The organism is Kribbella sp. NPDC026596 (assembly GCF_040638415.1).
Lineage (GTDB): Bacteria > Actinomycetota > Actinomycetes > Propionibacteriales > Kribbellaceae > Kribbella.
Map to the genome: position 1 here is coordinate 1 of NZ_JBEZYF010000036.1, position 84230 is coordinate 84230.

Sequence of the window (84230 nt, forward strand, 5' to 3'; positions counted from 1 at the left end):
GCCCTGATCCGTGACCGTGGCGAGCAGTTCGGCCACGTAGCCGTAGACATCCGCCTTGGCCGTCCGGTGCCGGATCGCCTTGTTGGACAGGGCTGTAGCGCCTTCGCGGTAGAGGTACGCGTCGGCGTTCTGGTTGACGAACGGCTCGATCGCGACGCCGAGCTCACGGCAGTAGTCCAGCGTCACGTGGTGCTGCGGAAGACGGCCCGGGCCGGCGTTCATGTACTGGCCGGGCGAGAACGTCGCCCGCTGGGTGTTTCCGGCCAGATCGGTCTCCACGGTGCCGCCGCGGACCGTCCAGTTGCGGCCACCGGGCCGGTTGCGGGCCTCCAGCAGGGTGACCTTGTAGCCGGCCTTGAGCAGTTCGTACGCCGAAGTCAGGCCGGAGATCCCGGCGCCGAGGACGACGACGTGCTTGGTGCCGCGGCCGTTCAGCTCGACCCGCGACGGGGCGGCGTACGCGGGCGTCTCAGCGACGCCCGTGAGGCCGAGCGCCGACATCGTGGAGTACAGCACACCGGCTCCACCGGTGATACCGACCTGTTGCAGGAACTGACGTCTGGTCTGCGCCATGCCTTCTCCTCACTGGACAACGGGGTAGCTGACCAGAAAGGTAAGGACTTGATGTTTTCGGACTGTGTCCGGGCGGTGACGAACTGAGACCGGTACTGACAGGTATGTTTCGGGCTAACGAACCTGTTGGAGCTGAGCCCGTAGCACCTTGACGACAGGGGCGATTTCCGCGTAAACGCCAGGAAAACCGGGCTCGGCGCAACCCTTGCCCCAGGAGACCAGGCCGAGCAGGCGGCCGTTGAGGACCAACGGGCCGCCGGAGTCGCCTTGGCAGGTGTCGGCGGTGCCGTCGAGGTAGCCGGCGCAGATGTTCGAGGCGGCGGCGTACCCGTTGGCGACGTACTCCTTGTTGGCCAGGCAGGTGGCGTCGCCGAGGTCCGGGACGGCGAGCTTCTGCAGCGTGTCCTCGGGACCGGTGCCGTCGGTGTCGCCCCAGCCGTAGACCGTCGGTACGACGCCCCGCCGGTCGGCCTTGGGGTTCGTCTCCAGCCCGAGCACCGGGACATCGGTGAACGGCTTCGACAGCGTCAGTACGGCGAAGTCGTTGTGGCTGTCGTTCGTGCTGTACCCGGGATGGATCCACACCTTGCTGATCCCGGACACCTGTCCGGTGCTGTCATCCGTCAGATCGGCCCGCCCCTGGATAGCGGCGTACGTCGACGCGGGCTTGATCATGCAGTGCGCCGCAGTGACGAGCTTGTCCGGCCTCACCAGGACCGCGCCACACCACCGCCCGGTCGGTCGGGCGGACTGCGTGTTCGTCAGCACCACCGCCCACGGCGCCTCGGTCACACTCGCCAGCGTCCCCCCGACGACGAGCGGCTTCTCCGAGATCGTGGACGCGGAGACCGACCCCGCCGTGACCAGTAGGAGAACACCGGCGAGAAGCGTGGCGCGTTTCAGCATCGACTACTCCAAGTGAGACCTTGATTGCCTTAGGTAAAGTCCCACACCGAGCAGGATGGTCCACACGCCCCACGCCGTGCTCCCGAGCAGTCCGGCCGCGTCCCACACCGGGAAGTCCGGTACGGCGGTCGACAGGATGTCGCCCTGGTTGGCCAGATAGAGGACGCCCGCCACCAAGCCCGCCCAGCCGATCCACCGCGGCAGTACGGAGGTCCGCAGGATGAACACGCTGACCCCGACGCTCCAGGCGATCCCGAGCAACTCGCCCAGGTGTTCGCCGATCAGTGCGCCGCCGTACTGATGCTGCGCGGTCCACGCGGCCGCGACCCCTGTGTCGCCCGCGGCGTGAGCGCGAGCCAGCGGCGGTACGACGAAAACCCAGCGCAGGAAGCCGATCAGCGACAACAGTACGGAAGTCGCGCCGAGCACGGTGGCGATCCGCAACAGCGTAGAGCTCTCCCGATTGATTGCTCTAGGCAACATCAGGATCGGGATCGCCAGCAACCCGTAGGTCCACGCGACGGCGAACCAGGTCCAGGTCAGGCTGGTCCCGCCGTCGGTGTACTCGGTCAGCACCTTGTCGGCCGGCTCGCGCAGGATGTCCGGCCAGTCGAAGGTCGCGGACAGGACGGACGCGGCGATGGCGAAGCTGACCGCCGCGACGATGAACAGAACTCCAGTGGTACGGCGCATGTCCCCTCCCAAGAAATTGTACGGCGTACAGAATTAGTGTGCACCTAATCCTGTACGCTGTCCAGAGTTAAGGAGGTACGCATGGCGACGAGAGGCCGGCCCGGACCACGCCGGACGTTGACCGAGGACGACCTGCTGGACGCGGCGCTGCGGCTCCTGGATGAGACCGGGCAGGCGTCGATCCGGGGGATCGCGGCTCAGGTCGGCGTCGCGCCGAACGCGGTCTACACCTATTTCCCGGACAAGGCCGCGGTGATCCGCGGGCTGGTGGAGAAGCTGCTCGGCGAGGCCGGCACGGGCGCCTTCGCCGACGAGAGCCGGCCGTGGCGGGACCGGATCGAGGCGCTGGCGATCGAGCTGCGTGAGCAACTGGTCGCGCATCCGGGCGCCGCCGCGTTGCTGCTGAGTGGCCCGATGGACGGTCCGCGGACGACGGCCCTGAACGAGCGCCTGCTCGAGCTGTTCAGCGGTGCCGGACTGGACCCGGCCGACGCCGCCCGGTCGACGTACCTCTTGATCACCTACGTCCTGGGCGCGATCGCCCTCGAGGTCGCCGACGAGACCGACCCCGGCCCGCTACCGCCCGAGGCGGACCGCGTTGCCCGGCGCCGGGCCGCCTTCGACCAGATCCCGCCGGACGTCTTCCCCCGCTCGGCCGCCGCCGCGCCGACGATGTCCCGCTACGTCACCACCGACCAGTACCTCTGGGGTCTCCACCGCCTCCTCGACGGCATCACCCCACGGTGAAAACAAAGTGGTCACCCCGGCCACGCATGCCGGGGTGACCACGTCGAGTGCTCAGGCTCGGTAGGCGGTCCACATGTTGCTCATGCGGGTGCTCTGGCCTGGCGTGAACTGGTTGTAGCAAGTGTCGTAGGAGTAATCCATGTAGTTGTGGATCGGGTCAAGACCAGGCAACGAGCAGGAGTCGCGCCCGGTGGGACAGCCGTTGGTGGAGCTGCTCTGCGCCGGGGTGTCGGACACCTCGTCGTTCGTGCTCGTGCAGCCACCCTGGAAGGTGTGGTAGAGCCCCAGCCAGTGCCCGGCCTCGTGGGTCGCGGTCTCACCGAGGTTGTAGTTGGCGATCCCGCCGCCCGGCAGCGAGTCGTAGTGCACCCGGATGCCGTCGATCCCCGGGCTGCGGTCGTAGTCCCACGGGAAGGTCGCGATGCCGAGGTAGGCGAAGTCGACCAGCCAGATGTTCAGGGCGTTCGCGCCGCCCTTGCGGGTCTGCTTGCGGTAGGTGCTGCTCTGCTTGTCCTTGTGCCAATTGCTGTTGTTGAACCGGTCGACACCGGCCAGCGTGAAGGTGAAGCCGGTGTTCGCCGCCTCCGACGACTCCTGACCGGCGTACGTTTTGTTCAGTACGGCGATCTGCTGCGAGATCTGGGTGTCGGTGACGTCACCGTTCCCGGCCGCGTCACGCATCACGTGCACGTAGACGGGGACGCTCGCGGCGGCCAGCGCACCCTTAGGTACGGCGATCCCGCGCGCGGCCTTGGCCTTCAGTAGCTGGGCCGTGCGGGCTTCGATCGCCTTCTGCTCGGCGACCGTGATGTCCCGGGTGTCCGGGCCGTGACCGCCCTTGGCGGCGGCGCCGGCCGGTGGCACGAAACAGTCAGCCGCCGGCAGTCGGTCCGCCGGCACCCGGGCCGAAGCCTGGCCACCGAGCGGAGTGAACAACAGCGCCGAGCTGGCCAGCAGGACTGCCGCGGCGCGTGGACGGGTGATGAAAGATCGCATAGCTGCGCTCCTCCGGGTCGGGCCGCTGGGCGGGCGGCCGGTTGCCCGGCATCCTCGGCAAGAAGTTCCTGCCCAGGAAGCGGTCGGCGCACGGTCTAGGGAAATCCTTCGGTGCTCGCGGGCGCCTGCAGACTTCCGTAGCGTTCCATCCTTTGCCAGCGCAGCCGGGTGCCGGCGAGTGCGGTGAACACGGACTGGATGACCACCAGGTACATCAGCTGCCGGTAGACGAACTGCTGCAGCGGCAGCGTCCACAACGGCCCGGCCCGTTCACCGTCCAGGCGGAACGCGTACAGGCCCATGCCCAACTGCACGACCATGAAGCCGAGCCAGACCAGCAGCACCCGCACCGGGTCGAGGAACACCAGGCCGTAGATCGAGAACACGTCGACCACGGGCGCGAGCAGCGGCAGGAGCACCTGGAAGAGCATCAGGTAGGTCAGCCCGCGCCGACCGAGCTTCCCGGCCTGGCCGCGCTGCACCCAGGCACCCCGGTGCTTCCACATCGCCTGAATCGTGCCGTAGCACCAGCGGTACCGCTGCCGCCACAGTGCATCGAGCGACGCCGGAGCCTCCGTCCACGCCACTGCGCGCTCCTCGAAGACCACGCGCCACCCGTCCCGGCACAACGCCATCGTCAGATCGGTGTCCTCCGCGAGCGTCACGTCGCTCAGTCCACCGATCCGTTCCAGCGCCGTACGACGGAACGCGCCGACCGCACCCGGCACGGTGGGCATGCACTCGGCCAGGTCGAACAGCCGCCGGTCCAGGTTGAACCCGATCACGTACTCGATGTGCTGCCAGCGACCCAGCAGCCCGCCGCGGTTGCCCACCTTGGCGTTGCCGGAGACCGCACCGACGGCCGGATGCCCGAACGGCTGGATGAGCATCCGGACGGCGTCCGGCTCGAACACCGTGTCCCCGTCGACCATCACGATCAGCTCGAACCGGGCGGCCTGCAGACCGGTGTTGAGCGCGATTGGTTTGCCGGCGTTGGCCTGCCGGATGACCCGGACTCCGGGGATTCGCAGTGACTCGACGAGGTCCGCCGTACCGTCGGTCGAACCGTCGTCGACCACGATCACCTCGAGCGGATGGTCCGAGGCCACCAGGGATCTGATCGCGGCCTCGATCCCCGCGCTCTCGTTGTACGCGGGGACGATCACACTGACCGGCTCGGTCACCGGCGGTCCGTACAACCAGTCCCGCATCCGGGCATGACGCCGCGCCGCGATCAGCGTGGTGATCGCCCGCAACACGGCCAGGGCCCCGGCGGCGTACAGCAGCCAGGTGAGGAGCTTCAGGATGCCGTCGCTGATCCGCATCGCCCAGATCATCGTGAGACCGCGGCCTCGGTCCATCAGGCCGGCCTTCCGCGTCGGGTCCGGCAGGCCGACGGCGTCGCTGACGGTGGCGAACCGGAATCCGCGGGCCTTCAGCCTCGGGACGAGTTTGGACAGCGCCTCAACGGTCTCGCTGCGGTCACCACCGGCGTCGTGCATCAGCAGCACCTGTCCGGCCCTGCTGCGCGGCATCGAGTTGGCGATGATCTGCGTCGTGCCCGGCCGGCGCCAGTCCTCGCTGTCCTGGCTGTTCAGCACGGTCAGGTAGCCGGCCTTGCGGGTGGCCTCGATGGTCTCCCAGTCGCGGTCGGTCAGTTCGGACGGCACCGACGAGTACGGCGGCCGGAGCAGCGTCGTGGTGACGCCGGTCGCACCGGCCAGGATCGACTGGCTCTGTCGCAGCTCGAGGTCCCGGCGCCAGCCCGCCGCGGTGGTCAGGTTCGCGTGCGTGAAGGTGTGCACCGCGATTTGGTGGCCTTCAGCAACGATCCGGCGGGCCAGGTCCGGGTGTTCGGCGACGGCGGTGCCGACGACGAAGAAGGTCGCGTGCACGTGCTCGGCCTTCAGTAAGTCGAGGATCTTGGGAGTCCAGACCGGATCCGGTCCATCGTCGAAGGTGAGCGCGATGGTCCGGGGCTTCGGTGACACCGACCTCGGCTGTCCCTGGCCGGCGTCGATGACCGGCCCACCCTTGACGATCGACGGCGGCGCTCCGCCGAGCTTGCCGGGTGACCTGACCGCGCCGTCGGGCTCCGCGCCGAACATGTGATGCGTGTAGCCGTTCAGGAGCAGCATGCTCGACAGACAGACGAGCAACATGGTCAGGACGACCCAATGGGTGCGGAGCGGGACCGGCTTGGCGCGTCGTGCGACCGGCCGGCTCACGGCTTGCCGGGCGTCTTCGTCTGGCCGGGAGGCGTCGTGGGCTTGTTGCCGCTGTGTGCGGTCGTCGTCAGTGCCGGCGTCGGTGTCAAGGTCGGCACTGCCGTCGGGTTGCCGGGCGGCACGCTGGGTGAGCCGGTGGTGTGGGTCGTCGGGGCGACAGTCGGCGTCACTGGGACACCCGGAGTCGAGGGGACGCCCGGGGACGTCAGAACGGTCGGGGTAGTCGAGGGCGTGCTCCCCGGCGTGTCCGACGGCGTGCTGCTCGGCTCGCTCGACCCGTCAGGGCCCGGAGTTGATTCGATCGTTTGAATGGCGGCCGGTGGTGGAGTAATCTGCGGCCGATGCTTGGGCTTCGTGGCTGTCTCGGGTAGCGGGACCAGCGGGGTGTCCAGGCGAGGACCGCCGAGCAGACTGCTGGTCATCAGGATCAGGTAGCCGACAAACGGTATGGCGAGGAACGCGCCGGCCTTGCGCAGAGCACGACGGCGTTGCCCGGTCGAGTCGAGGAAGACAGGTCGCCGGGCGGAAGGCGATTTCACAAGGCCAAGACTCTACTCGTTACCCACGGGTCACGGCAGTCACTTACCGAAGTACCTCGGAGCGTAGTGAATCGGCCACGGACCGGGGTTAATTCTCGGCAGCAAAGTACCCCGCCATACCTCCTTCGGGGGTGGGGGTGGCTACTGTCATCTGGTGCAGAAATGGCCTGGCCGTCCTTATCCTCTCGGCGCCACCTTCGACGGTGCCGGGACGAACTTCGCGGTGTTCTCGGAGGTTGCGGAACGAGTAGATCTGGCGCTGATCGACGAAGACGGGGATGAGCAGCTGGTCCAGCTGACCGAGGTGGACGGGTTCGTCTGGCACGCGTTCCTGCCGGCGGTGCAGCCGGGACAGCGGTACGGGTTCCGGGTGCATGGGCCGTACAACCCGGCCGGGGGAGATCGGTGCAACCCGTCCAAGCTGCTGCTGGATCCTTACGCGAAAGCGATCGACGGCCAGATCGACGGGGACGAGTCGCTGTTCAGCTACCGGTTCGCCAAGCCCGACGAGCTGAACACGATGGACAACCGCGAGCACACCATGCTCTCGGTGGTGACGAACCCGTTCTTCGACTGGGGCAACGACCGCCCGCCGGGGCACGCGTACCACGAGACGGTGATCTACGAGGCGCATGTGAAGGGCCTGACCAAGACCCACCCGGCGCTGCCGGAGGACATCCGCGGCACGTACGCCGGGATCGGGCACCCGGCCATCATCGACCACCTCAAAGAGCTCGGGGTGTCCGCGATCGAGCTGATGCCGATCCACCAGTTCGCCCAGGACGGTCACCTGCAGGAGCTCGGCCTGAAGAACTACTGGGGTTACAACACGATCGGCTTCTTCGCGCCGCACAACGACTACGCCGCCGGCGGGACCCGCGGTCAGCAGGTGACCGAGTTCAAGACCATGGTGAAGGCGCTGCACGAGGCCGACATCGAGGTGATCCTCGACGTGGTCTACAACCACACCGCCGAGGGCAACGAGTTCGGCCCGACGTTGTCGTTCAAGGGCATCGACAACGCGGCGTACTACCGCCTGGTCGACCAGGACAGGTCGCACTACTACGACACCACCGGCACCGGGAACAGCCTGCTGATGCGGCACCCGCACGTGCTGCAGCTGATCATGGACTCGCTGCGCTACTGGGTCACCGAGATGCACGTCGACGGGTTCCGGTTCGACCTGGCGGCCACCCTGGCCCGGCAGTTCCACGAGGTCGACCGGCTGTCGGCGTTCTTCGACCTGGTCCAGCAGGACCCGGTGGTGAGCCAGGTGAAGCTGATCGCCGAGCCGTGGGACGTCGGCGACGGCGGCTACCAGGTGGGGAACTTCCCACCGCTGTGGACCGAGTGGAACGGGAAGTTCCGCGACACCGTGCGGGACTACTGGCGCGGCGAGAAGTACACGCTGGCCGAGTTCGCGTCCCGGCTGACCGGTTCGTCCGATCTGTACCAGGACGACAGCCGCCGGCCGCTGGCCAGCATCAACTTCATCACCGCGCACGACGGCTTCACGCTGCGCGACCTGGTCTCCTACAACGACAAGCACAACGAGGCGAACGGCGAGGGCGGCAAGGACGGCGAGAGCCACAACCGCTCGTGGAACTGCGGCGCCGAGGGCGCGACCGACGACCCTGAGGTGCTGCGGCTGCGGGCCAGGCAGCAGCGCAACTTCCTCACCACACTGCTGATCTCGCAAGGCGTGCCGATGGTTGCCCACGGCGACGAGCTCGGCCGGACGCAGAGCGGCAACAACAACGTCTACTGCCAGGACAACGAGATCTCCTGGGTCGACTGGCAACTGACCGACTCGCAGAAGGATCTGCTCGCCTTCACCCAGGCCGTGGTCAAGCTGCGCAACAACCATCCGGTGCTGCGCCGCCGCCGCTTCTTCCACGGCGACACCGGCGTCGACGGACTCGGCGACCTGGTCTGGTTCACGCCGAAGGGCACCGAGATGCAGAACGGTGACTGGCAGCGCGACGACGCCCGCGCGATCGCGGTCTTCCTGAACGGCGACGCGATCTCCGAGCCGGACCCGCGCGGCGAGCCCGTGGTCGACGACTCGTTCCTGATCCTGCTGAACAGCGACCACGAGCCGGTCGACTTCCTCCTCCCGCCCAAGGAGTACGGCGAGGAGTGGACCGTGGTCGTGGACACGACGACCGCCCAGGGAACCGCGACCGACGAGCCGCATGCCGCCGGGAGCACAGTGCGGCTGGAGTCCCGCAGCACCCTCGTCCTGACCCGGGCGCGGGCGGCCGGATGACCGGGGTCCCGCAGGCCACATATCGGTTGCAGTTGCGCGCCGAGTTCGGTTTCGACGACGCCGCGGCAGTAGTTCCGTACTTGCACGGCCTCGGGATCTCCCACGCCTACCTGTCCCCGATCCTCCAGGCCGCGCCCGGTTCCACCCACGGGTACGACGTGGTGGACCACAGCCGCCTTTCCGAACCGGCCGGCGGTCGCCCTGCGTTCGATCGGCTCGCGACACGGCTGGCCGACCATCTCATGGGGGCCGTAGCGGACGTCGTACCCAACCACGTGGCCGTGCCGACACCGGCGCGGCTCAACACGGCGCTCTGGTCGGTGCTGCGGGACGGTCCGGGTTCGCCGTACGCCGAGTGGTTCGACGTGGACTGGGGTTCGGGGAACCAGCCGTTGTTGATGGCGGTGCTCGGTCAGCGGATCGGGAGGGTGCTGGCGGACGGCGAGCTGTCGGTCGAGGGCGACGTACTGCGGTATTACGACCACGAGTACCCACTCCGGCCGGGCACCGAGAACCTGCCGATCGCGGAGCTGGTGACCGAGCAGTGGTACCGCCTCGCGCACTGGCGGGTCGCTGACGAGGAACTGAACTACCGGCGCTTCTTCGATGTGGACACCCTCGCCGCGGTGCGCGTGGAGACGCAGGAGGTCTTCGATGCCACGCACGAGCTGCTGCTGGAGCTTCTGCACGAGGGCAAGCTCAACGGCTTCCGCATCGACCATCCGGACGGCCTGGCCGACCCGCGTGGCTATCTGCGGCGTCTGGCCGAGCGCACCGCCGGTGCCTGGGTTGTGGTCGAGAAGATCCTCGAAGGTGACGAAGAGCTGCCGAGTGACTGGCCCTGCGCCGGCACCACCGGGTACGACGCTCTCCTCCGCGTCGGGGGTCTGTTCGTGGACCCCGCCGGGGCCGCACCGCTGGCGGCCTTGCACTCCGAGCTGTCTGGCGCCCCCGCCGACTTCAGCCCGGTGGTGGAAGAGGCGAAACGGGAGGTGGTCAGGCAAGGGCAGTACGCCGAGGTCCATCGACTCGTCGAGCTCCTCGCGCACATCTGCCAGGAGGACGTTCGGCTGCGTGACCACACCCGGCGTGCGTTCCACGAGGTGGTCGTCGAGCTGCTCGTCCACTTCGACGTCTACCGCGCGTACGTCGTACCCGGTGAGCAGCCGTCCGCGAGGGCGATGCACGCGTTGGAGCGGGCCGCCGCGAAGGCTCGGGAGAACCTCGATGAGGACCGGCAGGAAACGCTGGACGTCGTACTGCACCTGCTGCTCGGCCAGGAGACCGGGACCGCGAGCCGGATCGACGAGCACGCGCGGCACGAGCTGATCGTGCGGTTCCAGCAGACCTGTGGACCCGTTATGGCGAAGGGCGTCGAGGACACCGCGTTCTACCGGTGGTTCCGGCTCACGTCGTTGAACGAGGTCGGTGGGGACCCGGAGCACTTCGGTGTGACACCGGAGGAGTTCCACGCCTTCGCGGCCCGGCTGAACCAGCACTGGCCGAAGACGATGACCACGCTGTCCACTCACGACACCAAGCGGTCCGAGGACGTGCGTGCGCGGCTCGGTGTGCTGTCGGAGCAGCCCGCGGCCTGGTCCGAGGCGGTCCGCGAGTGGCGGCGGTTGTCGGAGGATCACCGGAGTCCGGTGCTGGACGGGAGTACGGAGTACCTGTTCTGGCAGACGCTCTTCGGCACCTGGGACGGCGGCCCGCTCTCCGAGGATCGCTTGCAGACCTATCTGCTCAAGGCGGTCCGCGAGGCCAAGCGCCACACCACGTGGACTTCGCCGGACGAGGAGTACGAGCAGGCCGTCGCCGCCTTCACTACGGCAGTTCTGAACGATGACGCCGTACTCGAGTCGGTACGACGCTTCGCCGCCAGACAGACCGAGTTCGTCCGGGCGGCCACGCTCGGCCAGAAGCTGGTCCAGCTCACGATGCCCGGCGTACCGGATGTCTACCAGGGCACGGAATTGGTCGACCTGTCGCTGGTGGACCCGGACAACCGGCGGCCAGTGGACTACCAGCACCGGATCCACCGGCTGCGCAGGCTGGACGACGGCGCCAAGCCGGACGACCTGTCCGACGAGAAGCTGCTCGTCACCTCGCGGGCGCTGCGCGTCCGCCGGCAGTACCCGGAGGCGTTCGCCGGTAGCTACGCCCCGCTCCCGACCTCCAACGGTCACGCGGTCGCCTTCGCCCGTGGCGACGCAGTCCTCACTGTGGCGACCAGACTGCCCGCGGCGCTGCACCGCCTCGGTGGCTGGGGTGACAGCACTGTGGTGTTGCCGAGTGGACAATGGAAGAACGTGTTGACCGGTCGCGAAGTGGGTAGTGGGGCTGCCCGGATCCACGAGCTCCTGGAAGATCTCCCAGTAGCTCTGCTCGTCAGGAGCTGAACCAGATGCACACGTTCTCGGTGTGGGCGCCCGCCGCGTCGTCGGTGGACCTGGTGCTGCGGGACGGCGTACTGCCGATGCGCTGGGCGGCCGACGGCTGGTGGAAGCGGGAGGTGGTCGAGGCGCGCCACGGCACCGACTACGCGTTCTCCGTCGACGGCGGCGAGCCACTGCCTGATCCACGCAGTGCCTGGCAGGCCGACGGCGTTCATGGCTTCAGTCGAGTGTTCGAGGCGGACCGCTTCACGTGGACGGACGAAGACTGGATGGGCCGGGATGTGCGCGGCTCGGTGTTCTACGAGCTGCACATCGGGACGTTCACCCCGGAAGGCACGCTGGACGCGGCCGCGGAGCACCTGGATTATCTGGCGCTGCTAGGCGTCGAGGTCATCTCACTGCTGCCGGTCGCTGCGTTCCCAGGCCGCCACGGCTGGGGGTACGACGGTGTCCATCTGTACGCCGTCCACGAGCCCTATGGCGGCCCGGAAGCACTACAGCGGTTCGTCAACCACTGTCACGACGCCGGACTGGCCGTGTGTCTCGACGTCGTCTACAACCACCTCGGTCCTAGTGGGAACCGCCTGGCCAGCTTCGGTCCGTACTTCACCGACAACCACACGACGCCATGGGGTCCGGCGGTCAACCTCGACGACACCGGCAGCACCGAGGTACGCCGGTGGATCTGTGACAACGCACTCCGGTGGTTCGACTCCTTCCATGTCGACGCTCTGCGGCTGGACGCCGTTCACGCGCTCGTCGACGACAGCCCGATGCATCTGCTCGCGCAGCTGTCGTTGGAGACCGCGGACCTGTCCACTGAGCTCGGCCGGCCGTTGGGTCTGGTGGCCGAGTCGGATCTCAACGAACCGCGCACGGTCGAACCGGTGGCCGAGGGCGGGCTCGGGATGACCGCGCAGTGGAGCGACGACTTCCACCATGCGCTGCACTCACTGCTGACCGGTGAGCGATTCGGGTACTACGTGGACTTCGGTGCGCCGGAGGTGTTCGCGAAGACCCTGACTCGCGTGTTCCTGCACGACGGGTCGTACTCGACCTTCCGCGGTGCGGACTGGGGCCGGCCGGTCAATCCGGCGAAGCATCACGGGACCGAGTTCCTCGCCTACACGTCGAACCACGACCAGATCGGCAACCGCGCCCTCGGTGACCGGCCCGCGCTCACACCCGGCCAGCTCGCGATCGGCGCCGCGCTCGTGGTCACCTCGCCGTACACACCAATGCTGTTCATGGGCGAGGAGTGGGGTGCCTCGACGCCGTGGCGGTTCTTCACCGACTTCGACGAGCCCGCGCTGGCCGAAGCGGTCCGGACCGGCCGGCGGCGCGAGTTCGCAGCGCACGGCTGGAACGCCGACGAGATTCCGGACCCGCAGGACCCCGAAACCTGGCGCAGTTCGGTGCTCGACTGGTCCGAGCTGGACGCGTCACCGCACCGGGAGTTGTGGGCGTGGTACCACCACCTGCTGACGTTCCGCGCCCGGATGCCGGAGCTGCGCAACGACGATCTGGGCTCGGTCGGCATCTCGTTCGATCCCGGCGGGGACTGGCTGGTCGTGGCCCGTGGCAGCCTCCGGGTGGTGGCGAACCTGGCGGCCCGCGAGGCCGTCGTACCGGTCGACGAGGCTCCGTCGTGGGTGGTGATGGCCTTCGGGGACGCGGACACGGTCACCGACGGTGTCCGGTTGCCAGCTCACGGCGTTGCGATCATTGCTGTCTGAGACTTTCCAAGGACGCACATTTCCGGCGGAATCCAACAGAACAAGGCGTTCGACCCTGTTGATCGATGGTGATTTCAGGAATCGCTTGTGTGACAGGGGTCTCGTGACGGACTGTGGATTGGCCAGCAGGGGACGGGGGGTTCGACGGGAGGAACTGGATGACAGTCGGAGGCGTCGACACTTACTACGACTACGAAGAGAAGCAGTGGAAGAGCCGGCGGCTGGGAGGCGGACCGATTCACCGCGGCCCCGTGTGCCCGGCTCCACGCACCGCTGACCTCTCGGTGCACGAGCCACCCCGCGAGCGCCATCCGGCCGCCCGCGAGCGCGACAAGTCCAAGACCGTCCTGACCTGAGACACCCGGTGGCAGGGCCCGCCAGACCAAGTCACCGCACTCAGCCGGTAGCACAGCGGCCGTCGTGCCGGAACCCGACGGCCGTTGCGGCATGCCCGCTGACCGGCCGGTAGGACAAGGGTGCGCAAAGACTGGCCGGGGTGCCGAGCGAGGTAGTTCCGGGGTCGCCTAGAGTGACTGCTGTCACCACCGGATCGGAAGGACCGCCGCGATGGCCGATGCAGACGAGCAGGTCACGGAGAACGCACCGTTCCCCGGGTTCGACGTGAGCAGGCCGAGTATCGCCCGCACGTACGACTACCTGCTCGGCGGCAAGGACAACTTCGCCATCGACCGGGCCTTCGGGGACAAGTTCATCAACGACCTGCCCGGCTCCCGGCAGATCGCCCCGGACAACCGCGGCGCGCTGGTCCGGGCGATCCGCGAGATCATCACCAGCACCCCGGTCCGGCAGTTCGTCGACCTGGGCAGCGGTCTGCCTACCGCGGACAACGTCCACCAGGTCGCCCAGCGGTACGCGCCCGAGGCGAAGGTCCTGTACGTCGACAACGACCCGATCGTGCTCGCCCACGGCCGAGCCCTGCTGGCGGAGAACGAGAACACCACCGTCCTCCAGGCCGACCTGCGCGACCCGAAGGCGATCTACGACAGCGAGGACGCGCGGCTGATCGACTTCGACCAGCCGGTCGCGGTCGTCTTCAGCGCCACGCTGCACCACGTCAACGACGACGAGGACCCGGCCGGCCTGGTCCGGTTCTGGTACGACCGGATCGCGTCCGGCAGCTACGTCTTCATCAGCCACTTCCGCAGCGAGAACGACCCGCGCAGCCAGGAGCTGGAGCAGGTCCTGCAGGGTTCCCTCGGCCGCGGCCGCTGGCGCACCGACGAGCAGATTCTCGCGCTCTTCGGCGACGGCTTCACCGTCCTCGACCCCGGCCTGGTGCCCGCGGTCAACTGGCGCAACCCCGACGCCCCCGAAGAACTCACCGACTGGCAACGCCTGATCGCCGCAGTCCTCGCCGTCAAGAACTGACCTTCAGCCGTAGAACGCTTCCCGGGTGAGGAAGGCGAACTGGGCTGTTTTCGTGGTGCCGTCCGGGTGGGTGATCTTGGCTGCCCGGCCGAGGGTGAAGCCGGTGCGATGGAAGCGGTCGATGGCTCGGGTGTTGCGGATGTCCGGTTCGACCACCAAGCGCGGATGCCCGAGGTGGCCGAAGATGAACTCAGCCAGTGCGCCGAGCAGTTGGCCGGTGAAGCCCGGCCGGCGCTCCCCGGGCGCGATCAGTAGGTGCAGCCCGAGGTCCCCGGCCTCGACGTCGTACGCCGCCCCCGCCGGATCCGCCTGCGGATCGTAGGTCTGCAACAGCGCCACCGGTACGTCGTCCAGTCGTACGACGTAAACGTGGTGCGTCGGCACCGAGTCCAGGAACCGGTACGTCGCGGCAACCTCGTCCCGAGACAGCTCACCCATTCCCCAGAACGTCGCCCGCTCGGCCGTCACCCACTCGTAGATGAGATCGAGGTCCCGCTCGGGATCGGACTCCTCGAGGTGAACCGTGCCGAGACCGTCGACCTCCGTGGTGAAGCTCCGATCCTCCCTAGTGAGTTCACCCCGGACCGGAGCCAGCGTTCCGCTCAACCACAACGGGAGCTGGTCGTGGTGATGAGCATCCCCGAGTACGCCGGACGCACCCAGCGGCACGACCCAGGCGCTGGCGGACCGATCGGCCAGGTCCCAGGCATAGCGGGCGGCGGAGGCGCGGATGCACACGTCGGTCAGACCGGGCAGGCTCGATGTCGACATGACGCAGTGGTGGTCTCCGGACAGGCCGAGATCGAACGGCTCCTCGTCCGCTGCGAAGACCGGACCCCGCAGCGCATGCAGCGGCGCCAGCTGATGGGTTTCACCCCATGGCGGCCGGGGCTTCCGGCCTGCGACCTCCTCGAGCGCCTCCCGCGTCAGCCAGCTCACATTGATGTCCGGGAGGTCCGCACTCAGCAGGTTCTCCACCGCGTACGAGACATGCGTGAGCGTGTCCATCCACGGCGCGAACAGCTCCGTGCACTCGGCGTTCTCGAGCACCATGAAGTGATCGGCCAGCCGGGACACGAGCGCCTTGCGGAGTGCGGCGTACGACGACGCCGTCGTACTCGCGGCGTCCATCCGGCGATCCCAGTCGAGCAACTCGGTGCGTAGGGCAACGGCTTCCGGAGACAGATCCGCCAAGCCGGCCAGGAGATCCAGGATCGAGCCCGCCGATCCGAGGAAGGTGTCGGTGTGGATCTCAGGCATCTCGCCGACCGACCAGTCGGACCGCGTGGCGATCAGGTCCCGGATCCGATGAGACCGATGCAAGGCCGCGAACTCCACGCCCAGCGGCGCCGCCAGCTCGCGCGCGTTCGCCATCACGGCCGGACCGTCGACGGTTGCCCGCGGCATCGGATCGTGCCAGCCGTCCCACTGGTGGTCCGCTTCCCAGGCCGGTACGACGCGGAGCCGGTTGTCGAGGTGACGCCGCGGGACCAGTCCGGCGGTCCGATGCAGCAGTCCGCCCGCGGTGTCGGCCGCGAGGATCACGTTGACCGGCTCCACCCAGATCTCCGCTGCCGCGTCGACGTCAGCGACAGTGGTTGCCTGAAGCAACTTAGGTAGCACCTCGAAACCCAGCCGGCCAGTCACTCGGGGCGGATACCGCAGGCTGATACCGTCCATGATCACCGGGCCGCGATCGGTCTCGATCACCTCGATCTCGATCGGATCCGCGCCGGCGACCTCGACCACCTCGGTGTGCCTGGTGCAGGACGTCCACCCGTCAGGCCCGAGGGCCTCGACACCGGACTCGGTCCGGCGGAGTTGTTCGGCGTACAGATCCTGGTAGTCGGACATCGCGTTGGTGATCGCCCAGGCGACCTTGCCGGTGTGGCCGAAGTGCGCGATCCCCGGGACCCCCGGGACGGCGAGGCCGAGGACGTCGTACTCCGGGCAGGTCAGCCGGATCTGCTGGTAGACACCGGGACTCTCGATGAAGCGATGGGGATCGCCCGCGACGATCGGCTGCCCCGAGGCGGTGTGCGATCCGGGGATCAGCCACCCATTGCTTCCGGCCGTCCGCGGACCCTCCGAGCTGAACAACTCGATGTTCTCGTCACCGAGGTGCTTGGCGACATGCGTCCGCCACAGCTTCGACGGGAACCCCGCGAACAGGACGTGGATCGCCAGCCAGATCCCGAGCGGCGTCCACGGCTCCCACTCCTGCAGCTTCAGCCCGGTCTCGGCGAACTCCGGGGCGCGCGCCGCCCCACCGGGGAGCCCGTGGTTGACACCTTCGACGTACGCCGTGATCCACTCGCGGGTCTCGTCGTCGAGCGCCTCGAAACAGCGCTGAGCCGTGTCCGCGAGGCGGGCCTGCCGGGCGAACACGTCCCAGCCGGCGGCTTCCGGACCGAGGAACGCCGCACTCGTCCCGAGGTACCGGCGGCGCTCGAGCTCGATCTGCCAGGCCCGGTCCCGGGCGGTGGTGACGCCTTGGAGATAGACGAGGGCAAGTGGGTCTCCGGCCTGCAGCTGCGGAACGCCGTACGCGTCCCGGAACACCCTCGCATTCACAACGGGCCCTCGTTTCAGTTAGGTTAGGCTGCGCTAACTTACAAAGCAGGAATCGTGGTCGCAAGGGCAATTGTCGCTGGAGGTGCGCAGTGGGGCATGGCTGGGAAGGCGTGGTGCTCAAGCTGTTCCGCGGGAAGGACTTCACCTGCACCGTGACGGGCGCCGAACAGGTCACCGAGCGCTACCGTCGGGTGCACTTCACCGACGGCGGACTGCTCGCGGCGATCGGTGTGCACCCGACCATGTGGGTGCGGTTGTGGTTCGACAACGCGGGCAAGCCGCACCAACGCGCGTACACGCTGGTCGATCCGGAGGCCGAGACCGGCACGTTCAGCCTGGAGTTCGCGCTGCACGACGGGTGCGCCAGCGACTGGTCCCGCAAGGCCCAGCCGGGCGACACGATCGAGGCGACCGTGCAGGGGACCGGCTTTGAGGTTCCGGATCCGCTGCCGCAGCGGATGCTGGTGATCGGCGACCCGGCCTCGTTGCCGGCGATCAACTCGCTGCTCGCGGTCGCGCCGAAGCTGCCGGCGACCATCTGGTTCAAGACCACGCACGACGGTGACCACGAGCTGCCGTTCCGCATCGACCCCGAGCGTCACGAGCTGCGTACCGTTCCGCGTCCCGAGCTGGTCGACACCCTCAAGGCCGATCTCTCCGAGCTCATCGGCCCGGACGCCTACGTGTGGATCGCCTGCGACACCGCGACCACCCGGGCGCTCACGGCGTACGTCGTGAAGGATCTCGCCGTACCGAAGAACCGGGTGAAGGCGCTCGGCTATTGGAGAGCAGCCTGACGTAGCCTGACGCGCGTGATCAGACCCCTCGACCTGACCGACCAGGCCCTCGCCGAGCGATTGTTGACAATCCAGCACGCCGCGTACGCCGTCGAGGCCGAGCTGATCGGGTTCGACGGGATCCCGCCGCTGCAGGAGGATCTGGCCGGCCTGATGGCGTCCACCGAGTATTGGCTCGGCCGGTATGACGGCGACACCTTGGTCGGCGCGGTCGCCTACGAACTCCCGGACAACGACACCGTCGACATCTCCCGCCTGATCGTCGACCCCGCGCACGCCCGTCGCGGCCACGGACGCGCCCTGCTCGACCACCTCGACCAGCTGGAACCGCGGCCGATCAGTGTCGTCTCCACCGGCTCGGCGAACACGCCGGCGGTCAGCCTCTACAAGTCCCGCGGCTACTCCGAGATCGGCCAGGTCGAGATCGCCGCCGGCATCCACATCGCGCAGTTCAGGCGCGTGTCCTGAGCTGCTCGAAGCCGTAGTACACCGCCAGCAGGAAGACGACCAGCAGCGTTGCCTGCGCGGAGATGAAGGACAGCCCGATGCAGGCCGCGTAGATCAAGGTGCCGATCGAGTACCTGAGCAGCGACCTCCGGACCTGCGCGTTCGTCATGTTGTGCTCGACCAGGTGCTTGCGCAGGACGTGCCACCAGATCAGGCTGAACGCGATCGCGGCCAGGGTCAGGTTGGTGCTGTAGACGGCCGCGGCGACGCTGGCGTTGATCGAGTCGTCTCTGAGGTGCTCGGCGAACAGACTGGTCGGGAACGGCAGCAACGTGGCCCACAGCAACAGCAACAGGTTCAGGAACATCAGCCCGCGGTCGGCGCGCTGGATCTGGCGGAACAGCGAGTGGTGGTTGACCCACATGACGCCGAGAATCGCGAAGCTGGTCAGATAGGCGGCGAACTGCGGCCACTCGTGCAGCAAGGCCGGCCACAGCCGTTGCCCCTCCTCGAGCTCGGGGTTGTGCAGTTCGAGGACCAGGAGGGTGATCGCGATCGCGAAGACGCCGTCACTGAAGGCTTCCAGGCGAGTGGTCTCGGCAAGGTCAGACTGGGTGCTCACGGCCACCCAGTCTGACCTAGCACCATCAGTCCGTCGACAGAGAAAGCGCTGTCCAGCTGATCGCCGGTAGCGTAATGGTCAGCTTGCCGTCGGCCAGCTGCGCCGATTCGAGCGGTTGCGGCGTGACCCGGTCCGGTTGGGTGGCCGAGTTGGTGGCGAGCGGGTCCGCGTCGTGGATGAGGACGGCCTCGTCGACGGTCGTGACGCCGGCCCGGCTGACGTCGATGGTGACCTCGATCGGGCCCTCGGTCGAGCGGTTGACGGCGAAGACCGTGAGCCGGCCCTCGTCGTACGTCGCGACCGCGTCGACTGCCGGGACCTCACCGTGCTTCGTGGTGCTGACAGTCGGCGAGTTCGTCCGCACCTGGAGGACCTGGCCGGCCGCGAGCCGGGAGGTGATCGCGAACGGGTGGAAGGTGGGCTGCCGCCAGGCGGGGCCGCCGGGCTCGGTCATGATCGGCGCGATCACGTTGGCCAGTTGTGCGAGGCAGGCGACCCCGACCCGGTCGCTGTGCCGCAGCAGGGAGATCAACAGGTTGCCCACGACAACGGCATCGGTGACGTTGTACTCGTCCTCGATCCGCCGCGGCGCGACCTCCCACTGGTCGCCCGGGCCGTCGGTCCGCCGGGACCGGTCGCGGTACCAGACGTTCCACTCGTCGAAGGAGATGCCGATCTTCTTGCGGCTCTTCAGTTCCGCACCGATGTGGTCCGCGGTCGCCACCACGGACTCGATGAAGCGGTCCATGTTCACCGCCGATGCGAGGAACGACGCGGTGTCGCCGTCGTCGTCGCCGTAGTAGGCGTGGCAGGAGATGTAGTCGACGAGGTCGTACGTCTCCCGCAGGACCTCTCGTTCCCAGGTGCCGAAGAGCGGCATCGCGGACGACGACGAGCCACACGCGACGAGCTCCAGGTCGGGCTCGATCATCCGCATCGCCCGCGCGGTCTCGGCCGCGAGCCGCCCGTATTCGGTGGGCGTCTTGTGGCCGACCTGCCACGGACCGTCCAGCTCGTTGCCCAGGCACCACAACTTGATCCCGTACGGCGATGCGCCGTGCTGCTCGCGCAGGTCGGACAACGCCGTACCGCCGGGGTGGTTCGCGTACTCCTGGAGGTCGAGCGCCTCCTGGACTCCGCGCGTACCGAGGTTGATCGCCATCATCGGCTCGACGCCGGCCTTGGCGCACCAGCGGATGAACTCGTCCAGGCCGAACTCGTTCGTCTCGATGCTGTGCCAGGCGAGGTCGAGCCGGCGCGGCCGTCCTTCGCGCGGGCCGACACCGTCCTCCCAGCGGTAGCCGGAGACGAAGTTGCCGCCCGGGTAGCGGACCACGGAGGCGCCGAGCTCCCGGGTCAGCTCGAGGACGTCCTTGCGGAAGCCGTCCTCGTCGGCGGTCGCGTGGCCGGGCTCGTAGATACCGGTGTACACACACCGGCCCATGTGCTCGACGAACGTTCCGAAGGTGCGGCGGTTCACGGGCGCGATCGTGAACGCGGGATCGATGGTCAGGGTGGCAGAGGGCACCAGGTTGCTCCTGTCGTGATGGGTGTAGTCATCCCTTGATACCTGCGTCGCCGACGCCGCGGACCACATGGCGCTGGAACAGGGCGTAGACGATCAGCAAGGGAAGTCCGCCCAGCACGGCGGATGCCATGATCTGGGCGTAGCGCAGGCCGTACGAGCCCTGCACGTTGGCGAGACCGACCGGGATCGTCATCATCGACGGGTCGGTGGTCACGATGAAGGGCCAGAGGAAGTTGTTCCAGGCCCCGATGAAGGTGAAGATGCCGACGGCAACGAGGATCGGCCGCGACATCGGCACCATCACGCTCCAGACGATCCGCCACCGGGACGCGCCGTCGACCCGGGCGGCGTCCTCGTAGTCGCGGGAGATGCCGTCGAAGAACTTCTTCAGGACGAACACCATCACCGGTGCGACCACCTGCGGCAGCACGATGCCCCAGTAGGTGTCGACCAGGCCGAGCCCGGTCATCTCCTGGAACAGCGGCACGATCAGCACCTGGGGCGGGACCAGGATGCCGGCGATGATCAGCCCGAACAGCACCCGCCGGCCGGGGAACCGGGTCCGTGAGAACCCGAAGGCGGCCAGTACCGAGACGAGCAGGGTCAGGCCGGTCACCAGGACGGACACGACACTGCTGTTCAGGAACCACCGGATCAGGTCACCTTGGTCGATGACGCTGCGGTAGGCGTCCGCGGTCGGTGCGTTGGGCAACCAAGTGATCGGCGACCGGGTCGTCTCCGGCTCCGGCTTGAGCGAGGTGTCCAGGGCCCACAGCAGCGGGACCAGCCACACCACCGCGAGAATCACAGCCCCGACGATGCTCGCCACCTTCGGGAAGGTCCACGTCGTCCTCATTCGCCGGCCTCCTTACGGCCGGAGAACAGTTTGAACTGCAGCAGCGCGACCACCACGATGACCGCGAAGAACATGTACGAGATCGCCGACGCGTAGCCGATCCGGTAGTTGGTGAAGCCGTTCTCGTAGATGTACTGGATGATCGGCCGGGTCGCGAAGTTCGGCCCGCCGTCGGTCATCAGGTAGACCTGGTCGAAGATCTTCAGCGACGCCACCAGTTGCAGTACGACGATCAGCCCGGTGGTCCGGCTCAGCAGTGGCAGCGTGATCCGGAACAGCTGCTGCCGTCCGTTGGCGCCGTCGATCGCGGCCGCCTCGTACACCTGGGCCGGAATCCCTTGCAGAGCGGCCAGATAGAGCAGGAAGTTGAACCCCACGGTCCACCAGACCGTGGTGATCACGATCGCGAGCATGGCCCGGTTCTCGGTGTTCAGCCAGTCGATCTCGGCGAACCCACCGGCCGTCAGCAGCCCGTTCACCAGACCGAAGCCGGGCTGGAAGATCCACACCCAGATCAGGGTGACGACGGTGGCCGGGAGGACGAACGGCGCGAAGTACGAGAACCGCAGCAGCCAGCCGAGCAGGCCCTTGCGGTTGGCGAGCAGGGCCATCAGGAGCGCGATGATCACCAGCGGCGGCGTACTCATCGCGGTGAAGACGAAGGTGTTCTTCAGCGACGACCAGACGGCCGGGTCGCCGACCATCTCCCGCCAGTTCTCCAGGCCGAGGAACTGGTGTTTCACCCCGGCCAGACTGGTGTTGAAGAAGCTGTTCCACAGCCCGGAGACGATCGGCCAGAGCAGGAAGACCGCGAACAGCAGCAGGAACGGCGCCACGAAGAACAGGCCGCTCCAACGCTCCTGCCACGGCCGGCCCGCGGCCGGCTTCGCCGCGGCCGGTCGGGTGGTGCTGACGGCACGAGGTGGTGTCTGTACAGCCATGGTGTCCTCCTTTCAGACCGGGGACGGGGTGTCGAGCAGCTTTTGGGTGGCCGCCTTGAACTGGGCAAGCGCGGCCTTCGGGGTAGCCTGACCGGTTGCGATCCCGCTGAAGGCGGCCGCGGATTCGTTCTCCAGTTGGGCGCCCGAACCGCTGAACCAGGCGTCCGGGTCATACAGCACGTTCGGGGCGACGCTGCGGTACTCCGCCTGCGGCTTGAGGTCCAGATACTCCGCGCTCTTCACCACCGGCTGGTACGCCGGGATGTGGCCGCCGGCCGCCCACTCGACGCTGTGCTTCAGCATCCAGGCGACGTACTCGATCGTCGCCTTCGTGTCGTCGGCGTTCCGGTGGGCCTGGTGCGGCAGCACGAAGGTGTGCGAGTCCCCCTGGAACTTCGGTACGTCGTACACGACCGGGAACGGCGCCATGCTGAACGGCATCTTCGCGGTCTGGTACGTCGTGACCTCCCACTCGCCGTTGAAGCTCATCCCGGCCTCGCCGTTGGTGAACTGGGCGACCAGCGCTGCGTAGTTCGCCGAGCGCGGTGTGAGCCCTTCGGCGGCGAGCTTCGCGATCAGGTCCAGAGCCTCGAGCGCCTTGGCGTCGTCGATCACGAGCTGCTTGCCGTCTTCGCTGAAGAACCCGCCCTCGAGCTGGCCGTACAGCGTGTACCACAGCCGCCACGGGCTGGTGGTGTCGACGGAGACGGCGTACTTGCCGGTGGTCTCCTTGACCGCCCGGAGCATGTCGAGGAACTCGGTCACGCCCTTGACGGTCTTGATCTTGCCGTCCGGTCCGAGCAGCCCGGCCTTCTTGCAGATCTCGGTGTTGTAGTAGAGGACGAACGGGTGCTGGTCGAGCGGAACGGCGTACAGCTTGCCGTCGATCACGCAGCGGTCCCAGGTCGCCGGCAGGAAGTCGGACTGGTGCACCCCGGCGGCACTCAGCAGGTCGACCGGGATCGGGTCGAGCATCGTCGTCGGGCTGAATCCCTTCAGCCGGGACATGTGCATGGTCGCGACCTCGGGCGCCCGGCCGCCGGCCGCCGACATCGCGAGCTTGGTGTAGAACGGCGGGCCCCAGGCGAGCGTGGTCGCCTCGAACCGTACGCCGGGGTGTTCGGCGACGTACTGCTGGTGGATCTGCAGCAGGCGGGCACCGTCGCCGCCGCCGAACAGATTCCATTCCCGGACCCTGGGTCTGCTGCCGAGGGTGCCGCAACCGGTGAGCGCGAGGGCGCCGAGCATGCCACCAAGTACTGCTCGACGCCGTGGGCGGAAGGGCGGAGGGGAGTCGTCAAGCATCTGCGTGTCCTCCAGGCGGGGGCGGGGACAGGGACTTCTACATCGGTGTACTACATCGGTGTAGAGAGGATGCCCGAGAGGCCGGGAAGCGTCAATAGTTCAGGGTTTGATCAGTCCGTGCCGAGCGTGGATTCGCGGGTGTGCAGCTCGTACGGCGCGACGATCTCCACGTGCTCGGAGTCGTCCCCGGCCATCCGCCGGACCAGCAGGTCGACCGCGGTCCGGGCGATGTGGACGCGGTTCGGATCGACCGTGGTCAGGGTCGGGCTGCTGTAGCTGGCCTCGTCGATGTTGTCGAAGCCGGCCACCGCGACGTCGTCCGGGATCCGGAGCCCGTGCGCGGCGAGGGCCCGGACCGCGCCGAGCGCCAGCGTGTCGTTGAGGGCGAGGACCGCGTCGAACTTCTGGCCGGTCGCGAGCAGCACCTCCATCGCGTCCGCTCCACTCGACCGGTGCCACTTCCCGCCGGACACGGCCAGATCCGCCGGTACGGGTACGCCGTACTCCGCGAGTGTCTCGGCGTAGGCGCCGTACCGGATGGCCGCGGTGCCGACCTGTTCGCCGGGGCGGATGCCGATCACCGCGATCTTGCGCCGGCCCTGGTCGAGCAGGTGCCGGACGACGGCCTTGGTGCCCTCGACGTTGTCGATCATCACGTGGTCGACCGGGCCGTGGAAGATCCGCTCGCCGAGCAGCACCATCGGCGTCGGCGTGCGCAGCTGCTCGACGTCCTCGGGGCCGAGGCCGAGCGGGCTGTACAGCAGGCCGTCGACCAGGTGGCCGCGCGGCCGGGCCAGCGCGGTCAGCTCTCGGTCGCGGTCGGCGCCGGTGGTCTCGATCATCACCGTCAGTCCGTGCTCGCCGGCGGCCGCGATCGCCGCGTCGGCGAGCTCGGCGAAGTACGGGTTGCTCAGCTCGGGGACGGCGAGCGCGATGATGCCGGTCCGGCCGGACTTCAGGTTCCGGGCCGAGATGTTCATCTGGTAGCCGAGGGCGTCGATCGAGGCGAGCACCTTGGTCCGGGTCTCCTCGCGGATGTACGGATACCCGTTCATCACGTTGGAGACGGTCTTCGGCGACACCCCGGCATGCCGCGCCACGTCCCGCATCGTCACTGCCACGGCGTCACCCCCCACCTACCGGTCATGGGCACACACGGTAATGCACGCGGGCAGGTGTCGCCGTCGCCCGCGCGCTCCGTCGCCGCTGGAGGGTCGCTCCGGTCAGCTGTCCGCCGATTCCTCCGCCGGTTCCTCCGGGGGTGCCTTGTGGGGCGGGCGCCGGGGTGGGTTGGGCTGCGGTCCGAGGGATCGGCCACCGGGGTGCTCGGGGATCACGCCGTCGTAGTTGGTCAGCTCGAGGCCTTCCTCCTGCAGAGTCTCGTCGATCACCGGGGACGGCTCTTCGCCGGGATCCCATCTACCGGGTCTGCGGACAGTCATGACACCCTCCCTGGGACGTGTTTGCACTCCACGGTACGACGGTGCCGTCCCGGCGTCAGGGTGTCAGCGTCATACGCCGTACGGCGGGCGGTTGAGCGGGGTGAGTTCGATGCCCGCCTGCATGGCCTTGGTCAGGATGGCCGGCACCGGGCGGCCGAGGCGGAGGCTGATCACCGACGGTGGCAGGTTCTCCGCCGCGAGTTTCTCGAACTGCCGGACTTCCTTCGCCGTCCAGGGCTCCGCGGCATTGCGGGTGGACTGCGGCAGGGGATTCATCGCTCTCACTTCTTCCTACGGTTGACGATGTACCGGTGCCCACCCACCCCCGCCAAAAACAAACCATCAGGAAGTGTCCACGGTGGTTAGCGGTCGGTGATCGGGCGGCGGCGGGTGGTGGGATTGGTGAGGGATGGGGGTCGCCAGGCGGCGTCGGTGTCCCAGAGGTCGGTGCCTGGGGGGACGATCTCGTCGATCTGGTCGAGGGTCGAGTCGTCCAGGGTGAGGTCGGCCGCCTTGAGGAGGCCGTCGAGTTGTTCCATCGTGCGGGGGCCGCTGATCACCGACGTGACCGCCGGATGCGTGGTGACGAAGGCCATCGCGAGCTCCGGGAGTGACACCCCGACGCCCTCGGCAACCTCGATCAGACGCTCGACGGCGTCGTACTTCGCGGCGTTGGCGGGCAGCGACGGGTCGAAGCGGTGCGGTGCGATGGCGGCCCGGCCGGCCGTGAGGTCGACCGGCTGATCCTTGCGGATCTTGCCGGACAGGAATCCGAACGCGAGCGGGCTCCAGGTGAGCACCCCCATCCCCAGCCGCTGGCACGTCGGCAGCAGCGAACGCTCGACCCCGCGGCCGATCATCGAGTACGGCGGTTGCTCGGTGCGGAAACGCCCGTACCCACGCCGTTCGGACACGTGGTACGCCTCCACGATGTCCTCGGCCGGGAACGTCGAGCATCCGAACGCACGGATCTTCCCCGCGCTGACCAGGTCGGTCAGCACCCAGAGCGTCTCCTCGATGTCCGTCGTGTGATCAGGCCGGTGCACCTGGTAGAGATCGATCCAGTCGGTGTCGAGCCGGCGCAGGCTGTCCTCGACCGCGCGGGTGATCCACCGCCGGGAGTTCCCACTGCGGTTGCGGCTGTCGTCGTGCAACGGGAAGTGCACCTTGGTCGCGAGGATCACGTCGTCCCGGCGCCCCTTGAGCGCCTTGCCGACGATCTCCTCGGACTCGCCGGTGGAGTACATGTCCGCGGTGTCGACGAAGTTGATGCCCTGGTCGAGGGCGGCGTGGAGGATCCGGACACAGTCCTCGTGGTCGGGGTTCCCGACCGCGCCGAACATCATCGCGCCGAGACAGTGCGCACTGACCTCGATCCCTGTCCCACCCAGCGTGCGATAGCGCATGTAACAGCTCCTAGTGATCCGTTCCTGGTGCCCGGGACACTAGGAGCTAGAGCGCTGTCTAGGTCAACCCATAGGTAGGTAGGCCCAGCGAATAGGTGATCGCCACCGATGTGGGCAGGTGGTGGCCGCGCCGAGCATGGGATTCCATGACGACCTTGATGGAACAGGAGACGCTGGGGGAGCGCTTTCGGGTCGGCGACGGGGCGGCGATGCACGAACTCTACGAGCGCTACTCCGCGCCGATGTACGCGACCGCGCTCACCCTGCTCGGAAATCGTGAGCACGCGGCGGACGCCGTACAGCGGGCTTTCGTGCAGGCGTGGCGGGCGGCCGACCGATTCGACCCGGCGCGGGAGCTGAAGCCGTGGCTCTACGCGATCACGCGCCGGGCGGCGGTGGACATCTATCGGCGGGAACGGCGTACCCAGCAGCAGTTGACCTTCGACCAGGCGACCGAAACCGTGGTCACGGACGCGCCGAACATCGTGGCGGTCTGGCAGGCCGGGCAGGTGCAGGCGGCGCTCGAGCGGTTGCGGCCGGGGGAGCGCCAGGTGCTGCGACTCGCGTACTACGAGGGCCTGACCCAGTCCGAGATCGCGCAAGCGCTCGGGGTCCCGATCGGCACGGTCAAGAGCCGCACGGCCCGGGCTCAGCGCCGGTTGGCCGCCCTGCTTGCGCATCTGCGTGACACGTAGGGTGGGGCAATGGACTTCGCGGAGCTTTGGGATCCGGAGCCGGGCTGGCTCAACACGGCCTCGTACGGGTTGCCGCCGCGACCGGCCTGGGAGGCGCTGCAGGCCGCGCTGTCCGACTGGCGGGTCGGCGCGACGAGCTGGGAGCCGTGGGACGAGTCGACGACCCGGGCCCGGGAGTCGTTCGCGCGGCTGGTCGGGGCGGACGCCGCCGATGTGTTCGTGGGCAGCACGGTCTCCGCGGCCTTGGTGCCGATCGCGGCGGCGTTGCCGGACGGGGCGAAGGTACTGACCGACGACGTCGAGTTCACGTCGAACGTGTTCCCGTGGCAGGTGCACGCGGACCGTGGCGTCGAGGTGGTCGCCGTACCGGGGGATGAGCTGGTGGCCGCGATCCGGCCGGGGATCGACCTGGTTGCGGTGAGTGCGGTCCAGTCGTCCACGGGCGCTGTTCTCGACCTGGCCGCGGTTGTTGCCGCCAGCAAGGAGATCGGCGCGCTGCTGGTGATCGACGCCAGCCAGGCGCTGGGCTGGCTGCCGGTGGCTGTGGACGGCGTCGATGTGCTGATCGCCCACACATACAAATGGTTGATGTCGCCACGCGGTGCGACCATCGGCTATCTCTCGCCGCGGTTGCAGGAGCGCTGCCGTCCGTCGGCCGCCGGGTGGTACTCCGGTGCTCAGGTGCACGACTCGTACTACGGGACGCGGATCGAACTCGCTCCCGGCGCGCGCAAGTTCGATCAGTCGCCGGCGTGGTTCAGCTTCGTCGGCGCGGCGCCCGCACTCGAGATCGTCGAGCAGATCGGCGTCGAGACGATCCAACGGCACAACCTGGACCTGGCGAACGAGTTCCGCGCCGGTCTCGGGCTGCCGCCGGGCGATTCCGCGATCGTCAGTACGTCGCTGCCGGGCGCGAAAGAGGCGTTCGAGGCAGCCGGGATCCGCGCGGCTGTCCGGGACGGAAAGCTGCGCGCGTCGTTCCACATCTACACGACCCTCGCCGACGTCCACCAGGCGCTCACCGCCCTGAAACCACTGCTCTGAGAGCTGGTTGCGGGGTTAGGGTGCCGCGTATGGACGCTGGACTGAGTATCGGGCAGGTGGCGGAGCGGACCGGGCTGAGCGTGCACGCCTTGCGGTTCTACGAGCGTGAGGGTTTGCTGGCAGACGCCGTACGGCGGGAGTCGAACGGCCGGCGCGTCTACACCGAGGACGATGTCGAGTGGCTGGACATGTGCATCAAGTTCCGCTCGTCGGGGATGCCGTTGGACACGATCCGCAAGTACACCGAACTCGTCCGGCAGGGTCCTGGCAACGAGCATGAGCGTCTGGCCCTCCTGCGCGGCCACCAGGAGTATGTCGCGGCCCAGATCCAGGAACTCAACGAGTGCCTGAACGTCATCACCTACAAGGTCACCATCTACGAAGAGCACGTGGCCGAAGGCACCGCCGACTCCCTGTGGGTGGCCCCGTCCACCACGAAGGCCAGCGAAGCCTCCTAGTGTCCTGCGTCGGAAGTTCGGCGAGAGATTTCGACGCAGGACACTAGCCGCCGAGCGTCGTCTGCATGGCCAGCAGAGTCGTGCGCATGTTGGCGGACAGTTGGTCGAGGCGTCCCTGGATCAGCTCGGCAGCCCGGTCCGAGTGCAGCCGAACGCCTTCCCGCATCCCGCTGTCTCCAGGTCCGTGGGTGAATCTCTGCTTCACCAGAGTGGTCGCGCCCTGAGCCTCGAGCTGGTACTCCCAGTGTGCGAACGGCAGCTCCTCATCGCCGTACACATCCCAGCCGAACCGCCAGGGCTCATCGGCGACGGTCACCACGCAGGTCACGTAGGTCTCCAGCCCGTCCCGGAACCGATTCCGCGCCTCGAACCGCGCGCCTGCGGCAACCGCCTCCGCGCCATCCAGCCAGGCGCCGTAGTAGCACTCCGGGCTCCACTCGCCGTACCGGTCGATGGCCGTGATCCCCGTCCAGACGGTCTCGACCGGCAGCGTCAGCAACACCTCTGCTCCGGTGGTAGCACCGGTCACTCCGTAGTCATCCATGCAAGTCACGTCGGCACCGATTCCCGCGCCTCGACATTTCGCTGTGGATGGGCAACAGCTACCGATGTGAGGGCGCGTCAGCGGCGGTGAACTGGTACTGACCACAACAGCGAAGCGGAGCGGGGTGGATCGTGTCGGAGCTGACCGGATGGCACTTTCTCTACACCTACGACAACGGCTGGCGCTACGAGCTGTACGTGAAACGGGCCGACGTCATCGACTACCGGATCCACATCGGCCTGGACGGCCGCTGTTCCAGAACGATCACCTGGTCACGATCGCCGCGTTCCGCGACGCCGGGCCGACGTATCCGATCGAGGTGGTCGGGGAGTTCGCCACGATCACCTATCTCGCCGAACCCGGTCCCGGTGACGAGACGGTGATCAACTGCCCACCTGCTGACGTTCCGGAGCCGGTGTGGTGATGCGGTCGGGGCGGCTGTAGAGGTTCATGCTGCCGTTGCGGATGAACCCGGCCAGGGTCAGGCCGGATTCGGCGGCGAGGTCGATGGCCAGCGAGCTGGGCGCGGAGACGGCGCCAAGGACGGGGATGCCGGCCATGACGGCCTTCTGGGCCAGCTCGAACGAGGTACGGCCGGAGACGATGAGGATCAGGCCGCGGGCCGGGATGTGGTCGTTCAGCAGAGCCCAGCCGACGACCTTGTCGACGGCGTTGTGCCGACCGACATCCTCGCGGACGACAAGGAGGTCGCCCTCCGAGGTGAACAGGCCGGCCGCGTGCAGTCCGCCGGTACGGTCGAACACCTGCTGCCTGGTCCGGAGTGCGTCCGGGAGGCCCGCGAGTACGTCGTACTGGACCTGGACGTCGTCGTCGGCCGGGGAGAAGCGGGTTTTCGTTCGTACTGCGTCCAGCGAAGCCTTGCCGCAGACGCCGCAGGATGAGGTCGTGTAGAAGTTGCGTTCGACGCCGGTGACAGGTGGTGGGAGGTCGGGGGCGAGGCCGAGATCGAGGACGTTGTAGGTGTTGCGGCCCTCGTCGTCGCGGGAGTCGCAGTACCGCGCGTCGCGGATGTCGTCGACGCTGCCGATCACGCCCTCGGTGTGCAGGAACCCGTGCGCGAGCTCGACGTCGTGGCCGGGGGTGCGCATGGTGACGGCGAGCGGTTTGCCGTCGACGCGGAGCTCGAGTGGTTCCTCGACCGCGATCGAGTCCGGGCGGGAGCGGTCGCCGGTCGGGGTGATGCGGACGACCGGGCGACGGGCGATCAGCCGGCCCATGGGCAGGCTCCCGGGTCGAGGGGCAGCAGGCGGGCGGTTAGACGGTCCATGGCCGGGCTCCGGGGTCGAGGGAGAGCAGGCGGGCGGTTAGACGGTCCATGGCCGAGCTCCGGGGTCGAGGGGGAGCAGGCGAGCCGCGATCGCTTCGGACGGGCCGGGGTCGACGACGGCGAGCGCGTCGGCGGCCGCGGCGCCGCGGAGCATGGCGGAACCGCCGTGGCCCACCGGTACGGCGCCTTGTCGGGTGAGGCGGACGGGGACGAGGCGGGTGCTGGTCGGGTGGCAGGCCAGTCCGCCGGGGACGGGGGCTCTCGTCAGCGTGGGCAAGGGGAGGCCGCGCATCCGGCTGATCGTCGCGACGCCGAGGGTGAGGAAGGCGACGAGGGCGGCGAACGGGTTGCCCGGCAGGCCGAGCACCAGGCGACCGTCGGCAAGCTGCGCCAGCGCCTGCGGGTGCCCCGGCCGGCACGCCACACCATCGACAATCACCTCGGCTCCCAGCGCCGCCAGCGCCGGCCGCAGATGATCCGCCGGCCCAGCCGCCGAGGACCCGGAGACGAGGATCAGATCCGCCTCGGTGTCGCTCAGAGCGCGGACCAACTCGCCCCGAGAGTCCGGCAAATGCCGCACGGGGGAACCTGACGCTCCCGGCACGGGGTTCACGGGGGCGCCGGGCGCGCCCGCCCGGCGGATCAGGCCGGGCAGCATCGGGCCGATCGCGTCCCGTACTCGGCCTGGTCCTGACGGTCCGCGGTGCACGAGTTCGTCGCCGGTGACGAGGGCGGCGACTCGCGGTGGCGGGATGACGGACAGCCGGTTGAGCCCCACCGCGGCAGCCAGCCCGAGCACCACCGGGTCGACCACCACGCCGGCCGGAAGCAATTGCTCGCCGGCCGCACATTCCTCACCCGCTCGCCGGATATGCCGACCATCCTCGGACGGCCCGTGCAGCCGATCCCCAACCACCACAGCATCCTCGGACCGCATCACCGACGAGGCACCCGACGGCACAGCAGCCCCGGTGACAATCCCGCACGCCTCGCCATCCGCCAGCACCACACCCGCCGCACAGCTCACCCCAACGCGACCAACCACCCGCCACGGTCCCGCACCACAAACGGCGTACCCATCCATCGCCGCCCGATCCACCGGCGGCACATTCCCCGCCGAAACCAACGGAGTAGCCAGCACACCCCCCTCAGCCTCACCCAACCCCCGCGAGACGGCCCGCCCCGGCCGCCCAGCCGCATGAGCCAACTCCCGAGCCACATCCCACGGCAGAGCGTCCCGCCGCTTCCGAAGGCCAAGGCCTTCGGAAGGCGTTCGGGCCAGGCCGGCCTCCACCTGCCGCCGGCCTCCGGCGCCTTCGCCGTCGGGCGTTGGCTGGCTCACTGGGCGGCTGCCAGTTGTTGGGCTGCCAGGGCGGCCACGGGATCGAGGTCTTCGGCGCCGGCTTCGACGTGGGCTATCAGGGCGTTCTTCATGCGGGGGTCCCAGACCGCCTTCAGGTGGGTGGCGATCGCGGTGGCGGCTTCGCTCGGGGGCCGGTGTGCGAACTGGGCCGCGATCTCGTTCGCCAGCCGCACGTACGGCGGGATCGTAGCCCCGCTCATCGGCTACCACCAGCGATAACTGGTTCGCGTTCCGCGGTGGCCGCGACCGAGTCGGGGAGCAGGTCGACCTGCACCGCGGTCACCTTGTACTCCGGGCAGTTCGTCGCCCAGTCGGAGTTGTCGGTCGTGATCACGTTCGCCCCGGTGACCGGGTGGTGGAAGGTCGTATAGCAGACCCCTACCGGCATCCGCCCGGACAGCTTCGCCCGCAGCGTCGTCCGCCCGACCCGGCTCGACAGAGCGACCGTGTCACCGTCCTCGATCCCGCGTACCTCGGCGTCGTGCGGGTGGATCTCGAGAATGTCCTCGGGATGCCACGCGACATTCGCCGTACGCCGGGTCTGTGCACCCACGTTGTACTGCGAGAGGATCCGCCCGGTGGTGAGGATCAGCGGGAACTTCCGCGTCGACCGCTCCGACGTCGGCACGTACACGGTCTCCATGAACCGCCCCTTGCCCCGGGTGAACTCGTCCTCGTGCATGATCGGCGTACCGTCGGGGTGCTCGAGGTTGCACGGCCACTGGATCGACCCGGCCTCGTCCAGCCGATCGAACGAGACACCCATGAACGTCGGCGTGGTGACCGCGATCTCGTCCATGATCTGCGCGGCCGAGTCGTAGTGCATCGGGTAGCCCATCGCCTGGGCGATCTCGCAGATGATCTCCCACTCCTGCTTGCCGGTCTTCGGCGCCATGATCGGCCGGACCCGGTTGATCCGCCGCTCGGCGTTCGTGAACGTGCCGTCCTTCTCCAGGAACGATGTCCCCGGCAACAACACGTGCGCGAACTTCGCCGTCTCGTTGATGAACAGGTCCTGTACGACGAGCAGGTCGAGAGCACCGAGTGCCGCGAAGACATGCTGGGTGTTCGGATCCGACTGGGCGATGTCCTCACCCTGCACGAACAACGCCTTGAACGATCCGTCGATCGCCGCGTCGAACATGTTCGGGATTCGCAGTCCCGGTTCGTTCAGTAGCGGCGTACCCCAGAGCTTCTCGTAGACCTCGCGGACGCCGTCGTCGGACACGTGCCGGTAGCCGGGCAGTTCGTGCGGGAACGAGCCCATGTCGCACGAGCCCTGCACGTTGTTCTGCCCACGCAGGGGGTTCACGCCGACACCGCGGCGGCCGATGTTGCCGGTTGCCATCGCGAGGTTGGCCATGCCCATCACCATCGTCGAGCCCTGGCTGTGTTCAGTGACGCCGAGACCGTAGTAGATCGCCGCGTTCCCGCCGGTCGCGTACAGCCGGGCGGCCGCGCGGATCTCCTCGGCCGGTACGCCGCTGAGCTCGGCGACCGCTTCGGGACTGTGCCCGGGTCGCCCGATGAATGTCTCCCACGACGCGAAGTCCTCACACCGATTGTCGACAAAAGGACGATCGACAAGGCCTTCGGTGACCACGACATGGGCGATCGCGTTGATGATCGCGACGTTCGTCCCGGGCGCGAGCCGCAGGTGATGAGCGGCCTCGATGTGCGGCGAGCGGACCAGGTCGATCGTGCGCGGGTCGATCACGATCAGCTGGGCGCCCTGCCGGAGCCGCTTCTTCATCCGGGATGCGAAGACCGGGTGCGCGTCGGTCGGGTTCGCGCCGATCACCAGGATCACATCGGCCTCGTCGACCGACTTGAAGTCCTGCGTGCCGGCCGATTCACCGAACGTCTGCTTGAGCCCGTAGCCCGTCGGAGAGTGGCAGACCCGGGCACACGTGTCCACGTTGTTGTTGCCGAAGACCGCGCGCACCATCTTCTGAACGGCGTACACCTCTTCGTTGGTGGTCCGCGACGAGGTGATCGCGCCGATGGACCCCTGGCCGTACGACGCCTGGATCTCGCGCAACCGGCGAGCCGTGAACGAGATCGCCTCGTCCCAGGACACCGTCCGCCACTCGTCCTCGATCGTGTCCCGCACCATCGGTTCGAGCACGCGGTCCGGGTGGCTCGCGTACCCGAAGGCGAAGCGGCCCTTCACACACGAATGACCCTCGTTCGCGCCGCCGTTCTTGTACGGCACCATCCGGACCAGCTCGTCCCCGCGGAGCTCGGCCTTGAACGAGCACCCGACACCGCAGTACGCGCATGTCGTCACGACCGACCGGGTCGGCGTGCCCAGCTCGACCACCGACTTCTCCTGCAGCGTTGCGGTCGGGCAGGCCTGGACACACGCGCCACACGACACGCAGTCGGAGTCGAAGAACGACACCCCGGCACCCGCGGCGACTTTCGAATCAAAGCCGCGCCCCTCGATCGTCAGCGCCAGAGTCCCTTGTACTTCGTCACACGCGCGGACGCACCGCGAACAGGCGATGCACTTGGACGCCTCGAAGTCGAAGTACGGGTTGGAGCTGTCGGTCGGCAGATCCAGGTGGTTCGCGCCGGCCTCGACGCCGGATCCGTACCGTACTTCGCGGAGTCCGGTGACGCCGGCCATGTCCTGCAGTTCACAGTCACCATTGGCCGAGCACGTCAGGCAGTCCAGGGGGTGGTCGGAGATGTACAGCTCCATCACGCCGCGACGGAGTTTGCCGAGACGCTCGTTCTGTGTCCGGACCACCATGCCGTCCGCGACCGGCGTCGTACAGGAGGCCGGCGTACCGCGCATGCCGTCGATCTCGACCACGCACAACCGGCACGACCCGAACGCCTCCAGGTTGTCGGTCGCGCACAACTTCGGTACGTCGACCCCAGCCTGCTTCGCCGCCCGCATCACCGACGTCCCGGGTGGGACCTTCAGCCTGAGCCCGTCGATGGTCAGTTCGACCGTGGCCTCACCGGCGCGAGCCGGCGTACCAAAGTCGGGTTCCTTGAGCAAGCTCATCGGCGTCCTCGCTTCGCTCCGGGCGCCGATGAGGCACGTAGGGGGCTGTACTGAATGATGAACTCGCTTCGCTCGTTCATGCGTGGAAGTCCTCTCCGAAGTGGCGGACGGCGCTTTGGACTGGCATCGGGGTGAGGCCGCCCATCGCGCAGAGGGAGCCGTCGGTCATGAGATCGCACAGGTCGTCGAGGAGAACGAGGTTCTTCTGGCGGTCCTCGCCGGCCACGATCCGGTCGATGGTCTCGACGCCTCGGACCGCGCCGACCCGGCACGGGGTGCACTTGCCGCACGACTCGGCCGCGCAGAACTCGAACGCGAACCGGGCCATCGACGCCATGTCGACGGTCTCGTCGAACACCACGATCCCGCCGTGCCCGACCATCGCGCCCGCCGCCGCGAACGCCTCGTAATCCATCGGCAAATCGAATTGCTCGACCGGTAGGTATGCCCCCAGTGGCCCACCCACCTGGACCGCCCGCACCGGCCGTCCGGACGACGTACCGCCGCCGAAGTCGTTCACCAGTTCGCCGAGCGTGATACCGAAGGCAGTCTCGACGATGCCGCCGCGGGCGACGTTCCCGCCCAGCTGAAAGACGCTCGTACCCAGCGACCGGCCAGTCCCGTACGCGGCGTACGCTTTGGCGCCATTGGCAAGGATCGTCGGGACTGTTGCCAAGGACAACACGTTGTTAACCACGGTCGGACGGCCGAAAAGCCCCTCCAGAGCAGGGATCGGCGGCTTCGCGCGTACCATCCCACGCTTGCCTTCGAGACTCTCCAGCATCGAGGTCTCTTCACCACAGATGTACGCACCGGCGCCGACCCGGACGTGCAGGTCGAAGCCGAACCCTGAGCCAAGGATGTCCGGCCCCAACCAGCCCTGCGCCCGCGCGATCTCGATCGCGGCCTTCAACGTCGCGACCGCATCCGGGTACTCCGAGCGCAGGTACACATACCCTTCCGACGCACCCACGGCGTACGCCGCGATCGTCATCCCCTCGATCAACGCGAACGGGTCGCCCTCGATCAGCATCCGGTCCGCGAACGTACCCGAGTCGCCCTCATCCGCGTTACAGCAAACGAACTTCAGGTCCGCCTGCGCGCCGAGCACCGTCCGCCACTTGATCCCGGTCGGAAACCCGGCACCGCCCCGCCCGCGCAGCCCCGAGTCGACCACGGTCTCGACCACCTCGGCCGGGGTCATGGTAAGTGCTTGCCTCAGGCCCGTATCCCCGCCGTACGACGTGTAGTCCTCCGCGGACAGTGGATCGATCACTCCGACCCGCCCAAACGTCAACCGCTGCTGCCGTTTCATCCACGGCAACTCCTCCACCAACCCGAGGCGCGCTCCGGCGCCTTGCAGCATTCCGGCCGCGATCAACCCATCGACGTCCTCCGGAGCCACCGGTCCGTAACCGACGCGGCCTTCGGGCGTCTCCACCTCGACCAGAGGCTCAAGCCACAACATGCCACGCGAACCGGTGCGGACGATCTCCACTTCACCCCCGACCGCAGCAATCCGCTCCGCGACCTCATCCGCACCAACCGACCGCGCCGCGGAGTCCCTAGGCACATAGACCTTCATCGAGCCTCCCCAAGCAACGCGTCCAGCCGTGCCGGCGTAACCCGCCCGTGCAACTTCTCCCCAACCTGCACCGCCGGCCCCAGCGCACAATTCCCAAAACAAAAGATCTCGTCGAGCGTGATCCGTCCGTCGTACGTCGTCTCGCCAAACCCGCACCCGGTCACACGCTTCGCATGCTCAGCCAGCTCAACAGCCCCCACCGACCGGCAAGCCTCGGCCTGACAGATCCCCACAGTCGTCCGCCCACCCGCCGTACGCCGGAAGTCCTTGTAGAACGTGACCACTCCATGCACCTCAGCCACGGACAGGTTGAGCACGTCCGCAATCACAGCCACATCATCCTGAGCGACGTACCCCAGTTCCTCCTGCACCGCATGCAAAACCGGCATCAACGCCCCACGAAGCCCCCGCAACTCAGCGGCAATCTCACGCACCCGCACAGCACGCCCAGGCCCCGGGACGAAAGCACCGGCCACAACCTCACTAACCATGTATACAATATTCCGCCGCCCCCACCACCCCGGTCAAAGCATTCCTGCCTATGACCTAATAGCCCCCACCTATCGACCACCCACCCCCACCCGCGCCCAAGCACCCCGGCCCACTACCGCGATCCCACCCATCCCGCTTCGCAGCCCCACATGGTCCCCGAACCTCGCGCCGACGTTTCATCCCCATCCGTGGCCCGTGCCGCCGCCGAACGCACCGCTCCCTGGTTCCCATCCCCCAGCCGCGGGTCAAGCCACACCCTCACCCGAGTCGTCGTGGCTCGCCGATCGCCCCAAGCCACCTGCCGCTCCGTGGATCGGGATCAGTTGCGCGCCGAGTCGTGGGTGGTGGGTCGGAGTGAACCCCTTGCCGAGTCGTGGATCGCGGATCGCCCAACCACCTGCCGATTCGTGGATCGGGGCCAGTTGCGCGCCGAGTCGTGGGTGGTGGGTCGGAGTGAGTCCCTTGCCGAGTCGTGGATCGCGGATCGCCCAACCACCTGCCGATTCGTGGATCGGGATCAGCTGCGCGCCGAGTCGTGGGTGGTGGGTCGGAGCGGGTCCTTGCCGAGTCGTGGATCGGGGTGAACTGTTCGCCGAGTCGTGGAGCGTGGCGCCTAGCTCGTTGGTCGAGTCGTGGATGGTGGTCGCCGACACGCCGATTAGTTGGACCCGCATCCACGACTCGGCGCCCAGGTTGGGTGGGCGTTCGGCGGAGTGGTTGGTCGCGGCCGCCTGGCGGGATGTGGGGAGCGGATCGCGTGAGATGTTGGGGGTTTGAACAAGAAATGGGGACTTGGGACAGGCAATAACCTGTCTCAGGTCTCCAGACGGGGTACCAGCCCCCGACCTGATGCTCGTGATCTCTGCCGGATCCGCAGTTGAGGGAGCTGTGGACCACAGGTGCCCGGATCCAGGCGGATGTTGGATACCCCAGGACTGTTTCCACACCTCTCACCGGCTCCGGGCGTAGCTGCGTCCTTCCCTGGTCGTGGTGGTGTGGGTCAAGGGTCGAAGATCCCGCAGGGACGCCGGAGGCGCCCTTGACGCACGCCACCACGACTAGCACGATCCCGCAGCGGAGCCCGCGAAACCACAGTCCGCGCCGAAGGCCTCCCGAGACCGCGCCCCGTGCCGAAAGGCCCGCGAAACCACAGTCCGTGCCGAAGGCCTCCCGAGACCGCGCCCCGTGCCGAAAGGCCCGCGAAACCACAGTCCGTGCCGAAGGCCCCTACCGAATCACCCCGTTCTGAAGGTCCGCCGAAGCGCGGAGGTGGTTGCCTTGGGCATGGGGTTGATGGGGATCGCGGGTTGTGTGCGGGTGGCTGCGGGGAGTCCTGGCGTTCACCGAATCGTGACTTGATGTTGCGATGGTCCGGTCTGTGGAGGGGGTTCCACGCCTGGGGAGGCACAGATTCAGGGGGTTTCGCATGGGGGCAAGAACGCGATTAGCCGCCGTCGCAGCACTGGCGCTGACCGGGTCCGTGCTCGTGGCGGGTCAGGCTGAGGCCGGCGGCAGCGGCACCGGGCTGAGACCGGTGATCACCGGTCTGGACTCGCCGCGGGCGATCTCGTTGCACGGCGGCAAGATCATCTACAGCGTCGGCGACGGCTCGGTGTACGCGCGATCGGGCAGCAGGACCAAGTTGCTCGGCAAGGTCCCGGGTGGCTTCGCGCAGGCGATCGACACCAACAAGTGGGGCGTGACGTACGCCCTGACCGGTGCCGGCGGAGAGCCCGGAGCGCCGCTGACGCCGGGCAGCGCGACGCTGTTCCGGCTGCGTCCGGGCAAGTCGCCGGTCGCGGTCGCCGACATCGGCAAGTACCAGGCCACGGACCCGGATCCGTACAACACCAACGGACCGCCCGACGAGTCCAACCCGTTCGGCGTCGCGACGCTGCGGGACGGGACGATCCTGGTGTCGGATGCCGCCGGCAACGACCTGCTCAGGGTCTGGCCGAACGGCAAGATCAAGACGGTCGCCCGGCTGAAGCCGCGCACGGTCAAGGTCCCGCCGGGCCCGGCTCCCGGCAACCCGCCCGCCGGTACGCCGATCTCGGCCGAAGCGGTCGCCACGTCCGTGACGGTCGGCTCGGACGGCTACTGGTACGTCGGTGAGCTGCGGGGCTTCCCGGCCACGCCGAAGACCTCACAGATCTGGCGGATCAAGCCCGGTTCGGTCAACGCGGTCTGTGACCCGTACCGGCCTAACAAGGGCAACTGCCAGCGGTACGCCGATGGCTACACGTCGATCGTCGACCTGGCCGGCGGTCCACACGGCACGATCGCCGTCGTCGAGCTGGCCAAGGCCAGCTGGCTGAGGTTCGAAGAGGGCGGCGGCGTACCGATCGTCGGCTCCCTGTTCCTGCAGTACCCGGGCAAGCACCACAAGGCGGGCTTCAAGAAGGAGCTCGCACCCGGCAAGCTGCTGCTGCCAGGCGGCGCGGCCATCAGCAGGTCAGGCACCGTCTACGTCTCGTCGCCGCTGTTCGGGCCCGGGGCGATCTACAAAGTTGTGAAGAAGTAGAAGCGATCCGGGGCGTCCGACGGGGCGCCCCGGATCCTTACGTCGCGGGTGTGCCGCGTTCGGCGTACACCGCTGTCACCAGAGCGATCAACACCGCGGCGAAGAACATGTGCACCAGCACCAGGCCCCACGGGAGGCCGGTGAAGTACTGCGTGAAGCCGACGGCGCCCTGAAGCAGCTCCATCGCGAGCAACCAGGCGGCCAGCTTCCGCAACGTGCGTGACGTCGCGGTCACGCGAGTGGCGATCACCAGCGCGATTGTGATCCCGAGCAGCCCGAACACCACATCCGCGTGCAGCTGGCTGATCAGCTCCTCGTTGAACCCGTTCCGCCCGGTCTCGGGATCACCCGAGTGCGGACCGGCGCCGGTGACCAAGGTGCCGAGGGCAACGGTCAGCCAGACCGCCACCACACTGGCGGTCGCGAGCGCACGAACGACCGGTGGAGTGTGCGGGTAAGGGCTGGTCCGGGATCGGCGCATCATCGAGACCGTCAGCGTGATGATCACCGGTGAGACCAGGAAGTGTGCCGACACGATCCACGGGTTCAGCCCGGTCAGCACGCTGATGCCCCCGATCACCGCCTGCAGCGGGACACCGAGCGCGGCCGCGGTCGCCAGCCGGCGCAGGTCCCGCCGGACCGGGCGGTACCGCATCACCACGAGCCAGGTGCAGATCGCGACGATCGCGACCACGAAGCCGAGCATCCGGTTGCCGAACTCGATCGCGCCGTGGATCCCGAGCGCCGAGTGCGGTACGTACGACTGGTCGGTGCACTGTGGCCAGGTCGGGCAGCCGAGGCCGGAGCCGGTCAGCCGGACCAGACCACCGGTCACCACGATGCCGATGTTCACCACCACCGACGCCCAGCCCCAGTGCCGGACGGTGTCCAGGGTCGGCTCGGGAACCAGTCGCCAGAATCGGCTGACTGGCTCGGTCTCTTGTGGCGGGGTCTCCGTGCTCATCACCGGCACACTCTAAAGGTCAGTCCCATCGGAACGTTCGGGACACCAGGTAGCCGAGCACGCCGGCCCAGAGTGCCAGTGACAGAGCGGCCGCCCACGGGATCACGCCTTCGACTGTCGAGTTCGCCAGCCCGTTGGCCAGCGCCGCACTCGGCAGGAGGCGTACGACGCCCTGCATGCCGGCCGGGTACTCGTCGACCGGTGTCATCACGGCACCGCCGACCAGGAGCAGCAGATAGAGCAGGTTCGCCGCAGCCAGCGTCGCCTCCGCCCGCAGTACGCCGGCCATCAGCAGACCGAGTGACGCGAAGGCCGCCGTACCGCACAGAACCATCAGGATCACCCCGAACACGGCGTCGAACCCGCCGGCCGGGTTCCATCCAAGGGCGAAGCCGGTGCCGATCAGTACGGCGAGCTGGATCACCTCAACCACCAGCACCGCGCCGATCTTGCCGGCCAGCAGTCCGGTACGGGACAGCGGTGACGCGCCGAGCCGCTTGATCACGCCGTACCGCCGCTCGAAGCCGGTCGCGATCGCCAGTGAGGTGAAGGACGACGAGAGCACCGCCAGCGCGAGCACCCGCGGAACCGCCTGGTCGATCGCCGGTCCGACGCCGAGGGGGAGCCGGTCGCCGAGGCCTGTACCGCCCAGCAGCAGGAGGAGGCCCAGCGGGATCACCAGGGCCAGCAGCAACTGCTCACCGTTGCGGATGAGCAGCTTGAACTCCATCCGGGCGTGGGCGAGCACCTTCCGGGGCCACGGCGCGCTGCCTGGCCGCGGTGCGTAGGTCGCCTCGGCGCTCATCAGTTCCCCCGCTTCGGCGCGGTCAGCTCGAGGAAGACGTCCTCGAGCGACTTCGTGTGGTGCTGGGTCAGCGCGTCCGGCGTCCCGGAGGCGATCAGCTTCCCGGCGGACACGACGTGCACCTGGTCTGACAGCTGCTCGGCCTCGTCCATCGCGTGGGTGGTGAGAACGACGGTCACGCCGTCGTCCCGCAGGTCACGGATCAGCTGCCAGATCTCCCGCCGGCCGTGCGGGTCCAGCCCGGTCGTCGGCTCGTCCAGGAACGCGATCTCCGGCCGGCCCACGATCGCCAGCGCGAACGAGAGCCGCTGCTTCTGCCCGCCCGACAACCGCCGGTACGGCGTTCTGCCGCAGCTGCCGAGGTCGAGTCGCTCGGCCAGCGCCGGGATGTCGAGCGGATGGGTATGCAGGGTGGCGACGTACCGGAGCATCTCGAGCGCGCGGACGCCGGACCAGGCGCCGCCCTCCTGGAGCATCACGCCGATCCGCGGCATCAGCTCGTCATGGTTCGCGATCGGGTCCAGCCCGAGCACCCGGACCCGGCCGGAGGCCGGCCGGCGGAACCCCTCACAGCTCTCCACGGTCGTGGTCTTGCCGGCGCCGTTGGGGCCGAGCACGGACGTCACCGTGCCGCCGGTTACGGTGAGACTGAGACCGTCGACCGCGGTTTTCTCGCCGTACCGCACGACGAGGTTGTCGATCTCCACCGCGACTGGCACAACGGCAGTCTAGGGAACGCCCCGGAGTGACCTCGCTCACGGTCGGGTCCGAGGTCCCGCGTGGGCGCGGGAACCGGTTAGGGCAGCCTTATTTGAAGGCTCCGGTGAATTACGCGACACTGATGTTGTGAAAACTCCTGCGACGAACGGACCGGTGCCCGCGGGCACGGCCGTGACGCGGGACGAGTCCACCCGGGACCGGGTCGCCCGCTCGATCCTGACCAACGGTCCGTCCAGCGCCGCGGTGCTCGCCGAGCGCCTGGAGCTGACGCCGGCGGCGGTCCGCCGGCACCTCGACCACCTGCTCGACGAGGGCCTGGTCGAGTCCCGCGAGGAGCGTGTCTACGGCCCGCGTGGCCGCGGCCGCCCCGCGAAGGTCTTCGTGCTGACCGACACCGGCCGGCACGCGTTCCACCAGGCGTACGACGATCTGGCGGCCACCGCGATGCGGTTCATCGCCGATGCCGGCGGTGACGAGGCGGTCGCCGAGTTCGCCCGGCGCCGGGTCGCCGAGGTGGAGCAGCGGTACCGGGGGCTGGTCGACGCCGCCCCCGAGAGCAACAAGGCCGAGGCGCTCGCCCAGGCTCTGACCGTGGACGGCTACGCCGCTTCCACGGCGAAGGCCGCGCACGGAGAACAGCTCTGCCAGCACCATTGCCCGGTCGCTCACGTGGCCGAGCAGTTCCCCCAGCTGTGCGAGGCCGAGACCGAGGTGTTCTCCCGGCTGCTCGGCAAGCACGTCCAGCGACTGGCCACCATCGCCCACGGCGATGGTGTCTGCACCACACATATCCCCGGCCCCCAGCCGGTTACTGCCCCTGTATCCGACGGCGAATCTGCGAGGACTGCACGATGACGCAAACCGCTCACCCTGAGCTCGAAGGGCTCGGCACGTACAAGTTCGGCTGGTCCGACAGTGACGCCGCCGGTTCCGTCGCGAAGCGGGGCCTCAGTACGGACGTGGTGCGGGGCATCTCGACGCTGAAGAACGAGCCGGAGTGGATGCTGGACCTGCGGCTGAAGGGCCTGAAGCTCTTCGACCGCAAGCCGATGCCGTCGTGGGGTGCCGACCTTTCCGGGATCGACTTCGACAACATCAAGTACTTCGTCCGCTCCACCGAGAAGCAGGCGACCAGCTGGGACGAGCTGCCCGCGGACATCAAGAACACCTACGACAAGCTCGGCATCCCCGAGGCGGAGAAGCAGCGCCTGGTCGCCGGCGTCGCCGCGCAGTACGAGTCCGAGGTCGTCTACCACCAGATCCGCGAGGACCTGGAGGCCCAGGGCGTCATCTTCCTGGACACCGACACCGGCCTGCGCGAGCACCCGGAGATCTTCCAGGAGTACTTCGGCTCCGTCATCCCGGTCGGCGACAACAAGTTCGCCTCGCTGAACACGGCGGTCTGGTCCGGCGGCTCGTTCATCTACGTGCCCAAGGGCGTGAAGGTGGACATCCCGCTGCAGGCCTACTTCCGGATCAACACCGAGAACATGGGCCAGTTCGAGCGGACCCTGATCATCGTCGACGAGGGCGCCTACGTGCACTACGTCGAGGGCTGTACGGCGCCGATCTACAAGTCGGACTCGCTGCACTCCGCGGTGGTCGAGATCATCGTGAAGAAGGGCGCACGCTGCCGCTACACGACGATCCAGAACTGGTCGAACAACGTCTACAACCTGGTCACCAAGCGCGCCACCTGCGAAGAGGGCGCGACGATGGAGTGGATCGACGGCAACATCGGTTCCAAGGTGACGATGAAGTACCCGGCCGTGTACCTGATGGGCGAGCACGCGAAGGGCGAGACCCTGTCGGTCGCGTTCGCGGGCGAGGGCCAGCACCAGGACGCCGGCTCCAAGATGGTGCACAACGCGCCGTACACCTCCAGCTCGATCATCTCGAAGTCGGTGGCCCGCGGCGGCGGCCGGACGTCGTACCGCGGTCTCGTCGAGGTCGCACCGGGCAGCCACCACAGCAAGTCCACGGTGCGCTGTGACGCGCTGCTGATCGACACGATCAGCCGCTCGGACACCTACCCGTACGTCGACGTCCGCGAGGACGACGTGGCGATGGGGCACGAGGCGACCGTGTCCAAGGTCAGCGACGACCAGCTCTTCTACCTGATGAGCCGGGGCATGGCCGAGGACGAGGCGATGGCGATGATCGTCCGCGGCTTCATCGAGCCGATCGCCCGCGAACTCCCGATGGAGTACGCGCTGGAACTCAACCGGCTCATCGAGCTGCAGATGGAAGGGGCCGTCGGCTGATGTCCGCCGCTGAAACCCTTGTTGCCACCGGTAACAGGGCGCACTCCCACGGACCGGGGTCCCCGGTCCCGCTCCAGGCCCGCAGCGAGCGGCCGACGTCGTACGACGTCGCCGACTTCGCGGTGCCGAACGGACGCGAGGAGGAGTGGCGCTTCACCCCGGTCAAGCAGCTCAAGGCACTGTTCGACGACGCAGCCGGCAGCGAGACCCCGAAGATCGACGCGAGTGGCCCCGAGGGCGTCGTGTTCGAGACCGTCGCGGCCGACGCGCTGAAGGTCGGCAAGCCGCAGGACCGGTCGGCCGCCATCGCCTGGAACCAGGCCGGCGCGGCGTTCGCGGTGCGGATCCCGGTCGAGGCCGAGCTGACCGAGCCGGTGCATGTGAACGTCGCGAGCCTCGGTGCGCGTGGCTTCACCCACCTCATCGTCGACGCCGGCCGGCACAGCCGCGCGATCGTGATCATCGATCACACCGGCGCGGGTGAGCTCGGCAGCAACGTCGAGATCGTCACCGGCGACGGCGCCGAGCTGCGCGTGGTCAGCATCCAGCAGGGCGACCACGAGTCGATCCACCTGGCCCAGCACGACGCGCTGGTCGGGCGGGACGCGAAGCTCCACCACGTCGTCGTCACCCTCGGCGGCAAGATCGTCCGGATCGCCACCAACGTCCGGTACGCCGGGCCTGGCGGCGACGCGGAACTGCTGGGCGTGTACTTCGCCGAGTCGGGTCAGCACCACGAGAACCGGCTGTTCGTCGACCACGAGGCCACCCACTGCAAGAGCAACGTGATCTACAAGGGTGCGCTGGCCGGCGACAACGCCCGGTCGGTGTGGATCGGCGACGTGCTGATCCGCGCCGCCGCTGAGGGCACGAACACCTTCGAGCTGAACCGGAACCTGGTCCTGACCGACGGGGCGCGTGCCGACTCGGTGCCGAACCTCGAGATCGAGACCGGCGAGATCGAGGGCGCCGGGCACGCGTCCGCGACCGGCCGCTTCGACGACGAGCAGCTGTTCTACCTGCAGGCCCGCGGCATCCCCGAGGACGCGGCCCGGCGGCTGGTGGTGTCCGGCTTCTTCAACGACATCATCGGCAAGATCGGCGTCCCCGAGGTCGCCGAGCACCTGCACGACGTGATCGAGGAGAAGCTCGCGCGGGCCGCGGAGTTGAGCGCATCGGCCAAGGCGGTCGTCGGCCAGTGAGCGACACCTTCGAGCGCGCCTGCGCCGCCACCGACGTACCGGACGAGGGAGTGATCCCCGTCGAGGTCGGTGGCGTCGAGGTCGCGGTCGTGAAGAGCGAGGGACAGTACTTCGCGGTGCGGGACGAGTGCTCGCACGCGCAGATCCAGCTGTCCGAGGGCGACGTCGGCGAGTGCGAGATCGAGTGCTGGCTGCACGGCTCCCGCTTCGACCTGCGCACCGGCGAGCCGACCAGTCTGCCCGCGTACGAACCGGTGCCGGTGTACCCGGTCCGGCTGGACGGTGACGACGTACTCGTCGACGTCAAGAACCCCCTGAACCAGACATCCCTGTAAAGCGACGGAGATAGAAGAACCTCATGGCGACACTCGAGATCCGCGACCTGCACGTGTCGGTCGACACCGAGAGCGGCCCGAAGCAGATCCTGCGCGGCGTCAACCTGACCATCAGCGGTGGCCAGACGCACGCGATCATGGGCCCGAACGGTTCCGGCAAGTCCACCCTGGCGTACTCGATCGCCGGCCACCCGAAGTACAACATCACCTCCGGCACGGTGACGCTGGACGGCGAGAACGTGCTCGACATGAAGGTCGACGAGCGCGCCCGGGCCGGCCTGTTCCTGGCCATGCAGTACCCGGTCGAGGTGCCCGGCGTGTCGGTGGCGAACTTCCTGCGGACCGCGAAGACCGCGATCGACGGCGAGGCGCCGAAGCTGCGCACCTGGGTCAAGGACGTCAACAAGGCGCTCGGCGACCTCGAGATGGACCCGGACTTCGGTACCCGCAACGTGAACGAGGGCTTCTCCGGCGGTGAGAAGAAGCGCCACGAGATCGTCCAGCTGGAGCTGCTGAACCCGAAGATCGCGATCCTCGACGAGACCGACTCCGGCCTCGACATCGACGCGCTGAAGGTCGTCTCCACCGGCGTGAACCGGTTCGCCGAGCAGGGTGACAAGGGCGTCCTGCTGATCACCCACTACACGCGGATCCTGCGCTACATCAAGCCGGACTTCGTGCACGTGTTCGTCGACGGCCGGGTGGCCGAAGAGGGCGGCCCGGAGCTGGCCGAAGAGCTCGAGGCCAACGGCTACGAGCGGTTCCTGAAGGCAGGCGCGAAGTGACCACCGCCCGGACGTTCAGCAGTCCCCTGGACCTGCAGTCGGTCCGGGCGGACTTCCCGATCCTGTCCCGCGAGCTCGCGGGCGGGTTCCCGCTGGTCTACCTGGACTCGGCGAACTCCTCGCAGAAGCCGCGCCAGGTGGTCCAGGCGATCGAGGACCACTACCTCAAGCACAACGCGAACGTCGCCCGGGCCATGCACCAGCTCGGGGCCGAGGCGACCGCGGCGTACGAGGGCGGCCGGGACAAGGTCGCGGCCTTCATCGGTGCGAAGAACCGGGACGAGATCGTCTTCACCAAGAACGCCTCCGAGGCGCTCAACCTGGCCGCGCACACGCTCGGCGCCGCGCTCAAGCCGGGCGATGTCGTGGTGATCTCCGAGATGGAGCACCACAGCAACATCGTCCCGTGGCAGCTCGCGTGCGAGCGGACCGGCGCGACCCTGAAGTGGTTCGGCGTGACCGAGGACGGCCGGCTCGACCTCAGCAACATCGACGAGCTGCTCACCGAGAACACCAAGGTCGTCGCGCTGACCTGGGTGTCGAACGCGCTCGGCACGATCAACCCGATCAGCGACATCGCCGCCAAGGCCCACGCGGTCGGCGCGACCGTGGTCGTGGACGCCTCGCAGGCGGTGCCGCAGTTCCCGGTCGACGTGTCGACGCTGGGGGTGGACCTGCTGGCCTTCACCGGACACAAGGTGGTCGGCCCGACCGGCATCGGTGTGCTCTGGGGACGGTACGACCTGCTTGCTTCACTGCCGCCGTTCCTCGGCGGTGGCGAGATGATCGAGGTCGTGCGGATGACGGGCTCGACGTACGCCCCGCCGCCCGCCCGGTTCGAGGCCGGTACGCCGCCGATCGCACAGGCCGTCGGCCTTGGTGCGGCCGTCGACTACCTGTCCGGGATCGGGATGGACAAGATCGCGGCCCACGAGCACGCGATCGTGGAGTACGCGCTCGAGGGGCTGAAGACCGTGCCTGGTCTGAGCATCCTCGGCCCGACCGATGCGAAGGACCACGGTGGCGCGATCAGCTTCGCGCTGGACGGCGTCCACCCGCACGACGTGTCGACCGTGCTGGACACCCGCGGGATCGCGGTCCGGGCCGGGCACCACTGTGCGCGGCCGGTGCACGAGCGGTTCGGAATGCAATCGTCGACCAGAGCGTCTTTCTACCTGTACACGACGCCCGAGGAGATCGACGCACTTGTCGACGGCCTCGGCTTCGTCCGTTCGTTCTTCAAGGTGGACTGATATGCAGCTGGACTCCCTGTACCAGGAGATCATCCTGGACCACTACCGCAGCCCGCACCACGCGGGTCTCGCGGACCCGTACGACGTGGAGGTGCACCACGTGAACCCGTCCTGCGGGGACGAGGTCACGCTCCGGGTCGAGCTCGACGGCGAGACGGTCGCGGGCGTGACGCACGAGAGCGTCGGTTGCTCGATCAGCCAGGCCGCGACGTCGGTGATGACCGACCTGGTGATCGGCAAGCCGGTTGCCGAAGGCATGGCGACGTACGAGAAGTTCCTGGAGCTGATGCAGAGCCGAGGGAATGTGGAACCCGACGAAGAGGTTCTCGAGGACGGTGTCGCGTTCGCCGGGGTCGCGCAGTTCCCGGCTCGCGTCAAGTGCGCGCTGCTGGGCTGGTCGGCCTGGCGCGACGCGACGGCACAAGCCCTGGCCGCCGCCAACAAAGGAGTGAGCAATGCCTGACCAGACCGACGAGAAGATCGAGCTGCCCGAGGTCGACCTGGAAGCGGCGGCTCAGCCCGGCACCGAACCGGCGAAGGTCGAGGACGTGAACGAGGCCCTCAAGGATGTCGTCGACCCCGAGCTCGGCATCAACGTGGTCGACCTGGGCCTGATCTACGGCATCACCGTCGACGACACCAGTACGGCGATCATCGACATGACGCTGACGTCGGCGGCCTGCCCGCTGACCGACGTGATCGAGGACCAGACCCGGATGGCGCTCGACGGCCTGGTCAACGACTTCCGGATCAACTGGGTCTGGATGCCGCCGTGGGGCCCGGAGAAGATCACCGACGACGGCCGTGACCAGCTGCGGGCGCTCGGCTTCAACGTGTGAGCCGAGTCGTCTCCGTCGCCCCCGAGCGACTGGACAAGTGGCTGACCGGCTTCGGCGAACGCCACGGTGCCGTCGAGTACGACGTGACGCCGGCGAGCGTCACGGTGTCCGCCGAGGACGGTTCCTCCGCTGTCGTCACGGTGCCCTTCGAGCCCCTCGCGGTGTTGTCCCGCGAGGGGCTCGTCGCGCACGTACTGACCGAGCGGCGGCTCGGCGTCCTGCTCGTCCGGCGCGGCGGCTACGGCGCCGGAGTGTTTGCCGGAGGCAAGCTTCTCGACTCCAAGGTCGGCTCCCGGCATGTGCAGGGCACGACCAAGGCCGGCGGCTGGTCACAGCAGCGGTACGCGCGCCGCCGTGACAACCAGGCCCGGGAAGCCTTCGCGGCCGCGACCGAGGTCGCCGTACGCATCCTCGCCCCGGCGAAGCTCGAGGTGCTCGTCTGCGGGGGAGACCGGCGGGCCGTCGACACCGTGCTCGAGGACCCGCGGTTGAAGGACCTGACCGGACTCGTGCGGCCGCCGTTCCTCGGCGTACCGGATCCGAAGCAGAAGGTCCTCGAGCAGGCCGGCGTCGACGCCCGGGCGATCCGGATCGAGGTGACTCAGGAAGACCCGTCGTAGAGCGCGCGGAAGTCCTCGAGCGTTCCGCGGTAGTACTCCAGGTCGTCTTCCAGCTTGGCCCGCGTCACCAGGTGCCCGTTCTCCGCCCGGGCCTGCCGGCCGAACTCCGACCACACCGCCGCGTCCGGCGCCTCGTTGGCTCCGTCCGGCACGAACTTGAGGGCCTCACGGACCGCGTCGGCCGCAAACTCCCAGTTGAGCTCGACGACGGTGCGATCCTGGCCGGGCCCACCGGTGTAGGCCATATCGGCCTCCAGCGCCCGTCGGGCGAAGGTCGCGGCCACCACGGCCCACTGCGCCGCGTCGACCAGCTGGGAGACGCCGAGGCCGAACCGGGCGCCGACCGTCCGGGACGCGTTCTCGGAGTCGAACGGGATGAGCAGTTCACCGGCCGTCGACCGGAGCGTCCAGCCGTCGGGTCCTTCGAGCAGGTTCTCCCCGGGCTGCAGCGGGGCGGGCTCGCTCGCCGGCACCTCCAGATCCGCCGCCGTCGTCAGGCTCACGTAGATCTGCGCCTCGGCCAGGGTCCTTGCGGTCAGCATCGGTTATCTCGCTCCTGTCTCTCGGACCAGATCGCGGTACGTGTCGCGCACCACCAGCAGCCGGTCCAGCCGGAACCGCCCCGGCTCCGCGTCCCGAACCGCCCGGCCTTCGGGCGTCCAGAACTCGTCCTCCGGTACGGCGTCCTGCCCGGCCGGCACGAACTTGATCACCTCGTCCACGGCCGCCTGCGCGACGGCCAGCACCCTACCCGCCTCGACCGGCTTCGTGGGGACCGCCGTCGCCGCACGATCGGCGACCTCCATCCACTGACCCGCATCCAGCAGCTCGGACGGCTCCGGCCCGCCGAACGTCGGCCACCCGGCGGCGCCGGTCTCCCGGGCCGGGAGACCGAACAGGTACTCGCGTTCGGCGTCGCAGCCGGGGCAGATCCCCGCGTAGCTGGTGACGAGCTCGCCGTCCACCTCGGCCAGCCCGTGCTCCCAGGGCGTTTCGGTCGAACCGCAGTCGGGGCAAGGGTGCAACTCGAGGTAGAGCTGCGCCTCGTCCCTGGTGCGTGCCACGGCGAACGCCATACCCTGCTTCTCCTCGTCTCGCCCGGTCACGGCCCGGCCAGAATCGGGCCGCCGCCCGCGGTCTGTGTGATGGCCCGGCCGGCCGCCGCGCCGTCGGTCGTCGGCCTCGTGCCGTGGCCGGCCGTCGGTGGGTTCTCACGCTTGGCCGAGGAGTAGGTGAGTCCCTTCAGCATGGCTTTCGGCACTCCGTGCTCCTCGAGAGCGGCCGCGACCTCGGTGCTGAAGTTGCTCCCCGGCTCCGAAGTGTTGAACAGCTCCCGCAGATCGACGCGATCCTCGGCCATCATCACCAGGTTCCGGTCGAGGGTGGCGAAGGCGGTGGCGAATCCGCCGTCGCTGCCGCCGTCCATCGTCCCGTCCTCGAAGGCCTGGTAGAGCCGCTCGTTGCCGTCGGCATCCGTGACCGAGAGCACCACCGTGGTCTCCTCGGCGATCGCCTTCTCGATCGCTGCCCGCAGCGGCCGGTACGGCTGGTGCACAGGCTTGCCCGAGGCGTCCTTGACCCACTCCGACGCGCGCAGGTCCGGCTTGCCGAGCTTCTCCGGCACGGCCCGCAGCCGGGATCCTCCCAGCGAGACCTCTCCGCCGGACTCCAGCTGCCGCAGTCCCTCGAGGTACTCGTGGTACTGCATCCGCACGTAGAACTCGGCCCGGCCGGCGTCCTTCAGCTGCGTGGTCCGCTTGGCCGCCGGCGTGCCCCGGCCCTTGTCGGTCAACCGGTCGATGGTGGCCCGGTACTCGACCGGCACGCGGACCGTGACGATGTCTCCGTTCCGGAAGGCGGTGGTCTCGCGCCGCGTGCCCCAGGAGTTCGAGGACTGCTGCTTGACCTGGTCGCCGACCGACCCGCTGACCGAGACGATGCCGCCGCCGACGCCACCGGTCGCGGTGAGCGGCAGCGCGTTGGTCCCGGTGGTCGAGGAGGTGCTCTGCTCCTGTCCGCGCCGGACCGTGCCGCTCTGACCAGGCGCCGGTCCGGTCACGAGCTGCCAGCCGACCGGCTTGGCGTGGATGCGAACGCCGACCGTGGTCCGGCCGTTGCCACCGGTCGCCATCGGCTCCAGCCGGAGACCGCCCGGGCTGGTCAGCTCCTCGAGGTTGGCCTGCATGGCGGTGGGCTGCAGCTGAATCCCGATCGACGGCTCGTACTGCGCCAAGCCGCCAGGCCCGAGAAGGTCGCGCCGGCCCAGGCGACCGGTGAGCCGGTCGTACAGCTCATCGGTGACGGCCTCGCCTTTGCGGAACGGCCGCATCGCCTCGGCCGCGGCACCCTCGGGCATTTCGACGGAGCGATGCTCGGGCTGGAACTCTTCGCCACTGGGCTGGGCGACGGCCGCCGGCGGATCGCCGACGACGCCGGTCGGCACGAGAGCCGTCAGCTCCGCACGCAACTGGCGGGGGCGCGCGGTCAGGGTCTGCGCCGCTGGAGCCGTGCGGTTGAGCCGCCACCGCACGCTAGCCAGCGCGGCCGCGCCGGCGTTCTGGATGCGCCGAACCTCGGTGGTGAAGACCATCGTGCGGTAGAGCGGTGTCTGCTCGAAGTCCCCGGTCCGGGCGAGTGTGGTGTTCTGCTCGGAACTGCCGGCGGTGACCTGCCGGACCCGGTCGGTGCTGACACCCCCGGACAGCGAGCCGTCCCCGCCGTCGTCGCCCTTGAGCCCCACACTGCCTGAGTACGTCGTGGTATGGCTGATCGACCGGGTCTTCCCGAAGTACTTGTACTTCTGGATGAAGCCCAGCGCCGCGGCCTTGGCCAGCTCGGGGGTGCCGTCGACGGTCGGTTCGCCCACGAACTCGGCCTTGACCGTGATGAGCAGGAGGTCGGGCCGGTCCTGACCCTCGACCGGAACCTCGATCGGGGTGGTGTACCCGCGGGGGCCGAGCATGTTCTCCAGCTGGCCCTGGTAGCTGTCCTTGGCCAGGTCGACGTCCAGTATCGGCGCGAGCAGCTCGTCGGACGCGAGCAGCCCCGGCGCGACCTCCTCGAGCTGCTCTTTGAGCTGCGGGAGCAGATCGACGTCCTGGTCGGCGTCGCCGTCCACCTTGATCATGTACAGCTGGCTCGACGCCAGGCTGGCCTCGTACTGCTCCGAGACACCGACGACGCGCCGGCTCTCGGCCAACGCGTGGACCTTGACCAGCGACTCCTTGAGGCGTTCTTCAGCAGTCGGCGCGGTGGACTCCGCGACACCAGTCCGGTCCAGGATCTTCGCGTTCAGGCGTTCCGCTGTGTGCCCGGCGGCCAGGCCGGTCGTCGCGCCCGCGGCCTGCTCCTGCTTGTAGCGGCGGACGAAGCCGGTTGCGACCCGCTTCGGGATCTCGACCTTCCCGGTCAGGTACCGCTCGGCCACGTCGGCGGCGATCGCCGGCGGCAGATCGAACTTCTCACCGGCGTACAGCTCGAGCGCCTCGTACTCGGGAATCGTCTTCTGCAGCAGCGCGTCCTGCAGCGCCACCGTCTGGACGACCTTGCCGTCGTGCACGATCTCGGCCACCATCCGGTGCCGCTCGATCAGCTCGTAGTGGACGCCGTTGTTGACCCGCAGCCGCTCGTCCCCAGTGGTCTGGCTGGTCCCGGTCGACTGCGACGTACCGCCGACCCGGCCGACGCCCAGCGTGCCGCTGACCGAGGGTTCGCCCGAAGTGACTGCCCCGCCGCTGCCGTCGACCGACACCCCACCCGAGGTCGAGGTGCCGGAGGTGTGGCCCACGTCGTTCATCGTGAAGTTGATGTTCGCGGTGTTCTGGTCGTTCAGCGCGGCGAACGTCTGGCTGACCGGCGTGCTGCGGATCACCACCTTGTACTCGCGCGGCAGCAGCGTCCGGTCGGCCACGGCCTGCGCCGGATTCGCCGGCGGCGGCGTGATGACCAGCGGCAGCTCGTACCTGCCGTTGGTGATCCACTCCGTGTTGGAGACCAGGCTCTCCGAGGACAGGGCGGCGTGCAGCTGCAGATACCCGGTGGTGTCCGCGCGGATGGCATCCACCTCCGCGAACAGCCGATCGGCCGGTTCGCCGGCGTCGACCGCCACCGGGATCGACCGGCTGACGGCTTCTGCGTGCGGCGGCTTCGGGTCCGTGGCGAACACCGGCGCCTCGGCCCTGGCCAGCGAGCTGTCGTACGGCAGCACCATGCTGCCCTGGACATCGGCCAGCGGTTCGGAGTCGCCGTGGTCGGTCATCTCGGTGACGGTGATCCGGATGCCCTGACGGACCAGGTCCACCTCGGCCGTGCTCTCGTTCAGCGTGACCCGGTTCACCCGCCGGCCGAGGGTCCAGCTGAAGCTCCGTCCGATCGCGCTCCGGCTCAGCTTCAGACCCAGTCGCCCGGCCAGGCCCGACTGTCCTTCGGCCGGCCCATTGCTCACGCCGACACCAGCGGAGAGTGGCACCGACTTCGATCGGCCGGAGGTCTGCTGGCTGGCGCGGGAGCTGATGCCGAGCCGGGCGATGAACCTGGACGCGGTGGTGCCGACCGGGGTGATGTCGTCGAAGTCCTGCGTGACGGACAGCCGGAACAGGCGGGTCCGCGGCGCGTGGCCGGTGCGGTGCTCGACCAGCGGGATCACCAGTCCGGACTGGCAGGCCGTGTTCATGCCCGCCACGAGCCGGTAGTCGGTGATGTCCTGGATCACGCGGTCGCGGTTCGCCACCTGGGCGGCCGTCGGCTTGCCGTGCAGCGGCGGCACCAGGCCCATCTCGCGGAACCTGGCGAGAGCCTGGTCCCGGGCCTCGTCGGCGCCCTTGACCTCGTCGGGCAGGGACTTGCCGGTACCGCGCAGCTGGTTAGGACCGCGTCCGTGCCAGGGTGGCATGGTCAGCCGACCGGACGGCGGCTCGGGATCGCCGGCCAGCAGTGCGCGGCCGTCCGGGCCGGTCCGGATGGTGCCGTCGTCCTCGCGCAGTACGGCGTCCTCGCCGGCCGGAGCGCCCGCCCGCAGCAACCGGTTGGGCGTGAGCCGCACCTTCGCTTCACAGGTCGCCGTGACGACGACGGGCTTGGCCCGGGGATCGCGGATCTTGCGCAGCGTCGCCGTCACCTCGACGTCGACGAGGGCACCCTGGGTTGCGGACATGTCGCGATCGACCACCGGCGTGATCGCCGTCGTACTCACGCTCTGCCCGCCCTGCCGCGAGACGTTCCGCCCGACCGACACGCTGGGCGAGAGGTCCGCGGTCGAGGACCCCAGGTCGCTCAGGGCCGTCGGGCTCGGGAGGTAGCCGGGCACCGGCTGCGCGGGGTCGAGCGGCTTGCCCGGGTAGGCCAGGCTGGCCGAGCCGGTCAGCGAGGCGCCGGAGATCCGGCCGGCGTTGACGCCGGCGAAGTCGACCTGGACCTTCTCCTGGCCCATCTCCGCACTGCTCTCACCGACGAGCCTGGCGGTCCGCCAGATCGGCTTGGCCTCGAGGGTGAGCTCGTACTCCGATCCGCCGCCGACCGGGATCGTCCGGCTGAGACCGCCCTCGGTGCCCTGCTCGGCCAGCAGGCGCAGCGGGTCCTTGGTGACGAACTGGCTGATCTGGTCGTGCCCGACCCGATCGATCGGCCCGAGCTGCTCGCGGGCCTCGGCGACGAGGCGGGAGTTGAGGTCGCCCAGGCCGCTGATCCGGTTGACGGTGAGCCGGGGGGTCTCCTCCGTGCACTGGTCGCCCAGTCCGAGCTGCTCCAGGGTTACGGTCTCGGTCGGCGCCGGCACCGTGTACGGGCTGGGCACCCAGGTCAGCTGCTCACCGGCGTCGACGGTCTCGACCGGCGACCATGGCTCGGTGGCCGAGCCGCGGACCTCGATCTCGTACTCGCCGAGCCACCGGTACGGGATTGACTCGCCCTTGAAGACGTCGACCCAGCCGAGCTGGGCATGCGCGCTCGCGCCGGCGGTCACGGCCTCGGTCGTGCCGGTGGTCGCCTCGACCTTGGGGGCGATCACCTGCGACATCGCGCTCACCACACCGCCGTCCGGAGCCAGCGCCAAGAACGGCTGCAGGTTGAGGCCGTAGGTGACGCTCGAGGAGTGGGTGGCCGTGATGGCGTTGCTCTGGCCGCCTTCGCCGAGAGTGCCGGACATCTGCTCGGCGAGGGTGTAGTCGAGACCCGTCACCTCGCTCAGATCACGGGCCTTCATCCGGACGCGGACCTGGGCGATCTTGGTGACGTCGTCGTCAGGGTCGCCGTCGACGGTGAAGACCATGCCTTCGGAGAACAGCAGCCGGTAGTCGGCCATCGGTGCCGGAATCGGGCCGTGGTCGGCGATCCGACGGCTGCTGCCGCTCCGGGACAGCATCTCGTTGATCTTGCCGACCGGCAGGCGCAACCGTTCGTCGGTCGGCACACCTGTCTCCAGGTGGTCGACCGGCAGCGCCTGGCGCAGACTCGCCTCGTAGGCGTCGCTCCTCCCGGCCGCCTCCCTGGCCAGCTCGGCCCACCGTCCCGGCTGCTGGTCCGGGTTGTCGAGCTCAGCGAGCAGGGTCTGATATCCGGCCAGGGCCCGGCCGGCGTCGGTGGCCGCCTGCTGGTAGGCATGCGCCATCGTCACGTGGCGCCGCCCCTTGCCGAAGGCGTTCTCCGCATCAACCCGCAGGCGGCGGGCCCGCTCGGGTGCGCCGATGTCCTGCAGCAGGTCCTCGGCGACGGCCTGGTCCAGCTTCGAGGTCGCCTCGTCGACGGCGTCCGCGGCGCTCGCCGTCTTGCCCTCGGCTTTGGTCTCGAGGTCCGCAACGGCTGCTTCCAGCGCCGCGATCTGCTCGGTGACCTGCTGGCGAAGATGTCCCGCGGTGTTCGGCTCCGGGATGGCCGCGGCGGCGGCGCGCTCGCCGGCGAGGCCGCCGGCAGTCGCACCGGGGGAGTAGGTCGAGTCGTTGGCCCAAGGGCGCTGGGGCCGCGCACCGCTCCGGCGCTCGATGGCCGTGGCCAGGCCCTCGAGGTCGCGCTCGAGATCCTGGACGCGCAGTGGCCCGTTGGGACGGCCTTCGCGGGCGGACTGCCAGTCCCTGGACAGCTTCCGGTAGACCGCCAGGTCGGCGTTGATCCGGTGGTCGCGCCGTTCGTGCCTGAAGGCCGCACGCAGTCTGCCGAGGACGCCGGAAGGCCGGTCGGCCCGCGCTGCCTGCTGTTGCTGGGTCATCTGGCTGAGTTGGTGGACCCAGACATCGCCGTACTGCTCTGGGGACAGCCCGGGGTCGATCCGCAGGACGTGCGGATCGGTCGCCGTACCCGAGCGGATCCGGCCCTGGGCGACCAGACCACGGACAGTCGTCCGGATCTCGACCCGGACGTACTGCGGTTCGTCGCTCGTGGTCGTCGGGACGACCGCCATCCGGGACTGGGCATCGGCGGTTGGCGGGCCGGTGACGGACGACCCGAGGTCGGCCGCGCCGAGTCGCGTCAGCGCCGCCAGCGCGGCCGATTCGCGCTCATGCGGGTCTGCCGCCGGGCCGTCGGCGGCGAGACCGGTGCCGGGGATCTCCCGGGTCAGCGTCTGACGCAATGGCGGGCGGCGATGCTTCACGCCGACCGGCGCGCCGCGGCGCCTGCCACGCGGGCCCGTCGAGGTGCGGTGACCTGTCGCGGCGAGCGCTGTGGCGTCGTGGCTGATCCGCCGGGAGGCCGCGACGATCTCGGTGGCCACCGGCACCTTCGCCGCACCCGGCAGGGCAGCGAGACGCACAGCGGCTTCGACGGAGTCCCTGGCCGCCAGCCGCAGCGCGAGGCGGAGCATCGCCTCGCCTTCGGTACGGCGTGATTGGTCCAGTCCGGGGACCCGCAGCAGTCGGTCGAGGGCATCCGCGGCACCGGTCTCGGGCGACTCGCCCCGGACCCGGGCGACCTCCGCGCCAAGGACGCCGACCGCCTCGGCGAGCATCCGGTCGTCACTGGCCCGGTCGGCCGCTCGGCGGCTGAGCTGCTCTTCCAGTCCGCGGACGATGGAGGCCGGCAGTACGTCGCGCCGACTGGTCAACCAGACCCGGCCGTCCCGCAATGGCACTGCCTTCGGCCAGACGTAACCCAGGGCGGTCCCGATCGCTGTTCGCGCGCGGGTGACCGACTCAGGGGCGGCTGTCGTGGGTGTCGTCAGCCGAATCACCCCCTTGCTTCGTGCCTCGGTGCTCACCAGTTGTCACCAAGACCTTGGTTCCGGAACTTAGCAAACTTTCGGTTACTCGCCAGCTACTCAGAACACCCGAACTGTTAACAATTAACGCCCGTCGGCCACCTAGGATTCGGCGCATGGACGACCGGCTGGGTTCCTCGCAGTGGAGCGTGACCGAGGCGCGGGGCACGGTGGCGCAGCTGCGGCACGTGGCCACCGACGGCCCGGAGTACGACGGCGTGGAGCTGTTCCTCGCGCTGTGTGACTACCTCGACGAGCTGTACGGCGGGATCGGGTTCGACCGGGTGTACACCGGGCCGGAGCGGTCCGCCCTGGCCGACGTCGTACGCCGGGTTCGCGGGCGGAACGTCGTACCGGATCCGGACGGCGAGCGGCTGATGCAGCCGGTGAACGCGGCCGTCACACTGGTCGACGGACGAGCGCTCGCGGCCGAGCTGGAGGGAGCCGATGGGTGGCAGCGCGAGCTCGGACGGGCGCTGCACGCGCTGTACAGCTATCTAGACCAGTTGTACGGCGGACCGGGTGCGTTCACCGAGCTGCTGACCACGACCGAACGGGACCGGGTCGCGAGCCGATAACGGCACCGACCTACCGGCCGAGTTGGCACCCAGGTGCCACTACGGTAGGCGCGTGAGTCTCTCGTCCTCCACGCGACCCCCCTCCCAAGGCACCCGCGGAGCGGGCCGATCGGCAGGCGGTTCGAACCGCCTTCCCAGCGGCCGGGAGCGCCGCCCGGCCCTGGCCGCGCTGGCGGTCATCCTGATCCTGCTCGGTGCCGCCGGCTCGGCCCTGATCGCGCTGAACAGCGGCAACCGGTCCGACTTCGTCGCGATCTCCGCCGACAGCCTCGCGCCCGGTCACAAGCTCGAGCCCAAGGACCTGTCCCGCGGTGACCTCGCCGGGGCGACCGGTGGCCTGATCCCGTGGTCGGAGGCGAGCGAGTATCTGGGCCGCTACACCACGACCTGGCTGTACAAGGACCAGTTCGTCACGCCGGACAACTTCACCAAGGCCGGCGTCAAACCCATCCCGACCGACGGAGCGGAGGTCGGAGTCAGCCTGGAAGCAGGCCGGGCGACCTCGAACGGTATCGCCGTCGGGGACATCGTCTCCGTGATCCGGGTGCCTACGTCCAACCAGGACTCCGGTGCGGCGGTCGCGCTGGTCAGTGCGGCCGAGGTCACCGCGAGCTCCGGCGCCATCGCCGACACCAGGACGAACGCCAGCACCACGCTGAACGTCACAGTGCTGGTCCCGACCGGGAAGGCGACCGCGGTGGCCGCCGCGGCCGCGGCCAAGTCGCTGGTGCTGGTGAAGCTCTCGCCGGACACCAAGCCCGAGGTCTCGCGCAACGACGGGAACAATTGATGGCTCTGGTGGCACTGGCGAGCGCGAAGGGCTCGCCTGGGGTGACGACTGCCAGCCTCGTCTTCGGTGCGCTCTGGCCACGGCAGGTGCTGCTGGCGGAGTGCGACCCGGCCGGCAGCGATGTGGCGGTCCGGATGACCGCACCGGGCGGTACGGCGCTCAACTCCGACCGCGGCCTGGTCAGCCTGGCCGCGGCCAGCCGCAAGGGCCTGGGCGACGAGGTGATCCTCGCGCACAGCCAGCAGCTCGACGGTGGCCTCGACGTACTGCTCGGTGTCCGCTCGCCCGAGCAGATCGGTGGCATGGGCGGTCTGTGGCATCCGCTCGGCATCTCGTTCAACCAGATGCAGAGTGCCGACGTACTGGCCGACTGTGGTCGCGTCGGTGCGTCCTCGCCGCAGCTCCCCGTCATCCAGGCCGCGCGGCTCGTCGTACTCGTGTGTACGGCGACTGGGTCGTCGGTGGCGCATCTGCGGGAGCGGCTGTCGTCACTGGTGCACCACGTCGACGCTCAGCTCGGTGTGGTCGTGGTGGCCGACTCGAAGCGACGCGAGGGCGTCAAGCAGGTGTGGACCGTGCTGGACGCGATGTCCGTGCCGGTGCGGCACCGGTGGCATCTGGCCTACGACCCGGTCGGCGCCGCGTTCTTCGACGGCCGCGGTCACGGCCGGCTCGAGAAGACCGCGCTGATCCGGTCTGCGACCGACATCACCGCGGAGATGGCCGCCATCGTCGCGGCGCCGCCGCCGCAGGACTTCGACATGGCCAACGCCGCCTTTCCGCCGCGAGGTGACGGGCGGTGAGTGCTGACCAGGAGCTCGTTCGCAAGCTGCGGGTGCAGGTTGCCGAGCGGCTGAACGAACAGCGTCGCCGCGACCAGGTGAACGGCGTACCTCCGATGAGCGCGGAGGACGAGCGTGAGTACGCCCGCTCGCTGATCGTCCAGGTGCTCGAGGACCACGCCCGCTACGAGCTCGCCGAGGGTCGCACGCCGCCGACCCCGGACGACGACGCGCAGATCGCCGGCGCGATCCACTCGGCGCTGTTCGGGGTCGGCCGGCTGCAGCCGCTGATCGACGATCCCGAGGTCGAGAACATCGACATCAACGGCTGCGACCAGGTCTTCGTGCAGTACGGCGACGGCCGCGAGGAGACCCCGGGTCCGGTCGCCGAGAGCGACGAGGAACTGGTCGAGCTGATCCAGGTGCTGGCCGCCCACGCCGGCCTGACCAGCCGTCCGTTCGACTCCGCCAACCCGCAGCTGGACCTGCGCCTGCCGGACGGCTCCCGGCTGTCCGCTGTCATGGGGGTCACCTCGCGTCCCGCGGTGTCCATCCGGCGCGCCCGGCTGGGCCGGGTCTTCCTCAGCGATCTGGTTGCCAACGGCACCATGACCGACGACATCGGCTCGTTCTTGCGGGCCGCGGTCGCGGCCCGGAAGAACATCATGATCGCGGGCGCGACGAACTCCGGGAAGACCACCCTGCTGCGCGCGCTGGCCAACGAGATCGGCCCGACCGAGCGCCTGATCACGGTCGAGCGGTCGCTCGAGCTCGGCCTCGGCGAGTTCAAGGACCTGCACCCGAACGTGGTCGCGTTCGAGGAGCGGCTGCCGAACTCCGAAGGCGTCGGCATGGTCAGCATGGCCGACCTGGTCCGCCGCTCGCTGCGGATGAACCCGTCCCGGGTGATCGTCGGTGAGGTGCTGGGCGACGAGATCGTCACGATGCTGAACGCGATGAGCCAGGGCAACGACGGCTCGCTGTCGACGATCCACTCGAACAGCTCGATGGAGGTGTTCAACCGGATCAGCACCTACGCCATCCAGGCGACCGAGCGGCTGCCGATGGAAGCGACCCAGATGCTGATCGCGGGAGCGCTCGACTTCGTGGTGTTCGTCCGCAAGCACAACGATTACCAGCACGGCGGCGGCCTGAGCCGGTACGTCGAGAGCATCCGAGAGGTGACCGGGTGGGACGGCCGGGTGCTGTCCGGCGAGGTGTTCGCCCTCGGTCCGGACGGCCGGGCCGCGGCGCACGCGCCGATCGCCTGCATCGAGGAGCTCGAGCACTTCGGGTACCAGCCGCTCGTGCACGGAACGTGGGCGTGAGGCGATGAACGACCGGACCCTGCTCGCCCTGCTCTGCGGAGCGGTCGTCGGCGGCGCCGTACTGCTGCTGATCGTCGCGATCCGTGGCACGGAGCCGCGGGACGCGACGCCGTCGCTCTTCCAGCGCAGCAACGCCGACGCCCGGAAGAACCTGATCCGGCTCGGCGTCGGCATCGGTGTCGGTCTGGTGGTGCTGGTGGTCACCCGCTGGCTCGTGCTCGCCGTGGCCCTCGGTTTCCTGGCGGCAACGGCCGACCGCTTCTTCGGCGGCACCGGGGAGGAGCGCCGGGCGATCGAGCGGCTGGACGCCCTGGCCACGTGGACCGAGGCGCTGCGCGACACCATCGCCGGCGCGGTCGGCCTTGAGCAGGCGATCCCCGCGACGGCGGTGAACTCGGCGCCGGCGATCAAGCCCAGCCTGAACCTGCTGGTCGACCGGCTGCGGATCCGCGAACCGTTGCCGTCGGCATTGATGCGGTTCGCCGACGACCTGGACGACCCGTCCGCCGACCTGATCGTCGCGGCCCTGGTGCTGAACGCCCGCCTGCGCGGACCCGGTCTGCGGGAGGTGCTCAGCGCCCTGGCCGACTCGGCCCGCGAAGAGCTCGACGTACGGCGGAAGGTCGCGGCTGAACGGCGGTCGACCCGGCGCAGTGTCCAGGTGGTCGTCGCGATCACGCTGCTGATGGCGGCCGGACTGGTGCTGTTCAACCCGTCCTACATGGCGCCGTACACCAGCTTCGTCGGCCAGGTCGTGCTGGCCGTCGTGATCGCGTTGTACGCGCTCGGGCTGATCTGGCTGCGCCGGCTGGCCAAGATCGAGGTGCCGGAGCGCTTCCTGATCCGCAGCTCGGGGCGGCCCGCGCTGTCCGGTGAGCAGCGGATGGAGGTGGTGGACCAATGACGTGGGCTTTCATCACCGGCGGCCTCGTCGGCCTCGGCGCGTACCTGCTGATCCGGATGTTCATCAAGCCGCAGGCCAACGTGCTGTCCACCATCGCCCGGATCGACGCCGGCCGCGGCGGGTACACCAGTGCCACCACGAGCGCGGCCGGCGAGCGGGTGCTCGGTGGTGTGGACCGGGCGCGCGAGTCGCTCGGCCGCCGGCTCGAGCTGGAGGCGAACGCGCGTGGCTGGGCGTTCGGGAAGCTCCGTCGCGACCTCGCGGTGATGAACCAGCCGTTCGCCGCGATGCTCGCGACCAAGGTGTTCTTCGCGCTCGGGGCGATGATCTTCATCCCGATCGTGCTGTTCCTGTTCGGGGCGCTCGGCCTGAACGCGCCCGGCGCCAGCCCGGCGATCGTCACCTTGGCCGCGATGGTATTCGCGTTCTTCCTGCCCGACCTGGCGTTGCGGCAGGAGGCGGAGAAGCGGCGCCGCGACTTCCGGCACGTGGTCGGCAGCTTCCTCGACCTGGTCGCGATGAACCTGGCCGGTGGCCGCGGCCTGCCCGAGGCGTTGATGACCGCGTCCACGATCGGCGACCACTGGGCGATGGCGCGGATCCGGCAGGCGCTCGCGAACGCGCGGCTGATCGGTATCACGCCGTGGGACGCGATGGCCCGGCTCGGCGAGGATCTCGGCGTCGAAGAGCTCCGCGACCTGGCGTCGGCGCTCGCACTGGCCGGCGACGAAGGCGCGAAGATCCGGGCGTCGCTGCTGGCCCGGGCCGCGTCACTGCGGCGCAAAGAGCTGGCCGACGTGGAAGGCAAGGCGGGTGAGCGCTCGCAGTCCATGCTGGTCGCGCAGCTCGTGATGATCGCCGCCTTCTTTCTTTTCCTCGCTTTCCCGGCCGCTATCGCGATCCTTGGAAGTTAGGCCGGACGATGATCAGGGCAATGGATCCAACGCACGGAGTTGTCCGTCGTACAGGGCATACTGAGGCCTGCTTCGGCCTCACGAATCGGAAGGCACTCGGATGAACTCGGAACTGCAGTTCTGGCGCGCGATGGCAAGCTACGCGGTGGCGCGGGCGCACGCGCAACGAGCCCGGGCACGCCAGGGCCGGACCCAGCTCGGCGCCTCCGCTCTGGAATGGGCCATCATCTCGGCGATCCTGGTCGCCGCCGCGCTCGCGATCGGTGTGGTCGTCAAGCGCGTCATCGACAAGCGCACCGGTGAGATCGGCGAAGGCTGACCGACACCGTCATGCCTGTCCGCCCCGACTCTTCCGCTGACGCCGTACCGCTGCCGCTTCGTGCGCGCCGGTACGGCGTCCGTCGTGCCCGCGGGCGGCGACGATCGGAGCGGGGGGTCAGTTCGCTCGAGCTGGCGATCCTGGCGCCCGCGATCCTGGCGCTGATCTTCATGTCCATCCAGACCGCACTCTGGTTGTACGGGCGGTCGGTGGCGCTGAACGCCGCGCAGGAAGGCGTGTCCCGGCTGCGGCTGGTCCAGCCGCCGGTCTACACCGAGGCGGTGGGGGAGAAGGTCCGGGCCGACATCGAGTCGTACGCGCAGCAAGTCGGCGGCACGTCGCTGCAACACGCGAGCGTCCCGCCGCCGTCGTACAACAACCCCGAAGGCATGGTCTCCTTCACCGTTACCGGCGAGACGGTCTCGCTCGTCCCCGGCCTGACGCTGAAGGTGACTCGCACCGCCACCGGCCCGATCGAGCAGTTCGAGGCCGACGACAAGTGAGCCAGGAGATGACACGGAACCTAGGGATCCGTCGCACCCTCGCGCGACGTCTGCGGCGGCGCGAGCGCGGCGCGCTGGCGCTCGAGCTGGCGATCCTGGCGCCCGTTCTGCTGGTGCTGTTCATGTTCCTGCTCGCCTGTGGCCGCTACTTCCAGACGTCCTCGCTGCTGGAGAGCGCCGCTCGCGACGGCGCCCGCGCCGCGAGCCAGTCTCGCTCGCTGGCCGAGGCCCAGGGCCGGGTCGACGAAGCGGTCACCACCACGATGAGCCAGGCGGTGAAGTCCTGCCAGGAAAGCGCGTCCGGGACCATCACCACGGCCTTCACCGCCGGTGCGCCGCTGTCGGTCGAGGTCACCTGCACGATCAACTACCGCGACCTCGGCCTGCTCGGTCTCGGTGGCGACACCACGATCACCAAGCGCTTCACCTCGTCGCTCGATCCGTATCGGGGGGTGCGCGGTGACGGCTCCTGAACGGCACCGGTCGCGGGTCGCCGAGTTCCTCCGGATCGATGCCCCCGGCAACCATCGGCGCTTCGCCCGGGGTGCACTCAGTCCCGCGGTCGCGATCCTCGCGGTGATGATCTTCACCCTGGCCGGCCTGGTCATCGACGGCGGCCGCCAGCTCGGCGCCCGCTCCCGCGCGGTCGGCTACGCCCAGGAGGCGGCCCGTGTCGGTGCGGCGGCCATCCAGCTGAACAGCGCAGAAGCCAAGATCGACACCACCAAGGCGGCAACGGCGATCGCCGCCTTCTGCGCCCAGGTGACGACGAACGATCCGGCCGTCACCTCGTGCGCGCCCACCACGCTCACCGAGGAAGAGGTCGACATCTCGGTCTCGATCGCCAACAAGACAACGTTCCTCGGCCTGATCGGCAAACAATCCCTGAAAGCCTCCGGCACCGGCCAGGCCCACGCCGAACAAGGCATCAACAAGGCCGACGACAGCCCGACGATCCCCCCGATCGTGGTCAACCGGACGCCCGACGGCCCTGGCGCTCCGACCAGCACCGCGGTGCCGCCGACGATCGACCTTCCGTGCCCGACCTGGACCATCGGCTCACCGACCCCGATCTGGACGTTGACGCCGCTCCCGTTCCCGGCCACCTGCACGCCGAGCGTGACCCCGACACCGGATCCGTCGTCGCCCACACCGCCCGCGACCCCGCCGACCACGACGCCACCCTCCAGCCCGCCCAGCCGCTAGAAACCGAAGGAATGTCATCCGTGCGTAGGTTCGCTCTCCCCGCCGCGGCGCTGGCCGGCGTACTGCTGCTGTCCTCCTGCGGCAGCAAGGACTCCAACGACGGCGGCCTACCGGTCCCAGCCGGCGGCGACACCGGTACGTCGACCTCGACCACCTCGCCGACCGAGACGAGCCAACCCACCACGGAACCTTCGCGAGCGGCGACCACGAAGAAGCCGACCTCTGCTCATCAGCAGATCATCGTGGAGGCTGGGAACTTCGGATCGAATCCCGCCGTCCAAGGCCTCGTGAGCAGCTATCCGCTGTACTTCCAGGCGCTCGTGTCGAAGGACGACACCGTGCTGAAGAAGTCCTTCCCCTCATTCTGGTACGCCGACGTTTCACAGGCGATCTTCGATGCCCAACGCAACGGCTGGGTCATGCGCCCGCCGGGCAGCGTGGTCGTGATGGGTGTCAAGAGCCAGCAGGGGGGCATCGTTCGGGTCAAGACATGCCGCTCGCAGACCACGCAGTACTGGGATCCCAAGGCGAAGAACTGGATCGAGATCACGCCGAAGGGATCGCCTCAGGTGATCGACATGGTCCTGACCGGACGGGGCTGGCTGCCGTACCGGCTGGCTCCGTCGACCGGCGTCAACTGCTCGGGCGTGCGGTATCCGTACTAGATCAGAACACGGGAATTCACATTCCGAATAGGTGACGGGGCACTGAGCAACGGGCATGATGCCCCTGGTCGAAGATAATCTGCCGGGTAGCCGAGTCTGGGGAGTGAGGATGCACAACCGAGTGGGCCGTGGACTGCTGGTCCTGAGCGCCGTACTCGCACTGGTGATGACCGTTCCCGCCACGACGGCATCCGCCGACACCATTCAGACCGGCAACAAGGTCTGCAGCATGTACGTCAACTCGGTCGGCTTCGGTGCGTACTGCAGCTCCGGTCTGGCGTACATCGGTGGGCCACCGCCGCCGACCTGGCGGGAGAAGCTTCACGGCCGACCGTTCATCCCGTGCCGCGACTTCGACATTCCCGAGGGGATCCGGCTGCCGAAGGCGCCGGAGGGCAAGACCTGGGTGATGCGGATCACGATCACCGACTACAAGCTGGACAGCTACAACGGTGGTCCGGACGCGCACCTGGAGCGGGCGTACGTTCCGGTGGACGCCGCCGAGCGCGCTCAGTGCCCGTTCCCGGACTACATGAAGGACTTCTGGTGGCCCTTCAAGAGCACGTACCCGGATCCGGCGCTGCAGATCATGCCGACGTACACGCCGCGGGTGAACGTGCCCGCGTACTTCACGCTGACACCTGAGAGCTCGATGGCAGGGAAGACCGAGGGGAAGGCGGTGGACCCGAAGGACCTGACCAGCGGGTACTTCGACCCGAGTCACAACCTCACCATGCGCGGCATGGTCGTCCAGATCGTGATCGACCCAGGTGACAACTCCGGCACGTTCACGTTCCCGGTGGGCGTGACGCCGTTGGACGACCCGGACGGATACGACCAGTCGCAGGACCCGGACCACCAGATCAATACGTGCAAGCACGTGTACAAGCGGTCCAGCGCGAATCAGCCGGACGGTATGTACACGGTGAAGCTGACCATCACCTGGGAGGTTTCGTACTGGGTCGGCCAGAGCACCGGCTGGACCTCGATCGGCACGGCTGACGTGCATGCGGTGCAGCGGTTGCCGGTGCAGGAAGTGCAGGCAATCGGTGGTTAACGGTGGGGGTGTGGAGGCGTGATGGTGAGGACGAATGAGCCGGTGCGGGCGGCGCGGTTGCCGCAGCGGCGGTCGGGGAGCCCGGGCGCGGACCGGCTGAAGGGCTTCGTCGCGCTGCTCGCGATCCTGGCGATCGTCGGTGGGGTTCCGTACGTCCTGCTGCGGTTCTTCGGTACGCCGTGGCCGGACACGATGCCGAGCAGCAGCATGCTGTTCGACGAGTTGAGCATCGAGACCGTTCTCGGCATCATCGCGTTCTTCATCTGGATCGCCTGGCTGCACTTCGTCATCTGCCTGATCGCGGAGGCGGCGTCGGAGATCCGCGGCCATGGCCTCTCGCCTCGCATTCCGTTCGGCGGCGGCTCACAGACGCTCGCCCGCCGGCTGATCGGCACCGTCGTACTGATCGCGGCGGGAGCGGGCGTCAGCCTGCCGGTCGCCAGCGCGGTGACGACGTCTGCGACCGCACCGACCTCGGTGAGCGTGACGCAGGGCGGAGACCAGAGCACGCGGGACCAGTTCCGCAAGACCGAGGCGCGTAGCAGCGTGCTCAGCGGCAACCAGGCCCAGACCACCACGCATACCGGCGTACGGACGAACAGCGACGACAAGGGCACGGTGATCAAGTACACCGAGGTCAAGCCGCCGCAGGGCCGGAACTACGACTGCCTGTGGGACATCGCCGAGCGCTACCTGGGCGAGGGCCGTCGGTACAAGGAGATCTACGACCTCAACAAGAACAAGTTGCAGCCCGACGGCCGCCGGCTCAACAACCCGGACCTGATCCTGCCGGGCTGGCAGGTCCGCCTGCCCGCTGACGCCAAGGGACCGGGTGTGCACACGGTCCGCGTCAACATCGACGACCACACCAACACGAGGCTGACGACCGGCGCCAAGGTCACCACCGGCACCAAGGTCACGACCGAGACCAAGACGACTACCGGTGCGAAGGTCAGCACCGGCGGCAAGGTGACGACCGGCTCGGGTACGACGATCGAGACCAAGACGACGCCTGGTCCGGGCAGCCGCTGGTCCGAGCAGGGCGAGGAGTCCGGTTCGAAGGTCACCATCGGCAGCGCGAAGAACGACCCGGGCGCGAAGAACGTCAAGCCGGGCGAGCCGGGCATCACGGTCGGCCCGCACGGTCCGGGTACGGCGAACTCCGAGCCGGGCGACCCGGCTGCCGGTGGCACGCAGGTGCCCGTGGCCGTCCCGGTCGCGACCGGCGACGACGGCTTCAGCCTGCAGGACGCCGGGATCTACGGCTTCGGCGCGACGCTGCTCGCGGCCGGCCTGGCGCTGGCGCTGAAGCGGCGCCGCGGCTGGGCGCTGGGTCCGGGCCCGAAGGCGGCCGGTCACCGCAACACCGAGGTCGGTCTGCGGCTCGCGTCCGACATCCCGACCGCGCAGTTCGTCGACAACGCGCTGCGCAAGCTCGGCGCGGACGTGACGCAGGCGCAGCGGCCGATGCCGAAGGTCGTCGCCGCGCTGGTGACGGACCGGGCGCTCACGCTCGTGCTCGACCCGTACGGCGCGCAGCCCGCTCCTCCTGGTCCCTGGCAGGCGATTGCCGAGGGCACCCGCTGGACGCTTCGCCGCGGCTACGCGCCGACCGGTGACGTCAACGCGCCCGCGCCGTACCCAACGCTGGTCACGATCGGCCAGAACGCCGACGGCGCGACCGTGCTCGTCGACCTGGACACCGCGAACGGCATCGTCAGCTTTGGCGGGGTGAACAACCCGTCCCGCGACGTGGTCGGTTCGCTCGCGGTCGAGCTGGCGACGAACCTGTGGTCCGAGGGTGCGCACATCAGCATGGTCGGGTTCGGCGACGATCTGTCGTCGCTGGCGCCGAGCCGGCTCTCCTACTGGGTCCGGCTCGACGACGCGATCGCCGAGGTCACCCGGCGTACCGATGCCCAGGTGCAGGCCTGCGCGCGGCGCGAGCTGAGCTCGGTCGACGAGGCCCGGATGGCCTACCCCGATCCGGCGCTGTGGGGTGCGGAGATCATCTTCGTGTCCGCGCCGCCGTCGCCGGAGGAGCAGGACCAGCTGAACCGGCTCGCCGCGGACCAGCAGCGCAGCATCGCGGTGGTCGTGGTCGGCGACGTGATCAGCTCGCCGTGGCGGTTCGTCGTGGACGAGAAGAACCAGGCGGTCTGCCGGCTGCTCGGGCTCGAGGTCGATGCCCACAGCATCAACCCCGAGCAGTTCGCCGATCTGGTGGCGCTCTTCGACGCGGCCGAGTTCGACGCCCGGGACAAGCGGCGGGCCGAGCAGAACATGCCGGCGTACGAGTTCTCCGCCACCGATCTCAGCCAGCCCGCACCGGTCGAGGTCGACCTGCTCGGGCCGGTCGAGGTGGATGCCCGGGGCACCATCGACGACGGCCGGATCGCGTTGTCGACGGAGATCATCGCGTTCCTGTCCAGCCAGGATTACGGCGTGCACCCGAACGTGCTGGCCGGTGCGATCTGGCCGCGCGGCATCAGCGAGGAGCTGCGCGACGCGGCGCTGGAGCACACCCGCCGCTGGGTCGGGGTGGATGCGATGTACGCCGACGAGTCCGGTCGCTGGATGCTGAACCGCAGCATCGTCCGGGTCGACTGGGACGTGTTCCGCACGCTGGCCAAGCAGGCGACGATGATGGACGACCCGCGCGGGCCGCTGTCGACGGCGCTCAGCCTGGTCCACGGTGCGGCCTGGTCCAACGTGCCGGCCGGCCGCTACTCATGGCTCGCGGCCTCGGGTATCGAGCGTCGCATGGTGGAGGCCGTCGTCGACGCCGCGCTGCGGCTCGCCGAGGCGTCCCTCAGCCACAACGACGGCAACCTGGCCCGCACGGCCCTCCAGACCGGCCTCAGCTTCTCGCCGGCCTCAGAGGAACTCTGGCGAGCCACGCTCCGCCTGGCTGCCCACTTCGGCACCACCGCCGACGTCACCAACGTCGCCAGCCAGCTCTACGCCGCCCTGGCCAAGCACGGCGCCCCCCGCGGCCCCGAAGCCGAGACGGACGCCCTCGTCGACGAACTGCTGCCGGGCTACCACCGCCCAGCCGCAGTCGCCTGACACACAGCGAAACCGCCCTCTGCACTTCGGTGCAGGGGCGGTTTTGCTGTGTGTATCAGAGCGTGGAGGCGGACCAGGTGTCGCACTTGGTCATGTCGCCGGAGTCCATGCCTCTGGTGAACCAGCGCATGCGTTGCTCGGCAGTGCCGTGGCTGAAGCTCTCGGGCGTGACCTGGCCCTGTGTCTTCTCCTGGATGCGGTCGTCGCCGACGGCCGCGGCGGCGTCGAGGCCGCGGGCGATGTCGTCCTCGGAGAGCTCGGTGATGAGTGGCTGGCCGTTCCGGCCGGGGACGGTGGTGGCGTGGTTGGTCCAGATGCCGGCGAGGCAGTCGGCCTGGAGCTCGGAGCGGACCGAGTCGGAGGTGGGCCCGTTGCGGGTCTTGATCCGGCCGAGGATGCCGTACAGGTTCTGGATGTGGTGGCCGTACTCATGGGCTACGACGTACGCCTCGGCGAACTCGCCGCCGCGGGCGCCCAGATCCGTCTGCAGGGTCTTGAAGAACCCGATGTCCAAGTACACGCGCTTGTCGGGCGGGCAGTAGAACGGCCCGACCGCGCTGGTCGCCGGGCCGCAGCCGGTGCTGACCGAACCGTCGAACACACGCATCGCCGCCGGTGTGTACTTCTTCCCGCGCCGGGGCAGTTCCGCGGCCCAGAAGCCCTGGATCGAGTTCTGGTAGAAGACGAACCGGCAGTCCGCGTTGCTCTGCAGGTCGGTGCCCTTCTTGCAGGAGTCCAGGTTGCCGGCCGCGGTGTTGCGGACCGCGGGGTCGTCGCTGCCGGTTCCGCCGGGTAGGCCGCCGTTCAGGAGCAGGATGACGACCAGCAGGATGATTCCGCCGATGCCGCCGCCGATCGGGATCGTGCCACCCGGCAGCCGACCGCCGCCTCCGCCGCCGCTACCGCGGGTGTCCTCGACACCGCTGGTGTCGAGATCCGCATCCGGGTTGAATTTCACACCGCTTAGACTAGACCCGAGGGCGGGGATCTTTGCCGTGTCGTGACGCTGCGCCGCCGACCCGCTACCTGACCGACCCCCAGACCCTGAGGACACCTGCCACCGCGATGATCACTGTCTCCAATCTCGAGGTTCGCGTCGGTGCCCGTCAGTTGCTCGCGCCGGCCTCGTTCCGGGTCGGCCCGGGCGACAAGGTCGGGCTGGTCGGCCGCAACGGCGCCGGCAAGACGACGCTGACGAAGATCCTGGCGGGAGAGGGCCTGCCCGCGAGTGGCTCGGCGACGTCGTCGGGTGAGATCGGCTACCTCCCGCAGGATCCACGCACCGGTGACCTGGAGATCCTCGCGCGCGACCGGATCCTGTCCGCGCGCGGCCTGGACGACGTCGTCCGGCGGCTGCGCAGCGCCGAGAAGTCGATGGCCAGCGCGGATGACAAGACCCGCGCGAAGGGCATGCGGCGGTACGAGCGCGCCGAGGCCGACCTGCACGCCGCCGGTGGGTACGCCGCCGAGGCCGAAGCGGCCCGGATCGCGGCGAACCTCGGCCTGCCCGACCGCGTCCTCGGCCAGCCGCTGGGCACGCTGTCGGGTGGTCAGCGCCGCCGGGTCGAACTGGCCCGGATCCTGTTCGCGCAGGCCGAGACGCTGCTGCTGGACGAGCCGACCAACCACCTGGACGCCGACTCGATCATCTGGCTGCGCGACTTCCTGAAGACCTACCCCGGTGGCGTGATCATGATCAGCCACGACGTGAACCTGCTCGAGGAGACCGTCACCCGGGTCTTCCACCTGGACGCGAACCGGGCCGAGATCGATATCTACAACGTCGGCTGGAAGGCGTACCTGACCCAGCGGGAGACCGACGAGCGGCGCCGCAAGCGCGAGCGGGCGAACGCGGAGAAGAAGGCCACCCAGCTGGTCGACCAGGCGAACAAGATGCGCGCCAAGGCGACCAAGGCGGCCGCGGCCCAGCAGATGCTGCGCCGGGCCGAGCGGTTGATGTCGTCGCTCGAGGACGAGCGCAAGCAGGACCGCGTGGCGAAGATCGCGTTCCCGACGCCGGCGCCGTGCGGCAAGACGCCGTTGATGGCGCGCGAACTGTCGAAGTCGTACGGCTCGCTGGAGATCTTCACCGACGTCGACCTCGCCATCGACAAGGGCTCGCGGGTCGTCGTCCTCGGCCTCAACGGCGCCGGGAAGACCACGCTGCTGCGGGTGCTGTCCGGGATCGAGAAGTCCGACACCGGCCAAGTGATCGACGGGCACGGCCTCAAGCTCGGGTACTACGCGCAGGAGCACGAGACGCTCGACGTCAACCGGACCGTGCTCGAGAACATGAAGACCGCCGCCCCGGACCTGAACGAAACCCAGGCTCGCAGCGTGCTCGGTTCCTTCCTGTTCACCGGCGACGACGCGGACAAGCCGGCCCGGGTGCTGTCGGGTGGCGAGAAGACCCGGCTCGCTCTGGCCACGCTGGTCGTCTCGGCGGCCAACGTGCTGCTGCTCGACGAGCCGACCAACAACCTGGACCCGGCCTCCCGGGCCGAGGTGCTGAACGCGATCCGCTCGTACACCGGTGCGATCGTGCTGGTCACCCACGACGAGGGCGCGGTCGAGGCACTCGAGCCGGAGCGCGTCCTGCTGCTGCCCGACGGCGTCGAGGACCTCTGGTCGCCCGACTACGCGGACCTGGTCTCGCTCGCCTGACCTACTCCGCAGTAATGTTCGTCGCATGACGGACTTGGGACTGCGGTTGACGGTGGACGGACCGGTCGCGCGCGTGGTGCTGGACCGGCCGGAGGTGCGCAACGCGCAGACTCCGGGGATGTGGCGCGCGCTGGCCGAGTTCGGTACGGCGCTGCCGGCCGACGTCCGTGTGGTGGTCGTGTCGGGGGAGGGGCCGTCGTTCTCGGCCGGTCTCGACCGCCGACTCATCATGGGCGAGAACGACCAGGGTGAGGAGCCGCTGCTCTCGCTCGGGGCGAAGCCGACCGCCGAGGTGTACGAGCTGATCGCCACGTTCCAGGCCGGCTTCTCGTGGCTCAGGCGACCGGAGATCATCAGCATCGCAGCGGTTCAGGGGCACGCGGTCCGAGCGGGCTTCCAGCTGGCGCTGGCGTGTGACCTCCGGGTGGTGACCCCGGACGCCCGCTTCAGCATGCGCGAGACGGCCCTCGGCCTGGTCCCGGACCTCGGTGGCACGCAGCCTCTCGTGCAGCTGGTCGGGTACTCGCGGGCGCTCGAGATCTGTGCCACCACGCGCTGGGTGGAGGCGGCCGAGGCGAAGGAGCTCGGCCTGGCGAACATCGTCGTACCCGCTGAGGAATTGGCAGACACGGTCAAGGATCTGACCGAGGCGCTGCTGACCCCACTCCCAGGAGCGATCCGCGAGACCAAGGCGTTGCTCCTCGGTGCCGCGGATCGCTCGTACGCCGATCAGCTGAAGGCTGAGCGGGAAGCCCAGGAGCGCCGGTTGAAGGAGCTCCTGGCCGCGTTCGGCTAGGGCCAGTTGCTGATCTGTACGTCGTTCGGCGAGGGATCGCCCTTGCCGGTCTCGACGTACTTCTTCAGGCTCAGCAGGAAGCTCGCCCACTTGGTGCTGCAGTGGGACATGAACTCGACGGGTTCCTTCCAGCCCGCGTGCTTGAAGAGGACGATCGTGTAGTCGTCGACCTTCGAGAGCTTGAAGCCGACGTGAGTCCCGATCCACTCCTCGGGGCCGTCGACGACCTCCCAGCGGACGAACTCGCCGGGCTTCGTCTCCAGGACCTTCATGTCGAAGCCTTCACCGCCCGCGCCGGCGAAGCGGAATTGGATCACTCCGTCGACGTCGGTGTCGCCCTTGGTGTCCTCGGTCCACCAGCCGGCCAGGCCCTCGATCGTGGTGAGCGCCGCGGACGTGTCCTCGGGGGACGCGATGACGCCGACTCTGTGCAGGATGTCGTACATAGGAATAGCCCTTCTCAGTTGTCTCGGTTGCGCTGGATGGTCTCGGCGATCCGCTTGATGCGCTGCAGTCGCCGGTCCCAGCTCTCGCTGACGTTCGCCATCTGGGCGATCGCGCGCTCGAGCTGCGCCTCGTCCACGGTGTAGCGGCGTTCGCGTCCGGCTGGCGTGCCATGAACCAGCCCGGCCCGGTCGAGTACGGCGAGATGTTTCGCGACCGCCTGCCGGGTGACCGGCAGGTGATCGCTCAGGCTGGTCGCGGTCCCGCCGCCGTTCGCGAGCAGGAGATCGAGCATCCGCCGCCGGGTCGGATCTCCGACCGCCGACCAGAGCTCGTCGTCGATCACGGCGTGGACACCAGCCGGTCGACGTACGGCGCGATCCGGGGGAGGAAGTAGTCCCAGCCGCTGGTGTGGTCGTGGTAGACCTCGTCCGGCTTCGACGCCTCGTCGTACCCGGTCTCGGCGAACCGCAGCAGCGTGCCACCGTCCGACGGGATCAGGTCGAACGTCACCAGCACCGAGTTCGCCTCGGTGGCGACCTCACCGTCGTAGTCCCACCGGAACGAGAACCGCCGGGGCGGGTCGGCCTCGACGACGGTCAGTGGTACGACCATGGTGTCTGATCCTTGCTTGAACGAGACCGTCCCGGTCGCTCCTGGTACGGCGTCGACCTCGGCGTCGTCCGGCCACCACTCGCGCAGGTGCTTCGGCGAGCTGACCACCTCGTAGACCACCTCCGGCGAGGCCGCCACCCGAATCTCCCGCTCGATGCTCCGTGCCATCCCACTCACCGTTCCTTTCGCAACCTTTGGTTGCCAATGACTGTAGGGCACACTCACGTCATACGCAACTATTGGTTGCATTAGACTCGAGGGGAAGTTTGCGGCGACCTCGAGTGTTGTCGAGGTCACCAGAAAAGGAGGGGACCGGATGTCGGGCATGATGCGTCCTGGAATGAGCGCGTACGGCTGGCGACGCCAGGACACGTCCGTGGTCGGCCAGAAGCTGGCGAAGGGCACGCTGCCGCGGATCGCCAAGTTCGCCAAGCCCTATCGCTGGCACATCACGCTGTTCCTGGTGCTGGTGATCATCTCCGCGTTCCTGGTGATCGCTTCCCCGCTGCTGTTCAAGAAGATCGTCGACGACGGCATCAGCAAGGGGAACGCGCCGCTGGTGACGGCGCTCGCCCTGGTGGTCGCATTGCTTGCGGTGGTCGAGGCCGCGCTCGGACTGATGCAGCGCTGGTTCTCGGCGCGGATCGGTGAAGGGCTGATCTACGACCTGCGCACCAAGGTCTTCTCGCATGTCCAGCGGATGCCGGTCGCGTTCTTCACCCGGACGCAGACGGGTGCGCTGGTGTCCCGGCTGAACAACGACGTGATCGGTGCCCAGCAGGCCTTCACCTCCACGCTGTCCGGCGTGGTCTCGAACATCATCAGCCTGATCCTCGTGGTCGGCGCCATGCTGGTGCTGAGCTGGCAGCTGACCGTGGTGGCGATCCTGATGCTGCCGATCTTCCTGATCCCGGCCCGCGTCCTGGGCCGCCGGCTGGCCACGATGACCCGGGAACAGATGAATCTCAACGCGGAGATGTCGACCGCGATGACCGAGCGGTTCAGCGTCGGGGGAGCGCTGCTGGTCACGCTGTTCGGTCGCCCGGTGCTGGAGAACCGCGACTTCGGCGAGCGCGCCGGCCGGGTCCGGGACCTGGGCATCCGGATCGCGATGCTCGGCCGGGTCTTCTTCACCGCGCTGACGCTGGTCGCCGCCCTGGCGACGGCCCTGGTGTACGGCGTCGGCGGCAACCTCGCCGTCCGCGAGACGTTGACGATCGGGACTCTGCTCGCGCTCGTCGCACTGCTTGGCCGGCTCTACGGTCCGCTGACCGCACTGTCCAACGTGCGCGTCGACGTGATGACTGCCCTGGTCTCGTTCGAGCGTGTCTTCGAGGTGCTCGACCTGGAGCCGATGATCAAGGACGCGCCGGGAGCGCAGGATCTTCCGGCCGACGCAGCCAGCGTGGAGTTCGAGCACGTCGCGTTCTCGTACCCGACGGCCGAGCAGGTGTCATTGGCCAGCCTGGAGTCGGTAGCGGTCCTCGACAAGCGCGTGTCGGCGCAGGTGCTCGAGGATGTCAGCTTCGTCGTACGCCCCGGGCAGATGGTCGCGCTGGTCGGCCCGTCCGGTGCCGGCAAGACCACGATCACCAACCTGGTCGCCCGCCTGTACGACGTGTCCGGCGGTGCGGTCCGGATCGGCGGCCGCGACGTACGGGATGCGACGCTGCAGTCGTTGCACGACGCGATCGGGTACGTGACGCAGGACGCGCACATGTTCCACGACACGATCCGGGCGAACCTGGCGTACGCGAAGCCCGAGGCCTCCGACGAGGAGATGATCGAGGCGCTCCGGTCGGCCCAGATCTGGGAGCTCGTCTCGTCGTTGCCCGACGGGCTCGACACCGTGGTCGGGGATCGCGGTCACCGGTTGTCCGGTGGTGAACGGCAACGGCTCGCGATCGCGCGGTTGTTGCTCAAGGCACCGCGGATCGTCGTCCTCGACGAGGCCACCGCGCACCTGGACTCCGAGTCCGAGGTCGCCGTCCAGCGGGCGCTCGACACCGCGCTGGAAGGACGGACGTCGCTGGTGATCGCGCACCGGCTGTCGACCGTACGGAACGCGGACCTGATCCTGGTCGTTGACCGCGGCAACATCGTCGAGCGCGGTACGCACGAGCAGTTGCTCGCGGCCGGCGGCGAGTACGCTGACCTGTATCGCACCCAGTTCACCGAATCCGGCACAGCGGCAGGTGTCTGATCATGATCAAGCTGGCTCTGGTCCTCGCCGTCGGCTACGCGGGCTTCAAGCTCGCCTACCACTCAGAGGACGGCCGCCACTGCGGCCAGACCGGCGAACGCGCGATCCGGACGACCCTCTCACTACTGATCGCCGCCCTCGCGGGCGGCGTCACGTACGTGGCACTCCTTCTGCACTAGGGCGCCGGCGTCTTCTCCGGGTCGTGTTCCAGCAGGTGCAGCACCGGTACGCCGAGGTGGCGCCGGGCCGAGTTGGTCCAGTCGAGGTGGAAGAACTCCGCGACCACGTGCGAGCGGGTCAGGATGATGACCTCCTGGCCCTGCACGTGCTTCACCGTGGCGACCAGGGCGTCGATCGGACGATCGTGGGAGATGCCGCCCTCGGCGGTCTGGCCGAGGTCGCGCAGCCGCTCCACGCTCCGCCCGCTGCAGCCCTTCGCCTCGGTGTCGATCGCCTTCTGCGCCTCGGCGAGGTCGTTGCGCTGGGTGGCGAGCCCAGGCCCGTAGAGATCCGCGGTGCCGAGCGCGCTGATCGAGGCCTCCACGCCGGCCTCCGCGTTGTGACACGGCACGAGCACGTGGTATTTGACCGGCTCGGGCATGTCCTGGTGCAGGTCGACGACGCGTTTCGCGTCTGTCCCGGACAGTTCCTGTTCGACGAGCAGTACGACGTCGTACATCTCGTAGCCTCCAGTTCCTACCAGTCGGTACGCCTACATTGTGCCCCCGGCAGACCCGAAAGTAGTCAACTGAATCGTTCCAGCCGCCGCCTTCCGTACGTCCGCAACGCCCGCAACAAATCCACCTCCCGAAACGCCGGCCAGTACAGCTCACAGAACTCGATCTCCGACCGCGTCGCCTGCCACAGCAGGAAGTCCGACATCCGCAGCTCACCGCTGGTCCGGATCACCAGATCCGGATCCGGCAACCCCGGAACGTACAGATGCCGGCTGATCTCGTCCTCACTCAGCGACTCCGCGACCTCCGCCACCGATCGCCCACTCGCAGCCGCCTCGTCCAGCACCGCTCGTACGGCGTCCAGCACCTCGAGCCGTCCGCTGTACCCGATCGCGATGGTCAGCTCGCCTGCGCCAGGCCGGTCCCGAGTCTCCTCAACCGCTTCCTTCAGCGCCCGAGCCGTTGAATCAGGCAACAAATCCAACTGGCCCGCGACATGCAGCCGCCACCGGTGATCCCGCCGGACGTGATCGGCCACGACCGTCTCGGTGAGCTCCATCAAGTAGTCCACCTCGGCCGAGTCCCGCCGCCGGATGTTGTCCGCGGACGCGACCCACGCGGTGACGCAGCGGATCCCGGCGTCCGAGCACCACTGCAGGAACAGCTCCAGGTGCTCCGCGCCGAACCGGTGTCCGATGCGTACGTCGTCGTACCCCGCGCCACGCGCCCACCGGCGATTGCCGTCCATGGCGATCGCTACGTGCTGCGGCATCGGCAGCCCGGCCAACTGCCGCCGCAGGATCCGCGCGTACAGGCGGTACAGCGGCTTCATCAGCGTTGGGCGCTGGAGAGGACGTCAGAGAGGTCGAACTTGAGGGGTTCCTCTAGTTGTTCGTAGGTGCAGGACTCCGGGGTGCGGTCGGGGCGCCAGCGGACGAACTGGGCGGTGTGGCGGAAGCGGATTCCTTCCATGTGGTCGTAGCGGACCTCGACCACGAGTTCCGGCCGCAGCGGGGTGAACGAGAGGTCCTTGCCGGCCTGCCAGCGGCTGCCTTCGGCGTTGCGCGGCGTACGAACGCCTTCCTCCTGCTTGGCCCACGCCCACGGGTGCTCGTCGAACGTGGTGACGAGCGGCTGCATCTCCGCGAACAGCTCCTTGCGCCGTTCGAGCGGGAACGCGCCGATCACCCCGACGCTCGCCAGCGTGCCGTCATCGTTGTACAGCCCGAGCAGCAACGAGCCGATCCGGTCCGGCCCGCTCTTGTGCACGCGGTACCCGGCGACCACACAGTCCGCGGTGCGCTCCGGCTTGATCTTGAACATGACCCGCTTGTCCGGCTGGTACGTGCCGTCCAGCGGCTTCGCGATCAGCCCGTCGAGCCCGGCGCCCTCGAACTGCTCGAACCACTGCCCGGCCGTCTCGTGATCGGTCGTCGCCGGCGTCACGTGGATCGGCGCCTTCACGTCGGCGAGCGCGTCCAGCAGCGCCGTACGGCGTTCCGCGAACGGCCGCTCGGTGTAGTCGTCGTCCCCGAGCGCCAGCAGGTCGAACGCGACGAACCGGGCCGGGGTCTTCTCGGACAGCATGTTCACGCGGCTCGCGGCGGGGTGGATCCGCTGCTGCAGCACCTCGAAGTCGAGCCGGTCGCCGGATTCGCCGATCACGATGATCTCGCCGTCGATCGCGCACCGCTCCGGCAGGTTTGCCTTCACCGCCTCGACCAGCTCGGGGAAGTACCGCGTCATCGGCTTCTCGTTCCGGCTGCCGATCTCGATCTCGTCGCCGTCGCGGAAGATGATCGACCGGAACCCGTCCCACTTGGGCTCGTAGCTCATCTCCCCGCGCGGGATCTCCTTGACCGGCTTGGCGAGCATCGGTTTGACCGGCGGCATGACAGGCAGTCGCATTTCGCCATTCTGGCCCACCCGCCAACTCCTGGGCGACGGGGCGCGTCGCATTGGTGAGGACCAAATGACCAAACTCGGGAAGTTGATCATGATGATCAAAGGTCCAGTGATGACGGCCGCACTGCCGGTGACCGCCCCGATCGCCAACGCCGCCTACCGGATCCAGTACCGCTGACCCCTGGTGGACAGTGAACCGGCCTGGACCGACAATTCAAAGCATGACCTCGGCGCCGCTGGAACGGACTCGTCCGTCGGACGCTGAGCGGGATCGTGCCCTGGCCGTTCTCAGAGACGGCGCCGGTTCGGGCCGGTTGTCCCACGACACGTTCATCCGCCGGATGAACTTCGTGCTCCGCGCCCAGAGCCGAGCCGAGCTCTCGGATGCGATCCGCGACCTGCCCCGGGCCGAACCACGGGTCGTCACCTGGACCAGAGAACTGCGCAGCAGACTCCCACGCCCCGGGTTCGCCCGGACCGCAGGGCAGCCGCAGTCGGTCACGACGGCGTTTGGCAAGTGGCTCGGGAGCCTGCCGCGAGTCTCCGTCGTACGACGTCCAGCCGCCCCGCCGCTGCCCGGCCTCGCTCTGCCGGTTCCGGGCTCGCCCACCGTACGCATCGGTCGCGGCCCCGGCGCCACCCTCCGCCTCCCCGACCTCTCGGTCTCCCGCTGCCACGCCGAACTCCGGTACGTCGACGACGGCTGGATGATCCGCGACCTCGGCTCCATGAACGGCACCCAGGTCAACGGCCTCCGCATCACCACCCCGTCCCGAGTCCGCCCCGGCGACCACATCCAGTTCGGCGCCGTCGCCTACATACTCACCTGGACGGATCAGCCGTAGGACTTGCATCCGGTACCCAGGTACAGGTTTACCGTCGATCCATGGATGAGTTCACCGTTTGGGTCCCCACCGCGTGCACGCTACCTGCCGCGGAGCAGCCACTCCGGGTCGCCGAGTTCGACCAACTGTTCGCCAACCACCTCCGCAGCGCCGCCCGCGTCGACCCGCACACCCTCGACCTCGTCCTCACCCCGGAGTCCCGCCCAACAGCCGAAGCACTCACCACGAAGGAGACTGAGTGCTGCTCGTTCTTCACCTTCGATTTCACCAACACACCCGCCGGCAACCTACGCCTGCGCATCACCGTCCCACCCACCCAAACCGCCGTACTCGACGCCCTGACCGAAAGGCTCCCCGCATGAGGCCCAGCCAAGTCGCGGCCGCGGCAGGGGTGAACCTGCAGACGCTCAGGTACTACGAACGCCGCGGACTGCTCGACGAGCCCGTACGCAGCCTTGGCGGTCACCGGGTCTACCCGGACGAGGCCGTCACGACGCTGCGGGTGATCAAGGCGGCCCAGCGGCTCGGGTTCACGCTGACGGAGGTGGCGGCGTTGCTCGACACCGCGAGGCACCGGCATGCGATCGGCGAGGGAGCCGGATTGCAGGCCCAGGCACGCCAGAAGCTTGCCGACGTGGAAGCGAAGATCGCCGACCTGACCGTCATCGCCGAGACCCTCCGCGCCGGGATCGGCGCCGGGTGCGACGACCTGGCAACCTGCGCCGGCGACCCGAACTGCCCCCTCCCGTTCACCGAGCTCGGCCACGCGGTCGGTCCGGGTGGTCGCGCGTGACGGTTCTGCGGTCGGTGGTGCTGTTTGTGTTGGCGGCGGTGGCGGAGATTGGTGGGGCCTGGCTGGTGTGGCAGGGGTGGCGGGAGCATCGCGGGTTGTGGTGGATCGCCGGGGGAGTGATTGCCCTCGGCGCCTATGGGTTCGTCGCGACCTTCCAGCCGGATCCGCATTTCGGCCGGATCCTCGCGGCGTACGGCGGCGTGTTCGTGGCCGGGTCGCTCGTATGGGGGATGGTTGTGGATAAGTTCCGCCCTGACCGGTGGGACCTCCTCGGCGCTGTCATCTGTCTGGTCGGCGTCGCGATCATCATGTACGCGCCGCGCGGCGCGTGAGTCCTCAATCCGGCATGAGGACTGTCGGGTGGCTCCACCACCCGGGGCGGGCGCCGGGTGGCAGAGCTTCCCGCTCCAGGTCCGCGCGACCCGTTCCGTTCAGCGCTCGGCGATGATCCGGCCGCCGTCGAGGAAGGGATCGAACGACCCATGGGCGCCCGTACCGTCCTTGGACGGGACGACCTCCTTGGAGTACTGCGCGAGGTACACCCGCCGGTTCCTGTCGGTGCGGTTGGGGCCGCTGCGGTGGATGACGACGCTCGAGAAGACCACGATCGAGCCGGCCTGCGCGGTCATCGGGATGCCTTGATCCGGGCCGAAGTAGCAGACCAGGTCGTTCAGCTCGGGGTCGTGGATGTGCTTGATGTACGACTTGATGCCGGAGCGCGAGTACGGGAGCAGGTAGACCGATCCGTTCTCCTCGGTGACGTCGTCGAGGGCGATCCAGCAGGTCAGGTACGGCGCGTGGTCCTCGTGGACGTAGCCGGAGTCCTGGTGCCAGGCGAACGCCGTGTCCGGGTCGCCGGCCTTGATCACGTACTGCTCCCAGAACAGGTACGCGTCGTCGCCGAGGGTCTTGCGGCAGATCTCGGCCATGGTGTCGCTGAACAGGAACTGCCGTAGCTCGGGCCGGTCCTGGTAGATCATGCTGCTGAAATACCGCTTGCCCCGGTGGTTGATGCCGAGCGAGTCGGTGCCGGCCGCGTCCATCGCGGCGTCGAGCTTGTCGATCGAGTACTGCGCTCCGCCGCGCAGCAGCTCGAGCTGCTCGTCGGTGAGCACGCGGTCCAGCACGAAGTAGCCCTCGTCGCGGAACTGTGCCAGGTGCTCGGGCGTGACCAGGTCGGTCGATGTCATCGGGCGGTCCTCCGGTCGGTCGGATTCTTCCTACTCCTTGACGTTAGGGCGGCGACGATGTCCGGAGAATGTCTCCGCGCGATCCGGACATGAACGTTTTGGCGTTTCGCAATGAGTACTGTTGCCCGCATGGGTGTGCGCACGCTGATCGCCGACGGGCCGGTGACCAGGCTCGGTCAGCTGGTGCTCGCGGGCGAGGTGGATGACGCCGAGCCGATCATGTCGTCGACGCTGCGGGTGATGGACGCGTACGTGCTGTCGGTACTGATCGATGGCGAGGGCAACTATCGCGACGCCGACGGGCGTGAGGAGCGGATCAGGCCGGGCGCGCACACGATCGTGCCGCCCGGGTTCCCGCACACGTACCGGACCGATCCGGGGGAGCGGTGGACCGAGTTGTTCGTGGTCTTCTCGGGACCGCTGTTCGACGCGCTCCACCTGACCGGCGCCGGCCCGCGGTACCCGGTGCCGGCGCCGTCGATCGAGGCGCTGCGTACCGTACTGCGCTCGCCGCCGCGGACCCGGCGGGTCGCGGAGCATCAGTTGCTGGCGCTCGCCGACTGGCTGATCGACGCCGACGACACCGCGGACAGTCCCGACGTGAGCATGGAGATCGTGGCGGCGATGGGCCGGCTGGCCGACGACCTCACCGCGAGTACGGACCTGGCCGCCGTGGCGGCCGAGTCGGGCCTGAGCTACGACACCTTCCGGCGCCGGTTCGCCGAACAGGTCGGCCAGACGCCGGCCGCGTTCCGCACCGTGCACCGGCTGCAGGCCGCCGCCACGCTGCTGCGGCTGACCGACCTGACCCACCGGGAGATCGCGCGGACCCTCGGTTTCGCCGACGAGTTCCATCTGTCACGCCGATTCCGCGCCCACTTCGGCGTCTCCCCGCGCGACTACCGCCGTTCGTAAGCTACCGGGGCGGGGGATGGCGGCCAGCAACTTGCGGGTGTACGGGTCCTTCGCCTCACCGATGACGTCGAGCGTCCGGCCGCGCTCCACCATCACGCCCTGGTTGAGCACCATCACCTCGTCGGCAAGCAGCCGGGCGCTGAGCAGGTCGTGGGTGATGTACAGCATGGCGATGCCGCGGTCGCGGACCAGCTGGTCGAGCAGCGCGACGATCTCGGCGCGGATGGACACGTCGAGCATCGAGATCGGCTCGTCGGCGACGAGCACCTCGGGCTCGGGCGCCGGCGCCCGCGCGATGACCACGCGCTGACGCTGTCCGCCGGACAGCTGGTGCGGCAGCTTGTCCAGGTACTGCTCGGGACTCAACCCAACCGTCTCGACTGACCGGCCGCGACGACCTCGACGTCGTACTGGTCCTCACGAGCATGAACCAGCACGGCTCGCTCGCTCGTGCGGCTCTCGAGGCAGGCAAGCATGTGCTCGTCGAGAAGCCGATGTCCACCTCGCTGGAGGAAGGCCGCGCGTTGCTCGAGGCTTCCGCGACCGCGCCGGGACAGCTCGTGTGTGCACCGCACATCGTGCTGTCGCCGACGTACCGGGAGATGCATCGGCGGGTCCGCGACGGCGAGATCGGCGAGCTTCATCTGGCCCGGTCCAGGTACGGCTGGTCCGGGCCTTGGTGGGGCCGCTGGTTCTACGAGTCCGGTGGCGGGGCGTTGTTCGACCTCGGCGTGTACAACCTGACCAGCTTGTGCGGGTTCTTCGGCCCGGTCCGGCGGGTCACCGCGATGGTCGGCACCGCCGTACCGAAGCGTGAGGTCACCGGCGAGCTCGTGACGGCCCGCGCCGACGACAACGCGCACATCGTGCTCGACTTCGGAAACGCCCGCTTCGCGTCGATCGCGACCGGGTTCACCATGCAGCAGTACCGGTCGCCGGCCATCGAGCTGTACGGCGCCACCGGCGTACTGCAGATGCTCGGCGACGACTGGGCGCCGAACGGGTTCGAGCAGTGGTCGAACGCTCGTGGATCCTGGGAGGTGTTCGGCGAACGCGACCCGCACTCGCCATGGACCGATGGACTGCGGCACCTGGTCGACTGTGTCGAGAACGGCACGCCGACGGTCACCCGGCCCGAACACGCCTTCCACGCCCTCGAAGTCATGCTCGCCGCCAAACGCTCCGCCACCGAAGCCCGGGGTAATCGAGGTAACAAGCCCCTTCCCAGACCTCGACTACGCCACCCCCACCCACCCCGCCAAAGCCCCCCGCCCAACCCACGACCCCCGCACCCCCTAACCCCGCAAACACCCAACAGCCCCTGACACTCCCACCAATCGACCCCATGCACCCCCCGCGGTCCCCGTTGAACAGGAAATAACCTGTCTCCACCCACCACGACGGGTCCTAGCCCACCACTACAGGTGCCCACCCACCACTACAGGTGCCCACCCACCACGACCTGTGCCCGCCCACCACTGCCAGCACTCGGGCCCGTGCACCCCCCCGCGGGCCCCGTGAACAGGAAATAACCCTGTCTCCACCCACCGCTGCGGGTCCCAGCCCACCACGACCTGTGCCGGCCCACCACTGCCAGCACTCGGGCCCGTGCACCCCCCGCGGGCCGCGTGAACAGGAAATAACCTGTCTCCACCCACCGCTGCGGGTCCCAGCCCACCACAGATCGGAAG

The 84230-nt window shown here is 68.7% G+C and carries 83 protein-coding genes and 2 pseudogenes; 47 read left to right on the forward strand and 38 right to left on the reverse strand.

What is annotated here, in order from left to right; translation table 11 throughout:
• The 3 genes from AB0E63_RS26945 to AB0E63_RS26955 form a co-directional block, all read right to left on the reverse strand.
• The coding region (locus AB0E63_RS26945; RefSeq protein ID WP_360371903.1) for an FAD-dependent oxidoreductase at positions 1-573 on the reverse strand (573 nt) is incomplete at its 3' end.
• 114 nt (positions 574-687) lie between these two features.
• Complete coding sequence (locus AB0E63_RS26950; RefSeq protein WP_360371906.1) at positions 688-1479, reverse strand: serine protease; 792 nt, start codon at positions 1477-1479, stop codon at positions 688-690.
• Between the two features lie 3 nt (positions 1480-1482).
• Complete coding sequence (locus tag AB0E63_RS26955; RefSeq protein ID WP_360371909.1) at positions 1483-2172, reverse strand: DUF4386 domain-containing protein; 690 nt, start codon at positions 2170-2172, stop codon at positions 1483-1485.
• A gap of 81 nt (positions 2173-2253) precedes the next feature.
• On the opposite strand from AB0E63_RS26955, the gene AB0E63_RS26960 reads away from it, so the two are divergent.
• Positions 2254-2919, forward strand: a complete 666-nt coding sequence (locus tag AB0E63_RS26960; RefSeq protein ID WP_360371912.1) for a TetR/AcrR family transcriptional regulator C-terminal domain-containing protein — start codon at positions 2254-2256, stop codon at positions 2917-2919.
• Positions 2920-2970: 51 nt separating this feature from the next.
• On the opposite strand, the gene AB0E63_RS26965 is transcribed toward AB0E63_RS26960, so the two are convergent.
• Together AB0E63_RS26965 and AB0E63_RS26970 are read right to left on the reverse strand one after the other, a co-directional pair.
• A complete protein-coding gene (locus AB0E63_RS26965) occupies positions 2971-3915 on the reverse strand; it encodes a zinc metalloprotease (protein ID WP_360371915.1) in 945 nt (314 codons plus the stop codon).
• 95 nt (positions 3916-4010) lie between these two features.
• A complete protein-coding gene (locus AB0E63_RS26970) occupies positions 4011-6077 on the reverse strand; it encodes a glycosyltransferase (RefSeq protein ID WP_360371918.1) in 2067 nt (688 codons plus the stop codon).
• 15 nt (positions 6078-6092) lie between these two features.
• On the opposite strand from AB0E63_RS26970, the gene AB0E63_RS26975 reads away from it, so the two are divergent.
• The 6 genes from AB0E63_RS26975 (at position 6093) to AB0E63_RS27000 (ending at position 14475) form a co-directional block, all read left to right on the forward strand.
• A complete protein-coding gene (locus tag AB0E63_RS26975; protein ID WP_360371921.1) occupies positions 6093-6452 on the forward strand; it encodes a hypothetical protein in 360 nt (119 codons plus the stop codon).
• Between the two features lie 384 nt (positions 6453-6836).
• On the forward strand, positions 6837-8951 hold the full coding sequence (glgX, locus tag AB0E63_RS26980) for a glycogen debranching protein GlgX (RefSeq protein WP_360371924.1): 2115 nt from the start codon (positions 6837-6839) through the stop codon (positions 8949-8951).
• Positions 8948-11353, forward strand: a complete 2406-nt coding sequence (gene treY / locus AB0E63_RS26985) for a malto-oligosyltrehalose synthase (protein ID WP_360371927.1) — start codon at positions 8948-8950, stop codon at positions 11351-11353. Before glgX ends, treY begins: the two co-directional genes overlap by 4 nt.
• Before the next feature lie 5 nt (positions 11354-11358).
• Positions 11359-13086, forward strand: a complete 1728-nt coding sequence (gene treZ, locus AB0E63_RS26990; RefSeq protein WP_360371930.1) for a malto-oligosyltrehalose trehalohydrolase — start codon at positions 11359-11361, stop codon at positions 13084-13086.
• Positions 13087-13244: 158 nt separating this feature from the next.
• Positions 13245-13442 (forward strand): hypothetical protein, encoded by a 198-nt coding sequence (locus tag AB0E63_RS26995; protein ID WP_360371933.1) that lies wholly within the window; start codon positions 13245-13247, stop codon positions 13440-13442.
• Between the two features lie 211 nt (positions 13443-13653).
• Entirely contained in the window at positions 13654-14475 is an 822-nt protein-coding gene (locus AB0E63_RS27000) for an SAM-dependent methyltransferase (RefSeq protein ID WP_360371936.1), read from the forward strand.
• Positions 14476-14478: 3 nt separating this feature from the next.
• Here AB0E63_RS27000 and AB0E63_RS27005 read toward each other — a convergent pair whose 3' ends face one another.
• The gene (locus tag AB0E63_RS27005) at positions 14479-17049 is read right to left on the reverse strand and encodes a GNAT family N-acetyltransferase (protein ID WP_360371939.1); all 2571 of its coding nucleotides are present in this window, start codon (positions 17047-17049) and stop codon (positions 14479-14481) included.
• A gap of 89 nt (positions 17050-17138) precedes the next feature.
• Between AB0E63_RS27005 and AB0E63_RS27010 the strand changes: the two genes are divergently transcribed.
• Positions 17139-17846 (forward strand): siderophore-interacting protein, encoded by a 708-nt coding sequence (locus AB0E63_RS27010; RefSeq protein ID WP_360371942.1) that lies wholly within the window; start codon positions 17139-17141, stop codon positions 17844-17846.
• 15 nt (positions 17847-17861) lie between these two features.
• Positions 17862-18314, forward strand: a complete 453-nt coding sequence (locus AB0E63_RS27015; protein WP_360371945.1) for a GNAT family N-acetyltransferase — start codon at positions 17862-17864, stop codon at positions 18312-18314.
• Here AB0E63_RS27015 and AB0E63_RS27020 read toward each other — a convergent pair.
• The 9 genes from AB0E63_RS27020 to AB0E63_RS27060 form a co-directional block, all read right to left on the reverse strand.
• Positions 18298-18915 (reverse strand): TMEM175 family protein, encoded by a 618-nt coding sequence (locus tag AB0E63_RS27020; RefSeq protein ID WP_360371948.1) that lies wholly within the window; start codon positions 18913-18915, stop codon positions 18298-18300. The genes AB0E63_RS27015 and AB0E63_RS27020 overlap by 17 nt on opposite strands.
• A 25-nt stretch (positions 18916-18940) precedes the next feature.
• Positions 18941-20443, reverse strand: coding sequence for an alpha-N-arabinofuranosidase (locus AB0E63_RS27025; protein ID WP_360371951.1), 1503 nt, complete (start codon positions 20441-20443; stop codon positions 18941-18943).
• 28 nt (positions 20444-20471) lie between these two features.
• Positions 20472-21299, reverse strand: coding sequence for a carbohydrate ABC transporter permease (locus tag AB0E63_RS27030; RefSeq protein WP_360371954.1), 828 nt, complete (start codon positions 21297-21299; stop codon positions 20472-20474).
• Positions 21296-22240 (reverse strand): sugar ABC transporter permease, encoded by a 945-nt coding sequence (locus AB0E63_RS27035; protein ID WP_360371957.1) that lies wholly within the window; start codon positions 22238-22240, stop codon positions 21296-21298. Before AB0E63_RS27035 ends, AB0E63_RS27030 begins: the two co-directional genes overlap by 4 nt.
• A 12-nt stretch (positions 22241-22252) precedes the next feature.
• Positions 22253-23545, reverse strand: coding sequence for an extracellular solute-binding protein (locus AB0E63_RS27040; protein WP_360371960.1), 1293 nt, complete (start codon positions 23543-23545; stop codon positions 22253-22255).
• A 110-nt stretch (positions 23546-23655) separates the two neighbouring features.
• A complete protein-coding gene (locus AB0E63_RS27045) occupies positions 23656-24666 on the reverse strand; it encodes a LacI family DNA-binding transcriptional regulator (RefSeq protein WP_360371963.1) in 1011 nt (336 codons plus the stop codon).
• A gap of 102 nt (positions 24667-24768) precedes the next feature.
• Positions 24769-24987: a hypothetical protein gene (locus AB0E63_RS27050; protein ID WP_360371966.1), complete on the reverse strand. Its 219-nt coding sequence runs from the start codon at positions 24985-24987 to the stop codon at positions 24769-24771.
• A 69-nt stretch (positions 24988-25056) separates the two neighbouring features.
• Positions 25057-25263: a hypothetical protein gene (locus AB0E63_RS27055; RefSeq protein WP_360371969.1), complete on the reverse strand. Its 207-nt coding sequence runs from the start codon at positions 25261-25263 to the stop codon at positions 25057-25059.
• A gap of 86 nt (positions 25264-25349) precedes the next feature.
• Positions 25350-26393 (reverse strand): aldo/keto reductase, encoded by a 1044-nt coding sequence (locus AB0E63_RS27060; RefSeq protein ID WP_360371972.1) that lies wholly within the window; start codon positions 26391-26393, stop codon positions 25350-25352.
• A gap of 146 nt (positions 26394-26539) precedes the next feature.
• On the opposite strand from AB0E63_RS27060, the gene AB0E63_RS27065 reads away from it, so the two are divergent.
• The 3 genes from AB0E63_RS27065 to AB0E63_RS27075 are packed head-to-tail and all read left to right on the forward strand — an operon-like array spanning position 26540 to position 28590.
• Entirely contained in the window at positions 26540-27088 is a 549-nt protein-coding gene (locus AB0E63_RS27065; RefSeq protein WP_360371975.1) for a sigma-70 family RNA polymerase sigma factor, read from the forward strand.
• Between the two features lie 9 nt (positions 27089-27097).
• On the forward strand, positions 27098-28132 hold the full coding sequence (locus AB0E63_RS27070) for an aminotransferase class V-fold PLP-dependent enzyme (RefSeq protein ID WP_360371978.1): 1035 nt from the start codon (positions 27098-27100) through the stop codon (positions 28130-28132).
• A gap of 29 nt (positions 28133-28161) precedes the next feature.
• Positions 28162-28590 carry a MerR family transcriptional regulator gene (locus AB0E63_RS27075; protein WP_360371981.1) on the forward strand — a complete coding sequence of 143 codons (429 nt, stop codon included), beginning with the start codon at positions 28162-28164 and terminating at the stop codon, positions 28588-28590.
• A gap of 43 nt (positions 28591-28633) precedes the next feature.
• On the opposite strand, the gene AB0E63_RS27080 is transcribed toward AB0E63_RS27075, so the two are convergent.
• On the reverse strand, positions 28634-29134 hold the full coding sequence (locus AB0E63_RS27080) for an SRPBCC family protein (protein ID WP_360371984.1): 501 nt from the start codon (positions 29132-29134) through the stop codon (positions 28634-28636).
• 131 nt (positions 29135-29265) lie between these two features.
• On the opposite strand from AB0E63_RS27080, the pseudogene AB0E63_RS27085 reads away from it, so the two are divergent.
• Both AB0E63_RS27085 and AB0E63_RS27090 read left to right on the forward strand, forming a co-directional pair.
• Positions 29266-29328: pseudogene (locus tag AB0E63_RS27085) on the forward strand (phenolic acid decarboxylase); the annotation flags it as partial.
• 83 nt (positions 29329-29411) lie between these two features.
• Entirely contained in the window at positions 29412-29558 is a 147-nt protein-coding gene (locus AB0E63_RS27090) for a phenolic acid decarboxylase (protein ID WP_360372138.1), read from the forward strand.
• Here the strand turns inward: AB0E63_RS27090 and fdhD are convergent.
• The 7 genes from fdhD to AB0E63_RS27125 all read right to left on the reverse strand — a co-directional run bounded on the left by fdhD (position 29518) and on the right by AB0E63_RS27125 (position 37555).
• On the reverse strand, positions 29518-30372 hold the full coding sequence (gene fdhD, locus AB0E63_RS27095; RefSeq protein WP_360371987.1) for a formate dehydrogenase accessory sulfurtransferase FdhD: 855 nt from the start codon (positions 30370-30372) through the stop codon (positions 29518-29520). The two genes, AB0E63_RS27090 and fdhD, sit on opposite strands and share 41 nt — an antisense overlap.
• Positions 30373-30459: 87 nt before the next feature.
• Entirely contained in the window at positions 30460-31764 is a 1305-nt protein-coding gene (locus AB0E63_RS27100; RefSeq protein ID WP_360371990.1) for a molybdopterin molybdotransferase MoeA, read from the reverse strand.
• Positions 31761-31985 carry a formate dehydrogenase subunit delta gene (locus AB0E63_RS27105; RefSeq protein WP_360371992.1) on the reverse strand — a complete coding sequence of 75 codons (225 nt, stop codon included), beginning with the start codon at positions 31983-31985 and terminating at the stop codon, positions 31761-31763. Before AB0E63_RS27105 ends, AB0E63_RS27100 begins: the two co-directional genes overlap by 4 nt.
• Positions 31982-34804 (reverse strand): formate dehydrogenase subunit alpha, encoded by a 2823-nt coding sequence (gene fdhF, locus AB0E63_RS27110; protein ID WP_360371995.1) that lies wholly within the window; start codon positions 34802-34804, stop codon positions 31982-31984. Before fdhF ends, AB0E63_RS27105 begins: the two co-directional genes overlap by 4 nt.
• Positions 34805-34880: 76 nt before the next feature.
• Positions 34881-36389 (reverse strand): NADH-ubiquinone oxidoreductase-F iron-sulfur binding region domain-containing protein, encoded by a 1509-nt coding sequence (locus AB0E63_RS27115; protein WP_360371998.1) that lies wholly within the window; start codon positions 36387-36389, stop codon positions 34881-34883.
• The gene (locus AB0E63_RS27120; RefSeq protein WP_360372001.1) at positions 36386-36880 is read right to left on the reverse strand and encodes an NAD(P)H-dependent oxidoreductase subunit E; all 495 of its coding nucleotides are present in this window, start codon (positions 36878-36880) and stop codon (positions 36386-36388) included. Before AB0E63_RS27120 ends, AB0E63_RS27115 begins: the two co-directional genes overlap by 4 nt.
• A 246-nt stretch (positions 36881-37126) precedes the next feature.
• Positions 37127-37555 carry a hypothetical protein gene (locus AB0E63_RS27125; protein ID WP_360372004.1) on the reverse strand — a complete coding sequence of 143 codons (429 nt, stop codon included), beginning with the start codon at positions 37553-37555 and terminating at the stop codon, positions 37127-37129.
• A 752-nt stretch (positions 37556-38307) separates the two neighbouring features.
• Between AB0E63_RS27125 and AB0E63_RS27130 the strand changes: the two genes are divergently transcribed.
• Positions 38308-39405: a ScyD/ScyE family protein gene (locus AB0E63_RS27130; RefSeq protein ID WP_360372006.1), complete on the forward strand. Its 1098-nt coding sequence runs from the start codon at positions 38308-38310 to the stop codon at positions 39403-39405.
• 37 nt (positions 39406-39442) lie between these two features.
• On the opposite strand, the gene AB0E63_RS27135 is transcribed toward AB0E63_RS27130, so the two are convergent.
• From AB0E63_RS27135 to AB0E63_RS27145, 3 genes are read right to left on the reverse strand one after another with little or no spacing between them, the layout of a single operon-like run.
• A complete protein-coding gene (locus AB0E63_RS27135) occupies positions 39443-40369 on the reverse strand; it encodes a COX15/CtaA family protein (RefSeq protein WP_360372009.1) in 927 nt (308 codons plus the stop codon).
• 19 nt (positions 40370-40388) lie between these two features.
• A complete protein-coding gene (locus tag AB0E63_RS27140) occupies positions 40389-41174 on the reverse strand; it encodes an ABC transporter permease (protein ID WP_360372012.1) in 786 nt (261 codons plus the stop codon).
• Entirely contained in the window at positions 41174-41893 is a 720-nt protein-coding gene (locus AB0E63_RS27145) for an ABC transporter ATP-binding protein (protein ID WP_360372014.1), read from the reverse strand. The genes AB0E63_RS27140 and AB0E63_RS27145 overlap by 1 nt, the downstream gene beginning before the upstream one ends.
• 154 nt (positions 41894-42047) lie before the next feature.
• On the opposite strand from AB0E63_RS27145, the gene AB0E63_RS27150 reads away from it, so the two are divergent.
• Genes AB0E63_RS27150 through AB0E63_RS27190 form a run of 9 tightly spaced genes read left to right on the forward strand, consistent with a single transcriptional unit; the run spans position 42048 to position 49192 of the window.
• Positions 42048-42749, forward strand: a complete 702-nt coding sequence (locus AB0E63_RS27150; protein ID WP_360372141.1) for a metalloregulator ArsR/SmtB family transcription factor — start codon at positions 42048-42050, stop codon at positions 42747-42749.
• Positions 42746-44158, forward strand: a complete 1413-nt coding sequence (gene sufB / locus AB0E63_RS27155; RefSeq protein WP_360372017.1) for a Fe-S cluster assembly protein SufB — start codon at positions 42746-42748, stop codon at positions 44156-44158. Before AB0E63_RS27150 ends, sufB begins: the two co-directional genes overlap by 4 nt.
• Positions 44158-45360 (forward strand): Fe-S cluster assembly protein SufD, encoded by a 1203-nt coding sequence (gene sufD / locus AB0E63_RS27160; protein WP_360372020.1) that lies wholly within the window; start codon positions 44158-44160, stop codon positions 45358-45360. Before sufB ends, sufD begins: the two co-directional genes overlap by 1 nt.
• Positions 45357-45695: a non-heme iron oxygenase ferredoxin subunit gene (locus AB0E63_RS27165; RefSeq protein WP_360372023.1), complete on the forward strand. Its 339-nt coding sequence runs from the start codon at positions 45357-45359 to the stop codon at positions 45693-45695. The genes sufD and AB0E63_RS27165 overlap by 4 nt, the downstream gene beginning before the upstream one ends.
• Positions 45696-45718: 23 nt before the next feature.
• Positions 45719-46480, forward strand: coding sequence for a Fe-S cluster assembly ATPase SufC (gene sufC / locus AB0E63_RS27170; RefSeq protein ID WP_360372026.1), 762 nt, complete (start codon positions 45719-45721; stop codon positions 46478-46480).
• The gene (locus tag AB0E63_RS27175; protein WP_360372029.1) at positions 46477-47733 is read left to right on the forward strand and encodes a cysteine desulfurase; all 1257 of its coding nucleotides are present in this window, start codon (positions 46477-46479) and stop codon (positions 47731-47733) included. Before sufC ends, AB0E63_RS27175 begins: the two co-directional genes overlap by 4 nt.
• Before the next feature lies 1 nt (position 47734).
• Positions 47735-48196 carry a Fe-S cluster assembly sulfur transfer protein SufU gene (gene sufU / locus AB0E63_RS27180; protein ID WP_360372032.1) on the forward strand — a complete coding sequence of 154 codons (462 nt, stop codon included), beginning with the start codon at positions 47735-47737 and terminating at the stop codon, positions 48194-48196.
• The gene (locus AB0E63_RS27185; protein WP_360372035.1) at positions 48189-48572 is read left to right on the forward strand and encodes a metal-sulfur cluster assembly factor; all 384 of its coding nucleotides are present in this window, start codon (positions 48189-48191) and stop codon (positions 48570-48572) included. The genes sufU and AB0E63_RS27185 overlap by 8 nt, the downstream gene beginning before the upstream one ends.
• Positions 48569-49192, forward strand: coding sequence for an acVLRF1 family peptidyl-tRNA hydrolase (locus AB0E63_RS27190; protein ID WP_360372038.1), 624 nt, complete (start codon positions 48569-48571; stop codon positions 49190-49192). The genes AB0E63_RS27185 and AB0E63_RS27190 overlap by 4 nt, the downstream gene beginning before the upstream one ends.
• Here AB0E63_RS27190 and AB0E63_RS27195 read toward each other — a convergent pair.
• The 3 genes from AB0E63_RS27195 to AB0E63_RS27205 are packed head-to-tail and all read right to left on the reverse strand — an operon-like array spanning position 49174 to position 57377.
• Positions 49174-49734 carry a hypothetical protein gene (locus AB0E63_RS27195; RefSeq protein WP_360372041.1) on the reverse strand — a complete coding sequence of 187 codons (561 nt, stop codon included), beginning with the start codon at positions 49732-49734 and terminating at the stop codon, positions 49174-49176. The genes AB0E63_RS27190 and AB0E63_RS27195 overlap by 19 nt on opposite strands.
• 3 nt (positions 49735-49737) lie before the next feature.
• Positions 49738-50268, reverse strand: a complete 531-nt coding sequence (locus AB0E63_RS27200) for a hypothetical protein (protein ID WP_360372044.1) — start codon at positions 50266-50268, stop codon at positions 49738-49740.
• A gap of 26 nt (positions 50269-50294) precedes the next feature.
• Positions 50295-57377 carry a hypothetical protein gene (locus tag AB0E63_RS27205; protein ID WP_360372047.1) on the reverse strand — a complete coding sequence of 2361 codons (7083 nt, stop codon included), beginning with the start codon at positions 57375-57377 and terminating at the stop codon, positions 50295-50297.
• Positions 57378-57493: 116 nt separating this feature from the next.
• Between AB0E63_RS27205 and AB0E63_RS27210 the strand changes: the two genes are divergently transcribed.
• The 13 genes from AB0E63_RS27210 to AB0E63_RS27270 all read left to right on the forward strand — a co-directional run bounded on the left by AB0E63_RS27210 (position 57494) and on the right by AB0E63_RS27270 (position 69492).
• The gene (locus AB0E63_RS27210; protein WP_360372050.1) at positions 57494-57955 is read left to right on the forward strand and encodes a hypothetical protein; all 462 of its coding nucleotides are present in this window, start codon (positions 57494-57496) and stop codon (positions 57953-57955) included.
• Positions 57956-58007: 52 nt separating this feature from the next.
• Entirely contained in the window at positions 58008-58745 is a 738-nt protein-coding gene (locus AB0E63_RS27215; RefSeq protein WP_360372053.1) for a hypothetical protein, read from the forward strand.
• Positions 58745-59548 (forward strand): hypothetical protein, encoded by an 804-nt coding sequence (locus AB0E63_RS27220; RefSeq protein ID WP_360372056.1) that lies wholly within the window; start codon positions 58745-58747, stop codon positions 59546-59548. The genes AB0E63_RS27215 and AB0E63_RS27220 overlap by 1 nt, the downstream gene beginning before the upstream one ends.
• The gene (locus AB0E63_RS27225; RefSeq protein ID WP_360372059.1) at positions 59545-60855 is read left to right on the forward strand and encodes an ATPase, T2SS/T4P/T4SS family; all 1311 of its coding nucleotides are present in this window, start codon (positions 59545-59547) and stop codon (positions 60853-60855) included. Before AB0E63_RS27220 ends, AB0E63_RS27225 begins: the two co-directional genes overlap by 4 nt.
• Positions 60856-60859: 4 nt before the next feature.
• Positions 60860-61759, forward strand: a complete 900-nt coding sequence (locus AB0E63_RS27230; protein ID WP_360372062.1) for a type II secretion system F family protein — start codon at positions 60860-60862, stop codon at positions 61757-61759.
• A complete protein-coding gene (locus tag AB0E63_RS27235) occupies positions 61756-62673 on the forward strand; it encodes a type II secretion system F family protein (protein ID WP_360372065.1) in 918 nt (305 codons plus the stop codon). The genes AB0E63_RS27230 and AB0E63_RS27235 overlap by 4 nt, the downstream gene beginning before the upstream one ends.
• Positions 62674-62773: 100 nt before the next feature.
• Positions 62774-62992, forward strand: coding sequence for a hypothetical protein (locus AB0E63_RS27240; protein ID WP_360372068.1), 219 nt, complete (start codon positions 62774-62776; stop codon positions 62990-62992).
• Between the two features lie 11 nt (positions 62993-63003).
• Entirely contained in the window at positions 63004-63495 is a 492-nt protein-coding gene (locus AB0E63_RS27245) for a TadE family protein (RefSeq protein WP_360372071.1), read from the forward strand.
• 8 nt (positions 63496-63503) lie between these two features.
• Positions 63504-63968: a TadE/TadG family type IV pilus assembly protein gene (locus AB0E63_RS27250; RefSeq protein ID WP_360372074.1), complete on the forward strand. Its 465-nt coding sequence runs from the start codon at positions 63504-63506 to the stop codon at positions 63966-63968.
• Complete coding sequence (locus AB0E63_RS27255; RefSeq protein ID WP_360372077.1) at positions 63955-64701, forward strand: Tad domain-containing protein; 747 nt, start codon at positions 63955-63957, stop codon at positions 64699-64701. Before AB0E63_RS27250 ends, AB0E63_RS27255 begins: the two co-directional genes overlap by 14 nt.
• 20 nt (positions 64702-64721) lie before the next feature.
• The gene (locus tag AB0E63_RS27260; protein WP_360372080.1) at positions 64722-65366 is read left to right on the forward strand and encodes a hypothetical protein; all 645 of its coding nucleotides are present in this window, start codon (positions 64722-64724) and stop codon (positions 65364-65366) included.
• 109 nt (positions 65367-65475) lie between these two features.
• Positions 65476-66423, forward strand: coding sequence for a hypothetical protein (locus AB0E63_RS27265; protein WP_360372083.1), 948 nt, complete (start codon positions 65476-65478; stop codon positions 66421-66423).
• Positions 66424-66444: 21 nt separating this feature from the next.
• The gene (locus AB0E63_RS27270) at positions 66445-69492 is read left to right on the forward strand and encodes a hypothetical protein (protein ID WP_360372086.1); all 3048 of its coding nucleotides are present in this window, start codon (positions 66445-66447) and stop codon (positions 69490-69492) included.
• Positions 69493-69547: 55 nt separating this feature from the next.
• Here the strand turns inward: AB0E63_RS27270 and AB0E63_RS27275 are convergent, their stop codons facing one another.
• Entirely contained in the window at positions 69548-70450 is a 903-nt protein-coding gene (locus AB0E63_RS27275; RefSeq protein ID WP_360372089.1) for a neutral zinc metallopeptidase, read from the reverse strand.
• Positions 70451-70557: 107 nt separating this feature from the next.
• On the opposite strand from AB0E63_RS27275, the gene abc-f reads away from it, so the two are divergent.
• Positions 70558-72156 carry a ribosomal protection-like ABC-F family protein gene (gene abc-f / locus AB0E63_RS27280; RefSeq protein ID WP_360372092.1) on the forward strand — a complete coding sequence of 533 codons (1599 nt, stop codon included), beginning with the start codon at positions 70558-70560 and terminating at the stop codon, positions 72154-72156.
• 25 nt (positions 72157-72181) lie between these two features.
• Positions 72182-72952, forward strand: a complete 771-nt coding sequence (locus tag AB0E63_RS27285; RefSeq protein ID WP_360372095.1) for an enoyl-CoA hydratase/isomerase family protein — start codon at positions 72182-72184, stop codon at positions 72950-72952.
• On the opposite strand, the gene AB0E63_RS27290 is transcribed toward AB0E63_RS27285, so the two are convergent.
• From AB0E63_RS27290 to AB0E63_RS27300, 3 genes are read right to left on the reverse strand one after another with little or no spacing between them, the layout of a single operon-like run.
• Positions 72949-73398 (reverse strand): SRPBCC domain-containing protein, encoded by a 450-nt coding sequence (locus AB0E63_RS27290; protein WP_360372098.1) that lies wholly within the window; start codon positions 73396-73398, stop codon positions 72949-72951. The two genes, AB0E63_RS27285 and AB0E63_RS27290, sit on opposite strands and share 4 nt — an antisense overlap.
• 14 nt (positions 73399-73412) lie before the next feature.
• On the reverse strand, positions 73413-73742 hold the full coding sequence (locus tag AB0E63_RS27295; protein WP_360372101.1) for a metalloregulator ArsR/SmtB family transcription factor: 330 nt from the start codon (positions 73740-73742) through the stop codon (positions 73413-73415).
• The gene (locus AB0E63_RS27300) at positions 73739-74179 is read right to left on the reverse strand and encodes an SRPBCC family protein (RefSeq protein ID WP_360372104.1); all 441 of its coding nucleotides are present in this window, start codon (positions 74177-74179) and stop codon (positions 73739-73741) included. The genes AB0E63_RS27295 and AB0E63_RS27300 overlap by 4 nt, the downstream gene beginning before the upstream one ends.
• Before the next feature lie 148 nt (positions 74180-74327).
• On the opposite strand from AB0E63_RS27300, the gene AB0E63_RS27305 reads away from it, so the two are divergent.
• Positions 74328-76214 carry an ABC transporter ATP-binding protein gene (locus tag AB0E63_RS27305; RefSeq protein ID WP_360372107.1) on the forward strand — a complete coding sequence of 629 codons (1887 nt, stop codon included), beginning with the start codon at positions 74328-74330 and terminating at the stop codon, positions 76212-76214.
• 2 nt (positions 76215-76216) lie between these two features.
• Positions 76217-76393 (forward strand): hypothetical protein, encoded by a 177-nt coding sequence (locus tag AB0E63_RS27310; RefSeq protein WP_360372110.1) that lies wholly within the window; start codon positions 76217-76219, stop codon positions 76391-76393.
• On the opposite strand, the gene AB0E63_RS27315 is transcribed toward AB0E63_RS27310, so the two are convergent.
• The 3 genes from AB0E63_RS27315 to AB0E63_RS27325 form a co-directional block, all read right to left on the reverse strand.
• Positions 76390-76893, reverse strand: coding sequence for a hypothetical protein (locus AB0E63_RS27315; RefSeq protein WP_360372112.1), 504 nt, complete (start codon positions 76891-76893; stop codon positions 76390-76392). The genes AB0E63_RS27310 and AB0E63_RS27315 overlap by 4 nt on opposite strands.
• A 65-nt stretch (positions 76894-76958) precedes the next feature.
• On the reverse strand, positions 76959-77723 hold the full coding sequence (uppS, locus tag AB0E63_RS27320) for a polyprenyl diphosphate synthase (protein WP_360372115.1): 765 nt from the start codon (positions 77721-77723) through the stop codon (positions 76959-76961).
• Positions 77723-78799, reverse strand: coding sequence for an ATP-dependent DNA ligase (locus AB0E63_RS27325; protein ID WP_360372118.1), 1077 nt, complete (start codon positions 78797-78799; stop codon positions 77723-77725). The genes uppS and AB0E63_RS27325 overlap by 1 nt, the downstream gene beginning before the upstream one ends.
• Positions 78800-79017: 218 nt before the next feature.
• Between AB0E63_RS27325 and AB0E63_RS27330 the strand changes: the two genes are divergently transcribed.
• From AB0E63_RS27330 to AB0E63_RS27345, 4 genes are read left to right on the forward strand one after another with little or no spacing between them, the layout of a single operon-like run.
• A complete protein-coding gene (locus AB0E63_RS27330) occupies positions 79018-79641 on the forward strand; it encodes a DUF1707 and FHA domain-containing protein (protein WP_360372120.1) in 624 nt (207 codons plus the stop codon).
• A gap of 41 nt (positions 79642-79682) precedes the next feature.
• Positions 79683-80003: a hypothetical protein gene (locus AB0E63_RS27335; RefSeq protein ID WP_360372123.1), complete on the forward strand. Its 321-nt coding sequence runs from the start codon at positions 79683-79685 to the stop codon at positions 80001-80003.
• Positions 80000-80434, forward strand: a complete 435-nt coding sequence (locus AB0E63_RS27340) for a MerR family transcriptional regulator (RefSeq protein ID WP_360372126.1) — start codon at positions 80000-80002, stop codon at positions 80432-80434. Before AB0E63_RS27335 ends, AB0E63_RS27340 begins: the two co-directional genes overlap by 4 nt.
• A complete protein-coding gene (locus tag AB0E63_RS27345; RefSeq protein ID WP_360372129.1) occupies positions 80431-80766 on the forward strand; it encodes a YnfA family protein in 336 nt (111 codons plus the stop codon). Before AB0E63_RS27340 ends, AB0E63_RS27345 begins: the two co-directional genes overlap by 4 nt.
• Before the next feature lie 99 nt (positions 80767-80865).
• Here the strand turns inward: AB0E63_RS27345 and AB0E63_RS27350 are convergent, their stop codons facing one another.
• On the reverse strand, positions 80866-81624 hold the full coding sequence (locus AB0E63_RS27350; RefSeq protein WP_360372132.1) for a phytanoyl-CoA dioxygenase family protein: 759 nt from the start codon (positions 81622-81624) through the stop codon (positions 80866-80868).
• A gap of 129 nt (positions 81625-81753) precedes the next feature.
• Between AB0E63_RS27350 and AB0E63_RS27355 the strand changes: the two genes are divergently transcribed.
• Positions 81754-82539: an AraC family transcriptional regulator gene (locus AB0E63_RS27355; protein ID WP_360372135.1), complete on the forward strand. Its 786-nt coding sequence runs from the start codon at positions 81754-81756 to the stop codon at positions 82537-82539.
• On the opposite strand, the pseudogene AB0E63_RS27360 reads toward AB0E63_RS27355, so the two are convergent.
• Positions 82483-82908: pseudogene (locus AB0E63_RS27360) on the reverse strand (ABC transporter ATP-binding protein); the annotation flags it as partial. The gene AB0E63_RS27355 and the pseudogene AB0E63_RS27360 sit on opposite strands and share 57 nt — an antisense overlap.
• A 41-nt stretch (positions 82909-82949) precedes the next feature.
• On the opposite strand from AB0E63_RS27360, the gene AB0E63_RS27365 reads away from it, so the two are divergent.
• Entirely contained in the window at positions 82950-83864 is a 915-nt protein-coding gene (locus tag AB0E63_RS27365) for a Gfo/Idh/MocA family oxidoreductase (protein ID WP_360372144.1), read from the forward strand.
• Positions 83865-84230: the final 366 nt, after the last annotated feature.

Coding starts and splice junctions, on each gene's coding strand:
- AB0E63_RS27060 (WP_360371972.1), bottom strand. CDS start 26,393: ATGCGCTATCGCACGCTGGGTGGGACAGGGATCGAGGTCAGTGCGCAC.
- treZ (WP_360371930.1), top strand. CDS start 11,359: ATGCACACGTTCTCGGTGTGGGCGCCCGCCGCGTCGTCGGTGGACCTG.
- uppS (WP_360372115.1), bottom strand. CDS start 77,723: ATGAAGCCGCTGTACCGCCTGTACGCGCGGATCCTGCGGCGGCAGTTG.
- abc-f (WP_360372092.1), top strand. CDS start 70,558: ATGATCACTGTCTCCAATCTCGAGGTTCGCGTCGGTGCCCGTCAGTTG.
- AB0E63_RS27290 (WP_360372098.1), bottom strand. CDS start 73,398: ATGTACGACATCCTGCACAGAGTCGGCGTCATCGCGTCCCCCGAGGAC.
- AB0E63_RS27315 (WP_360372112.1), bottom strand. CDS start 76,893: ATGTACGACGTCGTACTGCTCGTCGAACAGGAACTGTCCGGGACAGAC.
- AB0E63_RS27000 (WP_360371936.1), top strand. CDS start 13,654: ATGGCCGATGCAGACGAGCAGGTCACGGAGAACGCACCGTTCCCCGGG.
- AB0E63_RS27210 (WP_360372050.1), top strand. CDS start 57,494: ATGGACGACCGGCTGGGTTCCTCGCAGTGGAGCGTGACCGAGGCGCGG.
- AB0E63_RS27245 (WP_360372071.1), top strand. CDS start 63,004: ATGCCTGTCCGCCCCGACTCTTCCGCTGACGCCGTACCGCTGCCGCTT.
- AB0E63_RS27185 (WP_360372035.1), top strand. CDS start 48,189: ATGCCTGACCAGACCGACGAGAAGATCGAGCTGCCCGAGGTCGACCTG.
- AB0E63_RS27350 (WP_360372132.1), bottom strand. CDS start 81,624: ATGACATCGACCGACCTGGTCACGCCCGAGCACCTGGCACAGTTCCGC.
- AB0E63_RS27300 (WP_360372104.1), bottom strand. CDS start 74,179: ATGGCACGGAGCATCGAGCGGGAGATTCGGGTGGCGGCCTCGCCGGAG.
- AB0E63_RS27055 (WP_360371969.1), bottom strand. CDS start 25,263: ATGAATCCCCTGCCGCAGTCCACCCGCAATGCCGCGGAGCCCTGGACG.
- AB0E63_RS27075 (WP_360371981.1), top strand. CDS start 28,162: ATGGACGCTGGACTGAGTATCGGGCAGGTGGCGGAGCGGACCGGGCTG.
- AB0E63_RS27200 (WP_360372044.1), bottom strand. CDS start 50,268: ATGGCGTTCGCCGTGGCACGCACCAGGGACGAGGCGCAGCTCTACCTC.
- AB0E63_RS26995 (WP_360371933.1), top strand. CDS start 13,245: ATGACAGTCGGAGGCGTCGACACTTACTACGACTACGAAGAGAAGCAG.
- AB0E63_RS27035 (WP_360371957.1), bottom strand. CDS start 22,240: ATGGCTGTACAGACACCACCTCGTGCCGTCAGCACCACCCGACCGGCC.
- AB0E63_RS27130 (WP_360372006.1), top strand. CDS start 38,308: ATGGGGGCAAGAACGCGATTAGCCGCCGTCGCAGCACTGGCGCTGACC.
- sufU (WP_360372032.1), top strand. CDS start 47,735: ATGCAGCTGGACTCCCTGTACCAGGAGATCATCCTGGACCACTACCGC.
- treY (WP_360371927.1), top strand. CDS start 8,948: ATGACCGGGGTCCCGCAGGCCACATATCGGTTGCAGTTGCGCGCCGAG.
- AB0E63_RS27105 (WP_360371992.1), bottom strand. CDS start 31,985: ATGAGCGGGGCTACGATCCCGCCGTACGTGCGGCTGGCGAACGAGATC.
- AB0E63_RS27040 (WP_360371960.1), bottom strand. CDS start 23,545: ATGCTTGACGACTCCCCTCCGCCCTTCCGCCCACGGCGTCGAGCAGTA.
- AB0E63_RS27125 (WP_360372004.1), bottom strand. CDS start 37,555: ATGCGGGTCCAACTAATCGGCGTGTCGGCGACCACCATCCACGACTCG.
- AB0E63_RS27285 (WP_360372095.1), top strand. CDS start 72,182: ATGACGGACTTGGGACTGCGGTTGACGGTGGACGGACCGGTCGCGCGC.
- AB0E63_RS27270 (WP_360372086.1), top strand. CDS start 66,445: ATGGTGAGGACGAATGAGCCGGTGCGGGCGGCGCGGTTGCCGCAGCGG.
- AB0E63_RS27235 (WP_360372065.1), top strand. CDS start 61,756: ATGACGTGGGCTTTCATCACCGGCGGCCTCGTCGGCCTCGGCGCGTAC.
- AB0E63_RS27305 (WP_360372107.1), top strand. CDS start 74,328: ATGTCGGGCATGATGCGTCCTGGAATGAGCGCGTACGGCTGGCGACGC.
- AB0E63_RS27265 (WP_360372083.1), top strand. CDS start 65,476: ATGCACAACCGAGTGGGCCGTGGACTGCTGGTCCTGAGCGCCGTACTC.
- AB0E63_RS27250 (WP_360372074.1), top strand. CDS start 63,504: ATGACACGGAACCTAGGGATCCGTCGCACCCTCGCGCGACGTCTGCGG.
- fdhD (WP_360371987.1), bottom strand. CDS start 30,372: ATGGGCCGGCTGATCGCCCGTCGCCCGGTCGTCCGCATCACCCCGACC.
- AB0E63_RS27330 (WP_360372120.1), top strand. CDS start 79,018: ATGACCTCGGCGCCGCTGGAACGGACTCGTCCGTCGGACGCTGAGCGG.
- AB0E63_RS27135 (WP_360372009.1), bottom strand. CDS start 40,369: ATGAGCACGGAGACCCCGCCACAAGAGACCGAGCCAGTCAGCCGATTC.
- sufD (WP_360372020.1), top strand. CDS start 44,158: ATGTCCGCCGCTGAAACCCTTGTTGCCACCGGTAACAGGGCGCACTCC.
- AB0E63_RS27050 (WP_360371966.1), bottom strand. CDS start 24,987: ATGACTGTCCGCAGACCCGGTAGATGGGATCCCGGCGAAGAGCCGTCC.
- AB0E63_RS27230 (WP_360372062.1), top strand. CDS start 60,860: ATGAACGACCGGACCCTGCTCGCCCTGCTCTGCGGAGCGGTCGTCGGC.
- AB0E63_RS27310 (WP_360372110.1), top strand. CDS start 76,217: ATGATCAAGCTGGCTCTGGTCCTCGCCGTCGGCTACGCGGGCTTCAAG.
- AB0E63_RS27355 (WP_360372135.1), top strand. CDS start 81,754: ATGGGTGTGCGCACGCTGATCGCCGACGGGCCGGTGACCAGGCTCGGT.
- AB0E63_RS26955 (WP_360371909.1), bottom strand. CDS start 2,172: ATGCGCCGTACCACTGGAGTTCTGTTCATCGTCGCGGCGGTCAGCTTC.
- AB0E63_RS27030 (WP_360371954.1), bottom strand. CDS start 21,299: ATGAGGACGACGTGGACCTTCCCGAAGGTGGCGAGCATCGTCGGGGCT.
- AB0E63_RS27140 (WP_360372012.1), bottom strand. CDS start 41,174: ATGAGCGCCGAGGCGACCTACGCACCGCGGCCAGGCAGCGCGCCGTGG.
- AB0E63_RS27325 (WP_360372118.1), bottom strand. CDS start 78,799: ATGCGACTGCCTGTCATGCCGCCGGTCAAACCGATGCTCGCCAAGCCG.
- AB0E63_RS26965 (WP_360371915.1), bottom strand. CDS start 3,915: ATGCGATCTTTCATCACCCGTCCACGCGCCGCGGCAGTCCTGCTGGCC.
- AB0E63_RS27115 (WP_360371998.1), bottom strand. CDS start 36,389: ATGAAGGTCTATGTGCCTAGGGACTCCGCGGCGCGGTCGGTTGGTGCG.
- AB0E63_RS27335 (WP_360372123.1), top strand. CDS start 79,683: ATGGATGAGTTCACCGTTTGGGTCCCCACCGCGTGCACGCTACCTGCC.
- AB0E63_RS26970 (WP_360371918.1), bottom strand. CDS start 6,077: ATGTTGCTCGTCTGTCTGTCGAGCATGCTGCTCCTGAACGGCTACACG.
- AB0E63_RS26960 (WP_360371912.1), top strand. CDS start 2,254: ATGGCGACGAGAGGCCGGCCCGGACCACGCCGGACGTTGACCGAGGAC.
- AB0E63_RS26975 (WP_360371921.1), top strand. CDS start 6,093: ATGGGTGCGGAGCGGGACCGGCTTGGCGCGTCGTGCGACCGGCCGGCT.
- AB0E63_RS27240 (WP_360372068.1), top strand. CDS start 62,774: ATGAACTCGGAACTGCAGTTCTGGCGCGCGATGGCAAGCTACGCGGTG.
- AB0E63_RS27080 (WP_360371984.1), bottom strand. CDS start 29,134: ATGGATGACTACGGAGTGACCGGTGCTACCACCGGAGCAGAGGTGTTG.
- fdhF (WP_360371995.1), bottom strand. CDS start 34,804: ATGAGCTTGCTCAAGGAACCCGACTTTGGTACGCCGGCTCGCGCCGGT.
- AB0E63_RS27220 (WP_360372056.1), top strand. CDS start 58,745: ATGGCTCTGGTGGCACTGGCGAGCGCGAAGGGCTCGCCTGGGGTGACG.
- sufC (WP_360372026.1), top strand. CDS start 45,719: ATGGCGACACTCGAGATCCGCGACCTGCACGTGTCGGTCGACACCGAG.
- AB0E63_RS27065 (WP_360371975.1), top strand. CDS start 26,540: ATGACGACCTTGATGGAACAGGAGACGCTGGGGGAGCGCTTTCGGGTC.
- AB0E63_RS27070 (WP_360371978.1), top strand. CDS start 27,098: ATGGACTTCGCGGAGCTTTGGGATCCGGAGCCGGGCTGGCTCAACACG.
- AB0E63_RS27195 (WP_360372041.1), bottom strand. CDS start 49,734: ATGCTGACCGCAAGGACCCTGGCCGAGGCGCAGATCTACGTGAGCCTG.
- AB0E63_RS26950 (WP_360371906.1), bottom strand. CDS start 1,479: ATGCTGAAACGCGCCACGCTTCTCGCCGGTGTTCTCCTACTGGTCACG.
- AB0E63_RS27120 (WP_360372001.1), bottom strand. CDS start 36,880: ATGGTTAGTGAGGTTGTGGCCGGTGCTTTCGTCCCGGGGCCTGGGCGT.
- sufB (WP_360372017.1), top strand. CDS start 42,746: ATGACGCAAACCGCTCACCCTGAGCTCGAAGGGCTCGGCACGTACAAG.
- AB0E63_RS27340 (WP_360372126.1), top strand. CDS start 80,000: ATGAGGCCCAGCCAAGTCGCGGCCGCGGCAGGGGTGAACCTGCAGACG.